This window comes from Vibrio comitans (assembly GCA_024346835.1).
Lineage (GTDB): Bacteria > Pseudomonadota > Gammaproteobacteria > Enterobacterales > Vibrionaceae > Vibrio > Vibrio comitans.
The window spans coordinates 173015-288357 of record AP024866.1 but is presented as its reverse complement, the minus strand read 5'-3'; the positions used below and the strand labels follow the sequence as shown (position 1 = coordinate 288357).

The window sequence follows — 115343 nt, the reverse complement described above, 5'->3', positions numbered from 1 at the left end:
TGAAGGGCTTGGGTCATGCTATTTTGACCGGTCGTGAATTAGTAGGTGATGAACCTTTCGCTGTAGTTCTTGCGGATGACCTATGTGTTAATGAAGAGCAAGGTGTTCTAGCTCAGATGGTTGCACTGTACAAGCAGTTCCGCTGCTCTATCGTTGCCGTTCAAGAAGTACCAGAAGACGAAACTCATAAGTACGGTGTTATCAAAGGCGAGATGATCAAAGACGACATCGTGCGCGTTGACGACATGGTAGAGAAACCTGAGCCAGGTACAGCGCCAAGTAACCTTGCAATCATCGGTCGCTACATTCTAACTCCTGATATCTTCGATCTTATCGAAGCAACAGAGCCAGGCAAAGGCGGCGAAATCCAAATCACTGATGCTTTGCTGAAGCAAGCGCAAGCTGGCTGTGTTCTAGCATACAAATTCAAAGGTACTCGTTTCGACTGTGGTAGCGTTGAAGGTTACATTGAAGCAACCAACTACTGCTTTGAAAATGTCTACTTGAAAGATAAGAAAGCAACAGAGCTTGGCAAGCAATCGACACATAAAGAACCAACAACCTAATCGTTAAGGTTTGCCCAACACACAAAAACAGTGGCCTAGTGTCACTGTTTTTTTATCCAGTATTTATTTGCAGGCGTATAAAGCTATGCAATACTTGGACAACGATTATGTAATTGAGCGGAATTAGATGGACACTATCGACGTTCGTGGCGCCCGAACCCACAACCTAAAAAACATCAACCTCACCATTCCAAGAGACAAGCTGATTGTCATTACCGGCCTCTCTGGTTCAGGTAAGTCTTCTTTAGCTTTCGATACCTTATATGCTGAAGGGCAACGTCGATATGTAGAGTCTCTATCTGCTTATGCTCGCCAATTCCTGTCATTGATGGAAAAGCCCGATGTAGACCACATTGAAGGTCTATCACCCGCTATTTCTATTGAACAGAAATCGACTTCACACAACCCTCGCTCTACCGTGGGGACTATTACCGAGGTCTACGACTACCTTCGCCTATTGTACGCGCGAGTGGGTGAACCTCGTTGCCCAGAGCATAAAGTGCCGTTATCTGCGCAAACCATCAGTCAAATGGTGGATAAGGTCTTGGAGATGCCTGAAGGCTCTAAGATGATGCTAATGGCTCCTATCGTAAAAGAGCGCAAGGGTGAGCACGTTAAAACCTTTGAGAACTTAGCAGCGCAGGGCTTTATTCGAGCTCGCGTAGATGGAGATATCTGCGATCTTTCTGATCCACCGACTCTAGAACTCCATAAGAAACACACTATTGAGGTTATCGTTGACCGATTTAAGGTACGTAGCGATCTTAAGCAACGACTGGCCGAATCTTTTGAAACCACACTTGAGTTATCAGGTGGTATTGCCGTCGTGGCTTCAATGGATAATTCAGACGATGAAGAGATCATTTTCTCTGCTAACTTTGCTTGCCCATATTGTGGCTACAGCATGCAAGAACTTGAGCCTAGGCTCTTTTCTTTCAATAACCCTGCGGGTGCCTGCCACACTTGTGACGGGCTTGGTGTGCAGCAATACTTTGATGAGACGCGCGTCGTTCTCGATCAGAACCTAAGTATTGCCGAAGGTGCAATCAAGGGCTGGGATCAAAAGAACTACTATTACTTTCAGATGCTTAGCGCTTTAGCTGACCATTATGATTTCGATTTATATGCCCCTTTCAAATCTCTATCAAAAAGGATCCGCGAGATCATTTTGAAAGGCTCAGGTCGAACCGAGATCGAGTTTAAGTACATCAATGATCGTGGTGATATTCGCGTTAAGACTCATCCATTTGAAGGGATCCTTAACACGCTAGAGCGTCGCTATCGTGACACTGAATCCAACTCAGTTAGAGAAGATCTCGCTAAGTACATCTCTACACGATCTTGTAAAAGCTGTGATGGAACGCGCCTTCGAGAAGAAGCACGAAACGTATTCGTTCAAGATACTCCTTTACCCAATATCGTTGAGATGAGTATTAGTGAGGCTTTGAGCTTTTTTGAAAGCATGAACCTTGAAGGCCAGAAAGCCCAAATCGCCGAAAAGATCATGAAAGAGATCAATGATCGCCTGAGCTTCTTGGTTAATGTTGGCCTCAACTACCTAAATCTGTCGCGAAGTGCTGAAACACTTTCCGGAGGCGAGGCGCAGCGTATTCGTCTTGCCAGCCAAATAGGTGCAGGACTCGTGGGCGTTATGTATGTACTTGATGAGCCCTCTATTGGATTGCATCAACGAGATAATGAGCGCTTACTTGGAACCCTTACGCATCTTCGAGACTTAGGAAATACGGTGCTCGTTGTTGAGCACGATGAAGATGCTATCCGTACTGCAGATCATATTATTGATATAGGCCCTGGTGCAGGCGTTCACGGTGGCAATGTTGTTGCTGAGGGAACCTACGAAGAGATCATTAATAATCCGGAGTCTTTAACTGGTCAGTACTTAAAAGGCACTAAGGAGATCGCGGTTCCTAAAAAACGTACCCCTGTTGATAAAGATAAACAGCTGATACTCAGTGGCGCTTCGGGCAACAACCTTAAAGCCGTAGATTTGACCATTCCATGTGGTTTGTTTACTTGTGTAACAGGCGTATCTGGTTCGGGTAAATCTACGCTTATCAATGATACCTTCTTTAAGATCGCTCACCGTGAGCTTAACGGAGCGACCACCAGCAACCCTAGCCCTTATAGCTCTATCAATGGCTTAGAGCATTTTGATAAGGTCATCGATATCGATCAAAGTCCAATAGGACGTACGCCAAGATCTAATCCAGCCACTTACACCGGAATTTTCACTCCAATACGAGAGCTATTTGCCGGCACACAAGAGTCACGGTCTCGTGGTTACAAGCCAGGCCGTTTTAGCTTTAACGTAAGAGGCGGTCGCTGTGAAGCCTGTCAGGGAGATGGGGTCATTAAAGTAGAGATGCACTTCCTACCCGATGTGTATGTCCCATGTGATTCCTGTAAAGGTAAGCGATACAATCGTGAAACCCTTGAGGTGAAATATAAAGGCAAGTCTATTGATGAAGTGTTGAATATGACCGTTGAAGACGCTCATGCCTTCTTTGAGCCCGTGCCGGTTATTGCTAGAAAGTTGAAGACCTTGATCGATGTTGGCCTTTCGTACATTCGTCTAGGGCAAGCGGCAACAACCCTGTCTGGTGGTGAAGCACAACGAGTCAAGTTAGCGAGAGAACTGTCTAAACGCGATACCGGTAAAACTCTATATATTCTTGATGAGCCTACCACTGGCCTTCACTTTCATGATATACAACAGTTACTTACCGTATTGCATCGTCTTCGTGATCACGGCAACACTGTTGTGGTGATCGAACATAACCTTGATGTGATTAAAACGGCAGACTGGATCGTCGATCTCGGCCCTGAGGGTGGACAAGGTGGTGGTGAGATTATCGCAACCGGAACACCTGAACAGGTTGCCAAAGTAAAAGGATCGCATACGGCTCACTTTTTGAAGCCGATGCTAAAATAAAACAAAGGATACAATTCATGGCAACCCTGTTGACCACAGGTACACAACTTGAAGTAAAGGCTCCCAAAGTACCGTTTAACAGGCGTTTTCTACTGTTTATCGGGATAACCTTCCTGATAGCAACACACTTTTTCTCCCCCAACCCAGGGGGAGCAGGCCTAGCACTTTCATTTAATCCTCCCGTGTGGGGATTTTTGAGCATCGCACTAGGTATTGCTGTGTATCAGATGGCAACCAATCGCGTCATAAAATATTCAAAGATGACGATTGTGTTGTTTATCAGCTGTCTACTGATGACACTACCCATCGTATTACCCAATGCCAGTATTGCCATTGCGTTACCAAGGCTCACTGGCTTATGGGCAGGTTTCGCCCTCTTCTTATCTTTTCAGCAGTTTCGATTTAGCAATGAAGAAAAGCAGCGATTATTGTGGTTTATTCTATTCTCTATCGCTATTGAAGCCGTATTTGGCTGGGTTCAGTACACCCTGTTATCTGAGGGAAACCCCTTTGGTTACAATACGATAAAAAATCGCCCTTACGGCATTTTCCAGCAGCCTAATGTTATGGCAAGCTTTCTAGCGACCGGTTTAGCCTTGTCTGGCTACCTGCTCGCACGGCAGCCTCACGATAAGTATCTAAGCTGGCGACAAAAAATCGTTTTCCTTTACGCTATTCCCCTACTCACCATTCCATTGTTGGTTGTGCTTGCGTCCCGAACTGGGTGGCTAGGAGCGGTACTTGCAACTGCTATGGTAGCCCCTTACCTGTACCGCTTTGCACTAAAATCACGTGCCATTATCTGGTCCGCTTGTTTAGTGGTAGGCCTAGCGATTGGTATAGGCATGACTTTTGTTGGTGATAATCAATCATTGTTAGGCGATAAAGCCGATTTAGAGAGCCCTAGAGCCTATACTTTCCCGCAAGGGCTAGACATGATGATAGAGCGACCTTTGTCCGGTTATGGCTATGGTAATTTTGAATCAGCCTATATGTTGTATACGGCTAGGCAACATCAACTCAACCCTAACTACCCTGCTGGTCTTCCCTCTATGGACCACCCTCACAATGAGTTACTGATGTGGGGAATTGAAGGCGGTATGATTCCACTGGTGGGGATATTTCTCGCGATGGGATTTGTACTGTATCGCTTGTATATGGCAAGACCTGGTACACGAGTTGGAATTCTATCCCTGTTTATACCGATCGTGTTACATACACAGTTGGAATACCCCTTCTATCACTCGGCGATCCACTGGGTTTCTTTTATTGTACTTTTATATTGGGTTGATCAGCGAACCGCACGCTACAGGCAATTTAACTTTGGCAAGCTAAGCAAAGTGAGCCTGCGACTTGCTAGTTTGCTATTACCAATACTCACTTGTATTTACATGCTCACGGCATTACACACTAATCAAGTATTAACGGAATTTGAGCGCTCTAAGCCCAAGAATCCTGATATCTTAGATAGGGTGAGTAACCCTGTAGCATGGAAGGATCGTTATGAGTGGGACATTCACAGTACCCTACTGAATATTGGTATCGCCACCAATGAAAAGGCACATGTTCAAGCTTACGTGGATTGGTCTTTACCTTTTATACAGGATAAGCCTCGGCCTGCGCTGTATAAAAACTTGATACTCGCGTATCAAGCGCTAGACCAACAGCAGATGGCTAGCGCTATTCAAAGCGAAGCAGAATTTCTGTTTCCTAAGGTGGACTTTAGCTCCGTCTCACTGAAACGAATTCAAGTTAGCCAAGCGAATCAAAGTCACACCGATAGTTAGGTTAGTTTAAAACCTCTTTAAGTGCCTGCAAGCAAAGTGCGACATTTTCCTTGCGGGCACCGTACCCCATCAAGCCAATACGCCACGCTTTTCCAGCAAGATCTCCGAGTCCAGCACCAATTTCTAGGTTGTATTCATTAAGCAAGCGCTGGCGTACTAACGCCTCATCAACCCCTGTTGGTACGTACACAGCATTAAGCTGTGGCAATCGATATTCCTCATCAACCACAAAGTTAATCCCTAAACTGGTCAATCCTTCTTTTAAGCGTTGATGTGTATCAGCGTGACGTTTCCAAGCCTGTTCAAGCCCTTCTTCTTGGAGTAATAACAATGACTCATGCAGGGCATAAAGGCTATTTACTGGTGCAGTATGATGATAAGCACGTTTGCCCTCACCGCTCCAGTAACCTAGCACCAAGCTTTGGTCTAAAAACCAACTTTGCACGGGGTGTTGTCTCGATTCAATTTTCGCAATGGCTTTACTTGAGAACGTCAATGGTGATAATCCTGGGGTACAAGATAGGCACTTTTGGCTACCGGAATACACCGCATCCAATTGCCACTCATCGACCTTCAGTGGCACGCCACCTAGCGAGGTCACGGCATCGACAATTACAAGCATATCTTCGCTTCGAGCTATCTTTGACAGAGCCTCTGCATCACTTAGTGCGCCTGTAGAAGTTTCCGCATGCACAAACGCAACCGCTACTGCATCTGAATGTTCTTCTACTGCATTTTGTAGCTTTTGTGCTGATACAGGGCTTCCCCACTCATCATCAACAACAATCGCGATGCCTCCACAGCGCTCTACATTCTGTCGCATACGCTCACCAAACACGCCATTGCGACACACTATCACCTTCTCTCCATGCTCGATAAGGTTCACAAAGCAAGCCTCCATTCCAGCACTCCCAGGAGCTGACAAGGCAATAGTGAATTCATTTTCAGTTTGGAATGCATACTTTAGAAGTGACTTAAGCTCATCCATCATTTGAATAAACAGTGGATCTAAGTGCCCTATAGTTGGACGAGAAAGCGCCTGTAAAACCTGCGGATAAATATCTGAGGGACCTGGGCCCATCAATGTGCGATGTGGGGGAATGAAGCTGCGCATAGTAAAGCCTTATTCAAGGGAAAGTTCGAATAGCTTATTGCATCACTAAAAGACCCTCAACGAGCAATACCTAGAAGTATGCGGTAGGTAAAAAAGTGACGATTTGTATTCAAGCCATTGACATAATTTCGCCAAACCAGTTCAATGAAGACAAAGAGTGGATGACCAATGCAATGCGATAAGGACAAGCTCTTCTCATTTAATGCGAGGTAACGGCTTCGCATTTTATACTCACCTCTATTAATTGAAGTGAGTATTTGCACATTTAAAGGATTAATGGAGAGACGCTGTGAGCGCAATTAACGTCGCCAAATTTGGCGGCACAAGTGTAGCAAATTTTGAGGCGATGAGCCGATGTGCGGCCATCGTAGAAAACAACCCAAACACCAAACTCGTTGTCATCAGTGCCTGCTCGGGTGTGACTAACGTTTTGGTCGAACTGGCTAATGGCGTCACCGATAAAACTAGACGCGAGCAACTTCTGCAGCAGTTAGTTGATATTCACTTTAGTATCATCAATCAGTTAAAACACCCTGAAGCCATCAATGATGCGATAAACGAGATCCTAACTAAGGTATCTCAGTGTGCCGAGAAAGCCACCAGCGAGACTAGTGAGCAATTGACTGATCAATTGGTCTCTTGTGGAGAGCTAATGTCGACACATATCCTTAGCCAGCTAATGAGCGAACGTGGGCACAAAACTGAGCGTTTCGATATTCGTACAGTGATGAAGACGACATCTGTATTTGGTAATGCTGAACCGCTACTGGACGAGATCAGCATTGCAGCTCAAGCTCATTTAACGCCATTATTTAAAGACTCTATTGTCATTACTCAAGGGTTTATCGGCTCAGATCTCAACAACAAAACCACAACCCTAGGTCGCGGTGGTAGTGACTACAGCGCAGCCTTAATTGCTGAAGCTATCTCGGCATCTGGTCTTGAGATTTGGACGGATGTACCTGGTATCTACACCACAGACCCGCGTATTGCGCCACAAGCACAACCAATCAAAGAAATCAGCTTCAGTGAAGCTTCGGAGATGGCAAACTTTGGCGCTAAGATCCTGCACCCTTCGACTTTAGTCCCAGCATTACGACACAAGATCCCAGTCTTCGTTGGGTCATCAAAGGAGCCGGAACTTGGCGGTACTTGGGTGAAGCAGGAAGTTGAAAGCGCGCCTCTATTTAGAGCGGTCACCCTTAGAGGTAATCAAACACTGATTACTCTGAAAAGCCTTAACATGTTCCAAGCCAGTGGATTTTTGGCAAAAGTATTTACTATTTTGGCTCGTCACAAGGTATCTGTAGACCTGATTACCACCTCAGAAATCAGCGTATCACTGACGTTAGACCGCACTAACACGCAAGGTGGTGCACCGCAACTTCCTGAGGCTGCTCAGCAAGAACTACAAGAGCTGTGCTCAGTAGTGGTTGAACAGAACCTCAGCTTAGTTGCGCTTATTGGTAATAATATGGGACAAGCTAAAGGCACAGCAAAGCAGATATTTGGTACTCTTGAAGATCACAATCTACGAATGATTTGCTACGGTGCAAGTAACCATAACCTGTGCTTCTTGTTACATGAATCCTCAGCAAGACAAGCGGTGCAACAGCTTCATCGACAGCTATTTGAAAGCTAATACCAATCACACTAAGTAAATGATCAGAAATAGCGTAGGAAAAATGCTCGAGGGCAAGGCAGAATTTTTCGATAAGTAGTTATTCTACAATCAAAAATTCTAACGCAGTCATCGAGTATTTTAACAAGCTAGGATGACCAGTTATTTAGTACGATTGGTATAATATTTGTTGGTAAATCTAGATAAAAAAGAAGGGGCTATTTAGCCCCTTCTTAGTTTCTGTTGTTAGCCGTTTAAATTAGGCCCTAGCCACTTTTCAGCCTCAGTCCAATCCCAACCTTTACGCTCGGCGTAGTCTTTTGCTTGGTCTTCTTGGATCTGCGCAATAGCGAAGTAACGACAGTCCGGGTGAGAGAAATACCAACCAGAGACCGACGCACCAGGCCACATTGCGTAGCTCGTGGTAAGCGACATACCGATGGTTTCTTCAACTTGCATTAAATCCCAAATCGCTTGTTTTTCCGTATGCTCAGGACACGCAGGGTAACCTGGAGCAGGGCGTATACCTTGATACTTTTCACGGATAAGATCATCGTTACCCAATTGCTCATCAGGTGCATATCCCCAGATATCTTTTCGAACTTGCTGATGAAGATACTCGGCAAAGGCTTCCGCCAAGCGATCAGCTACCGCCTGAATCATAATCGCGTTGTAATCGTCACCTTGCGCTTTGTAGTTATCAGCAATCTCACGCTCACCAATACCACCCGTCACGGCAAATCCACCAATCCAATCTCTCACACCGCTTTCTTTAGGCGCAATGTAATCGCTCAAACAATAATTGAAGCCTTTCGGCTTTTTAGTTTGTTGACGAAGATTAAACAGTTTCTTGGCCACAACTGTACGCGACTCATCGGTATACACCTCGACATCGTCACCGACGCTGTTCGCTGGGAACATCTGACACATGCCGCTTGCCTTGATAATACCGTCCGCTTCTATCATATCGAGTAAGTCGTTGGCGTCTTTATATAAACGCTTCGCTTCCTCACCTACTTCTTCGTGCTTGAGGATCGCAGGGTATTTACCCATGAGGCTCCATGTCATAAAGAATGGCGTCCAGTCAATATAGTCACGTAGTACCGATACGCTCATATCTTTGATAACCACTGGCTCAAGCTGTTTTGGTTGTGGCGGAGTATAGGACTGCCAATCAATAGCAACTTTATTCTCACGCGCTTTCTCAAGAGTCACCGGTGCTGTCTTTGGTCGTTTCCTAGCATGCTGATCACGAACGCGCTCGTAATCGAGATCCAGCTTCTCAATAAAGCCCGGCTTTTGTTCAGCAGACAACAGTGCAGAACATACACCTACCGCACGAGAGGCGTTATTTACATAAACTACTGGCTCAGAGTAATTTTGTTCGATCTTCACTGCTGTATGCGCTTTAGAGGTGGTTGCACCGCCAATCAATAGAGGAAGGTCAAAGCCTTGGCGCTCCATTTCTTTAGCGACGTGTACCATTTCATCCAAAGACGGGGTAATTAACCCTGACAAGCCAATGATATCGACGTTTTCTTCTTTGGCGACTTTAAGAATTTTCTCACAAGGCACCATTACACCCAGATCGATAATGTCGTAGTTATTACATTGCAAAACTACGCCCACGATATTCTTACCAATATCGTGCACATCACCCTTAACCGTCGCTAACAATATCTTACCGTTGGTTTGACCCGCTTGTTTTTCAGCGTCAATGTAAGGTTCTAGGTGACCTACTGCTTGCTTCATTACTCGAGCAGACTTTACTACCTGAGGTAAGAACATCTTACCTTCACCAAATAAGTCACCTACCACGTTCATACCGTCCATCAACGGCCCTTCAATGACCTCCAGAGGCTTAGATGCATTCACTCGAGCTTCTTCAGTGTCTTCGATAATAAACTCGGTAATCCCTTTCACAAGGGCATGCTCCAAGCGTTTCGCTACTGGCCAACCTCTCCACTCAAGCGCTGCGCCATCATCCTGCGCACCGACGCCGTTCTCACGGTACTCATCAGCGATATCAAGGAGGCGTTCCGTTGCGTCATCTCTGCGGTTAAGCACCACATCTTCAACAGCTTCACGTAATTTGTCTGGTACGTTATCGTAGATTTCCAATTGACCCGCATTCACGATCCCCATATCCATACCGTTTTTAAAACAGTGATACAGGAATACTGCGTGAATCGCTTCACGCACGTAATTGTTGCCACGGAATGAAAAAGAAACGTTAGATACGCCACCAGAGACCATTGCGTGTGGTAGGTCGCGCTTAATATCTGCTACAGCATTAATGAAGTCAACGGCGTAGTTGTTGTGATCATCAATACCCGTCGCCACTGCAAAGATGTTTGGATCAAAAATGATATCTTCAGCAGGGAAGCCCACCTCATCGACTAGGATATTGTAAGCATTAGTACAAATCTCAATCTTGCGCTCACGAGTATCAGCCTGCCCCTCTTCATCAAACGCCATAACAATCACAGCCGCACCATAGCGACGGATTAGCTTAGCTTGTTCAATAAACTTTTGTTTGCCTTCTTTTAATGAAATTGAGTTAACAATTCCCTTACCCTGAATACATTTAAGGCCCGCTTCAATGACTTCCCATTTAGATGAGTCTACCATCACAGGTACTTTTGATATTTCAGGCTCTGAAGCACACAGGTTAAGGAAACGAACCATACACGCCTCAGCGTCTAGCATCCCCTCATCCATATTTATATCGATGATCTGAGCGCCGTTCTCTACCTGTTGACGAGCAACGTCTAGAGCTTCTTCATACAGCTCTTCTTTAATTAAGCGTTTAAAGCGCGCTGAGCCTGTCACATTGGTTCGCTCACCCACGTTGACAAATAACGTGTCTTTTTCGATAGCTAGTGGCTCTAAACCAGATAGGCGACAAGCAGCTTTTATTTCAGGAAGTTGACGTGGTCGAGCATGCTCCACGGCTTCTGCCATTGCCTTGATATGTTCAGGCGTTGTACCACAACAGCCACCGACCAAGTTTAAGAAGCCCGACTCTGCCCACTCTTTAATATGTTCGGCCATGTCTTCTGGCGATAGGTCATACTCACCAAAAGCATTTGGTAACCCCGCATTGGGATGGACAGAGACAAAGGTTTCGCAAATGCGAGATAACTCATCGACATACGGTCGCAGTTCATCTGGTCCTAAAGCACAGTTCAGACCAAAACAGACTGGGTTTACGTGTCGTAGAGAGTTATAGAAGGCCTCTGTAGTTTGACCAGACAGGGTACGACCTGATGCATCGGTAATGGTTCCAGAGATCATTACCGGTAGCGTGTAACCTAATTCATCAAAAACGGTATCGACCGCAAACGCACATGCCTTCGCATTCAAGGTATCAAAAATGGTTTCGATTAGGATAAGGTCTGAACCACCCTTTATAAGAGCCAGCGTGGATTCTTTGTACGCCTCTACTAATTCATCGAAGCTAACATTTCGAAAGCCTGGATCATTTACATCAGGGGAAATAGAACAGGTACGGTTTGTTGGGCCTAGAACACCAGCAACATAACGAGGTCTATCTGGTGTCTTTGCTGTCCACTCATCCGCAGCTTCTCGAGCTAGCTTTGCCGCGGCAAAGTTAATCTCTTCGCTGAGATCCTCCATATCGTAATCCGCCATCGCAATGGTGGTTGAGTTGAAGGTATTGGTTTCTAGGATGTCTGCCCCAGCTTCTAGATAATCGCTGTGAATCTGCTTGATGAGCTGTGGTTGAGTAAGAACAAGAAGGTCATTGTTCCCTTTCAGGTCACAATGCCAATCGGCAAAACGACCGCCTCGATAATCAGCTTCTTCTAGTTTTTGGTTTTGAATCATGGTGCCCATACCACCATCTATCAAAAGAATGTGGTTCTTTAATTGGGCTTCTAATTGTGCTCTCATTCTGCGTCCTGCTCAGGTGTGGCATTTCCAACTTATTATCAACATCCTATCACAGAAAAATTAGATTTCTAGACGTCTAAACTATGCTTATTAGCGCTATCATAGAGTTTAAGGTGTAACTTTATTTGATCTAGTTAACATTTTGTCTCAAAGTGTTGGGGCTATTCAAACTTAGGAGAAAGGAATGGAAGCCTACCATACACTGTGCTTTCTAGCTGCTGGCGCAGCAATCATCGCTTTAATCAACAGCAAAATCGGCAAAATGCAGACCACCATTGCGATTACTGCGGGTGCTATGCTGTTGTCGTTAGCCATTATCATTGCTGGACAAGCAGGCTGGTTTAAGCTGTCTCATGTCGCTAGTGAAACTATTGCTTCAATTAACTTTGAAGATTTCTTACTTAAGGGGATCTTAGGGTTTCTATTATTTGCAGGTGGGCTTGGAATTAAGCTAGATCACCTTAAAGATCAGAAATGGGAGATTACCGCGCTAGCGTTAGGTGCGACCCTATTCTCTACCTTCTTCATCGGTTTTGTTCTATTTGGTATATGTAGCCTAATCGGCTTTAATCTAGACCTGATCTATTGCTTGTTATTTGGCGCACTGATTTCTCCTACCGATCCCATCGCAGTATTAGCTATTGTGAAGAAGCTAGATGCACCTGCTCGCATTTCTACCCAAATTGAAGGGGAGTCCCTGTTCAATGATGGCTTTGGGCTAGTGATCTTCGTAACGCTATTTACCATCGCCTTTGGCGCTGAAGCCCCAACAGTTGGCTCGGTTTCAGTATTGTTCTTCCAGGAAGCTATCGGCGGCATTGCTTACGGTTTTGTTTTAGGGTTAATTTTTCACTGGTTGATACGCACAACTGAAGACCACTCAATGGAGATGTTGCTGACCATTCTGATCCCATCAACAGGCTATGCCATTGCAGAACTTCTAGAGGTATCAGGACCACTCTCAATGGTAGTGTCCGGCATCATTATTGGTAACTGGACACGCAAAACTGGATTTTCAGAAGCAGGATTTAAGAACTTAGATCATTTCTGGGAACTGATTGACGAGTTCCTAAATGCTGTTTTGTTCCTGCTTATTGGTATGTCGATGCTACTTTTTGAATTCCACCACGAAGATTGGATCATGATGGTAATCGCAGTACCACTCGTGCTTCTATCACGTTACCTGAGTATTAGAATTAACTATATTGGATTCAATCGATTCAGGTACTACAACCCTATGTCCGTGAAAATACTCACATGGGGTGGGCTCAGAGGTGGCCTTGCGTTAGCTATGGCGCTATCTATACCCGCAGGTATCATGGTGATCCCAGAAAAGAATATCGATGTGAAAGAAATCATTATGGTAATGACCTACTCCGTAGTGATGTTCTCAATTTTAGTTCAGGGAATGACTATCACCCCTATGATAGAAAAAGCCAAGCAGTTAGAGCCCTCGCCTGAAACAGAACAAGAATAACCTCCGATAAACGGAAAAGGCATGCCAATGGCATGCCTTTTTTTGTATCAACAGAATGAAAAGCTATTCATCGGTAGTGAAGTTAGCTTCAGAAAACTTATCCAAATCGTATGGCGTTTGTTGATAAACACAGTAATTGAGCCAGTTGCTAAACAACAAGTGGCCATGGCTACGCCATGTTGCCCGAGGGGCGTTATCTGGGTTGTTATCAGGATAATAGTTAACAGGAATAGCTGGCTCCATCCCTTCAGCTAAATCGCGAACGTACTCTGTATGCAGAGTCTTTGACTCGTATTCAGGGTGACCAGTAACAAAGACGTTACGCTTATCTTTGGTAGAAGCAAGATAAACGCCTGCAGTATCTGATGTTGCCAAAATATCGAGATCGGTATGTTCTGATAAATACTCAGGTGAAAAGTCCGCATAGCGTGAATGAGGTGCAAGGAAAGTATCATCAAATCCGCGAAGGATAGGATTATGCTGATCGTGAATGAAATGCTCATACACACCAGATAACTTTTCTTTACGAGTACGCTTAGGAAGGTCGTAAAGCAGCTTTAAACCAGCTTGAGCTGCCCAACAAACGTAGAGCGTTGAAGTCACATGCTCCTTTGCCCAATTCATGATGGACTGCAGGTGCTCCCAATAGATCACATCTTCAAACTGAACGAGGCCGAGTGGCGCACCAGTAATAATCAGTCCGTCAAAATTACGATCTTTAACCCCTTCAAACTGACGATAAAAGGTATCTAAGTGCTCAGTTGGTGTATTTTTACTTGGACGATTATCAATGCGCAGCAGTTCAACATCAACTTGCAATGGGCTGTTAGAAAGCAAGCGTAGGAATTGAGTTTCAGTCTCTATTTTCTTTGGCATTAAATTGAGTAGTAGGACTCTTAGAGGACGAATCTCTTGCGATGAGGCACGAGATTCAGACATAACGAAAATCTTCTCTCCTCTTAACACATCAGTCGCAGGTAATTGATCAGGGACTCGAATCGGCACAACTTTTCTCCTTTAAGCATCTAGACGTCCATACGTATATTCTTTCAGACTACTGTATTCACCCCATGATGTCGAGACTGATATTGAAAACTCGTCTTTAATCACGAGACCATTGGTACTCGGATGCCTCGCCTAGTCGTTCGAAGTACTCTGGATGTAGTTGTTTAAATTGATCTTTTTGCAACTCAGCTATATTCCATGGCGTGAAATCTATCGTCGTTACTCTTCCATTGAGCTCGATAGTCACTTGCTCTAGTGTATGTTCCGTCGATAAGTATCTAAGCTCTGTGGAACTTGCGCACTGCAACTTAATCGTTGTTTGTTTATCATCATTGAGTGTCAATCTAGCTTCTACATCGCTATCACACGACGTAAAAACCGTCAGTTGCAACACCATACTGTTGTCCATAGTGGTATAAGCAGAGACTTCCATAGAGCGCAAAGGGTACAGCTTACGAAGTAGAAGCTGATGCGTGTCTTTGGTTCGTGTTATCTGCACGCCACTATCTAGAAATGGAAAACCTAGCCACTGCCAATCATAACCCCGATCTTTGTATATCAGCAGCCCGTACAGGCTTCCAAGAGCACTAAGTAGCGCTATAGAAATCATGCATGCAATTAGTATGAATAGCTTTTGCATTAACTTAGATCGTCGTAGTGGGCCTTAATATAAAAATATCACTGATATGGCATAAAAGCAGGTAAGAGAAATTAGGTTGGAGTTATGTTGGTACAGAAATGACATTTTCTTTAGGCAAGAAAAAAGCCCTAGTCTTTCGACTAGGGCTTCTTATTAGTGGCGGAGTGGACGGGACTCGAACCCGCGACCCCCGGCGTGACAGGCCGGTATTCTAACCAACTGAACTACCACTCCGCACCAATTTGTTATCTATCTAAAGTCTTACTCGCGTTGCTTTAGTTAGATGTAATTTAAAGCCTGGCGATGTCCTACTCTCACATGGGGAAGCCCCACACTACCATCGGCGCTATTGTGTTTCACTTCTGAGTTCGGCATGGAATCAGGTGGGTCCACAATGCTATGGTCGCCAAGCAAATTTTAAAATTCGGAAAACTGTTATTTAAAAGTCATATACACATTCAAAGTTCTTACTTCGAGTCCACAAAACCCCTTGGGTGTTGTATGGTTAAGCCTCACGGGCAATTAGTACAGGTTAGCTCAATGCCTCGCAGCACTTACACACCCTGCCTATCAACGTTCTAGTCTCGAACAACCCTTTAGGACACTTAAAGTGCCAGGGAAGACTCATCTCAGGGCTCGCTTCCCGCTTAGATGCTTTCAGCGGTTATCGATTCCGAACTTAGCTACCGGGCAATGCCATTGGCATGACAACCCGAACACCAGAGGTTCGTCCACTCCGGTCCTCTCGTACTAGGAGCAGCCCCCTTCAATCTTCCAACGCCCACGGCAGATAGGGACCGAACTGTCTCACGACGTTCTAAACCCAGCTCGCGTACCACTTTAAATGGCGAACAGCCATACCCTTGGGACCGACTTCAGCCCCAGGATGTGATGAGCCGACATCGAGGTGCCAAACACCGCCGTCGATATGAACTCTTGGGCGGTATCAGCCTGTTATCCCCGGAGTACCTTTTATCCGTTGAGCGATGGCCCTTCCATTCAGAACCACCGGATCACTATGACCTGCTTTCGCACCTGCTCGAATTGTCATTCTCGCAGTCAAGCGGGCTTATGCCATTGCACTAACCACACGATGTCCAACCGTGTTTAGCCCACCTTCGTGCTCCTCCGTTACTCTTTGGGAGGAGACCGCCCCAGTCAAACTACCCACCAGGCACTGTCCTCACCCCCGATAAGGGGGCTAAGTTAGAACATCAAACATACAAGGGTGGTATTTCAAGGATGGCTCCAACGATACTGGCGTACCGTCTTCAAAGCCTCCCACCTATCCTACACATGTAGGCTCAATGTTCAGTGCCAAGCTGTAGTAAAGGTTCACGGGGTCTTTCCGTCTAGCCGCGGGTACACTGCATCTTCACAGCGATTTCAATTTCACTGAGTCTCGGGTGGAGACAGCGTGGCCATCATTACGCCATTCGTGCAGGTCGGAACTTACCCGACAAGGAATTTCGCTACCTTAGGACCGTTATAGTTACGGCCGCCGTTTACCGGGGCTTCGATCAAGAGCTTCGACCGAAGTCTAACCCCATCAATTAACCTTCCGGCACCGGGCAGGCGTCACACCGTATACGTCATCTTACGATTTTGCACAGTGCTGTGTTTTTAATAAACAGTTGCAGCCACCTGGTATCTGCGACTCCTAGTAGCTCCATCCGCAAGGGACTTCACCGCCAAGAGCGTACCTTCTCCCGAAGTTACGGTACCATTTTGCCTAGTTCCTTCACCCGAGTTCTCTCAAGCGCCTTGGTATTCTCTACCCGACCACCTGTGTCGGTTTGGGGTACGATTTCTTATAATCTGAAGCTTAGAGGCTTTTCCTGGAAGCATGGCATCAATGACTTCACTGCACGTAGCAGCTCGACATCGTATCTCAGCGTTAAGAAAGTCCGGATTTACCTAAACCTTCCGCCTACATACTTGAACCTGGACAACCATCGCCAGGCCCACCTAGCCTTCTCCGTCCCCCCATCGCAATTATAAGAAGTACGGGAATATTAACCCGTTTCCCATCGACTACGCCTTTCGGCCTCGCCTTAGGGGTCGACTTACCCTGCCCCGATTAACGTTGGACAGGAACCCTTGGTCTTCCGGCGAGGGGGTTTTTCACCCCCTTTATCGTTACTCATGTCAGCATTCGCACTTCTGATACGTCCAGCAGCCCTTACAGACCACCTTCAACCGCTTACAGAACGCTCCCCTACCCCGCATACAAAGTATGCAGCCGCAGCTTCGGTGTATAGCTTAGCCCCGTTACATCTTCCGCGCAGGCCGACTCGACCAGTGAGCTATTACGCTTTCTTTAAATGATGGCTGCTTCTAAGCCAACATCCTGGCTGTCTGAGCCTTCCCACATCGTTTCCCACTTAGCTATACTTTGGGACCTTAGCTGGCGGTCTGGGTTGTTTCCCTCTCCACGACGGACGTTAGCACCCGCCGTGTGTCTCCCGGATAGTACTCAATGGTATTCGGAGTTTGCAAAGGGTTGGTAAGTCGGGATGACCCCCTAGCCTTAACAGTGCTCTACCCCCATTGGTATTCGTCCGAGGCGCTACCTAAATAGCTTTCGGGGAGAACCAGCTATCTCCAGGTTTGATTGGCCTTTCACCCCTAGCCACAAGTCATCCGCTAATTTTTCAACATTAGTCGGTTCGGTCCTCCAGTTGATGTTACTCAACCTTCAACCTGCCCATGGCTAGATCACCTGGTTTCGGGTCTATATCCAGAGACTGAACGCCCAGTTAAGACTCGGTTTCCCTACGGCTCCCCTAAACGGTTAACCTTGCCACTGAATATAAGTCGCTGACCCATTATACAAAAGGTACGCAGTCACGCTTCGAGGCGCTCCTACTGCTTGTACGTACACGGTTTCAGGTTCTATTTCACTCCCCTCACAGGGGTTCTTTTCGCCTTTCCCTCACGGTACTGGTTCACTATCGGTCAGTCAGTAGTATTTAGCCTTGGAGGATGGTCCCCCCATGTTCAAACAGGATATCACGTGTCCCGCCTTACTCGTTTTCACTCAAAATGCGTTGTCGGTTACGGGGCTATCACCCTATACTGCGAGACTTTCCAGACTCTTCACCTGACGCATTAAAAGCTTAAGGGCTAATCCAATTTCGCTCGCCGCTACTTTCGGAATCTCGGTTGATTTCTCTTCCTCCGGGTACTTAGATGTTTCAGTTCCCCGGGTTTGCCTCGTTATGCTATGTATTCACATAACGATACGTACTTATGCACGTGGGTTTCCCCATTCAGAAATCCCAGACTCAAATGGTTATTACTACCTAATCTGGGCTTATCGCAAGTTATTACGTCTTTCATCGCCTCTGACTGCCAAGGCATCCACCGTGTACGCTTAGTCACTTAACCATACAACCCCAAAGGGTCTTGCTTAACGCAATGCAGTTGCTACGCTGCAGTATGACGTTTCCAAGGTGCGCTATCTCTTTATTATGAGCGAGATAACATTCGATTTTGCCGGACTCAAATTTGAATGCATCCTGGCAAGGATACATTCCCAAGAACACTTGAATGTGTGTTGGTACCTAATCACTCTTTACTTAAAAAGAATCATTAGGATTTGAGAACTTTTAAATTTGATAAATAATGAAATCACATTATTTATCGTCAGCTTTCCAAATTGTTAAAGAGCGAGATTCAAACAAATGAACCATTTTTAAACACACTCGAGAGAGCGCTTAAAGATGGTGGGCGATACCGGGCTCGAACCAGTGACCCCCTCCTTGTAAGGGAGGTGCTCTCCCAACTGAGCTAATCGCCCACATTGTTTGTTGTTTGTGTTCACTTTAAAAAGTGAATTCAAACAACTTCCTTTGTGGAAAGGAAATGGTGGGTCGTGCAGGATTCGAACCTGCGACCAATTGATTAAAAGTCAACTGCTCTACCAGCTGAGCTAACGACCCAATGGTATCCCGTAGGGGAGTCGAACCCCTGTTACCGCCGTGAAAGGGCGGTGTCCTAGGCCTCTAGACGAACGGGACACTAAGTTGAAATGTCTTGGGGGACATTTCTAAATCTCTTTACTTTCTAAACCATATCAATCTGTGTGGACACTCATCGTGAGTAATCATCGTATAAGGAGGTGATCCAGCCCCAGGTTCCCCTAGGGCTACCTTGTTACGACTTCACCCCAGTCATGAACCACAAAGTGGTGAGCGTCCTCCCGAAGGTTAAACTACCCACTTCTTTTGCAGCCCACTCCCATGGTGTGACGGGCGGTGTGTACAAGGCCCGGGAACGTATTCACCGTGACATTCTGATTCACGATTACTAGCGATTCCGACTTCATGGAGTCGAGTTGCAGACTCCAATCCGGACTACGACGCACTTTTTGGGATTCGCTCACCATCGCTGGTTGGCTGCCCTCTGTATGCGCCATTGTAGCACGTGTGTAGCCCTACTCGTAAGGGCCATGATGACTTGACGTCGTCCCCACCTTCCTCCGGTTTATCACCGGCAGTCTCCCTGGAGTTCCCACCATTACGTGCTGGCAAACAAGGATAAGGGTTGCGCTCGTTGCGGGACTTAACCCAACATTTCACAACACGAGCTGACGACAGCCATGCAGCACCTGTCTCAGAGTTCCCGAAGGCACCAAGCTATCTCTAGCGAGTTCTCTGGATGTCAAGAGTAGGTAAGGTTCTTCGCGTTGCATCGAATTAAACCACATGCTCCACCGCTTGTGCGGGCCCCCGTCAATTCATTTGAGTTTTAATCTTGCGACCGTACTCCCCAGGCGGTCTACTTAACGCGTTAGCTCCGAAAGCCACGGCTCAAGGCCACAACCTCCAAGTAGACATCGTTTACGGCGTGGACTACCAGGGTATCTAATCCTGTTTGCTCCCCACGCTTTCGCATCTGAGTGTCAGTATCTGTCCAGGGGGCCGCCTTCGCCACTGGTATTCCTTCAGATCTCTACGCATTTCACCGCTACACCTGAAATTCTACCCCCCTCTACAGTACTCTAGCCTGCCAGTTTCAAATGCGGTTCCGAGGTTGAGCCCCGGGCTTTCACATCTGACTTAACAAACCACCTGCATGCGCTTTACGCCCAGTAATTCCGATTAACGCTCGCACCCTCCGTATTACCGCGGCTGCTGGCACGGAGTTAGCCGGTGCTTCTTCTGTCGCTAACGTCAAACGATGAAGCTATTAACTTCAACGCCTTCCTCACGACTGAAAGTACTTTACAACCCGAAGGCCTTCTTCATACACGCGGCATGGCTGCATCAGGCTTGCGCCCATTGTGCAATATTCCCCACTGCTGCCTCCCGTAGGAGTCTGGACCGTGTCTCAGTTCCAGTGTGGCTGATCATCCTCTCAGACCAGCTAGGGATCGTCGCCTTGGTGAGCCATTACCTCACCAACTAGCTAATCCCACCTGGGCATATCCTGAAGCGAGAGGCCCGAAGGTCCCCCTCTTTGGTCCGTAGACGTTATGCGGTATTAGCCATCGTTTCCAATGGTTATCCCCCACATCAGGGCAATTTCCCAGGCATTACTCACCCGTCCGCCGCTCGACGCCCAACAAATCACCCGAAGGGTCAATGTTGTCGTTTCCGCTCGACTTGCATGTGTTAGGCCTGCCGCCAGCGTTCAATCTGAGCCATGATCAAACTCTTCAATTAAAGTTTTTTTGGTCTTGCGACCGGCTCAATGAATACTGACTTCAAAACTGTTCCTTACTCGAAAGTAAGAAGTAATTTTAAAGCTATTATCGTTCCAACAGAACGATAATGAATTGACTGTGCCAATGATTAAAAATCATTGTATTGGTCACTCAGTTCATTGATAAATCTTTTCGATTATCATCAACGAGTGCCCACACAGATTGATAGGTTTAAATTGTTAAAGAGCTTTGCTTTCAGTGCCTTAGCACTTAAGCGAGGTGCGTATAATACGCTCTCTACTTTGAAAGTCAACATAAAACTCTAAGAAATTTCTTAAAATCTTATGGTGACTGAACTCAATTTGAGTTCAATCAAAATTAAAGCCTGGCGATGTCCTACTCTCACATGGGGAAGCCCCACACTACCATCGGCGCTATTATGTTTCACTTCTGAGTTCGGCATGGAATCAGGTGGGTCCACAATGCTATGGTCGCCAAGCAAATTTTAAAATTCGGAAAACTGTTATTTAAAAGTCATATACACATTCAAAGTTCTTACTTCGAGTCCACAAAACCCCTTGGGTGTTGTATGGTTAAGCCTCACGGGCAATTAGTACAGGTTAGCTCAATGCCTCGCAGCACTTACACACCCTGCCTATCAACGTTCTAGTCTCGAACAACCCTTTAGGACACTTAAAGTGCCAGGGAAGACTCATCTCAGGGCTCGCTTCCCGCTTAGATGCTTTCAGCGGTTATCGATTCCGAACTTAGCTACCGGGCAATGCCATTGGCATGACAACCCGAACACCAGAGGTTCGTCCACTCCGGTCCTCTCGTACTAGGAGCAGCCCCCTTCAATCTTCCAACGCCCACGGCAGATAGGGACCGAACTGTCTCACGACGTTCTAAACCCAGCTCGCGTACCACTTTAAATGGCGAACAGCCATACCCTTGGGACCGACTTCAGCCCCAGGATGTGATGAGCCGACATCGAGGTGCCAAACACCGCCGTCGATATGAACTCTTGGGCGGTATCAGCCTGTTATCCCCGGAGTACCTTTTATCCGTTGAGCGATGGCCCTTCCATTCAGAACCACCGGATCACTATGACCTGCTTTCGCACCTGCTCGAATTGTCATTCTCGCAGTCAAGCGGGCTTATGCCATTGCACTAACCACACGATGTCCAACCGTGTTTAGCCCACCTTCGTGCTCCTCCGTTACTCTTTGGGAGGAGACCGCCCCAGTCAAACTACCCACCAGGCACTGTCCTCACCCCCGATAAGGGGGCTAAGTTAGAACATCAAACATACAAGGGTGGTATTTCAAGGATGGCTCCAACGATACTGGCGTACCGTCTTCAAAGCCTCCCACCTATCCTACACATGTAGGCTCAATGTTCAGTGCCAAGCTGTAGTAAAGGTTCACGGGGTCTTTCCGTCTAGCCGCGGGTACACTGCATCTTCACAGCGATTTCAATTTCACTGAGTCTCGGGTGGAGACAGCGTGGCCATCATTACGCCATTCGTGCAGGTCGGAACTTACCCGACAAGGAATTTCGCTACCTTAGGACCGTTATAGTTACGGCCGCCGTTTACCGGGGCTTCGATCAAGAGCTTCGACCGAAGTCTAACCCCATCAATTAACCTTCCGGCACCGGGCAGGCGTCACACCGTATACGTCATCTTACGATTTTGCACAGTGCTGTGTTTTTAATAAACAGTTGCAGCCACCTGGTATCTGCGACTCCTAGTAGCTCCATCCGCAAGGGACTTCACCGCCAAGAGCGTACCTTCTCCCGAAGTTACGGTACCATTTTGCCTAGTTCCTTCACCCGAGTTCTCTCAAGCGCCTTGGTATTCTCTACCCGACCACCTGTGTCGGTTTGGGGTACGATTTCTTATAATCTGAAGCTTAGAGGCTTTTCCTGGAAGCATGGCATCAATGACTTCACTGCACGTAGCAGCTCGACATCGTATCTCAGCGTTAAGAAAGTCCGGATTTACCTAAACCTTCCGCCTACATACTTGAACCTGGACAACCATCGCCAGGCCCACCTAGCCTTCTCCGTCCCCCCATCGCAATTATAAGAAGTACGGGAATATTAACCCGTTTCCCATCGACTACGCCTTTCGGCCTCGCCTTAGGGGTCGACTTACCCTGCCCCGATTAACGTTGGACAGGAACCCTTGGTCTTCCGGCGAGGGGGTTTTTCACCCCCTTTATCGTTACTCATGTCAGCATTCGCACTTCTGATACGTCCAGCAGCCCTTACAGACCACCTTCAACCGCTTACAGAACGCTCCCCTACCCCGCATACAAAGTATGCAGCCGCAGCTTCGGTGTATAGCTTAGCCCCGTTACATCTTCCGCGCAGGCCGACTCGACCAGTGAGCTATTACGCTTTCTTTAAATGATGGCTGCTTCTAAGCCAACATCCTGGCTGTCTGAGCCTTCCCACATCGTTTCCCACTTAGCTATACTTTGGGACCTTAGCTGGCGGTCTGGGTTGTTTCCCTCTCCACGACGGACGTTAGCACCCGCCGTGTGTCTCCCGGATAGTACTCAATGGTATTCGGAGTTTGCAAAGGGTTGGTAAGTCGGGATGACCCCCTAGCCTTAACAGTGCTCTACCCCCATTGGTATTCGTCCGAGGCGCTACCTAAATAGCTTTCGGGGAGAACCAGCTATCTCCAGGTTTGATTGGCCTTTCACCCCTAGCCACAAGTCATCCGCTAATTTTTCAACATTAGTCGGTTCGGTCCTCCAGTTGATGTTACTCAACCTTCAACCTGCCCATGGCTAGATCACCTGGTTTCGGGTCTATATCCAGAGACTGAACGCCCAGTTAAGACTCGGTTTCCCTACGGCTCCCCTAAACGGTTAACCTTGCCACTGAATATAAGTCGCTGACCCATTATACAAAAGGTACGCAGTCACGCTTCGAGGCGCTCCTACTGCTTGTACGTACACGGTTTCAGGTTCTATTTCACTCCCCTCACAGGGGTTCTTTTCGCCTTTCCCTCACGGTACTGGTTCACTATCGGTCAGTCAGTAGTATTTAGCCTTGGAGGATGGTCCCCCCATGTTCAAACAGGATATCACGTGTCCCGCCTTACTCGTTTTCACTCAAAATGCGTTGTCGGTTACGGGGCTATCACCCTATACTGCGAGACTTTCCAGACTCTTCACCTGACGCATTAAAAGCTTAAGGGCTAATCCAATTTCGCTCGCCGCTACTTTCGGAATCTCGGTTGATTTCTCTTCCTCCGGGTACTTAGATGTTTCAGTTCCCCGGGTTTGCCTCGTTATGCTATATATTCACATAACGATACGTACTTATGCACGTGGGTTTCCCCATTCAGAAATCCCAGACTCAAATGGTTATTACTACCTAATCTGGGCTTATCGCAAGTTATTACGTCTTTCATCGCCTCTGACTGCCAAGGCATCCACCGTGTACGCTTAGTCACTTAACCATACAACCCCAAAGGGTCTTGCTTAACGCAATGCAGTTGCTACGCTGCAGTATGACGTTTCCAAGGTGCGCTATCTCTTTATTATGAGCGAGATAGCATTCGATTTTGCCGGACTCAAATTTGAATGCACTCTGGCAAGAGTACATTCCCAAGAACACTTGAATGTGTGTTGGTACCTAATGATAAATCATTAGGATTTGAGAACTTTTAAATTTGATAAATAATGAAATCACATTATTTATCGTCAGCTTTCCAAATTGTTAAAGAGCATGATTCTTTGCTAATAAATAGCTTTCGAAACCATTTTTAAGAGTACTTAAGCAAATACGCTTAAAGATGGTGGAGCTATGCGGGATCGAACCGCAGACCTCCTGCGTGCAAGGCAGGCGCTCTCCCAGCTGAGCTATAGCCCCATCTTGGTGATAATCTAAATGAGTTATCTTTTTGAGAGCAAGGAAACGAGTAGGCCGCATACATCAGTATGCAACGCGCTTGTTGACGCCGCTATCAGAAAGATTGGTGGGTCTGAGTGGACTTGAACCACCGACCTCCCGCTTATCAGGCGAGCGCTCTAACCAGCTGAGCTACAGACCCATTTCTGCTTTGCACTTTCTCTTATTTCCACGTCAGGACTGCGACTCTTCACTCAGTCACATACTAATGTATGCTCCTTCCTTCATCGCTGGCCTTCCTTGAACTAAGAAAAACTGCTTTGCATAAATAATCTCATTAAGAGTTATCTTTCTCTTTACTTTCTAAACCATATCAATCTGTGTGGACACTCATCGTGAGTAATCATCGTATAAGGAGGTGATCCAGCCCCAGGTTCCCCTAGGGCTACCTTGTTACGACTTCACCCCAGTCATGAACCACAAAGTGGTGAGCGTCCTCCCGAAGGTTAAACTACCCACTTCTTTTGCAGCCCACTCCCATGGTGTGACGGGCGGTGTGTACAAGGCCCGGGAACGTATTCACCGTGACATTCTGATTCACGATTACTAGCGATTCCGACTTCATGGAGTCGAGTTGCAGACTCCAATCCGGACTACGACGCACTTTTTGGGATTCGCTCACCATCGCTGGTTGGCTGCCCTCTGTATGCGCCATTGTAGCACGTGTGTAGCCCTACTCGTAAGGGCCATGATGACTTGACGTCGTCCCCACCTTCCTCCGGTTTATCACCGGCAGTCTCCCTGGAGTTCCCACCATTACGTGCTGGCAAACAAGGATAAGGGTTGCGCTCGTTGCGGGACTTAACCCAACATTTCACAACACGAGCTGACGACAGCCATGCAGCACCTGTCTCAGAGTTCCCGAAGGCACCAAGCTATCTCTAGCGAGTTCTCTGGATGTCAAGAGTAGGTAAGGTTCTTCGCGTTGCATCGAATTAAACCACATGCTCCACCGCTTGTGCGGGCCCCCGTCAATTCATTTGAGTTTTAATCTTGCGACCGTACTCCCCAGGCGGTCTACTTAACGCGTTAGCTCCGAAAGCCACGGCTCAAGGCCACAACCTCCAAGTAGACATCGTTTACGGCGTGGACTACCAGGGTATCTAATCCTGTTTGCTCCCCACGCTTTCGCATCTGAGTGTCAGTATCTGTCCAGGGGGCCGCCTTCGCCACTGGTATTCCTTCAGATCTCTACGCATTTCACCGCTACACCTGAAATTCTACCCCCCTCTACAGTACTCTAGCCTGCCAGTTTCAAATGCGGTTCCGAGGTTGAGCCCCGGGCTTTCACATCTGACTTAACAAACCACCTGCATGCGCTTTACGCCCAGTAATTCCGATTAACGCTCGCACCCTCCGTATTACCGCGGCTGCTGGCACGGAGTTAGCCGGTGCTTCTTCTGTCGCTAACGTCAAACGATGAAGCTATTAACTTCAACGCCTTCCTCACGACTGAAAGTACTTTACAACCCGAAGGCCTTCTTCATACACGCGGCATGGCTGCATCAGGCTTGCGCCCATTGTGCAATATTCCCCACTGCTGCCTCCCGTAGGAGTCTGGACCGTGTCTCAGTTCCAGTGTGGCTGATCATCCTCTCAGACCAGCTAGGGATCGTCGCCTTGGTGAGCCATTACCTCACCAACTAGCTAATCCCACCTGGGCATATCCTGAAGCGAGAGGCCCGAAGGTCCCCCCCTTTGGTCCGTAGACATTATGCGGTATTAGCCATCGTTTCCAATGGTTATCCCCCACATCAGGGCAATTTCCCAGGCATTACTCACCCGTCCGCCGCTCGACGCCCAACAAATCATCCGAAGAGTCAATGTTGTCGTTTCCGCTCGACTTGCATGTGTTAGGCCTGCCGCCAGCGTTCAATCTGAGCCATGATCAAACTCTTCAATTAAAGTTTTTTGGTCTTGCGACCGGCTCAATGAATACTGACTTCAAAACTGTTCCTTACTCGAAAGTAAGAAGTAATTTTAAAGCTATTATCGTTCCAACAGAACGATAATGAATTGACTGTGCCAATGATTAAAAATCATTGTATTGGTCACTCAGTTCATTGATAAATCTTTTCGATTATCATCAACGAGTGCCCACACAGATTGATAGGTTTAAATTGTTAAAGAGCTTTGCTTTCAGTGCCTTAGCACTTAAGCGAGGTGCGTATAATACGCTCTCTACTTTGAAAGTCAACATAAAACTCTAAGAAATTTCTTAAAATCTTATGGTGACTGAACTCAATTTGAGTTCAATCAAAATTAAAGCCTGGCGATGTCCTACTCTCACATGGGGAAGCCCCACACTACCATCGGCGCTATTATGTTTCACTTCTGAGTTCGGCATGGAATCAGGTGGGTCCACAATGCTATGGTCGCCAAGCAAATTTTAAAATTCGGAAAACTGTTATTTAAAAGTCATATACACATTCAAAGTTCTTACTTCGAGTCCACAAAACCCCTTGGGTGTTGTATGGTTAAGCCTCACGGGCAATTAGTACAGGTTAGCTCAATGCCTCGCAGCACTTACACACCCTGCCTATCAACGTTCTAGTCTCGAACAACCCTTTAGGACACTTAAAGTGCCAGGGAAGACTCATCTCAGGGCTCGCTTCCCGCTTAGATGCTTTCAGCGGTTATCGATTCCGAACTTAGCTACCGGGCAATGCCATTGGCATGACAACCCGAACACCAGAGGTTCGTCCACTCCGGTCCTCTCGTACTAGGAGCAGCCCCCTTCAATCTTCCAACGCCCACGGCAGATAGGGACCGAACTGTCTCACGACGTTCTAAACCCAGCTCGCGTACCACTTTAAATGGCGAACAGCCATACCCTTGGGACCGACTTCAGCCCCAGGATGTGATGAGCCGACATCGAGGTGCCAAACACCGCCGTCGATATGAACTCTTGGGCGGTATCAGCCTGTTATCCCCGGAGTACCTTTTATCCGTTGAGCGATGGCCCTTCCATTCAGAACCACCGGATCACTATGACCTGCTTTCGCACCTGCTCGAATTGTCATTCTCGCAGTCAAGCGGGCTTATGCCATTGCACTAACCACACGATGTCCAACCGTGTTTAGCCCACCTTCGTGCTCCTCCGTTACTCTTTGGGAGGAGACCGCCCCAGTCAAACTACCCACCAGGCACTGTCCTCACCCCCGATAAGGGGGCTAAGTTAGAACATCAAACATACAAGGGTGGTATTTCAAGGATGGCTCCAACGATACTGGCGTACCGTCTTCAAAGCCTCCCACCTATCCTACACATGTAGGCTCAATGTTCAGTGCCAAGCTGTAGTAAAGGTTCACGGGGTCTTTCCGTCTAGCCGCGGGTACACTGCATCTTCACAGCGATTTCAATTTCACTGAGTCTCGGGTGGAGACAGCGTGGCCATCATTACGCCATTCGTGCAGGTCGGAACTTACCCGACAAGGAATTTCGCTACCTTAGGACCGTTATAGTTACGGCCGCCGTTTACCGGGGCTTCGATCAAGAGCTTCGACCGAAGTCTAACCCCATCAATTAACCTTCCGGCACCGGGCAGGCGTCACACCGTATACGTCATCTTACGATTTTGCACAGTGCTGTGTTTTTAATAAACAGTTGCAGCCACCTGGTATCTGCGACTCCTAGTAGCTCCATCCGCAAGGGACTTCACCGCCAAGAGCGTACCTTCTCCCGAAGTTACGGTACCATTTTGCCTAGTTCCTTCACCCGAGTTCTCTCAAGCGCCTTGGTATTCTCTACCCGACCACCTGTGTCGGTTTGGGGTACGATTTCTTATAATCTGAAGCTTAGAGGCTTTTCCTGGAAGCATGGCATCAATGACTTCACTGCACGTAGCAGCTCGACATCGTATCTCAGCGTTAAGAAAGTCCGGATTTACCTAAACCTTCCGCCTACATACTTGAACCTGGACAACCATCGCCAGGCCCACCTAGCCTTCTCCGTCCCCCCATCGCAATTATAAGAAGTACGGGAATATTAACCCGTTTCCCATCGACTACGCCTTTCGGCCTCGCCTTAGGGGTCGACTTACCCTGCCCCGATTAACGTTGGACAGGAACCCTTGGTCTTCCGGCGAGGGGGTTTTTCACCCCCTTTATCGTTACTCATGTCAGCATTCGCACTTCTGATACGTCCAGCAGCCCTTACAGACCACCTTCAACCGCTTACAGAACGCTCCCCTACCCCGCATACAAAGTATGCAGCCGCAGCTTCGGTGTATAGCTTAGCCCCGTTACATCTTCCGCGCAGGCCGACTCGACCAGTGAGCTATTACGCTTTCTTTAAATGATGGCTGCTTCTAAGCCAACATCCTGGCTGTCTGAGCCTTCCCACATCGTTTCCCACTTAGCTATACTTTGGGACCTTAGCTGGCGGTCTGGGTTGTTTCCCTCTCCACGACGGACGTTAGCACCCGCCGTGTGTCTCCCGGATAGTACTCAATGGTATTCGGAGTTTGCAAAGGGTTGGTAAGTCGGGATGACCCCCTAGCCTTAACAGTGCTCTACCCCCATTGGTATTCGTCCGAGGCGCTACCTAAATAGCTTTCGGGGAGAACCAGCTATCTCCAGGTTTGATTGGCCTTTCACCCCTAGCCACAAGTCATCCGCTAATTTTTCAACATTAGTCGGTTCGGTCCTCCAGTTGATGTTACTCAACCTTCAACCTGCCCATGGCTAGATCACCTGGTTTCGGGTCTATATCCAGAGACTGAACGCCCAGTTAAGACTCGGTTTCCCTACGGCTCCCCTAAACGGTTAACCTTGCCACTGAATATAAGTCGCTGACCCATTATACAAAAGGTACGCAGTCACGCTTCGAGGCGCTCCTACTGCTTGTACGTACACGGTTTCAGGTTCTATTTCACTCCCCTCACAGGGGTTCTTTTCGCCTTTCCCTCACGGTACTGGTTCACTATCGGTCAGTCAGTAGTATTTAGCCTTGGAGGATGGTCCCCCCATGTTCAAACAGGATATCACGTGTCCCGCCTTACTCGTTTTCACTTAAAATGCGTTGTCGGTTACGGGGCTATCACCCTATACTGCGAGACTTTCCAGACTCTTCACCTGACGCATTAAAAGCTTAAGGGCTAATCCAATTTCGCTCGCCGCTACTTTCGGAATCTCGGTTGATTTCTCTTCCTCCGGGTACTTAGATGTTTCAGTTCCCCGGGTTTGCCTCGTTATGCTATGTATTCACATAACGATACGTGCTTATGCACGTGGGTTTCCCCATTCAGAAATCCCAGACTCAAATGGTTATTACTACCTAATCTGGGCTTATCGCAAGTTATTACGTCTTTCATCGCCTCTGACTGCCAAGGCATCCACCGTGTACGCTTAGTCACTTAACCATACAACCCCAAAGGGTCTTGCTTACGCAATGCAGTTGCTACGCTGCAGTATGACGTTTCCAAGGTGCGTTATCTCTTTATTATGAGCGAGATAACATTCGATTTTGCCGGACTCAAATTTGAATGCATCCTGGCAAGGATACATTCCCAAGAACACTTGAATGTGTGTTGGTACCTAATGATAAATCATTAGGATTTGAGAACTTTTAAATTTGATAAATAATGAAATCACATTATTTATCGTCAGCTTTCCAAATTGTTAAAGAGCATAAAGCAAAAAGCTTTAATCAATAACCGAAGTCATTAATTAAAGCTCTGTTACTTTAACTAAATTAAACCATCAATCTGTGTGGACACTCATCGTGAGTAATCATCGTATAAGGAGGTGATCCAGCCCCAGGTTCCCCTAGGGCTACCTTGTTACGACTTCACCCCAGTCATGAACCACAAAGTGGTGAGCGTCCTCCCGAAGGTTAAACTACCCACTTCTTTTGCAGCCCACTCCCATGGTGTGACGGGCGGTGTGTACAAGGCCCGGGAACGTATTCACCGTGACATTCTGATTCACGATTACTAGCGATTCCGACTTCATGGAGTCGAGTTGCAGACTCCAATCCGGACTACGACGCACTTTTTGGGATTCGCTCACCATCGCTGGTTGGCTGCCCTCTGTATGCGCCATTGTAGCACGTGTGTAGCCCTACTCGTAAGGGCCATGATGACTTGACGTCGTCCCCACCTTCCTCCGGTTTATCACCGGCAGTCTCCCTGGAGTTCCCACCATTACGTGCTGGCAAACAAGGATAAGGGTTGCGCTCGTTGCGGGACTTAACCCAACATTTCACAACACGAGCTGACGACAGCCATGCAGCACCTGTCTCAGAGTTCCCGAAGGCACCAAGCTATCTCTAGCGAGTTCTCTGGATGTCAAGAGTAGGTAAGGTTCTTCGCGTTGCATCGAATTAAACCACATGCTCCACCGCTTGTGCGGGCCCCCGTCAATTCATTTGAGTTTTAATCTTGCGACCGTACTCCCCAGGCGGTCTACTTAACGCGTTAGCTCCGAAAGCCACGGCTCAAGGCCACAACCTCCAAGTAGACATCGTTTACGGCGTGGACTACCAGGGTATCTAATCCTGTTTGCTCCCCACGCTTTCGCATCTGAGTGTCAGTATCTGTCCAGGGGGCCGCCTTCGCCACTGGTATTCCTTCAGATCTCTACGCATTTCACCGCTACACCTGAAATTCTACCCCCCTCTACAGTACTCTAGCCTGCCAGTTTCAAATGCGGTTCCGAGGTTGAGCCCCGGGCTTTCACATCTGACTTAACAAACCACCTGCATGCGCTTTACGCCCAGTAATTCCGATTAACGCTCGCACCCTCCGTATTACCGCGGCTGCTGGCACGGAGTTAGCCGGTGCTTCTTCTGTCGCTAACGTCAAACGATGAAGCTATTAACTTCAACGCCTTCCTCACGACTGAAAGTACTTTACAACCCGAAGGCCTTCTTCATACACGCGGCATGGCTGCATCAGGCTTGCGCCCATTGTGCAATATTCCCCACTGCTGCCTCCCGTAGGAGTCTGGACCGTGTCTCAGTTCCAGTGTGGCTGATCATCCTCTCAGACCAGCTAGGGATCGTCGCCTTGGTGAGCCATTACCTCACCAACTAGCTAATCCCACCTGGGCATATCCTGAAGCGAGAGGCCCGAAGGTCCCCCTCTTTGGTCCGTAGACATTATGCGGTATTAGCCATCGTTTCCAATGGTTATCCCCCACATCAGGGCAATTTCCCAGGCATTACTCACCCGTCCGCCGCTCGACGCCCAACAAATCATCCGAAGAGTCAATGTTGTCGTTTCCGCTCGACTTGCATGTGTTAGGCCTGCCGCCAGCGTTCAATCTGAGCCATGATCAAACTCTTCAATTAAAGTTTTTTTGGTCTTGCGACCGGCTCAATGAATACTGACTTCAAAACTGTTCCTTACTCGAAAGTAAGAAGTAATTTTAAAGCTATTATCGTTCCAACAGAACGATAATGAATTGACTGTGCCAATGATTAAAAATCATTGTATTGGTCACTCAGTTCATTGATAAATCTTTTCGATTATCATCAACGAGTGCCCACACAGATTGATAGGTTTAAATTGTTAAAGAGCTTACTTTCGAGGCTTACCTCTCAAGTGGACGGCCATTCTAGCGATTTGAATCTCAGTGTCAAACACTTTTTTGAATTTATTTTCGAATCGAACTTAAACTCAAATGATTCGGCTAGTTAGCCTACTGAACTACTGCGAAGCGTTGTGCGCTCTGCCGTGTCAGTGAGGCGCATTATAGAGATGCTCGTCACATTGGCAAGGCTTTTTTTCAATAAATTTAAGAAAAAAGGCTTTTCGCTCGTTTTTTGAGTGAAAGGCTTATTTATCTAATTTTACCCCCTAGTTAGGTACAGGTTATCCACAGACTTATTCTAAATTGGAAGATTTTGCATTCAGCAGATAATAAAAAAAGAAACCGCTCACGCGGTTTCTTTTTCTTTATAGATAGTAATAGAGGAAGGAATTACTAAAAAATCAAATTCCTGAGCCGTCTTGCTCTACATTATCTTCGTGTAAGCCACATTCTCTTTTAAGACCAAAGAATCGTGTGTCTTGCTCTTTCATACCTGGTTCGAATTTAGTGGTGGTATGAATATCACCAATTGAAAGATAGCCCTGCTCTTTAAGTGGATGCTGAGGCAAGGCATGCTCTTCTATATAGCTATCTATTTGCTCCGAGCTCCAATCTACTATTGGAAGGAACTTGAATACACCATGCTGAATAGATAGAACCGGTAGCCCCTGCCTAGAATCAGACTGACTTCTTCTTAGTCCTGAAAACCATGTCCCTGCATTAAGCTCAGACAATGCTCTGCGCATCGGTTCCACTTTATTCAGCTGATTATATTGAGTAATACCCTCTACACCCTTCTCCCATAACTGACCGAAGCGCGACTCTTGCCACGCAGGACTCAAAGAACTTCGGTATATCTTTAGGTTGAGCCCTAATAGTAGTGTCAGCTCATCTATAAACTGGTAGGTTTCACTGAATAGGTAGCCAGTATCGGTCAGTATTACCGGAATGTTAGGTGCCTGTCTCGTGACTAGGTGTAGCATCACCGCGGCTTGAGCACCGAAACTGGACGAGAGCACCAGGTTTTGCTGCAGATTTTCCAATGCCCAAGCAATTCTTTGCTCGGTTGTCATGTCCTCTAACTCAGCATTGAGTTTAGCTAACTCTAGACTCTGCTCTACCTTATTGAGTTTGACTATCTCTTTCAGGTTTGGTTTTTGAGTAAGTTCAAGCATGAAAATCCCTCTTAGATACTAAGACTTCTTTTACGATGCCATCTCTAATGACAAAGTCCCCGAATGCTTCTTCTGGTAAACGCTCATTCGACCAACGAGCCACCAGCGAATCAATCTCTTGTAATATTTGAGCCGAACTGATGTTCTCTTTATACATCTTAGGAACACGAGTACCTGCTTTATTGCCACCAAGGTGTAAGTTGTATCTATCCGGAGCTTTGCCTACTAAACCAATTTCGGCCAACATCGCTCGTCCACAACCATTAGGGCACCCGGTTACTCGCAAGATAATGCTTTCATATTTACTTAGTCCGTGTTTTTCCAGTATCCCTTCAACATCAGTAACGAACTGAGGAAGGAATCGCTCTGCTTCTGCCATTGCTAATGGGCAAGTAGGAAATGCAACACAGGCCATGGAATCTTTTCGTTGCTGGGACGTAGCAGGATCTAATAGCCCACTTTCAAAGGCTATCTTTTCAATCTGCTCTTTGTCTTTTGCATCTACGCCGGCCACTATCAGGTTTTGATTTGCCGTCATACGCAAATCCCCTTTGTGAATTTTGGCAATGCTAGCCACTCCACTTTTTAAGGGCTTACCTGGGTAATCAAGCAACCTGCCATTTTCAATAAACAGAGTAAGATGATGCTTTCCGTCAATACCTTCTAGCCAACCGAACTTATCACCGCGATGAGTTAACTGGTACGGCTGTACAGGCTCAAAACTAACCGCAGCACGTTTTTCGACTTCTTGTTTGAATACCTCTATTCCGACACGGTCTAGAGTGTATTTAGTCTTAGCATTTTTTCTGTTAGAGCGATTACCCCAATCACGCTGAGTAGATACTACGGCAGCAGCAACATCTAACGTCTTATCAAGAGGGATATAACCAAATTCATCTGCCTTTCTTGGGTAGGTAGACGTATCGCCATGTGTCATGGCTAATCCACCACCAACTAGGACATTAAAGCCCACTAATTTTCCGTCTTTTGCAATCGCCACAAAGTTAAGGTCGTTAGCATGCAGATCAACATCATTATCCGGCGGTACTACTACCGTCGTTTTAAACTTACGAGGTAAATAGTTGCTACCTAAAATTGGCTCTTCATCTGTAGATTCAAGCTTCTCTCCATCTAACCATATCTCTGCATAGGCTCTAGTTTTTGGTAATAGGTGCTCACTGATCTTTGTTGCCCATTCATAGGCTTGTTGATGCAGTTCAGTTTCAACTGGATTACTAGTACACAAGACGTTACGGTTCACGTCCCCTGCTGTAGCGATTGAGTCAATCCCAATAGCGTTTAGCGTTTGGTGCATCAGCTTAATATTCGGCTTTAGCACTCCATGAAATTGAAACGTTTGACGAGTAGTAAGACGAATACTGCCGTACATAGTGCTTTCGGTCGCAAACTCATCGATGGCTAACCATTGCTTCGGGGTAATTACTCCCCCAGGCATACGCGCTCGTAGCATTACATTATGTAGAGGCTCCAATTTTTGCTTAGCTCGCTCGTTTCTATAGTCTCTATCATCTTGTTGATACATCCCATGAAAGCGAATCAGCTGAAAGTTATCTGCATCAAATCCACCCGTAATCTCATTATCGAGGTCGTTGGTAATGGTACCGCGCAAAAAGTTACTTTCTCTTTTAAGTCTTTCATTGTCAGAAAGTGGGCCTAGCTCTTCACCCAATACAACTTGCTTTTCCATTAGTACACGTCCCTTTGATATCTTTTCTGTTTACGGAGGTCTTTTAACCACTCTTCTGCGCTTTCTGGGTTTAGCCCACCTTCTTGCTGTGCAATTTCCAATAATGTCGACTGTACATCTTTGGCCATTCGATCAGCATCTCCACAAATATAGAGATAGGCTCCGTCTTGTAGCCACTGCCAAACTTGCTTAGCATTCTGCTTAAGTTTGTCTTGGACGTAGACTTTATTTGCTCCATCTCGACTGAAAGCCACATCTAAGCGACTCAATAAGCCATCTTTGAGATAGCGCTGGAATTCAAGTTGATACAGAAAGTCTTGAGTAAAGGTGCGGTCACCAAACAACAACCAGTTTTTGCCTTCGGCTTCTCTAGCATCACGCTCTTGTAAGAAGCTTCTAAACGGAGCAATACCTGTTCCTGGACCAATCATGATCACTGGAGTGTTGTCATCGGTAGGTAGTTTGAAATTGTTGTTATGTTCGATGAACACTTTAACGTCTTCACCTTCTTCAAGTGCGTGAGATAAGAAACCTGAAGCACCACCTACTCTTTGGCCCTTATTTGTTTCGTACTCGACAACACCTACAGTTAGATGAACCTCTTCATCCACTTCAGCTTGCGAAGATGAGATGGAATATAGACGAGGAGTTAGGCGGCGAAGCATTGCTATTAGCTCTATCGCACTTAGCTTTGTTTTCTTCTCAGCTAACACATCCACCACTTGCGTCCGAGCGGCGTATTCTCTTAGCTTGTTTTTATCTTCGATGAGCTTGAGGAGTTTCTTACTCCCCGACTTCTCTGCATATTGAGAAACAAATTGAGGATTAGATGCTGTGACTTCAAAGTATTCTGCAAGAGCTTGCTTGATAGAGAGTGTTTCGCCATCAATTTCCACTTGCTCATCTTTATCTATAGATACGATGGCTAAGATGGAGTCCACCAGCTGCTGGTCATTCTTGTACCAAACACCAAGCGCATCACCAGGTTGGTATGTAATGCCTGATTCTTCCAAATCAATTTCGATATGTCTGACATCTTTTGTTGAGTCACGACCCGTAATTTTTTGATTGGTTAACAAAGTAGCGGTAAATGGATTTTGCTTAGTGTATTGAGATTGGCTTGCAGACACCGGCAATTGAACCACTGCATTTTCTGCTCCTGCAGAGTTCTCTTTGAATAGCTCGGCAACCTTACTTAGTGCTTGTGATTGCCATGCAGCAACGGGAGACTCGTAATCCACATCACAATCGATTCTATCTAGAAAGGCGGTCGCTCCAAGTTTACTTAGCGCAGCATCAAAATCTTTTCCCGTCTGGCAGAAGAATTCGTAGCTAGAATCCCCCAGCCCCACAACTGCGTATTGTAATTTGTCTAGCTTTGGCGCTTTCTTAGAAGTTAGGTAATCATAAAACTCAATCGCATTGTCTGGCACTTCCCCCTCTCCGTTGGTAGAAGCGACAATGACTACGTGCGTTTCATTTTTTAGATTCTTTAGTTTGTAATCTGCTGCATCGTAAAGTTTGGCTTGATACCCCTCCTCTACAACTTTGGCATGCAATTGCTTAGCGACACCTTTGGCGTTACCTGTTTGCGAAGCAAAGATGATCGAAAGCTGAGAGGCTGCCGCTACAGCAGGAGCTGTATCTGGAACAGAAGCTAAAGAATGATTTTGGCTGATGCCATAGAAATAGCCACTAACCCAAGCCAACTGCTGTGGCGATAATTCGGCGGCGGCCTGTTTTAGTTGATTGGCTTGTTTATCACTCAACGGAGTAGCAAAGCCAGAAAGTTCCTTAAGCAACATGGTCACGTTATCCCTGTATATTACGTGACCATAAGATTACCTACTATTTGTAATAGCAATAAAGAATAAAGGGGTATGTTTAATAATCAAAAGGAATGAAAAAGAGTTTTACCTACAAGACTTCAACTCTCACTTGGCTGAATCCAACCGCCATCGCGCTCTTAGAAGCAGAGTCTAAGTCATTGTAATAACGCTGTTCTCCTTGCGGATCAGTAAGAGCAAGTATCCCTCCATGACTGTCTCTAAACTCAACTACCCACAAGCCGTCTTGATCGGCTTGTTCTACGATTGCTTCTACCAAACGCTCAGAGCGATATAACACACGAAGTTCATTGATTGTCATATAAAGGCTTGCTCCTATTTAACTCTATTAAGGATGGACTAAACCCGTGAAATTGCGAATTGAGAACAGCTATCAATTACTAGGGCCTGTTGACCTTTTGCGATTGAATTTCGCTCGACCAGAAGCTATAGGCAATAAAAAACCCATCCGAAGATGGGCTTAATCATTTTGATTACCGCTCTAGAAAGCGACTTGCCCACCGACAAACCAACCGTCTACAAAACCATAGGCTTTACTGTCAAACTCTTTGAAGGTGTAATCCAATACTCGATAGCCACCACGCACAACTAAATCTACTGAATCTAGGTCGAAGGTGTATTGTAAGCCTCCTGTTAGATCTGCTGACTTAATGTCGGATGTCTCGCCAAAATCAAACTCACCGATGACCGCTAGGTTTGTATTAGGGACAGCAATTAATGCGTTGGCGTACCAACTAAAGATAATGCCATCAAAGTCACCACTTTCGCCTGTATCTGTATCTTCATAGAAACTATTGCGATAGTCCGTCAGAGTGAAGCCAAGATCTAACTCAAGATTTTCAGTTCTCAAAGGTCGATAGTAGAAGGTGTAATCGAACTTATCATGAGCAATGTATTGGGTATCTAACGCTGTGTAGCGAATTCTAAAGTTAGGTAGGTAAGGTACATCGTGCTCTATTTGCGCAGCTAGCACCGGAATTTCGTCATCTTCTTGACGAGTTTCTCTGATCTTCGTGCTACCCCAGAACATATCTGCAGTAACCTTACCATGAACACCTGGCTCAGCGACTTTTGCCTGCACTGACCAAGAACTTGCTAATGCACTGGCTCCAACGACCACAATTAACGTGCATTTGTTCATTTTCCACTCCCAAGAAAACTAAAATCGTTACTTTATGAGCAGATACTAGCATACATACACCTTAGTTAAATCAATAACTAACATCATGAACATGCACTTGTACGCTTAAGCACCCAGTAGATCACAACTGCAAGTAGGATATAGGGTAAGAACTTAAGAGCCGCCCCTAGCAAACCTAACACTAGACTGAATGCAAATACGACGAAAAACGCCATTAATAGGCCAAAGAAAGTCAGGCCCGTAAAGAAAAATACGCCAAAGAACATCAACAACATAAGTAGCTCAAACATAGACACTCTCCAACTACAGATTAATGGTGTGGGGTAGCATCGCGCGTCATCCCCTCTATTACACTTAGAAAGCAAGTACCTTGCCAACCTTATGCCACATGTTAACCCATTGATTAAATACAATAAAAAAGGCTCTCACCAAATGCGAGAGCCTTTTCGAGAATAGAGTTTAGTAAAAATAACCAGTTAGTGGTGAGTTTTACACACCTAACTCTTTAGGAATTTTAGCTAATGCAGCCTCAACCACCTCAATACCTGAGCCTGGCTTGTGTGCATTTTCACTAATATAGCGTCGCCATTGACGTGCACCGGGCATGCTTTGGAACAAACCTAGCATGTGACGGGTGATATGCCCTAGGTAAGCACCTTCGGAAAGTTGTTGCTCAATGTATGGGTACATTAACTCAACCACTTCACTACGTTTAATGATTGGCTTGTCTTGACCAAAGATACGTTGGTCCACTTCCGCTAACAGGTATGGGTTTTGATAAGCCTCTCGACCGATCATTACGCCATCAAGATGCTCTAGATGCTCTAACGTTTCTTCTAAGGTTTTCACGCCGCCGTTAACAGCAATATCTAAGTGCGGAAAATCTTTCTTGATCTGATAAGCGCGAGGGTAATCCAACGGTGGGATCTCTCGGTTTTCTTTCGGGCTAAGTCCACTCAGCCACGCTTTACGCGCATGAATAGTAAAGTGATCACAACCACCCTTCTCATGGACAATAGAAACAAAGTCAGTCAAAAATTCATACGAATCTTGGTCATCAATACCAATACGGGTTTTTACTGTTACAGGAATATCGACGACCGATTTCATTTCGGCAATGCAGTCTGCAACCAACTGTGGTTCAGCCATAAGACAGGCGCCAAACCTACCGTTTTGCACTCTGTCAGATGGGCAGCCCACATTAAGGTTCACCTCATCATAGCCACGCTCTTCTGCCAGTTTTGCACAGTGCGCGAGATCTTTAGCATTTGAGCCACCAAGCTGCAGAGCAATGGGATGCTCCTGTTCGCTAAAACGTAGAAAGTCACCCTTACCATGAATAATCGCACCCGTTGTTACCATCTCGGTATACAACAAAGTGTTTTGCGACAGCAACCTGTGAAAATATCGACAATGACGATCCGTCCAATCGAGCATTGGAGCGACAGAGAGTCTAGAAGATGGGTACATAAGGTTCAATCCACGAATAAAAATGAGGGCGTATTCTACATCCTGTCTATAAAATAGACCAGTTTATTACAGACATAAAAAAGACCAGCACTATGGCTGGCCTTAAATAACGTTAGATAAATTACGCTTTATACTGTTTAAATGCGTTAATCAAACCGTTAGTAGAGCTATCGTGTGAGTCTACTGCAGAATCGTCAGCCAACTCAGGAAGGATTTGATTTGCTAGTTGTTTACCTAGCTCTACGCCCCACTGATCAAAGGTAAAGATGTTCCAAATTACACCTTGAACAAAGATCTTGTGCTCGTACATTGCGATTAGGTTACCCAGCGTGCGCGGAGTAATTTGCTTCACAAGGATAGAGTTTGTTGGACGATTGCCTTCAAATACCTTGAATGGTGCTAGCTCAGCCACTTCCTGTGCTGATTTACCTGCAGCTACAAGCTCAGCTTCAACCACTTCACGAGACTTACCAAACGCCAATGCTTCTGTTTGAGCAAAGAAGTTCGACATTAGTTTCTGGTGATGATCACCCGTTGGGTTGTGACTGATTGCTGGTGCAATGAAATCACACGGAATCAGTTTAGTGCCTTGGTGAATCAACTGGTAGAACGCGTGTTGACCGTTAGTACCTGGCTCACCCCAGATGATTGGGCCAGTTTGGTAATCAACAGCATCGCCATTACGGTCAGTGTACTTACCATTTGATTCCATGTTGCCTTGCTGGAAGTAAGCAGCAAAGCGGTGCATGTATTGATCGTATGGAAGAATAGTCTCAGACTCAGCACCGTGGAAGTTGTTGTACCAAATACCAATAAGCGCAAGTATTGTTGGGATGTTGTTCTCAAGATCTGTTGACTTGAAATGGTTATCCATCTCGTGAGCACCCGCAAGCAACTCAACAAAGTTGTCGTAGCCTACACCTAGTGCAATAGAAAGACCGATTGCAGACCATAGAGAGTAACGGCCACCGACCCAATCCCAGAACTCAAACATGTTGTCTGTATCAATACCGAACTCAGACACTGCTTCGCCATTTGTAGAAAGAGCAGCGAAGTGCTTAGCTACGTGAGCTTCATCTTGTGCTTCAGCAAGGAACCAGTCACGCGCACTGTGTGCGTTAGTCATTGTTTCTTGAGTAGTGAACGTCTTAGAAGCCACCAAGAACAATGTTGTTTCTGGATTCACTTTCTTAAGGGTTTCAGCGATATGTGTACCATCAACGTTAGAAACGAAGTGTAGGTTTAGGTGATTCTTGTATGGTGCTAATGCTTCAGTCACCATGAATGGACCTAGATCTGAACCACCGATACCGATGTTCACTACGTCAGTGATTGCTTTGCCAGTATAACCTTTCCACTCACCACCAATAACGCGGTCAGTAAACGTTTTGATCTTTTCAAGCACAGCGTTCACTGCTGGCATTACATCTTCGCCATTAACCACTACTGGAGTGTTGCTGCGGTTACGAAGTGCTGTGTGAAGAACTGAACGTCCTTCCGTTTTATTGATGGTCTCGCCAGAGAACATTGCGTCGATCGCAGACTTCAGCTCTGTTTGTTTCGCAAGATCAAACAGGTGCTTCATAGTTTCGTCGTTAACTAGGTTCTTTGAGTAGTCAACTAAGATGTCGTCGCCGAATTTTTTAGAGAAGTTATCAAAACGCTCTGAATCTTGGGCAAAGAGATCTTTCATCTCCATATCTTGAGCAGATTCAAAGTGAGCAGTTAAGGCTTTCCATGCATCGGTGTGCGTCGGATTGATGTTTTTCAACATTGTGAGTTCCCATTATTTTTAAATTTAAGTTTTGCTTAACAACGAATAGCCAAAGCGACTCGATTGCTAAGCTCCCCTGATACAGGTAATAGCGACCGTGCCTAGCACCATCACTTAAATAATTTCATCTAATGTACCGTGTTCCACGGTTGATGTGGGATTATCACTGAAGCGTTTCACGCAATTGTTGAGTTAGTTCACAGTTTAGTTGGCTAAATACTGTCTTTAGTGTAAACAGGTATCACACGAGAGGTGAGTTTGGTCACCAACTCATAACCAATCGTCCCTACGTACCTTGCGACTTCTTCTACGGGCAAAGCTTCTCCCCAAAGTACGGAAGGGTCACCTACTTTGTCGCTAGCATCAGGCCCGAGATCAACAGTCAGCATATCCATCGATACTCGTCCTACTAATGGAACCTTGCGATTGTTGACTAACACAGGAGTGCCATTTGGTGCCATGCGAGGATAGCCATCACCATATCCCACAGCAATCACACCGATCTTGGTATCTCGATCTGAAGTCCAGTTTGCGCCGTAACCCACGCTTTCACCGGCCTTAAGTTCGTTAACCGCAATAAGGTGCGAGCGCAACGTCATCACTGGACGGTAACCTAACTGCTGAGCATTCTTATCACTAAACGGAGACACCCCATACATGATGATGCCAGGTCGTACCCACTCAAAATGGCTATCACTACGAGACAAAATGCCAGAAGAAGCTGCAATTGAGCGTTCGCCAGTACAATTAGCAGTCGTACTCTTAAATAGCTCAATTTGTTGCGAAGTGATTGGATTCTCTAGTTCGTCTGCGCAGCCAAAATGGCTCATATAACGCAGCGGATGTGCCACGTTTTTGCAGTTATGCAGTCGCTGAATATACTCGTCATAATGTTCAGGGCGCACACCTAGACGGTGCATTCCTGTATCCATTTTCAACCATACCACTACAGGATTTTCTAGCTCTGCTTGATCCAGAGCCTCTAACTGCTCTTCGCAATGCACCACGGTTTGTATGTTGTTGGTGACTAGGATAGGTAGATCACTCGCCGAGTAGAAGCCTTCTAGTAACAGTACGGGTTTAACAATCCCCCCCGCACGAAGCTGCAGCGCTTCCTCAACACGAGCCACGCCAAAGGCATCGGCACCTTCGGCATGTTTGGCCACTTCTAATAAACCGTGCCCATAACCATTAGCTTTAACTACTGCGAGTAAACGACTGTTAGGCGCTTGCTTATGCAGTAATTCGATATTATGGCAAAGAGCATCGGTATTGATTGATGCAACAGCGGCCTTTAATCTACTCATGCCACTTCCTACTCGTCATCATAATCGAATGCAGGACCTGCGTAGTTATCAAAGCGAGAGTACTGTCCTTGGAAGGTCAAACGAACTGAACCGATAGGGCCGTTACGCTGTTTACCGAGAATAATTTCTGCGGTGCCTTTCATAGAGCTATCTGGGTTGTAAACCTCATCGCGGTAGATAAACATGATCAAATCGGCATCCTGCTCGATCGCACCTGATTCACGAAGATCCGAGTTGATCGGACGTTTGTCTGCACGTTGCTCCAAGGAACGGTTAAGCTGCGAAAGCGCAACAACCGGCACTTGTAGCTCTTTCGCCAATGCTTTCAAGGAACGCGATATTTCGGAGATCTCCAAAGTACGATTGTCTTGCATACCTGGAACGCGCATCAATTGCAGGTAGTCAACCATGATGAGACTTAAGCCACCGTTATCACGGGCGATTCGTCTTGCGCGAGAGCGTAATTCTGTTGGTGTTAACCCTGAGCTATCATCAATGAACATATTCTTCTTTTGCATCAGAATACCCATACTTGATGAGATACGAGCCCAATCTTCATCGTCTAGTTGGCCAGTACGAATCTTGGTTTGGTCAACGCGAGATAACGAGGCAAGCATCCTCATCATAATTTGTTCTGAAGGCATCTCTAGAGAGAAGATAAGAACGGGCTTATCAGAGCTCATCGCTGCGTTTTCACACAGGTTCATCGCAAATGTGGTTTTACCCATAGATGGACGAGCCGCAACAATAATCAGATCAGACGGTTGAAGGCCTGCCGTTTTCTTGTTCAGATCGTTAAAGCCAGAATCTACACCTGTCACGCCATCTTGCGGAGTTTTGTATAGCTCCTCGATACGCTCTAGGGTTTTCTCAAGAATGTTATCTACATTCTGAGGACCATCTTTCTCATTACTGCGCTCTTCTGCAATCGCAAAAACTTTACTCTCTGCAAAATCCACAAGATCACTGGATGAACGACCTTGTGGGTCATAACCCGCATCGGCAATCTCGTTAGCAACACCAATCAGATTTCGAACGACTGCTCGCTCTGCCACTATCTCGGCATAGGCATTGATGTTTGCCGCACTCGGAGTGTTCTTTACAAGGTCAGCTAGGTAAGCAAACCCACCCACATCTTCAAGTTGCTCACGACGCTCTAAGAACTCGGATAGCGTAATTAAATCAAGTGGCTGGCTGTCTTCAAGAAGGGTTTTTACCGCTTCGAAGATCAATCTATGCGGGCGACTATAAAAGTCTGATGCCATCACTTTTTCGGCAACGGTATCCCAACGCTCATTATCCAGCAATAATCCACCAATTACCGACTGCTCAGCCTCTAATGAATGTGGAGGCGCTTTGATTGCATCGACTTGGGAATCTTGTTTTGTGTTTGTTCGTTGATCTACCATGAATGTGCTCAGTGACTTGCTGTTCTTTGCATTATACCAATGCTAATGATGATGTGTTTAGAAAATTAACTTTAATAGACATCGTCATAAAAACTAACCGCTTATGACGTTGTCTCAAGAGTGACAGGTTTGAAGTTGAGTTAACACCCATTGTATAATTTTTTACCTAGGCTTGACGCTTAGCCAAAGAGTTAGGGTACAATGCGCCAGCGCTATTTTATGCTAGAGGTATTTCGTGTCGAAAAAATTGCTATTTTGTCTGGGGTCTCTGATGTGCTCAGTGCTCCATGCGGAAGAGCTTACTGATACGGATATCGAGAGCCCTTCCCCCTTTAAGAGTGAAGTCGAGTTTGGTTATCAGGCTCACTCTGGAAACTCAGACTCAGAATCCATGAACGCACGACTGAGTGGTGAGTACATCAAAAACCGCTATCGTCTTACTGGTGAGTGGAAATACTACCTACTGTATAAAGACGGCGAAGAAGATAAACGCCAATCTACCTATGATCTTCAGGGAGACTATAAGCTCGGGCCTAAGAGCTACGCATATTCGAGTTTTAATGGGTATGACTCAAAGTACAGTTCCTACTATACCGACTACACAGTGTCTATGGGTTTGGGTTATCAATTAACCAATACCAAGCATCTATTGGTAGAAGGGGAACTGGGCCCTGGTTATCGTTACCAAGAACCGAACTTGGATGAGATTGGCGATGACGATATCGTTTTTCCTGAAACCGTCCAAGAGGCCATCATACGTGGTAACCTGGCTATGGTTTGGAAACCAATTGAGTCATTATCGATAGGTGGCAAGATTACTGTCGTTGCGGGTGAAAGCAATACGCGAACCGATACTGAGATTTCTGTCATTAATGCCATCACCGAAGATATTGCACTAAAGTTAGTACACAACCGACAGCACCATAACAAGGTGCCTAGCGGATTAAGTAATACCGACTCGGTCTTCTCTGTGAACTTACTGTTTCTTTTCTAATTACAAATTTCAGACATAAAAAAACACCGGCCGAGGCCGGTGTTTTCAAATCGTCATTAGAGTAAAGAATTACTCTGCAGGTACAACTTGTAGGTTCACAGTTGCGAAAACTTCAGAGTGAAGTTGAACGCTTACTTCGAACTCACCAGTGTTACGTAGTGCGCCTTCAGGAAGACGAACTTCGCTCTTAGCAACTTCAACGCCAGCAGCTGTAACAGCGTCAGCGATGTCACGAGTACCGATAGAACCGAATAGTTTGCCTTCGTCACCAGCTTTAGAAGCGATAACAACAGCTTCTAGAGCGTTAACTTTCTCAGCACGAGCTTCAGCAGCAGCTAGTTGCTCAGCAACTTTAGCTTCTAGTTCAGCACGACGAGCTTCAAACATTTCAACGTTAGCTTTAGTAGCCATTACTGCCTTATTTTGAGGAATAAGGTAGTTACGAGCGTAACCAGATTTAACGTTAACAGTATCGCCAAGTGCACCTAGGTTACCGATTTTATCAAGTAGAATAACTTGCATTATTTAATCCTCTATTTAATAAACGGTGCCGATTACTGATGCTTATCAGTGTACGGCAGTAGTGCTAGGTAGCGAGAACGCTTGATTGCACGAGCTAGTTGACGCTGATATTTAGCGCTTGTACCAGTGATACGGCTAGGTACGATTTTACCAGCTTCAGTGATGTAGTTTTTAAGAGTTGCTACGTCTTTGTAATCAATCTCTTGTACGCCTTCTGCAGTAAAACGGCAGAATTTACGACGACGGAAGAAACGAGCCATGGGCTATCTCCTGATCTTAAATTTGAGTGATATCTTCGGCATGTAAAACCAGTTTTCCTGAGCCATTTCGACTCATTTGATAAGCAACAAAGCCGCTTACCCTGATTGTACTGCCTTTAACTAGTTCTTGAGTTAATGTGTGTGACCCTTTGCCACTCACCACTACAGGCATTCGACAGTAAACCTGTCTTGGAAGCTCAGCTTCCATCACATTTGAGCGATGCTCGAGCCAAAATTGGCAATGTGATATCCCCGAGGGGCTTTGCGTTCGAATAGGGTCTTTAGCAACAATGCCGCTTAAGTCCATTCGATTGGTCATACAATCAATTACTCAGCAGATGCTTCTGGCTTAGCTTCAGTACGCTCTTCGCGACGAGGAGCACGCTCTGCACGCTCTTCTTTTTGCTTAAGCATGATTGATTGCTCAGTCACAGCGCCTTTAGTGCGCATGATCATGTTGCGTAGAACTGCATCGTTAAAACGGAAAGCAGTTTCTAGCTCGTCGATCACAGCTTGATCAGCTTCAACGTTCATAAGAACGTAGTGAGCTTTGTGAAGCTTGTTGATTGGGTAAGCCAGTTGACGACGACCCCAGTCTTCTAGACGGTGGATAGTACCGCCAGCTTCGTTGATAGAACCAGTGTAACGCTCGATCATGCCAGCAACTTGCTCGCTTTGATCAGGGTGCACCATGAATACGATTTCGTAATGACGCATGTGTTGCTCCTTACGGATTATTAGCTTCCACGAATGGCTCGGTCGTCCAGAGGAAGCAAGGAACTAAAGATAAATGACCGAGTTTTAAGGACGGCAAATAGTACAGAAAGCAGTCAGTAAGATCAAGTAAAAAAGGGGTATCTGGAGAATATAGTTTTTCTGCCGCCCGTCGTCTCTCACCAGTTAGGGACACTTATCCATAAGCTATTGTTTATTAAGGACACTTCAAACGGACTGGGAAAGGTCAATATGGAACTCTTTCGTGTATTTTAGTTAGGTGAAAACCTGTGCCAAATTCTCTACGCCAGACTCTTCAATCATCCGCTTACGCTCAGGAAACGCCAAAACGTTACCACCCCGCCGTTTCTCATTGTCGATATAAATCGGCGAAGGGCTAGTCGGTATGAGCTAATCCTTGATACAAAAATAGGAGCCGAAGCTCCTATTTTATCATGGGTTAATAGCGCTTAACCTTGACGTTGTCTCACAGCTTCAAATAAGCAGATGCCTGAAGCTACAGAAACGTTGAGGCTTGATACTGAACCTGCCATAGGGATCTTAATCAAGTCGTCACAGGTTTCACGAGTAAGACGACGCATGCCATCTCCCTCTGCACCCATCACAATCGCTAAAGGACCCGTTAGCTTGCTTTGATACACATCATGAGTCGCCTCTCCTGCCGTACCTACAATCCACACGTTCTGTTCTTGTAGGTGACGCATAGTACGCGCTAGGTTAGTCACACGAACCAATGGTACGGTTTCCGCGGCGCCACACGCCACCTTGCTAACCGTCGCTGTTAGAGGCGCTGATTTATCTTTAGGAACAATCACTGCCGCTACACCCGCTGCATCAGCATTACGCAGACAAGCACCTAGGTTGTGTGGATCCGTGACGCCATCCAAGATAAGAAGTAATGGGTTAGCTTCAGAAGCTAGAATCGTATCTAAGTCGTTCTCATTCAGAGCTTTTGCTGGCTTAACACGGCCAATAATACCCTGGTGGTTTGCGCCCTTGGCTTTATCATCCAGCGCCTTACGGCCTGTTTGCTGAATGGACACACCAAATGCCTGAAGCTGATTGATTAAAGGTAACAAACGGTCATCCTGACGCCCCTTTAAAACAAACGCTTCGATAAAGCGTACAGGATCTTTCTCTAGTACCGCTTTAACTGCGTGGATACCGTAAATATATTCGTTACTCATTATTTGCTTCTCTTATTTCTTCGAACCACGAGCTTTATTCTTGCTGCTACGTGCTTTACTCTTGCGGGCTTTTTGCGACTTTCGCTTCTTAGATGCAGGTTTCTCATCAGAGCTGCCATCAGGGCGAACCGTAGGTTCTACCATAGTCTTCGCACGTTTGGAGCGACCTTTTCCTGCTGCGCCCTCTTTCTTTTGGTCAAAGCGCTTTGCTTCTTCGACTAAGCGCTTCTTCGCCGTTTTTCCTTTGCCTTTAGGCGTACGTACAGTACCGGCTAATTCAAAATCAATTTGTTTGTCGTTAAGGTTAACCGCTAGCACTTTCACCTTAACCTGATCGCCTAAACGATATATCTGGCCCGAGCTTTCACCCACCAATCTTTGGCTTACTGCATCATAGCGGTAGTAGTCATTGGCTAGTGCGGATATATGCACTAAGCCATCAATGTGCAGTTCAGTCAGCCTAACAAAGAAGCCAAAACCAGTCACATTAGCAATAACACCATCGAGTTCTTCACCCACATGGTCTTGCATGTACTCACACTTTAGCCAATCGGCTACATCACGAGTCGCATCATCGGCACGGCGCTCTGTCGTTGAACATTGCTCACCAAACACATCCATATCATCAAAGGAGTAATGAAAACCGCCTGTTGGAGTCCATCGGTCTTGGTTGTGACCTTCCTGCTTGGCAATTAAGTACTTGATTGCACGGTGTAACAACAAGTCAGGGTAGCGACGAATCGGAGAAGTGAAGTGTGCGTATCGCTTCAGAGCTAGGCCAAAGTGCCCGGCGTTGTCGGGATTATACACAGCTTGCTTCATTGAGCGTAGCAACATTGTCTGAATCAGTTCTTTGTCCGGACGTTGGGTGACAACGTGCATCAAATCAGCATAATCAGTAGGAGACGGTTCAAGCCCACCATTCAAAGTCAGGCCAAGCTCACTCAAGAAGTCTTTGAAGCCAACCAGTCGTTGCTCTCCCGGAGATTCATGGATTCGATACAGAGCAGGTTCTTTTAGTTTCTCTACAAGTGAAGCCGAGGCAATGTTCGCCAAAATCATGCACTCTTCAATGAGCTTATGTGCATCATTGCGAATTACCGGTTCAATGCGGTCAATCTTTCTATCCGCATTAAAGATGAATTTAGTTTCTACCGTTTCAAACTCTATCGCGCCTCTACCGTCTCGAGCAGTTTTAAGAACTCGATACATGTTGTGCAGCTCTTGAAGGTGCGGCACCAACGGCTCGTAACGCTGATTAAGCTCTTCATCACCATTGAGAATATCGTTCACCTTGGTATAAGTAAGGCGAGCGTGAGAGTTCATCACAGCTTCATAATGCTTATAACCAGACAGTTTACCGCTTTCGGAAACCGTCATCTCACAGACCATACACAAGCGGTCAACTTCCGGGTTCAATGAACACAATCCGTTCGAAAGTACCTCAGGTAGCATAGGCACAACTTGAGAAGGGAAATATACAGAGTTGCCGCGATTAATGGCTTCTTTGTCTAACGCAGAGTCGGGACGAACGTAATAACTGACATCTGCAATAGCTACCCATAGTCGCCAGCCACCGCTTTTTTTCTTTTCACAGAAAACAGCATCATCGAAGTCTCGAGCATCTTCACCATCGATAGTTACTAGTGGCAACTCTCTAAGGTCAACACGCCCTTTTTTAGCCTGCTCTGGTACTTCTTCTTCAAGAGAAGCAATCTGTTTGGTGACTTCTTCTGGCCATTCATTGGGAATTTGATGAGTGCGAATAGCGATTTGAGTTTCCATGCCCGGTGCTAGGTTTTCCCCTAGTACCTCAACCACTTGACCTGTCATGCCTCGAGAACGACTCCCCCTGTCGGTGATCTCGATAACCACGACATTCCCCATGCGAGCACCCATTCTATGTTCTTTGGGAATAAGGATATCTTGGTGGATTCTTGAATCGTCGGCAACAACATAGGCTTGTCCAAACTCTAAGAAGAAGCGACCCACGATCTGCATAGAGCGCTCTTCAAGTACTCGAACAATACGAGCCTCTTTTCGACCTCGTTTATCAGTGCCTGATTCTTGAGCGAGAACATAGTCACCGTGAATGATGCCACGCATCTGATGGAATGGCAGAACAAGGTCATGTTCCTTGCCAATCACGCCCTCAGGGCGTACCCATCCATAGCCATCTTTATGACCAATTACATGCCCTTTTATCATCTCGAGTTTTTCTGGCAAGGCGAAGCATTGACGACGAGTAAAGACCAACTGACCATCGCGCAACATAGCATTTAGCCTGCGACGTAAGCCTTCATATTGTTCTTCACCATCAAGCTCAAGGGCAGTAAATAAATCATTGCGATTCATTGGTGCGCCAGCACTTTCTAGAAAGCTTAAAATGAACTCTCTACTCGGTACTGGGTTTTCATAATTTTTCGCCTCTCGATCTGCATGGGGGTCAAGAGAATTAGAATCGGACATGGGGGTGCTCATTAATTAGAATAATTGTGTAAAGTATATTCTAGTAATGCCCTACAAGGAAAAAATGCTTTAAAAATTAATGAAATATTCGCTTTTTACGTCTAGCCCTTAGACAACAGAATCATCAGTTCTGAATTATCATCCACCAAATCATCAAGATTGCATTTATCTAGCTCTGCTAAAAACGCTTCCTTTGCGTTATGTAGGTAGCCTTTAAGTCGGCATGCAGGGGTAATATGGCAAAATTCTGGAGAACAGTTGATTACTTTAAGTGGCTCTAACTCTCTGATCACATGCCCTATATTTATTTCACTCGCTGGCTTATTCAACCTAATGCCACCATTCTTACCTCGAATAGTTTCAATAAAGCCAGTTTGACCTAGTTTGTTAACGATCTTAACCATGTGGTTGCGAGAGATATCGAACACTTCACTGACTTGTGTAATGTTGGTCAGTTCATCATCTTTAAGTGCAGCCAAGTAGATGAGTGTGCGAATGGCATAGTCAGTAAAGCTGGTAATTTGCATAGTGGTACTCCGTATCGTTCCACAAGTGTAATTCTTTTGTTGACTTTAATATACATTTTCTACAACATTAAACATGACTTTAAAATACACCTTTAAATGGATAACTAAGATGTTAGAACAGAAAACCATTGATATCGTTAAAGCTACCGCCCCACTCTTGGCAGAAACGGGCCCTAAATTAACGACGCATTTCTATGATCGCATGTTTGCTCATAATCCAGAGCTGCAAGATATTTTTAACATGAGTAATCAGCGCAATGGCGACCAAAGAGAAGCATTATTTAATGCTATCTGCGGTTACGCTTCTAACATCGATAACCTAGGTGCTCTATTACCTGTTGTAGAAAAAATCGCACAAAAGCACACCAGCTTCATGATCACCGCAGAGCAATACAACATCGTTGGTAGCCATTTATTAGGCACCATTGACGAGCTATTTTCTCCAGGCCAAGAAGTACTTGATGCATGGGGCGAGGCTTACGGTGTTCTGGCTAATATATTCATCCAACGTGAAGAGCAGATTTACGTAGCCAATGAGCAGAGTCGAGGCGGTTGGCGTGGGCTTCGCGAATTCGAAGTAATAGAGAAAAAGGATGAGAGCGCGGTAATAACCAGCTTTGTATTCAAGCCAGTTGACGGTGGATCAGTTGCTGACTTTAAGCCAGGACAATATCTGGGTATCTACCTCAACACACCGAAATTTGAAAACCAAGAAATCCGCCAATACAGCCTATCGGCAGCCGCCAATGGCAGCACCTACCGCATTTCAGTGAAGCGCGAGGGTGAAGGTAAAGTGTCTAACTTCCTGCACGATCACCTGCAACAAGGCGATATTGTCAAACTTGCACCACCTGCAGGCGATTTCTTTTTAGATTCAGAATCGAAAGAACCTGTCGTGCTTATCTCTGCAGGTGTAGGCCTTACACCTATGTTATCCATGCTAGAGACGCTTGAACAAAGCGACCAAGCGGTAACTTGGTTACACGCTGCTGAAAATGGCGAGCAGCATGCCTTTAAAGAACACGTATCTCAGCTTTGCAACAGCACGGATAACTTTGAGCACTTCACTTGGTATCGTAGTCCGCTAGCATCGGACCTTCAATCTGAAGACTATCAAGCAGAAGGGTTGATTAACCTGTCTAAATTGAGCCAAAAACAGCTACCAAAGAATGCCAAGGTGTACTTCTGCGGCCCTGTTGCTTTCATGCAATCTGTCGCTCAGCAACTGATCGAGCTAGGCTATGCCAAAGAGCAATTAAACTATGAGTGCTTTGGACCACATAAGGTTCTTTAATTCAAAGCAGAATAGCAGATACAAAAAAACCGGCGATTGCCGGTTTTTTTATTCAAGGTGCCAATTCAATTAAGAATTAAATGGGTGAACCTTGATCATAGTCTCGTTACGGTCAGGACCGGTAGAGATGATATCGATAGGCACGCCTGTTAGCTCTTCGATGCGCTTGATGTAATCTAGAGCCGCTTGTGGCAATTGCTCAAGAGAAGTTGCACCGAATGTTTTTTCAGACCAACCTGGTACTGTTTCATAGATAGGCGTTGCTTCTTCAAATGCTTCTGCAGCCATTGGAGAAACTTCTAGTACAGAACCGTCTTTCATCTTGTAACCAGTACAGATTTTCAGTTCTTCTAGACCATCTAGTACGTCTAGTTTAGTTAGACAGAAACCAGTGATTGAGTTGATTTGAACCGCGCGGCGCATAGCTACTGCATCGAACCAACCAGTACGACGTAGACGACCAGTCGTTGCGCCAAACTCATGACCAACATCACCCAAGTGTTTACCTACTGGGTCTTGCTTGTCCAAGCCATCATATAGCTCAGTTGGGAACGGACCAGAACCTACACGAGTACAGTACGCTTTTGCGATACCTAGAATGTAACCGATATGACGAGGACCGAAACCAGAACCTGCTGCTACGCCACCTGCTGTGGTGTTAGAAGACGTTACGTACGGGTAAGTACCGTGGTCGATATCTAGAAGCGTACCTTGAGCACCTTCAAACATGATTTTGTCGCCACGCTTACGTGCTGCGTCAAGTTCATCAGTTACATCAATAACCATTGAAGTAAGAAGATCTGCATAGCTCATCGCTTGCTCTAGAACTTCTTCGTAGCTTACTGTGTCTGCTTTGTAGAAATGCTCTAACTGGAAGTTATGGAATTCCATTACTTCTTTTAGTTTTTCAGCGAATGCAACTTTGTCAAACAAGTCACCAACGCGTAGGCCGCGACGAGCAACTTTATCTTCGTACGCTGGACCGATACCACGACCCGTAGTACCAATCGCTTTTTTACCACGTGCAATTTCACGAGCTTGGTCGATAGCCACATGGTAAGGAAGAATTAGAGGACACGCTTCTGAAACGAATAGACGCTCGCGTACTGGGATTCCGCGCTCTTCAAGAGGCTTCATTTCTTTCAGAAGTGCTTCTGGAGAAAGTACAACACCGTTACCGATAATGCATTTCACATTATCACGCAGGATGCCTGATGGAATTAAGTGTAGAACGGTTTTTTCACCGTCAATAACTAGAGTGTGGCCTGCATTGTGACCGCCTTGATAGCGCACCACATACTTCGCATCTTCAGTTAAAAGGTCAACGATTTTACCTTTACCTTCGTCACCCCATTGGGTGCCTAAAACAACTACGTTATTTCCCATCTTTCCAAATCTGATTGCTAGTTAAAAAAGGATTCTAGCACCGAAAAATCAAATTTGCAGTCATTTTTTAAACACTAACCATAAAATAATGGCGGTTATTCAAATTGATTTAAGCTAGAAGCAAAAACTTTATTAATACTCACAGTAACATAAAGGTAATTACTGCTCCGGCAACAACAAGGCACCCACCCAGTCTTCTAAGCTGATTGTCAGGCTGTTGGCTGAGTTGCGCCATCATATTGCGCCATGCATTTGGAGCAAGTAATGGACCTATCCCTTCCAATATTAAAACCAAGCCTAAAGCAATCCATATCCCTTGAGACATATCTACTTCCTATTTTGTATGAATAAAAAAGGCTCCTATTAAAGGAGCCTTTGCGATATCTAGTTGATATTACTTGCGAGGTGCGCCACTAGAATCGTTCATGAAGCGGAAGAAGTCGCTCTTCGGATCAAGAACCATGATGTCCCCTTTCTCAGAGAACGATTTCTCATACGCTCTTAGTGAACGAACGAAGCTGTAGAACTCAGGATCTTTGTTGTACGCTTCAGAGTAAATCTTAGCTGCAGTTGCGTCTGCGTCACCACGAGTTACTCGAGCTGTTCTATCGGCTTCAGCAAGTACAGTCGCTACCTCTAGCTCAGCTTGAGCTCGGATAACTTCTGCCTTCTCACGACCTTGAGAACGGTGCTTACGCGCTACAGATTCACGCTCTGCACGCATACGACGGTAGATAGACTCAGAGATTTCATCCGGTAGGTTGATCTTCTTCATTCGGAAGTCAACAACGCGAACACCCAAGTCATCCATAGCACTTTGACGAGTATCGTTAAGTACTACTTCCATGATCTTATCACGCTCACCATCGATCTCTACTGCTTCACGAGCTGCTTCAGAAACCGTTTCATCTAGCTCATCCTCATCTGGTAAAACAGCCTCATTTCGAGGACCCGATACAATCTGCTTGATTTCGCGAGAACCGATTTCAGCACGAAGCACATCGGTCACTTTACGTTCCAATAGCGCTTGCGCTGTCAGTGAATTACCACCACCTGTTGCTAGGTAGTACTGACCGAAGTCTTCGATACGCCATTTCACATACGAATCGATGATCACGTCTTTTTTCTCTGACGTTACAAAACGGTCAGAACGGCCATCCATAGTCTGAATACGTGCATCTAGACGCTTAACGTTGTCAAACAGTGGCATCTTGAAGTGCAAGCCCGGTGGGTAAATACGGGACATATCTGTGTTGTCTTTCAAGATACGACCAAATCGAACCACGATACCGCGCTCACCTTCAGGTACAACGAATACCGACATTAGCATTAGTGCTAGTGCAACCACCAATACTGGGATCATTAACTTACGCATTCCTAGTATCTCCCTTGACGAGTAGTAGTTGAACGAGTGTCAGTTGAAGACGGCTGCGGTGTTGTCTCCGCATCTAGCTCTATTTGATCGTACGCTGAAGACGACTTACTAGAGCGTTTAGTTGCTGAACCTTCTTGACCCGCTAACTTATCGATTGGCAAGTACAGTAGGTTGCCGCTTGATTCTGAATCAATAAGCACTTTAGATGTATTTGAGTACACTTCTTCCATTGTATCTAGGTACAGACGGTTACGAGTAACCTCTGGAGCTGCTTGATATTCTGGTAGTAGTTTCTCGAACTGAGCCACTTGACCAAACGCTTCGTTAACGATGCGCTCGCTGTAACCCAATGCCTCTTTCTTCAGACGCTCTGCACGACCTGTTGCTTTCGGCAAGATTTCATTCTTGTAAGCTTCTGCTTCACGAATGAAACGCTCCTCATCCTCACGCGCTGCGATAGCGTCATCGAATGAGTCTTTAACTTGCTCTGGTGGACGTGCTGACTGGAAGTTGACGTCAACAACAAGGATACCCATGTCATAACCATCAATAATTTCATTCAGAGTCTCTTGAGTGCTTTGACGAATTTGCTGACGACCACTTGTTAGGATGCTGTCCATCAAAGAGTCACCGATTACCGCACGTAGTGCAGAATCTGTCGCTTGACGCAAACTGTCATCAGCGTTCGTTACGCGATACAAGTACTTGTACGGATCTGATACGCGGTATTGAACACCCATACCAACAGTTACAACGTTTTCATCCTTCGTAAGCATTAAGCCTGAAGCTTGCAGTGCACGAATTGCTTGAACGTTAACTGTCGTTACTTCGTCGACAAAACGTGGACGCCAGTTCAGACCAGGGTCTACGATACGATCGTATTTACCTAAACGAAGCACTACGCCACGCTCTGCTTCACCTACGGTGTAGAAACCAGAGGCAACCCAGATAACGATAGCGACTACAGCAATCAGTCCAAAACCAACAGCGCCACCGCCGCCTGACGATGAACCACCACCACGCTTACCAAATTTACCACCCAGCTTTTGACTCAGCTTGCTAAATACTTCGTCTAAATCTGGCGGTCCTTGATTGCGACCACCGGATTGCTGATTGCCACGATCTTTATTACCCCAAGGGTCATTATCGCGGCCATTGTTTCCGTTGTTATTTCCAGGCTCGTTCCACGCCATTAGAAAACTCCATCACTAGATATGACGTTATAAAGTAACAGTCTTTTAACCGACTATAAAGTCGTCCAACTGCGCCTCTTCCCTCTTTTGCAGTCTAGCCCAATCGGCTTGCTGCATTCGAATATCAATCAACAAGTTACCTTCTGAATCATATGCTTCTTGTCGAATAGATTTCATGTTGAAAAATACACTGCGTAAACGCCCCTGATACAGGGGAGGTATACTCAGGGTATATTCGACCATTTGACTCGCTAAGCGTTCAGTCAACGCTTGAAACAGTAGGTCTAAACCCAAGCCTTCCATCGCAGAAACCCACACAGTAGTGGGCACACCCTCTTCGTTATACTCAATACGAGGAGACTGCTGTTCCATGTTGTCTATCTTGTTCATGACAAGTAAGACTGGGATCTCGTGCGCATCAATCTCTTCTAAAACGATATCGACGGCTTGGACATTCTCTCTGAAACGTTCGTCACTAGCATCTATAACATGTAACAAGATGTCTGCTTCTTGGGTTTCCTGCAAGGTTGCCTTAAAGGCTGCAACCAAATCATGCGGAAGGTGACGTATAAAACCTACCGTATCCGCTAGGATAGCTAGGCCTACATCGTCTAACTCTATCTTACGTAGAGTTGGGTCCAAGGTAGCAAATAACTGATCAGCAGCATAAACGCTAGCTTCAGTAATTCTATTAAACAGAGTGGACTTGCCGGCGTTGGTATATCCAACCAAAGAGACTGTCGGGATTTCAGCTCGCTTTCTTGCTCTGCGACCTTGTTCGCGTTGCTTAGCCACCTTTTCTAGGCGACGTAAAATCGCTTTGATTCGATCTCTAAGCAAACGACGGTCGGTTTCAAGCTGGGTTTCACCCGGCCCTCTTAAACCGATACCACCTTTTTGTCTCTCCAAGTGAGTCCAACCACGAATCAATCGAGTGGAAATATGACGCAATTGCGCCAACTCTACTTGCAGCTTACCCTCATGGGTTCTCGCCCTTTGAGCAAATATATCCAAGATAAGACCCGTACGGTCTAGCACTCGGCATTTGCACAACTGTTCTAAGTTTCGTTCCTGAGCAGGAGAAAGGGAATGGTTAAAGATAACTATCTCAGCCTCAAGTTGCTGAACAAAATCAGCAATTTCTTGTGCTTTACCCTCACCCACAAAGTACTTCGCATGGGGGGATTGACGGCTACCCGTTATGGTTTGCAGGTTGTTAACACCCGCAGAAGACACTAACATCTCAAATTCAGCTAGGTCTTCCCACTCCCCTTCTTGTGTAAAATTAATATGAACAAGTACCGCCTGTTCACCTGATTCATACCGGTCAAACAAGCGATAAGCTCCTTACACAAGATACTTGATGATTAAATAACTTTTTCAATTAGTCTTCAGATTTCTCTTGAGTGCGATCTGCACGTTCATTACTGCTGTGATGAGTTACTGCTCGCGCAGGAACTACTGTCGAAATAGCATGCTTGTATACCATCTGATTAACGGTATTTTTCAGTAGGATAACAAATTGGTCGAAAGACTCGATTTGACCCTGAAGCTTGATGCCATTGACAAGATAAATAGAAACCGGCACGCGCTCACGACGCAGTGCGTTTAAGAATGGGTCTTGTAAAGATTGCCCCTTTGCCATTGTTATTTTCCTTATTAGTATGTTGTTGTAATTATTTAGCAAGTGACAGTAGAAAAATTGTACTGTTTACGCATCCTAGCTAAACCAAATAATACCTCAATAAATTCTACGTTCCGTGTAGAGGTATTATTCATGTAAAACGATCATATTATACACAGCAAATTCAATTAGATGCTATGACATTTGCGATAGTTTCTACCCCATGATCGATATTTTGACTATCGAGCCAAGTTAGGTCTTTCCAACTACGAAGCCAAGTAATCTGGCGCTTCGCTAATTGCCTTGTTGCACAGACCCCTTTGAAGATTGCCTCATCAAAGCTGTACTCCCCTTCTAGGTAGCCCCACATCTGACGATAGCCTACACAACGAATTGAAGGAAGATCTGGATGCAAATCAGTGCGTTGATGCAAGGCTCTTACTTCATCTTCAAACCCAGCCTCCACCATTTTTTCATAGCGAAGCTCGATACGTCGATGCAGTTGAGAGCGTTCTTGAGGCGCAATAGCAAACTGTTTCACATCATAAGGGATAGGCTCTCCCTTCTGTTGCGTCAGCTCTGTTAGCGACTTTCCAGAAATGCGAAAAACTTCTAAAGCGCGAGATAAACGCTGCGGATCATTGGGGTGAATACGCTCCGCTGAGACTGGATCTATCTGTTTTAGTTCATCATGCAGGGCTTGCCAGCCCTTTTGCGTGGCTTCTTGTTCGATTTGTGCACGAATTTCTTGATCAGCGGCAGGCAATGGCGAAAGCCCCTCTAATAGAGCTTTGTAGTACAACATAGTGCCCCCTACTAGCATAGGGATCTTACCTTGCGCGGTAATCTCATCCATTAGCTGTAGTGCATCACGACGAAAGTCTGCTGCTGAGTAGGATTCTACTGGGTCGATAATATCAATCAGGCGATGAGGGGCAGCGGCTTGCTCTTCCGCTGTCGGCTTGGCCGTACCTATATCCATCCCTTTGTATATTAGCGCTGAGTCCACACTGATTAGCTCAATGGGAAAGCGTTGTCGAAGGCGAATCGCCAGTTCGGTTTTACCGGAGGCCGTTGGGCCCATTAAAAATATGGCCAAAGGCAATTTATCATTCATGTGATAGCGCTTTAATTTGGGTGGAAAAATCCACTAATTGAATAAGTTTCTTATCTTTTAAGTTTAGACCCTGTGCGGACGCACCCTCCAAGTCAGAGAGTAGCTGAACCGCCTCTGACAAAGTGTAGGTCTTATTTTGTTCTGCTACCTGAGAAGCTAACCACAAGCTTAACTGCTCAAACGACAATTGCTGTCCGTCGCTCAACATATCGATGAGCTTTGAAAACAGCTGCTGAAGATTGTGATGCCTCAGAGGTTGGGGGACTGCCATTATCATCACTTTGGCTCCCGCTTTAAACATCAACTGAATCGCAAAACGCTCAAGCATAGGCTGCATTTGTTTGAGTAGATCGATATCTTCACTTCTTACTCGCAATGCAAGAGGAATCAACAGCGGCTGCTTAACCAACTGTCTTTGATCTACTGACAATTGCCCTCGAAGTTTTAATATTTCCGCATATGACAAAGCGAGCAGCCCGCATCCAGCATCGGTGTTGATCAACAAGAAACGCTCATTAACCACGGTTAGCGCTTTCCCTAACTGATTTATAGGCTGAGCCGCAACTGAGGGTGGTGTCTCTGTAACAGAGCTAGACTCAACGGTCATGAGTTGCTGATAGACTTTCGCTTCTTGCTCAGACACCTGAGGCTTTGGTGCTCTTGGCGTATTATTCTGTCCCCAACTTGAGCGAGCCTGCCCTTCACTTCGCTGTGCAGTACGAGACGATTCTGCCGATTCCACCCTATTTGGGTATGCAGGAATCTGCTGCATCGCCTGCGCTTCTCTTTGTGAAGGCGACGGTGATGATGGCTTCGACTCTGGGCTAGGTGTGACTGTGGATTGCTCTGTTTCACTTACAGTCGATTGCTGTGGATGAGGTGTAGCGAACGCACTCTGTCGTCTCTCCTCTGAGACAATCTGTTGCGACTGACCTAGCGCATCGACAAGAGCTTGATAGATAAAGTCATGCACTAATCGCGCTTGATGAAAACGCACCTCATGCTTCGCTGGGTGGACATTCACATCCACTTGATGAGCATCTATCTCGATGAACAGCACGTAAGCTGCAAACTGTTCTGGGCGTAATGCGAGTTCATAGCTTTGGCGAATAGCATGATTGATGAGTTTATCGCGCATCATTCTGCCGTTCACATAACAGTACTGTAGATCACCTTGAGAACGTGCTGCAGCAGGCGTGGTTATCCAACCACACAACTTGAGATCTTGATGTTGCAACTCGACCTTAAGCATGTTGTCTGCAAAGTTTTTTCCACAGACAGATTGAATGCGTTGCTCTATTTGGCGATCAGTTTTTGCTGCACGATACTGTTTAACCAGCTTGCCATTGTGTCTAAGGTTAAGAGTGACATCAAAGCGGCTTAAGGCAATACGCTTTAACAGCTCTTCAATATGAGTAAACTCTGTCTTTTCAGTCCGTAGAAATTTTCGTCTTGCTGGGGTATTGAAGAAAAGATCCAATACCTCAACCGAAGTCCCTACAGGGTGGGCAGTCGGCTGCAGTTTAACCTGCATATCTCGGCCTTCAGAATAAGCGGCCCACGCTTGCTCTTGTGTCGCTGTTCTTGAGGTTAAGGTTAAGCGAGAGACTGAACTGATACTTGCCAGTGCTTCTCCACGAAAACCAAGGCTCATGATAGCTTCAAGATCATCTAAGGTCGTAATTTTAGAGGTCGCATGTCGGCTCAGGGCAAGTTGAAGTTCATCCTTAATGATGCCCTTTCCGTTATCCCTGATGCGAATCAGTTTACTGCCACCTTTTTCAATATCAATATCGATACGAGTAGCACCAGCATCGATGCTATTTTCAACGAGCTCTTTCACCACAGAGGCCGGCCTTTCAACCACCTCTCCAGCTGCTATTTGGTTTGCCAGTCTTGCTGGTAGTATCTTAATTTCGCTCATCGATTTGGAATAATCAGCGTCTGTCCAATGGCAAGTTCATCAGAACGAAGGTTATTGGCGCTGCGAATGCTACTTACAGTCACCCCATACTTAGAGGCTATTTTACCCAAAAACTCTCCTCGCTGAACCTTATGACGCCTGATTGGTGCGTCCTTTACAGCAACAGTAATCTTAAGATTTTGCCCGACACGTACCGTATTTGATTTAAGATTATTCTCTCGCTTTATCGAAGCGACCGACACCTTGTATCGACTGGCTATCTTGCCTAAGTACTCTCCAGATTTCACCACATGGGTGACTGTCTTGGTTTCTACGGTATTGAGTGTTTTCGTCGGAACTGATGCACCAGGGATAGTCAGCTTCTGGCCAACTTTGACTGTATCGCTTTTCAGGTTGTTAGCCGATTTAATCGCACTCACGGATACTCCGTGTTTTTGAGCAATCTTCGATAAGAAGTCACCTCGCTGAACAACATAGGTTCCACCGTGATTAGGGCTGTTATCAAATCCGGTCCCTTCAGGCGGGTTCTGTTTTAAGTAGGTCACGACTGCACGTGATAAAGCACTCGCCAACTTATCTTGATATGAACGTTGAAAGAGAAGTTTCTCTTCAGTCGGATTTGAAATGAACCCTGTCTCAACCAACACAGATGGTATTTGAGGTGAGCGCAACACCGCTAGGCTGGCTTCACTTGGCTTACTTTTATGTAGACGAGCGACCTTTTTCAACTCACCGAGTATCTCTGTTGCTAGCTTCTCACCCTCGCGCTTTGAATGGGTGAACTGCAGATCCAGCAATGTTTGGTTTACGTTTTTATCCGCTCGGGTCACTGTGGAAGTGCCACCTAACTTCTGAGATTGACGTTCTTGGTTTTCTACCCAGCGAGAGATTTCTGTGTTACGACGGCGATCATTCAAGAAGAAAACCGAAGCACCTCTTGGTTGAGGTGAGGTAAAGGCATCTGCGTGCACAGAGATAAATAGGTGTGCTTTCTCACGGTCGGCAATCGCGACGCGCTGATCTAAATTCACATAGTAGTCACCCGTTCGAGTCAACTTAGCTCGAATACCTGGGGTAGCATTCAATTGCGCAGCAAGCTTTCTTGAAACACTCAGTGTGGTGTGCTTTTCATATTTACGGCTCGGCCCAATAGAACCTGGGTCTTTACCACCGTGGCCAGGGTCAATAACAATAACCACATCTTGTCGACTAGGTACGGTAGTCTTTGTTGCAACAACTGGCTTAGCCGCTGGTTCAGATTGGCTTGTAGCTGAAAGAGGGAAATCGATAACTAAACGATGACCAGCACCATTTCCAGGATTAAGCTTGAATAATTTAGGTGAGGACTTTCCCTTCAACTCAAACACCAATCGAAAGGTGCTTTTATTAGGAGGAGAACTCTCTCTTACTTTCGTTAAGATAGGGCTCTTGGTTACCGACTTAGGTAATTTAGAACGATTAGATGTGTTCTTAAGATCCACAACCAAACGGTCAGGACTACCTAAAGTGAAGTAGCTGAATTCGGCTGACTGGCTAAGATCAATAACAGTCCTTGTTTCTTTATTGGTGGTCGAAATGCGGATGTCCTTTATCTCATTCGCTTGCACAGCGGCAAATAACGAAGAAACAAACAACAAGGCAAACGCCCATATTGAATTCTTAATCAATTTAGCTCCAGCTTTTCAATCAGTGTTAATCCATTGTCACTGTTTGCGGTAATGGTAGCGACACGACCCTCGCCTTGATAGCGAATGTCGATATCTAAATCTGCTTTAGGAAGCAACCCTTCCCCTTTCTCTGGCCATTCTACAAGGCAGATTGCGTCAGGGGTAAAATAGTCTCGAATTCCCATAAACTCGAGTTCTTCAGGATCAGCAAGGCGGTAAAGGTCAAAATGATATACCTGCCAATCTTGCAAATCATAGGGTTCAACCAAGGTATAAGTTGGGCTCTTAACGTTACCTTTATGCCCCATAGACTGGATAAAGCCACGACTAAAGGTGGTTTTTCCTGCACCAAGATCACCATGTAAATAAATGGTTGTTTGCTCTGAGCATAGAGCTGATAAATTCGCTCCCATTTTTACTGTGTCATGCTCATCTTTGAGGGAGAAGTGCTTCTGGGTCATAAAAGAATAGTCTTTACTTGGTTTCATTAATAATGACCTAATTATCTCCACTCAGCGCGTTTTGTCGAGCAAACCCGCCTCTTTGGTAGACTATGACCAAGAAATTTCGTTCAAAAGTACTTCGAATGAGTTGCAGTGTTACATGTCGACAAGTTTATTCGCTAAAATAGACTCAACTCTCTTCGAATGACAGCATCAATGAATCTTCAATATTTGGCAGATCAAATCAAACTTTGGGGCAATGAACTCGGGTTCCAAAAAGTAGGAATAACCGATGTCGACCTCTCTTCGCATGAAGAAGGCCTAAAGAAATGGATTGCTCATGGCTACCACGGCAGTATGGAATGGATGGAGCGAAATGAAGATAAGCGCCTGCATCCGGAAAAGCTGCATCCTGGCACGTTAAGAGTGATAAGTGTGCGTTTAGATTACCTTCCTCCGGAAGCTCATTTCGCCAGTAACCTTTCAGATCCTGCCCAAGCCTATATTAGTCGCTATGCGTTAGGTCGTGATTACCATAAGTTAATGAGAAACAAACTCAAACACTTAGCCAAGAAAATCGAAGATGAACTTGGGGAGTTGAACTACCGCCCCTTTGTTGATTCGGCTCCGGTGTTGGAGCGTCCATTAGCCGAAAAAGCAGGCCTAGGCTGGACGGGCAAACACTCCTTGCTACTCGATGAAGATGCAGGCTCATGGTTCTTTCTTGGCGAGCTATTAATTGGTTTGCCCCTTCCTGTCGATGCTCCGGTAGAAAACCAATGTGGAAAATGCCGCTCTTGCATCACAAGTTGCCCTACAGGGGCAATAATCGAAGATGGTGTCATTGATGCTCGCAAATGCATTTCGTATCTAACCATAGAATATGATGGAATCATTGAGAGTGAACTTAGTGATGCTATGGGAAATCGCATCTATGGTTGTGATGACTGCCAACTGGTATGCCCGTTTAACCGACATGCGCAACTTACGCAGCAAACAGACTTTCATCGACGAGAGAGCATTAAAGACAGCAACCTAATTACGCTTTTCTTATGGAGCGAACAAGAGTTCCTTAAAAACTTCGAGGGCTCGGCAATACGCCGCATCGGTCACTTGCAGTGGTTGCGAAACCTCGCTATTGCTTTAGGAAATAGCGCTTACAGTGACGAAGCCATAACAGCTCTAGATAGCAGACTTGGGCTTTGTGACGTTTTGGACCACCATATCACCTATGCTATCGAACGGCTTAACTCTCAGACTCCATTAACCTCCACCAAACAACAACGATTAATTCGAATTGTTCAGAAAGGACTGCCTAGAGATGCCTAGCTAGAGAGGCTATGTCATCCCCCCTAGAATATTCAGAACAAATATCCATTAGTAAAACCAAATAAGTGCCATCAAACGCATGTTGAACCTTTAATTCAGCATAAAATGGTAAGTACATTGGTAATGTGGAAAAAGAATATAAAGCAAGTCTCATTTCGACATGCCCTAAAGTTAAACACAGACACGGAATATGATGAAGATCAAATAAAGTGACATTTAAGATCAATTTATTACATTCTCACGATCAAAAATAAATGCCCACAAGCCTTATATTACAAGGTATTAGGCTATGAGTAATAACTGTCGACTTTCTTATGATGAAATTAGATCTTGACAAAAGATCCACTGAATTCATTTGCTAAAATTTTTATCAACCAAGTTATCCACAGATATGGTTTTGTGGATAAGTCTGTGAGTTAATTCTTAATGGAGTGTAATAATGGGCGTTTCACAGAGATTGTGAAAAGTTATAGATAAAGGATAAAGAGCTGGGTAATACTAATGTAGAGAGAGGGGTATTTTGGTCAAACATTCCAAAAATTGGAACGACTCGACCAGATGCCCTATTCCGGGTGAGACACGAGGTTTCTCGTGTTTCGATCAATCATTCCAAAAATTTGGAGCGACACACGAGGTTCGAACTCGTGACCTCAACCTTGGCAAGGTTGCGCTCTACCAACTGAGCTAGTGTCGCGTTCCATTGACTGCATGAAGGACAAGCCATTCACACTGTCTAGAAAGTGGTTGCGGGGGCCGGATTTGAACCGACGACCTTCGGGTTATGAGCCCGACGAGCTACCAAGCTGCTCCACCCCGCGTCCGAATTGTGTCACCGTTAAGTACGATGAAAACTTTTTATTTGGAGCGACACACGAGGTTCGAACTCGTGACCTCAACCTTGGCAAGGTTGCGCTCTACCAACTGAGCTAGTGTCGCATTCCTTTGACTGCATGAAGAACAAGCCATTCACACTGTCTAGAAAGTGGTTGCGGGGGCCGGATTTGAACCGACGACCTTCGGGTTATGAGCCCGACGAGCTACCAAGCTGCTCCACCCCGCGTCCGAATTGTGTCACCGTTAAGTACGATGAAAACTTTTTATTTGGAGCGACACACGAGGTTCGAACTCGTGACCTCAACCTTGGCAAGGTTGCGCTCTACCAACTGAGCTAGTGTCGCATTCCGTTGACTGCATGAAGGACAAGCCATCCACACTGTCTAGAAAGTGGTTGCGGGGGCCGGATTTGAACCGACGACCTTCGGGTTATGAGCCCGACGAGCTACCAAGCTGCTCCACCCCGCGTCCGAATTGTGTCACCGTTAAGTACGATGAAAACTTTTTATTTGGAGCGACACACGAGGTTCGAACTCGTGACCTCAACCTTGGCAAGGTTGCGCTCTACCAACTGAGCTAGTGTCGCATTCCGTTGACTGCATGAAGGACAAGCCATCCACACTGTCTAGAAAGTGGTTGCGGGGGCCGGATTTGAACCGACGACCTTCGGGTTATGAGCCCGACGAGCTACCAAGCTGCTCCACCCCGCGTCCGAATTGTGTCACCGTTAAGTACGATGAAAACTTTTTATTTGGAGCGACACACGAGGTTCGAACTCGTGACCTCAACCTTGGCAAGGTTGCGCTCTACCAACTGAGCTAGTGTCGCATCATAAACGTCTTTGTGCCGTTTAGGGATGCGAATTATAAGAGGTTATTTTTGTGATGCAAGCCTTAATTCTGATTTTTTTTATCTCAGTGCTTTAACTGAATAAAAAAACATCAGATCTTCATGATTGTATCTCTGTAATAACGAAGTTCAGCGATTGACTCTCGAATATCATCTAGCGCTAAATGTACACCTTTCTTAGTAAATCCATCCAATACTTCAGGTTTCCATCGACGAGTGAGTTCTTTGAGCGTACTCACGTCAACATAACGATAGTGAAAGTATTGTTCTAACTCTGGCATATGTTTATACAAAAAGCGTCTGTCTTGACCAATGCTATTACCACAAATAGGTGAAGCTCCCTTCGGCACCCACTTTTCAAGGAACTCTATCGTCAGAGCAACGGCTTTATCTTCATCGATATCACTGTTCTGAACTCTCTCTACCAAGCCACTATTGGTATGGGTGTTAGTGCACCAATCGTCCATCTTAGCCAACTCAGACTCTGGCTGGTGAATTGCAATAACAGGCCCTTCAGCAAGAATGTTTAATTCACTATCAGTAACGATAGATGCTATTTCGATAACTTTATGTGTCTCTGGATCCAAGCCTGTCATTTCAAGATCGACCCAAATTAAATTTTTATCGTTCAACGCCATGAATGAAATTGCCTATTATTGTTGTGAAAGAATGAAATCTCAGTGGACTGACTAAATGGCTACATAAAAGCAAGCAGTGATCGCTTAGTCTCGCATCTTGAGGTCAATTGGGTATATCATACTCCTCAATTATAGAAAGCCAACTGGACACTAGATAATACATGGCTAAAAAGAAGAAGCTAACCAAAGGACAAGTACGTCGAGTACGCGGAAATCAAAAGAAGCGACTGGAACAAGACAAAACTGTTCAATGGGATGAGCAAATGCTTGGTGAAACCAAGAAGGGCTTAGTAATCACTCGATTTGGGCAGCATGCTGATATTGAGGATATTGAGACTGGAGAGATTCATCGCTGCAACTTACGCCGTGGTATTGAAAGCTTAGTCTCCGGTGACCGGGTGTTATGGCGAATTGGCCTTGAATCTATGGCGGGTATCTCTGGTGTTGTAGAAGCAGTAGAGCCAAGAACTTCAATGCTCACTAGACCCGACTACTATGATGGCCTTAAACCAGTTGCTGCCAACGTAGAGCAAATGGTCATTGTCTCTTCCGTGCTGCCTGAACTTTCTTTGTCTATTATCGACCGATACCTGATTGCGTCAGAAACCCTAAACATAGCACCATTATTAGTACTTAATAAGATTGATTTAACTACTCCAGAACAACTTGCTGAGCTCAAGAAACAGTTAACGATCTACAGCAATATCGGCTACAAGGTTTTATTGGTGAGTAAAGAGTCTGGCGAAGGCATTCCAGAGTTAGAAGCTGAGCTTGCGGGTAAGATCAATATCTTTGTCGGTCAATCTGGTGTAGGGAAATCGAGCTTAGTTAATGCATTAATGCCAGAACTAGAAGTAGAAGAAGGCGTTATCTCAGAGAACTCAGGGTTAGGTCAGCACACCACAACGGCAGCACGACTATACCACTTCCCAGCAGGTGGCGATCTTATCGATTCACCAGGAGTGCGTGAGTTTGGTCTGTGGCACTTAGAAGCAGATGAAGTCACCACAGCTTTCGTTGAATTCAGAGAGTTCCTTGGTCTATGTAAATTTAGGGATTGTAAGCATGCCGATGACCCTGGTTGCGCCATTCAGCAAGCAATTATCGACGGTAAAATTCACCCTAACCGATTTGAGAACTACCAGAAGATCATTGAAAGCATGGTCGAAATGAAAGCCAACCGTCAGTACTCGAAAAACAAGAAACTAGATCAGTAGTATATTTAGACAAACGATGCCAGTTTGAGTAACATTCTGGCCCAATTTAGGAATAACGGACCTTATTGTGATTGATAAAATCAAAGTCGGTGCCCAATACTGGATGCCACAACACGGCCTAACGCGCCTGGTTGGAAAGCTTGCATCTGCGAAACTTGGCGGGGTTACCACGTCGATCATTCGCGGCTTCATCAAGCAATACAAGATTAACATGGACGAAGCGCTGCACTCAGATCCTGCGCACTTCGAAACCTTTAACGATTTTTTCGTGCGCGAACTGAAGCCAGGAATTCGCCCTGTTGTTGAAGACGACTCGGTTATCACACATCCAGCAGATGCTTGTGTGAGTCAATTTGGTCCAATCGAAGATGGTAAGCTCATTCAAGCAAAGAAACACAGCTACTCAGCTCGTGAATTGCTTGGTGGCGATCTCAACCTTGCTGAAAGCTTTGCTGACGGTAATTTTGCTACGCTTTACCTATCGCCTAGCGACTACCACCGCGTGCATATGCCTTGCGATGGCACATTAAGACAAATGATCTATGTTCCTGGTGACCTGTTTTCGGTAAACCCGCTAACTGCTGAGAATGTAGAGAATCTATTTGCCCGTAACGAGCGTGTAGTATGTATCTTTGATACTGAATTTGGCCCAATGGCACAGGTTCTTGTCGGCGCTACCATAGTCGGTAGTATTGAGCTAATTTGGGCTGGCACCGTTACACCTCCTCGTGGAAACACTGTCTATCGTTGGGATTATCCTGCGGATGGAGAGAAAGCTATCCACATTAAGAAAGGTGAAGAGATGGGTCGCTTTAAGCTAGGTTCAACAGTGATCAACCTGTTCCCTAAAGATGCCATTGAGTTTGACGACAGCATGCAACTTGAAGCTGTTACTCGACTGGGCACAGCTTACGCTCACAAGCGCTAATAGCGAGCACTTGCAACACAGTAAAAAGGAGCCTTAGGCTCCTTTTTTTATTCCTCAGTGGCACAGCTCATTTGCAAGCCTTCCTCAAGCAAGAGTAGCTGTTCTCTACCTAGTTGAGTGGCCATAGGTTTTACCATGGCCAAGATCTGCAACATACCCTGCATAATCATAGCCTCTGTGACTTTTTGGTTAGCATTCATTGCCGATTGATAACCGAGCCAGCCCGTAGCAATAAAATGCAAATTAGTAACTAATCTTGGCATATCCTGAGGATCGACCTCGATGAGATCGAGAGTAAGAAATGACTGTACGATAGCGACTAGATTCACCCTTAGTTTTTCTTGAACTTCCAAATAGGCATGATGTAATTGAGTATCGCGACTCACAATATCGGCTAAATTGGCATAGAAAAACCGGTACTTCCACATTAGAGAAAAGGTCGAATTTACATAGTGTTTTAACAACACTAAGCTCTCACCTTGACTTTCATAGGGACGAAACCTATCCAACAGCTCGGAGGTATAGTCCTCAAAAATAGCTCGGATTATCTCTTGTTTGTTGGAGTAATGGTAATAGAGGTTTCCGGGGCTGATGCCAAGATGTGCAGCAATATGATTGGTGGTAACGTTGCGCTCACCTTGTTGATTGAACAACTCCAGCGCGCCTTGCACAATTCTCTGCTTTGTTTTCATTAAGCGACTCAATACCCTAGGTCATTGTTAATTAGATCGAAATAGAAAAGAGTTTTGCTATACTCAAGCACTCTTACTGTAACGTAAAAAGCTATTATTACTTTGTCTGTATCTCATTGGCTATCTGCCGCTAGACCCAAAACATTGCCCTTGGCTTTAACTTCTATCGTAACTGGAAGTTGCCTAGCCTATACCCACCAGCAGTTTTCGTGGGGTGTCAGCATTCTGGCTCTACTCACCGCAACCCTTCTACAAATATTATCAAACCTTGCCAATGATTATGGTGATGCTCAACAAGGAACCGATAATCAAGATCGACTTGGCCCTACGAGAGCGATTCAGTCGGGCGAGATAACGGCGAAACAGATGAAAAATGCAATGGTGCTGTGCTCACTGATGAGTCTAGCAGCGGGTCTGGCGCTAATTCTAACATCTTTAACCACTATGGTGGATATCGGTATCTTCCTCGGTTTAGGTGTCCTCGCAATATTTTGTGCTATCGCCTACACGGTAGGGAAAAAACCTTATGGTTATATTGGTTTAGGGGACCTATCTGTCTATGTATTCTTTGGATTGTTAGGTGTAGGTGGGACTTTTTACCTGCATGCCAACACTATCTCTGCCGATCTCTTTTTGCCTGCTACCGCTACCGGTTTACTTGCTGTAGCGGTGCTCAATGTCAATAACATGCGAGATATTGATAACGACCGTGCATTTGGTAAAACTACAATGGCTGTGCGCATGGGATTAGCTATGGCCAAGCACTATCACGCATTTATTGTCTTAACTGCATGGCTGGCTTATTTTATCTTCGTACTCAATAATCATTTTAGCCCTATCAGCTTGCTTTTGACCGGTTTGATTTTGCTTCCAAGCTTATTGCATTTGCGTTCACTTAACCGCGCAACTGACAGTTTAGCCATCGCTCCACTGATGGCTGGAGTAGTAAAACTTGCACTAATTGCTAACTTATTATTTTCTTTAGCTATTATTGTTTAATTAAAAAGTTAACTTGCATCAACTTTCAATTACGGTTGCAGGATATACTCGAGCGTAAGAATACTAACTTAAAAGGTGACTCTGATTATGGAATACAACACTTCAGCCCTGTGTGACGTCTACTTAGATCAGGTTGATGTCGTAGAGCCAATGTTTAGCAATTTTGGTGGTAGTGCGTCATTCGCAGGTCAGGTAACCACCATCAAATGCTTTGAGGACAATGGACTGATTCGCTCTGTTCTCGAACAAGATGGGCAAGGTCGAGTATTGCTTATTGATGGCGGAGGTTCACTTCGACGAGCCTTGATTGATGCTGAGATAGCTTCTCTCGCTGAGGAAAATGAATGGGAAGGTCTTGTTGTTTATGGCTCAGTACGTGAAGTTGATGAGCTCGAGGATATGAACATTGGTATCCAAGCCCTAGCATCTATACCTGTCGGGGCAAGCCAAACGGATGTCGGTGAACTTGATGTTCCGGTTAATTTCGGTGGTGTGAGTTTCTTGCCCGAGGACTACTTGTATGCAGACAATACCGGCATTATTTTGTCACAGGAGCCTCTAGACACCAATTTTGAGATTGACGACGAAGAAGAAGCCTAACCTTCTTCCTGCCAAATTGAGTTACATTTAGAAGCAGAACGTGAAATTCGTTCTGCTTTTTTTTGATTAAAAGCAAAATAATCTCGAATAAATTTTATCATTTCAAAAAAAATTGCATGACATCCAAACACTTGCAATAACTTTTCGATAATCTGCATGTTCCATGTAGAGAGGAAGTGATGGAATGGACAAAGAAAATTCGAGCCAGGTAATTAAGTTAGCATTCTGCATCCTTATACCTATTCTAATATTGATGATGCCAAGCAGTTGGATCCCAATTAACGATCTTACTGTGGTTCAACATCGACTGTTGGCTATCTTCATCATGTCCGCCCTACTCTGGGTATTAGAGCCCGTTCCCGTTTTTGCTACTTCCATACTGATCATTACCCTAGAGCTTATTTTCTTATCCGATAAGGGATTGAACGTTCTCATCGTTGATCACGCCAATGAAGCCTTTGGCACTCTAATTCCCTATACGGACATACTGGGATCTTTCTCTTCACCCATCATCATATTGTTTATGGGCGGGTTTGCTTTAGCTATTGCCGCTTCTAAGTACCAACTAGATAACAACCTAGCTCGAGTTCTATTGAAGCCATTTGGCACTCAACCTCGATACATCATGCTTGGCTTAATGCTGATTACCGCCGTGTTCTCCATGTTTATGTCGAATACCGCAACCACGGTAATGATGCTGGCACTACTCGGCCCTATCGTGGCATCGGCTAAGCCAGGCGATTTGGGTATCAAGGCTTTAGTTCTGTGTATTCCTATCGCTGCTAATACCGGGGGTATCGCCACGCCAATTGGTACTCCGCCTAACGCCATTGCCTTGCAGTACCTTACTGGTGAGAACAGTATCGACTTTCTAAGTTGGATGATGTTTGGCCTGCCGTTTGTGATCGTACAATTAGCGATTGCTTGGCTGTTACTACAAAAATTATTCCCATCATCAGAAGATAAAATGGTGCTGTCGCTCGAGGGGGAGTTCTTAAAGTCTTGGAAGGCAATCGTTGTTTACATCACCTTTGCACTCACCATTGTGCTGTGGATGACCACCAAGCTTCACGGAATGAACACTTACGTCGTTTCAGTGATCCCTCTGGCGATATTTACACTTACTGGCATCATGGGCAAAGCCGAAATCAAACAGATTAACTGGGACGTTCTATGGTTGGTTGCCGGTGGTATCGCAATTGGACTAGCTCTAGATAAGACAGGCCTAGCCAAAGGGTTAGCTCATTCTATTGATTATCAGAGCCTATCCCCTGTTGCTGTAGTACTCACGCTGTCCATCATCTGCTGGTTAATGGCAAACTTTATGTCCAATACCGCAACCGCCAACTTATTAATGCCGATTGCTGCGGCAATTGGTGCGTCCATGCCTAGCCTAGCCGCGACTGGAGGATTACAAGGTCTACTGATAGTCGTCGCATTCTCAGCATCACTAGGCATGATCCTACCTGTTTCAACGCCACCGAATTCATTGGCTTACTCCACTGGACTTATTGAGAGTAAGGACATGGCGAAAACAGGCATTATCCTTGGCATCGTCGGCCTAGCACTCGTCTACGTTGCTATGTTTATCCTAACCTAAAAGGAGTGCCAAGCTTTAATACCAACCACACTAAGTAAGTGAACAGTTATTTAGGACGATTGGTATAACTTAACTAGGGAGATGTTATGTTTGTTGTTGCCCATAGAGGAACAAGAGAAACCCACCCAGAGAATACGTTGCTCGCCTTTGAGAACGCATTAGAGGGTGGAACAAAAGCTATCGAATTAGACATCCATCAACATCAAGGAGAGTTCTGGGTTATTCACGATAGCTGGGTCAATCGCACTACTGATGGCGCGGGGCCACTCAATTGGTTTTCAGCTAAGGGCTTAAAAGAACTCGATGCTGGTGAAGGTGAGCAGATTCCAACTCTCAGAGAAACACTGCATCACCTATCTGGTCGTTGTGCTTTAAACATTGAGCTAAAGGGGCTAGATGACATAGCGACGCTACTCACTCATCTCGACTATGCCGTCAATGAGTGTGGCTTCAATCACAGTCAGATATTGGTGTCATCCTTCAATCATCACTGGTTGGCAGAGCTAAACCGCCAGCGCTCCGAGCTGAAGCTTGCGGCATTAACTGCCAGTAAACCAATCGGGCTGTGTCAATTTGCCCAAGAGCTCAATGCGTACAGTGTCAATATCGACCTGCATGTTATCGATGGTGAAATGGTTGATGATGCAAAGAAACGCGGACTCAAAGTTTACGTGTATACGGTAAACCGCCAAGAAGACTGGCAACGCTTAAAAACCATGGGAGTGGACGGTATTTTCTGCGATGTTCCCAACGAGGCAGTGAAGTACTTCGCCTCAACCACGACTCAAAGCCGAGTCTGGCCTGAGTAACACCTTTCAATCGAGGGTTTCTAATCCTCACAATATGGTGCATATTGAGGGTATCTATCAAAAACCTCAATGTGCACCATGGGATACGAATGGTTGGCCCTTGCCGCGGCCTTCTTATGGGCGATATCTAGCCTAATTTCAGTCAAACCTGCTCGCCATCTTGGCCCCTTTGCTTACAGTCGTTGGCGGATGGGGTGTACCGCAATTATGTTATCCAGTATGGCAGCTATTACTGGAGGTTGGGCAACCGTTGGTGCAGAGCATATGACGCTAATGATGCTCTCAGGCCTGATTGGTATTTTCATTGGTGATACTGCCCTTTTTGCCTGCATGAATAGAATGGGGCCGCGACAAGCGGGTCTTCTATTTTCTTGTCACGCCGTGTTTTCAGCGGTACTCGGATATTGGCTTTTTAGTGAGACCTGGAGTGGTATCGAACTTCTAGGGGCGCTGTTGGTATTTGCTGGCGTTGTTATCGCGATCTTCTTTGGCCGAAAACAATCAGGGAAGCATGATTGGGAGTCGTTACAAGGGAAAATGGCGGTGGGGATCAGCATAGGTCTGCTGTCTGGACTTTGCCAAGCTCTAGGCGGCATCATTGCTAAGCCAGTAATGCAAACCAGTATCGACCCTGTGGCAGCGTCGGCCATTAGAATGATTACGGCGTTTGTGGCGCATTCACTGTTTTTATTTAGTGGTGCCAAACTGGCCAAAGCGAAACAAGCCATCAACTTGAAGATACTTGCGATCACAGCCTTAAATGGATTCTTAGCCATGGCTGTAGGTATGACTCTGATACTATACGCACTGCAAGAAGGCAACGTGGGTATGGTGGCGCTGCTCTCTTCCACTACACCGATTATGGTGCTTCCTCTGCTTTGGTTTATCACCAAACAACGACCAAGTCGCTACGCGTGGTATGGCGCAATCTTGGCCGTTGTCGGCACGGGATTAATCGTTAGCTGACGGTTTATCGTTGTCAGTTTTAGGCTCTGGGAAATGGAAACGCAGTAATTTCATCAATATGGGATTGTTTGCAGGCCAGCATAATTAATCTGTCGATACCTAAAGCAACCCCTGAGCATTGCGGCAATCCATGGCGCAGTGCCTCAATCAGATGATAATCAATCGGTTGAGAAGGTAGCCCCGTTTGCATGCGCTTCTCATTATCTTGTTCAAAGCGGCGCAACTGCTCTTCTGCATCATCCAACTCGTGAAAGCCGTTTGCCAACTCAATGCCCTTAAAGTAAACCTCAAAGCGATCGGCTACCCGGCTGTCATTTGGGTTTATCTTCGCTAATGCGGCTTGCGAGGCAGGGAAGTCATAGACAAATGCTGGAGCCTGTTGTCCTATTTTAGGTTCGACACCAATACTAAATAGCAGTTGTAATAACGTATCTCGGTCTGTCTCTGATTCTGCAATGTCTGATAGCCCTAGAGTTCCGGCGACGGCTTTCAATTCATTCATATTGCCCTGTAATGGGCACACGCCTAATACATCAATAAAAGCCTGCTGATAGGTCATACGCTCAGCCGACTCACATGACAGTACAAGCTGCAATAATTGGTCCATCTCATCCATCAAGTCATGGTGATCAAATCCTACTCTATACCACTCCAAGAGCGTAAATTCTGGATTATGGTAACGACCCGCTTCTTCGTTCCTAAATGCTTTTGCTATCTGATAAATACAACCGCTACCAGAAGCCAATAAACGCTTCATGTGAAACTCAGGGCTGGTCATGAAAAAGAGCTTTCTTCCATCTGCATACCCAGGACCAATAAATTCCGTTTGAAAGGTGTGCAAATGAATATCGGTCACAGTGGCATGGCTCATTGCCGGAGTGTCCACTTCCAATACATTGCGCTCAACAAAAAACTGCCTGATATGAGCGATGAGCTCTGCTCTTCTTTTTAAAGAAGATAAGTCTGCAGATGGCTGCCAGTTGAAAGTACTCATAGTATTTCCTGTGAAATGAATTGAATAAGTTTCGTAGATTCAGATGCTTATTTTGACATGATAATGATCACAGTCCCCGTTCTTTTTAGCTTTTTTCACCTGAATCGGCATCAAAAAACTAGGTAAATCAATTTTTTCGCAACACGCATCCCATACAATGGAGCGTAGCATTTCTTAAGAAACTTAAAATCACGAGCAGGATAACCTGCCTAACACTCTGGAGGATAACTGTGAAAATACTACACACAGATATCGCGGTCATCGGCGCAGGGGGTGCCGGTCTTCGAACTGCTATCGCAGCAGCTGAAGCGAACCCTGATTTGGAAGTTGCTTTAATTTCCAAGGTTTATCCAATGCGCTCACACACTGTAGCGGCAGAAGGTGGCTCTGCTGCCGTCGTTAAAGAAGAGGATAGCTTAGACAATCACTTCAACGATACCGTTGGTGGTGGTGACTGGCTTTGCGAACAAGATGTTGTTGAGTTCTTTGTAGAGAATTCGACGCGCGAAATGATCCAGATGGAACAATGGGGCTGCCCGTGGAGCCGCAAAGAAAACGGTGAAGTAAACGTACGCCGCTTTGGTGGTATGAAGGTTGAGCGAACTTGGTTTGCTGCAGATAAAACCGGATTCCACATGCTACATACTCTATTCCAAACCTCAATAAAGTACCCGCAAATCAAACGCTTCGATGAGTACTTTGTTGTTGACCTACTTGTAGTCGAAGGTGAAGTTCAAGGCCTAGTTGCTATTCACATGGCAGAAGGCGAGCTAGTGACTATCAAGGCTAAATCTGTTGTTCTCGCAACCGGTGGTGCTGGTCGTGTCTATCATACGAATACCAATGGTGGCATCGTAACGGGCGACGGCATGGCCATGGCATACCGCCACGGCGTACCACTGCGTGATATGGAGTTCGTTCAATATCACCCAACAGGTCTTCCTGGTACTGGCATCCTGATGACCGAAGGTTGTCGTGGTGAAGGCGGTATCATAGTCAACAAAGATGGCTACCGTTACCTGCAAGACTACGGTATGGGCCCTGAAACACCAGTAGGCCAACCTAAAAACAAATATATGGAGCTTGGCCCTCGCGATAAAGTATCGCAAGCATTCTGGCACGAGCAGCAAAAAGGCAACACCATCAAACATCCACTGGGGGATGTTGTGCATCTTGATCTTCGCCACTTGGGCGAGGAGTACCTGCAAGAGCGTCTGCCATTTATCTGTGAGCTTTCTAAAGCCTACGTCAACGTAGACCCTGCTAAAGAACCAATCCCTATTCGACCAACAGTTCACTACACCATGGGTGGTATTGAAACAAACCCGAAATGCGAAACTCGTATCAAGGGTCTATTTGCCGTTGGTGAGTGTGCGTCTGTGGGCTTGCACGGTGCAAACCGTCTTGGCTCAAATTCACTGGCTGAGTTTGTGGTATTTGGTCGTGTGGCTGGTGAAGAAGCCGTTAAGCGTGCTAGCGAATTCCAAGGCTGGGACGATGATGCTATTCAGGCTCAAGTTGAACTTGTTGAAGCTCGCATTCAAGCTCTGATGACTCAAGATGGCGATGAAAACTGGGCTACTATTCGCACAGAAATGGGACATGCAATGGAATCTGGCTGTGGTATCTACCGTAGTGAAGATCTCATGCAAGAAACCATCGACAAGCTTTCTGAGCTAAAAGAGCGTTACAAGAAAATCAGCATCAAGGACAAGGGCAAGGTATTCAATACTGACCTTCTGTACGCCATTGAGGTGGGCTACGGCCTGGAAGTAGCCGAAGCTATGGCTCACTCTGCTTTGTTACGTAAAGAGTCTCGTGGTGCCCACCAGCGTCTAGATGAAGGTTGTACTGAGCGAGATGATGAGAACTTCTTAAAACACTCACTTGCCTACTACACGCCTCAGAGTGCACCGAGTATTGACTACAGCTCTGTGACCATTACCAAATCGCAACCAAAAGCTCGCCTGTACGGCGCGGCGGCTGAAGAAGCTGCAGCGGCAGAGAAAGCGGCGAATAACGCGGAGGAGCAACAGTAATGCCAGCTCGTATTCAAAAAGTAGACATTCTCCGTTACGACCCTGAGAAAGACTCAGAACCGTATTTTCAAACCTTCGAGGTGCCATTTGATGAAACCATGTCAGTGCTTGATGCTCTGGGCTACATCAAAGATCATCTAGATAAAGATCTCTCGTATCGCTGGTCTTGCCGAATGGCAATCTGTGGCTCATGTGGAATCATGGTTAATCAGGTGCCGAAACTTGCTTGTAAGACCTTCCTACGTGATTACCCAGATGGCTTAAAGATTGAAGCTTTGGCTAACTTCCCAATCGAAAAAGACTTAATTGTCGACATGACGCCATTCATTGAGCGCCTTGAAGCAATCAAGCCTTACATCATTGGCAATGACCGTACGCCAGAAGACGGTACTAACATTCAAACCCCAGAGCAAATGGCTCGCTACAAGCAATTTGCCGCGTGCATCAACTGCGGTCTTTGTTACGCAGCTTGTCCTCAGTTTGGATTAAACCCTGACTTCTTAGGTCCTGCAGCTCTTACTCTCGCTCATCGCTACAACTTAGATAGCCGTGACAATGGTAAACAAGAGCGTATGGAGCTAATTAATGGTGACAACGGCGCTTGGGGCTGTACTTTCGTCGGTTACTGCTCTGAAGTTTGTCCGAAGAGCGTTGATCCAGCGGGCGCAGTAAACCAAGGCAAGATTGAATCTTCAAAAGATTTTGTCATCGCAATGTTGAAGCCGGAGGATGTGTAATGAGTAATCGTAAACCTTATGTTCGCGAGATGAAGCGCACATGGTGGAAAGATCACTCTTTCTACCGCTTCTACATGCTGCGAGAAGCGACAGTTCTACCTTTGATTCTGTTCACCCTATTCATTACCTTTGGATTGGGAGCTTTGGTTAAAGGGCCGGATTCTTGGGCAACATGGCTGGAGTTCATGAGCCACCCTATCGTTATTTTAATCAATATCTTAGCATTAGCCGGCAGTCTGTTTCATGCTCATACCTTCTTTAATATGATGCCTCAGGTTATGCCAATGCGCTTCAAGGGTAAGGCGATAGACAAGAAAACCATCGTACTTGCTCAGTGGGCTGCTGTAGCGTTTATTTCTCTCGTTGTTCTCATCATTGTATAAGGAGTCGAATGTGATTAATCGAAACCCTAAGCGTTCAGACGAACCCGTATGGTGGGGACTATTTGGTGCCGGTGGTTCATGGTTTGCCATGATCACCCCAGTAACCGTATTTGTTTTAGGTATCTTAGTGCCACTAGGCATCATTGATGCTGAAGCTATGAGCTATGAGCGAGTCTCTAGCTTCGTTACCACTATTATTGGCGGTCTATTCGTAATTGGTACCATTGCGTTCCCTATGTGGCATGCAATGCACCGTCTACACCATGGAATGCACGACCTTAAGCTACACACAGGTGTTGCTGGTAAAGTTGCAGTTTACTTCACTGCTGCCTTCCTAAGTGGATTGGCTGTTGTGTTCGTATTCATGATTTAAGGCTAGACATAAATAAACAAAAGGCCGCTGTTCTATGAACCGCGGCCTTTCTTTTTTTATGCTTTGTAATCAGTGATTACTTTACACGACCAACGTATTCGCCAGAACGTGTATCACACTTAACTACTTCACCAATTTGGATGAATAGAGGTACGCGAACTACTGCACCTGTAGACAGTGTAGCTGGTTTACCGCCAGTACCTTGAGTATCACCCTTTAGACCTGGGTCAGTTTCAACAACCTCTAGCTCTACAAAGTTTGGTGGAGTTACAGCGATTGGGTTACCGTTCCACAATGTGATCATACAAGTGTTGTTTTCTACCAACCACTTAGCATTTTCACCTACTGCTTTTTCATCAGCAGCGATTTGTTCAAATGTCTCGTTGTTCATAAAGTGGTAGAATTCACCGTCTGAATATAGATAATCTAGGTCGATATCCAGTACGTCAGCTAACTCTACAGATTCACCAGACTTAAATGTCTTTTCTAAAACTTTACCAGAGATTAGTTTACGTACTTTAACGCGGTTGAACGCTTGGCCTTTACCTGGCTTAACATATTCGTTTTCTAGGATAGTGCACGGCTCGCTATCGAGCATGAACTTTAAACCGCCCTTGAATTCATTGGTACTTACAGTAGCCATTTTTTCCTCTTTAGATTCTTAGAGTAAGTTTTAATGCCGCATATAATAACCCAAAAAGCCGTATCTGTTGAACAAAACTGGTTACAACAACTGGCGAATGGGATCTCAGATCCAGCTGAACTGCTCTCAATGCTAGCAATTGACCCTCAACATTATGCTGATGGTTTCGCAGCGCGCAAACTTTTTGCTCAGCGAGTGCCTCTAAGCTTTGTCGAGAGAATGGAAAAAGGCAATCCCAATGACCCGCTTTTACTGCAAGTTTTGCCTATAGCTGAAGAGTTTGCACAGGTAGATGGGTTTACCACCGATCCCCTCGAAGAGCAGGACAATCAGCAGCCGAGCTTACTGCACAAATACAAGAACCGAGTGCTACTTATTCTCAAGGGAAGTTGCGCCATTAACTGCCGCTACTGCTTTCGCCGCCACTTTCCCTATTCAGAAAACAAGGGCTCTAAGTCCGTCTGGCAACAAAACCTCGACTATATAGCTCAACATCCAGAGATCAATGAAGTGATCTTATCGGGTGGCGACCCGTTAATGGCTAAAGACCATGAGTTGCAATGGCTTGTGCAAGAGATAGAGAAGATTGAGCATATACGCACATTGCGAATACACTCTCGATTACCCGTTGTAATTCCTAGCAGAATCACCGACGCACTGTGCACAATGCTAAAGGAAACCCGACTGAACACAGTATTAGTGACTCACCTTAATCATCCCAACGAGATCAACGCAGAATTCGCTACTGCTATGTCTAGGTTGAAGCTAAGTGGTGTCACCCTACTCAATCAAGGGGTTATGCTGAAAGGGGTGAATGACGATGTATTGATACTGAAAAGACTAAGCGAGCAACTCTTTAGCGTCGGTATTCTGCCCTACTATATGCATGTTTTGGACAAGGTGCAGGGCGCTGCACACTTTTACATAAGTGATGAAAAAGCAAAGGCATTGATGGCAGGGTTAATGAAAGAGGTCTCTGGTTATCTGGTGCCATCCTTGACCCGAGAGATTGGCGGTAGGGACAGCAAAACCCCTCTTGATCTGCACCTTGAATGATCAAAAATGCCCTGATGGATGCTTCCATCAGGGCATTGATTCTAATCCTAGTTACTTAGCAAAGTTAACGATTGGGAAACACTTCAAAAAGCCATTGCTTGCACAGTTGATAATACCGATCTGCACACCGTCAATCTTCTCAGTCATGTTGAAGAAACCTAGCTGGAAGTTTGAGCTTTCTGAAATACTTGCAAATGCGACATCAGCAACTGTGTGCCCTGTTGCGTAGTTTACTGCCGCTAGGTTCAAACCTTTCACATCGTTAGTGATGTTCACAGTACCGGCATTGACGCCCGTCGTATTGCCCATATTCCAGTTAAAAACCCCCAAAGATACCCCCGTCATTTGTTGGTTTACTTTTGACGCCCCCAAGAACAAACCAAAGTTAACGCCTGTTGTTGAATCTGTCTCTGATAAGCCAAGCAATGGGAAATCCACCCCTTTTACCTGCTGCACTTTACCGTGTAATACAGCTAGACGAACGCCGCCCACTGCATTTGAATCTGGCGCATTAAAGCCATTGAGCGAAGAAAACATTACTGGAGAACTTTCAGCTAGTGCCACCGGAGATGCCACTGCTGCTGCCACTGCTAATACTGATAATAGTTTTTTCATTATAAAATCCATCTCTTATTTTTTCCGACATACACCCTAGCTTTGAGTCGCCGAAAGGTGCTACTTCGATAAGCATAAGACATAGAGGGTAAACAACAAGCAAACCATAGATTTTTTGTATGTTTATCATTAATTTAAAAAAAAGCCCCTGCATTTCTGCAGGGGCTCATTAAATAAGAAAACCAGTTCGTTTTAGTCGCGAGCTTTCAAGAACTCAGCATAGGTGCCACGGAAGTCGTTGATCTTACCGTCTTTAATCTCGAGGATACGCGTTGCCAAAGAGTCTACAAATACACGGTCATGAGAAACGAAGAACAAGGTGCCTTTGTAGTTCTCAAGCGCCAAGTTCAATGACTCAATGGATTCCATATCCATGTGGTTAGTTGGTTCATCCATAAGTAGGATGTTTGGTTTATGCATCATGATCTTACCAAGAAGCATACGACCTTGCTCACCACCAGAGAGTACTTTAACAGACTTCTTAATGTCGTCTTGACCAAATAGCATACGACCAAGGAAGCTGCGCACTACCTGCTCGTCGTCGCCTTCTTGACGCCACTGTGCCATCCAGTCAAATACTTTAAGGTCTTGTTCGAAGTCATGGGCATGGTCTTGGGCATAGTAGCCAATGTTCGAATTTTCAGACCATTTGTACTCACCAGAACGTGGAGCGATTGAACCCGCTAGAGTATTCAATAGTGTGGTTTTACCCACGCCGTTCTCACCAATAATGGCAACACGCTCACCCACTTCAAAGATAGCGTTGAAGTTGTTATATAGATCTTCTTCAAAGCCTTGAGTTAGGTTTTCAACAACCAATGCATTACGGAATAACTCTTTTGATTGCTCAAAACGAATGAATGGGCTTTGACGGCTAGAAGCTTTCACTTCATCCAATTCAATCTTATCGATTTGTTTCGCACGAGAGGTCGCTTGCTTCGCTTTAGATGCGTTAGCAGAGAAACGAGAAACAAAGGTTTGAAGCTCAGCAATTTGTGCTTTCTTCTTTGCATTATCAGACAACAGACGCTCACGTGCTTGTGTTGCCGCCGTCATGTATTCATCGTAGTTGCCAGGGTATAGGCGCATTTCGCCGTAATCCAAGTCAGCCATATGGGTACATACAGAGTTTAAGAAGTGGCGGTCGTGCGAGATGATGATCATGGTGCAGTTGCGCTGATTTAGCGTCTCTTCCAACCAACGGATAGTATCCATATCCAAGTTGTTGGTAGGCTCATCAAGAAGCATGATATGCGGGTCAGCGAAAAGGACTTGAGCAAGAAGCACACGCAGTTTCCAACCCGGAGCAACTTCGCTCATCAAGCCGAAGTGTTGCTCTTCTGGGATACCTACAGCAAGCAACAACTCGCCCGCTTTAGCTTCCGCCATGTAACCGTCCATTTCTGCGAACTCAACCTCTAGGTCGGCCACTTTCATGCCATCTTCTTCACTCATTTCAGCCATTGAGTAGATGCGGTCACGCTCTTGTTTTACTGCCCACAGTTCTTTGTAGCCCATGATCACTGTATCGATTACAGTAAATTCTTCATAAGCAAACTGGTCCTGATTTAGCTTTGCTACACGCTCGTTCGGATCGTAACTCACGTTACCACCAGAAGGCTCAAGCTCACCGCTTAAGATCTTCATGAACGTGGACTTACCACAACCATTTGCTCCGATCAGACCGTAGCGATTACCTTCGCCAAATTTAACCGAGATGTTTTCAAATAGTGGCTTAGCACCAAATTGTTGAGTGATATTAGCTGTGGAAATCAAAGCAGGCCCTTATGCATTAAATATTTAACCGCGCAAAGGTACTCGTTTGCGGGAAAAATAGCCAGTAAAGTTTGACCTAGTGCACACATTTATCGGCTTTAATGACTAGCTAATGACCAAACGATGACCTTCTGACTGAGGTTCAAAATCAATAAAGTGCTCAATGGCATCTAATGCATCTTCAGCATAATGGGTCACATACAATAACTGGCTCAGATTCGTTTTAGCGATTCGATTCAATACGAACAAAACCAACTTTCGGTTAATGTAGTCTAGGCCTTGATAGGGTTCATCAAGCACTAGTAATGCAGGCTGTTTTATCAAAGATCGGCCGATCAGCAACAAGCGCTGCTGCCCATAATCGAGACTCTTAAAACCTATTTTTTCGAACTCACTCATCTCAAGTACTTTAAGCCACTGCTGGGCCACTTGTATCTGCTTTTTGCTAGGCTGCTCATACAAACCAATGCTATCAAAGAAGCCTGAAAGCAAAACATCAAGAGAGCTGCAATTCACTCGATACTGCAAATGCAGTGCTGACGAGACAATACCAATCTGCTTCTTTATGTCCCAAATACTCTCGCCCGAACCTCGCTTCATCCCCAATACGGTAATATCATTGCTATAGCATTGAGGGTGGTCTCCCATGATCAATCCCAGTAAGGTGCTCTTTCCGCATCCGTTGGGACCACGTATTTGCCAGTGCTGCCCCACCTTAGCCTGCCAAGTGAAGTCTTTGAAGATCAAGCCATCAAGGTACTCTACCTTAACGTCTTTCATGTCCACTAAGGGGTCAGGTAAAGACTGCTGTTGATGATGGGACTCCATGAGTTCATACACCCCACCGCTCTTTTGCAACGAGAGTTTCTTGATGTGCTGTTTTATCGGATGGTTATGCCACTCGTCTAGGGTCATGGTTTGCGTTAGGGATTGATGATCGAATAAAGCAACATGAGTAATACAGGCAGGCAACTCATCTTCTCGAGAAGTAATTACGATTAATTGCATCTGCTTAGCACATTCATTAAGTAATTGACTCAATGCGAGCCGATGCTCGATATCTAAACCGGAATAGGGCTCATCCAATATTAGAAGTTGTGGTTTTGTCACTAGAGCCCTTGCAAGCATCACTCGTCTGGTTTCGCCGGTAGACAGTTGACGAAACTGACGCTGACGCAGTGAGCCTAGATCTGTCTGCTGTATAACTTCTTCCAGTTCGGCCTCCGAGCAACCCATTTCAAGAACAAGCTGCTCTACCGCCGTTCCGTAATCGATGCTGTCTTGAAAGTCGGTTTCGTCTTTAGCGATCTCTTGTTCAAGCAAGTGCTGCTGCTGCAACAAAGATACGCACGCAATGCGCTGTGGGACATTAGCAATACTTCCTGAGGTAGGCTGCAATTCTCCACTGAGAAGCTGCACAATCAAGGCCGAACACTGACTTTGTGAGGAGAATATTCCCCAGTGTTGACCCTGCTCAATCTGCCAGTCTGATACAGATAACTCAGCCATTCCTTGCTTGTATTTCAGTTTGTCTATACGCATCGCTCTTCCCTAACTACCTGAATAAAAACAGTGTGCAAGAAAAGCCAGTGGATGCCTAGATATAAAAAAAGCGCCACTCAAAAAAAGTGACGCTTTGCAACAAAAGTCATTACTTGGGGTTATAGCTGACTAATCAGTACCTTCTTCTGTAAGAAGTCAAACGCGACTTGATAGGAAGCTGTTGCCTCTGGAGCGAACGCGATATTCCCGCCCATATCAAAGATTGGCAGAGAGTCTACATCAGCAGATACATCGGCAAACCCATGCTCGCACTGACCCCAGTCTCCACAAGTAAGCTTAAATTGGTAAGCTTCACCCGCTGCTAATTCTCCTGTGACGAACAGCACTAGACCGTCTTGCTCACCAAAGGTCATCTTGCGTTCTTCAGAATGATCCCAGTCGCCAGAGATTGAGCCAGGGATATACCACTCTTTATTCGCATAAGACTTGACCAGTCTGGCATCAAGAACCATAGGGTTCGAGGTGTCATTCGCATCTAACGCAAATTCATACATGCCAATCTCAGTGAAATTAGATGGACAGTCTTGACCTTCACAGCCCATCGCACTGTTCCAATCTCCCAGAGTGAACTTGTATCCAGTATCCGCACTTAGACCCAATTTTACACTGTATACACCGCCTGTCGTATAAGGTGCTTCAATACCAGCAGGATCCCAAACCGCCTCACCAAAGGCACCTGCAATGTATACTGTTGATGCGCCAAATGGAGGTAGGTCTTGGTCTTTCTCTGATACCGGTAAGCCTGTACCTTGCGCGCCATACTGAGGTTGTACAAATACAGCGGTTGTCAGTGCTGGTACAGAGAAGGTACCCGCAGAGAAAGAGGCATCTCTCACTATGTAGTCAGCAGAATTAGCCTGAACCTCATGCAATTGGAAGCCCGCAGCACCCTCAACGTCAAAGCTTTGGTCTTCTGCTGTCGCATTGATCATGACAACGACTGCATCAAGATTTGGATCAAGGTCTTTACCTGCATAGAACCCATCATCAATAGACATAACGATGAGGCCTTGTGTTTGCCCTTCACCTACATTGCGGAAGTCGACACGCTTCATGACTTCTTGTTTTGAGTTAAGACGGAACAAGTCACTTGAACTACGAATCTTCAACAACTCAAGGAACTGTTGTTTTGCCAATTCAATATCTTGGGTATTCGGTTCGTTGGTCGTGTCTGCAATAATCTCAGAAATTAATGCCCAATTAGCACCATCTTTGTCCTCACGAGGCAGGCCTACGTTCCAGTTGTTATCGGAGCCATCAAACTTCACTCGGTTAAACCAATCACCAGAATCATAAGAGTCTCGCTGCATTGACTTAGAGCGCAACAGTTCAGAGCCCATGTGGATGAATGGAATACCTTGCCCCATCATCACAGTAGAAATACCGACTGTTTGCATCCGAGCACGCTCATCAGAGTTGATTCCGGTCGCGGTTTTATAAGCATTATTGTCCCAGAAGGTTTGGTTATCATGCTTAGAAACGTACGAGATATTCTCGGAAGGATACTCTGTGTAGCCTGCAGGTGCGCCGTTGTAGTCAATACCTTTACCGTTCTTGGTAGCACCGGTGTAATCAACCATGACATAGTCAGCTAAGTTACCTGCCATTCCTAAGCGCACAAGATCTTGATTGTGAAGTAAATTATTGGTTTCTTCTTCACTCATGTCGCGACGTTCATTGGGATACGCTGCATTAGCGAAGCCTTGGTTTTTACGCAGACCCGTACCATCACCATCAAATGGACTACCACCACGTACCGCATCACGCAGACGATCTGAGAAAGTACCGATTTGCGTACCGGCCATGTTCAGTTGCGTTGCTTGGGTAAAGCGAGCGTTGTTCGATACCTCACCAAAGTCCCAACCTTCGCCGTAGAACAAGATATCAGGGCGAACCTTACGCACTTCTTCTAGCGCCTCAACCATAAGATCCTTTGGCTGATGCCCCATCAAGTCAAAGCGGAAGCCATCGACATTATAGTCTTCAGCCCAGGTGACTAATGAATCAATCATCAGCTTACCCATCATGCGGTTTTCAGTCGCCGTATTGTCACAACAGGTAGAGGTTTCTACGCCACCGGTGTTTACATTCAAGCGGTGGTAATATCCAGGGACTATCTTATCTAGTACCGATTTATCATTCGTTCCAGAGGCGTTGGTGTGGTTGTAGACCACATCCATGATCAGCTTAAGATCCATCTCGTGAGTCGCTTTCACCATCTCGCGGAATTCAACGATTCGAGCTGTACCCTCAGCATTTGTTGCGTAGCTGCCTTCTGGCACCGTGTAGTGGAACGGGTCATAGCCCCAGTTGAAACTGTCTAAGTCACGCAGATCATTCATTAATAGCTGTGCTTGTCCCGTTGTCGGGTCATAGCTTTGCAGAACACTCTCTAGGGTTTGAGAAGAGTCCTCTGTTCCACATACCACTGCGCTTGGTCTTACCGTACAAAGCTCACCCACAGTATCGTTAATGTCTATGGTTTCGGCTTCATTGACCGTAGCAATATCAAAGGCAGGTAAGATATGTAGCGTGGTTAAGCCTGCAGCTTGCAGCTCTTTAAGATGACTTACTGACTCACGCTCTTCTTCTGTAAGCGCTAGGTATTTGCCATTGAGTTTGTGATTGCCTTGCGTATCGCTAAAGCTAAAGTCTCTTAAATGTGATTCATATAGGACATGGTATTCATCCAAGTACTGGCCACCTTCGCCAACAGGTGTTTCTGGTCTTTCGTAGTTATCCCAGCCTTTAGGCTTCAGTTTTTTATCATTCTTTAGGTCGACGACCTGCGAGTATGCTGAATTAGTAGAAACACTTAACGAGTATGGGTCAGTCACCATTACTGTTTCTATTTGTTTGGTTGTTGGATGGTAAACTGTCACCTCGTAGCGGTAGTACTTACCGACAACACCATTGACTCTTTCAGACTCCCAAACACCCGTTTCTGGATTCTCAACTAACTGAATACGTTTGGTCTGCTTTTTCACTGTATTGTAGATATGCAGAGTGACATTTTGCGCTGTCGGAGCCCAAAGCTTAAATTCAGTTCTTGAACCATTAACGATTGCGCCCAGTTCTTCGGAAATGGCATTACCCGCATCTTCATTAACAAACACATCATCCAAGACGCCCGCTTTTTGCACTTCAGTTGCAGCCATCACCTTGTCTTGATCATCATAAGCGACCAGTACAACTTGGCTCTTAAGAGTGCGAGCTAAATCTTCATCCGTAACATCAATCTCAGTTGCCGTCATACCACTTAGATGGGGGAAGCGCTGTTGTAACTCCGCACTTAAACCACCGGTAATAGCTAACTCAACAGCCTGTCCTCCAGTGATCTCGTTATTCTCTTCATCTAGCTTGATATCATTGGTAGGAGAAAATCTCAGCTCGACGCGAGCAGCGCTTGCGGCGTCCTCCCAAGCAATCGTCTCTTTATCTAACCAATGTGCTTTTTGACCGTCAATCGCAATTGGGCGTTCAGCAGTAGGCTCATAGTAAAGTTGGCTAGAACCGTGGAAGCCAAAAATACTGCGGCTATCATCAAGCTGTTTCAGTTGAGCCTTGTGATTTGCGCTACCAAAGGCTTTTTCATCGCCCTTGTGCAAAATGAAGTTCATACACTCGTGAGGGTCACTCGCATTCATGTCGACTTTAAAAATGTAGTAAGCACCATAAGTTTGGTTAAAGCCGTCTGCTAGATAAGGAGCATCCCAACTGGTACCTGTTGAGTTGATGCCCATTGCCTCTAAATCAGTGCTAGTACAGCCTTCACCATTCCATAGGTGCATGCCCCAGTCTTGGTACTCACTCTCATCACTAGTTCCTCGGTTGTAATAAACAACAACCTCGTCTTCTGATGGCACGTACAAGTCAGAGGCAAAAGCAGCGTTGGTTTGCGCATGCCCCATCAAAAGAATTGACGTCACTAGCATCGGCATCGTTGCCTTAGCGAGTGTATTTATTTTGAACTCCATAATCCCTTCCACTAGTTATTAAAAATAGTAAACCGAAGACGACTCCTTACTACTGTTCGTCAATTGGTCGAGCAACATAGTAGAAACAATCGATAGCTACAGAGTGTGATCGATTGTATAAAAGTTCTTTATAAACAAATGGATAGAAATAAATGCAGTAAGTATCACGGATTGCATATCTACAAAACCGCGTCAGGATCATGATTTGTACGCTGAGTTTCTACTCCTCAAATTAAACAGTACTACGCCACTAAACTACGCCTTTTCATAGATATTTTGTATGGTTCAGTGAGGCGTTATAATTACTGCAAATTAGAGCAAAAAAAAACGAGAGCCGAAGCTCTCGTTTTCTATTTTTAGGTATTTGATGTGATTACATCATGCCAGGCATACCGCCCATGCCACCCATACCGCCCATATCAGGCATTGCTGGAGCATCAGCTTGTGGCTTATCAGTTACCATAGCTTCAGTGGTGATCATTAGACCTGCTACAGAAGCTGCGAACTGAAGTGCGCTACGAGTTACTTTCGTTGGATCAAGAATACCCATCGCTAGCATGTCGCCGTACTCACCAGTAGCTGCGTTGTAGCCGTAGCTACCTTCGCCCGCTTTAACGTTATTCGCAACTACAGACTCTTCGTCACCTGCGTTCTTAGTGATTTGGCGGATTGGAGATTCCATAGCACGTAGAGCAACGCGGATACCTACGTTCTGCTCTTCGTTGTCACCCGTTAGATCAGTCAACTTAGATGCAACGCGAATTAGTGCAACACCACCACCTGCAACTACACCTTCTTCAACTGCTGCGCGAGTCGCTTGCAGTGCATCTTCTACGCGATCTTTCTTCTCTTTCATCTCAATTTCAGTTGCTGCGCCGACTTTGATTACTGCAACACCGCCTGCTAGCTTAGCAACGCGCTCTTGAAGTTTTTCTTTATCGTAGTCAGAAGTTGCATCTTCTACTTGTTGACGAATTTGAGTAACGCGCGCATTGATTGCCACTTCATCACCCGCACCATCGATGATGGTTGAGTTTTCTTTAGTAATAGTTACGCGCTTAGCTTGACCTAGGTCTTCTAGAGTTACTTTCTCTAGGTCTAAGCCGATTTCTTCAGAAATCACAGTACCGCCAGTTAGGATAGCGATGTCTTGAAGCATAGCTTTACGACGGTCACCAAAACCAGGGGCTTTAACTGCCGCTACTTTAACGATGCCACGCATGTTGTTCACAACAAGCGTTGCTAGTGCTTCGCCTTCAACGTCTTCAGCAATGATAAGTAGAGGGCGAGATGCCTTAGCAACGGCTTCTAGAGTAGGAAGTAGCTCACGGATGTTTGATACTTTCTTATCGATAAGAAGAATGAAAGGGCTGTCTAAATCAACGCTACCTGCTTCTTGGTTGTTGATGAAGTAAGGAGATAGGTAGCCACGATCGAACTGCATACCTTCAACAACGTCTAGCTCGTCTTGTAGAGCCTGACCTTCTTCAACAGTGATAACACCGTCACGGCCTACTTTTTCCATTGCTTCTGCAATGATGTTACCTACAGTCGCATCAGAGTTTGCAGAGATAGTACCTACCTGAGCGATAGCTTTAGTATCAGCGCATGGTTGAGATAGACCTTTTAGCTCTTCAACAGCTGCGATAACCGCTTTGTCGATACCGCGCTTAAGATCCATTGGGTTCATACCAGCCGCTACAGCCTTAAGGCCTTCAGTGATGATAGATTGAGCCAATACTGTTGCAGTCGTTGTACCGTCACCCGCAGCATCGTTTGCTTGAGAAGCAACTTCTTTCACCATTTGCGCGCCCATGTTTTGGAACTTGTCTTCAAGTTCAATTTCACGAGCTACAGATACACCATCTTTAGTAATAGTTGGTGCGCCAAAAGATTTGTCTAGAACTACGTTACGGCCTTTAGGACCTAGCGTTACTTTTACTGCATCAGCTAGAACGTTTACACCTTCTAGCATTTTGATTCGTGCGTCGTTACCAAATTTAACGTCTTTAGCAGCCATTTTTATATTCCTTTCTAAATTCTATTTTATAGTTGTTGATTCAGATAATGGTTACTTATTCAACAATCGCCATGATGTCGTTTTCAGACATGATAAGCACTTCTTTGCCATCAATCTTTTCAGTCTTAGTGCCGTAACCTTCAGCAAAGATCACTGTGTCACCAACTTGAACGTCTAGAGGTTGAACGCTGCCATTCTCTAGGATGCGACCCTTACCGACAGCTAGGATTTTACCGCGAGTAGACTTCTCAGCAGCAGAACCAGTTAGTACGATGCCGCCAGCAGATTTTGATTCAACTTCTTGACGCTCAACGATAACTCGATCATGTAATGGACGAATATTCATCGATTGATTCTCCTAATGTGTTTTTCCAACGAATGATAAAATGCCGTTTCTTGGCTAGTGAAGAATATGTTGGGGACAAACCCCATGATCCCAAGGGTGAGAGGTGAGTTTTTTACAAAAACTTCATATAAGTGTGCACTAGGGCCTTTTGACCTTTTGAGTTGATTTTTGTAGTGATATGTTGGGTATTTATACAAGGCAGTCACTTTTAGGTGTGGTGGTTCCACATGAAAAGGGACTAACGCCGTAGAAATGCCCAACAAACCGCTACCCGCAGGGCTCGGCCAGAAGCCATTTACTCATCGTTGAGCGTCTTTTGCTTAGATGACTAGGCGGCAAGACACTTGCCTTGATTAAATGGCTTCTGGTCGAGCAAAATTTAATCGCAAAAGGTCAACAGGCCCTAAGATTACTTAGGTCGAACCTTGCTTCTCTGGTTGAATGTCTTGTAACAATGTATTCTTAACGCCCAACCAGAAAGACAGAGTCTCCATGCAAGATAAACACGGCCTTTTAACCGCTCCTATCGACAAGGTTTTGCGCGAAATGACGCTACCTATGGTGCTGGGTATTGTTGCTATCTTGATGTTCAACCTCGTTGATACCTTCTTTATATCTCTGTTAGGAACCGAGGCGCTTGCCGCTATCAGTTTCACCTTCCCTGTGACCTTTGCCATGAACTGTATCACCATGGGTATTGGTATGGGGTTATCGACTCATGTTGGCCGCTTCTTAGGCCAAAACCAACCTGAGCAAGCAGCTCGGTTTTCGAGTCATGGCATATTGCTCGCCATCGTTCTTGTCAGTATCGCGTCATTCATCGGACTGCAGACTATAGACCCACTATTTACTCTGCTGGGCGCTGAATCCAAGCTGTTGCCATTGATAGATCAATACATGTTCGTGTGGTACCTAACCGTACCACTTCTGGTTATCCCAATGAGTGGCAATGCCGCCATCAGAGCATGTGGTGATACTAAGACTCCCGCCAAGATCATGATTGGCGCAGGTGTGGTCAATGGCGTATTAGACCCCTTACTGATATTTGGCATTGGCCCGTTCCCAGAACTGGGTATCCAAGGAGCTGCCATAGCCAGTGGTATCAGTTGGTTTTCGGCATTAATCGGTGCGTTTTATTTTCTGGTTGTTCGAGTGAAATTGCTTGCTAGGCCTAAGCTGACCAAGTTACTTAGCGATTGGAAATCCATCCTTCAAATCGGCACTCCTGCGGCTCTGTCTAACGCATTAAATCCCTTAAGTTCCGCTATCTTAATGATGATACTCGCAAGCCATGGCACCGCAGCTGTGGCGGCGTACGGGGCGGCGCAGCGTATAGAGTCACTGCTGTTGATCGTATTAATGGCGCTTACCTCCGTACTCACTCCGTTTATGGCACAGAATCTGGGGGCGAGTAACCATGAGCGCAGTTTTAAAGCGCTGTTTATGTGCATGCGCTTTTCAATCTTATTTCAATTACTTATCTTTATTATGATGGTGCCACTGAGCGTCCCCTTCGCAAGCCTATTTAGTCAGGAGGAGAGCGTGCGTCACTTGTTATGGCTGTACTTGGTCTGCGTGCCAATTAGCTACGGATTTCAAGGGATCATCATGTTGCTAGTGAGCAGTTTAAATGCGATGCACAAGCCTATGCTGGCATTTGTCTGGAGTTGCTTACGTTTGTTCGTTTTCACCTTGCCATGCGCTTGGCTGGGTAGCCAATGGTTTGGAATTACCGGGCTATTTGTGGGAGTGGCTGTGGGCAATGTATTAGGGGGAATTATGGGCTACTTGTATGCCGTTATGCTTCGTCGTAACACTCTAAACGAAATAAGCTCAACCGTAGGCTGAACTTATTTGTAATTTGTCGATGGAAAGCAAAAAGCTAGATACCATCACCACCAATGAAGCTCTGAGAACGACCGTTAAAGTTTTGGTCCATATCTTCTGAAGGCTTGTCTGATTTAGGCTTACCGGTCACTTTGGCTGGCACGCCCGCCACTGTTGTATGTGGGGCTACAGGTTGTAGCACTACAGAACATGAACCAATCTTGGCACCCTCGCCTACTTCAATATTGCCCAATACTTTGGCACCAGCACCAATCATTACCCCTTCGCGAATTTTCGGGTGACGATCGCCGCTTTCTTTACCTGTCCCCCCTAAGGTGACATCCTGCAAAATAGAGACATCATCCTCTACAACAGCGGTCTCGCCGATAACGATACCCGTCGCATGGTCGAGCATGATAGCTTTACCGATTTTAGCCGCAGGGTGAATATCCACCTGACAAGCAACAGAGATCTGATTCTGTAGGTACGTTGCTAGCGCCTTTCTGCCTTGCTTCCACAGCCAGTTAGCAATGCGATAGCCTTGCAGTGCGTGATAGCCTTTTAAATAAAGCAAAGGCGCTGAATACATAGCGACAGCAGGGTCACGGTTTACGGTAGCGCAGATGTCGGAGGCGGCTGAATCTGTAATGCTAGGATCGGCGGCAAGCGCCTCTTCAATAACATCACGAACACCCATAGCCGGCATGGATGCTGTCTTAAGTTTATTGGCAAGGATGTAGCTAAGGGCTGCTGCAAAACTGTCGTGATTAATGATGGTAGCGTGATAAAAACTGGCCAGCATCGGCTCTTGTTCAGCTTGCTCTCTAGCCTCTTTAACGATGCATTCCCACACCGAATTAGATTCACACTTATCCATCAAAAAATCCTTTGTAATTAACGTTATCGTTCTGCTTTCTTGTCACGAGCCAGTAGATCTTGAGCGGCTTCTCTCGCATCTTTACCTTGATAAAGAACTTGATAGATTTGGTCAACAATTGGCATTTCAACCCCTTCGCGACCCGCAAGCATCCACACTTCTTTAGTGTTTCGATAGCCCTCTACAACCTGACCAATTTCTTGTTGGGCTGTATCTACGTCTTGGCCTTTACCTAACGCTAGTCCAAAACGACGATTTCGCGACTGATTATCGGTACAAGTCAGAACTAAATCACCCAGTCCAGCCATTCCCATAAAGGTCTCAGGCTTAGCACCAAGAGCTGCACCTAGGCGCGTCATTTCAGCAAGACCACGCGTGATCAATGCTGTGCGAGCATTAGCACCAAAACCAATACCATCAGACATACCTGCGCCGATAGCAATAACGTTCTTCACAGCTCCGCCTAGTTGCATACCAATGAAGTCATCATTTGCGTATACACGGAATGATTTACTACAGTGGATCTTCTCTTGCAGCTCAGTGGCGAAACTTGGATCAGATGACGCCACCGCAATAGCAGTTGGCATGCCCATAGCAAGCTCTTTAGCAAAAGTAGGGCCAGATAGCACAGCTAATGGATAGTCATTGCCTAGCTTGTCTTGGGCAACATCTTTTAATAGACGGCCTGTTTCTGGCTCTAGGCCTTTGGTTGCCCAGCAGATACGGCTATCCGTTTTCAAATAAGGTTTTAGACTATCAAGCACAATACCAAACACATGGCTTGGCACAACCACTAACAAATCGCGGCTCGCCGCAACGGCTTTTTCAAGGTCGCACTCAACAATCAACGAATCAGGAAAAGGAATGTCAGGCAGGAACTCTTTGTTCATTCGGTCCGCTTGAAGTTGCTGCATGTGCTCTTTTTCATGACCCCAGATGGCGACCTTCGCACCATTACGTGCTAGAGAGATCGCAAGTGAGGTGCCATAAGAACCTGCACCAATTACCGTCATTGATACATCTTTTAGGTCACTATTTGATGCTGCCATATTTCAATCCATTCATGCGTTATAGAAGGTCTAGTAGTTTTGTCTTAGAAAGACTACTGATCTTGAAAGATAGTATAAATAAAAAATGCACAGCGCATCAGTTAATTAGATGCAGTGTGCACTTTTATTTGCCGATAAATTCAATCAAACAAGATTGAGTTTGTCGTTTAATTAAGCGTCAGCTTGAGGTTGTTGCTCTTGCTGCTGTTGGTTCTGTAGGTAGTTCATGAACAATGCGTCAAAGTTAACTGGCGCTAGGTTCAGTTGAGGGAACGTACCTTTAACAACTAGGCTTGAGATAGTTTCACGAGCGTATGGGAATAGGATGTTAGGGCAGAATGCGCCTAGGCAATGTGCTAGTTGACCTTGCTCCATTTTCTCTGCAGAGAAAATACCCGCTTGTTGAATTTCACATAGGAAAGCTGTTTCGTCAGCATTCTTAACTGTCACAGTAAGACGAAGAACTACTTCGTATACGCCTTCACCTAGTTGAGCACTTTTAGTGTCTAGGTCAAGGTTTACATCTGGCTGCCACTCTTTTTGAAACATAGTAGGAGAGTTTGGCGCTTCGAAAGAAAGGTCTTTCAAGAAGATGCGTTGGATAGTGAAGTTCTGTTGTGGAGCCTGAGTTGCTGCTGCATCAGTCATTATTTTTATTCCTTAAAATTTGTCTATTTCTGTGATGGATGCGCATTATCGCATCCAATCATTACATTATTCAGTCAGCGCTTTCTGCTTTTTCTTACGTGGCTCTTTTTTAGCGCGCACTAGAGGCAGATTTGCATCGCTCCAAGAAGTTAAGCCGTGTTTCAGCACGAAAACTTTTTCAAAGCCAGCTTTAGCTAGCAGGTTTGCATTGTCGACTGCAGTTTGACCTGTCTTACATACAACAATGATTGGGTCGCTTTTCTTGTTTTCAAGCGTTCCAAAAGAACCGTCTTTGATCTCTGAAGGCAAAATGTGAACTGAGTCAGTAATATGCCCTTTTTTGAACTCATCCTTGGTACGAACGTCCACAACCACACCGTTCTCACGGTTGATCAGTAGCGTCATAGCCTGAGTATCAACTTCTTTATACCCTGCAGTAGAAGACTTGATGATATTCATCACTAAGGCCACGATAAGACCAGCCCAAACTACAGACAGAATCATGTTCTGCTGAACGAAATCGAAAATTTCTTGCATCGTCGGATACTCTTTTTTAAATCATAAAGCGAAAATTTTAACGCGCAGTATACCATCACAGGCGCAGGATGCGAGACAGAGCCTGATGTGATCGCTTTTTAAAAAGGAAACCTAGATCACGAATACGGCACTATTCACTCAAAGGTTCTAATATTTAAACCTGAATGCAACCTAAATGATCGTAAATCCAAACCTTTTTTGAAATTTAGTTACTCATATTGTATAAATTTCAATCTTACTGCCCAATTCAAAGCCGAGATCGATAAATTAATTTGATCTTAAACGGCTTCAATTAGGGTATTCTGTAGTAAAATTACGCTAATTAAAGCTACTGAAAATTAAAACGAGGCCAAACTATGTCAGCTAAGAAGCCTATGGCTCTAGTGATCCTTGACGGTTACGGATACCGCGAAGATAAACAAGACAACGCAATCGCAAACGCAAAGACTCCAATCCTTGACGGTCTAATTGCAAACCAACCAAACACTCTAATCTCTGCTTCAGGCATGGATGTTGGTCTACCAGATGGCCAAATGGGTAACTCTGAAGTAGGTCACACCAACATCGGTGCTGGTCGCGTTGTATATCAAGACCTTACTCGTATCACTAAGTCTATCGCTGACAAAGAGTTCCAACAGAACGAAACTCTTGCAAACGCAATGGACAAGGCTATCAAGTCTGGTAACGCTGTTCACATTATGGGTCTTATGTCTCCAGGTGGTGTTCACAGCCACGAAGACCATATCTACGCAGCTGTAGAAATGGCAGCTGAGCGCGGCGCTGAAAAAATCTACCTACATTGCTTCCTAGACGGACGTGATACTCCACCTCGCTCTGCGGAAGGTTCTCTACAACGCTTCCAAGAGCTATTCGCTAAATTGGGCAAGGGCCGCGTAGCTTCTCTAGTAGGTCGCTACTACGCTATGGACCGTGATAACAACTGGGATCGCGTTCAAGAAGCTTACGAATTGCTAACTGAAGCTAAGTCAGAGTTCACATTCGACAATGCTGTAGCGGGTCTAGAAGCGGCTTACGCTCGTGACGAAAACGATGAGTTCGTTAAACCAACTGAAATCAAAACTGACTCAGAAGAATCAGCAGCGATCGTTGATGGCGATGCAGTTATCTTCATGAACTACCGTGCTGACCGTGCTCGCGAAATCACTCGTAGCTTCGTGCCTGATTTTGATGGCTTTGCTCGTAACGTATTCCCATCTGTAGACTTTGTAATGCTGACTCAATACGCAGCAGACATTCCTCTACTTTGCGCGTTCCCACCAGCGTCTCTAGAGAACACATACGGTGAGTGGCTATCTAAAGAAGGTAAAACTCAGCTACGTATCTCTGAAACAGAGAAATACGCACACGTTACTTTCTTCTTCAATGGCGGTAAAGAAAGCGAGTTTGACGGTGAAGAGCGTCAACTAGTGGCTTCTCCTAAAGTAGCAACTTACGACCTACAACCAGAAATGAGCGCACCAGAGCTGACTGACAAACTAGTTGCAGCTATCAAGTCTGGCAAATACGACGCTATCGTTTGTAACTACCCTAACTGTGACATGGTTGGCCACACTGGCGTTTACGATGCAGCAGTTAAAGCAAGTGAAGCACTAGACGAATGTCTAGGTCGCGTTGTTGACGCAATCAACGAAGTTGATGGCCAAATGCTAATCACAGCTGACCACGGTAACGCAGAAATGATGGTTAACCCTGAAACAGGTGGCATCCACACTGCACACACTAACTTACCAGTTCCTCTTATCTACGTTGGCGGTAAAGACCTAGAGTTCAAAGAAAACGGTAAGCTATCTGATCTAGCTCCAACTATGCTTGAGCTATCAGATATGGAAATCCCAGCGGAGATGTCTGGTCAGGTTCTTGTAAATCTGAAATAATCTTTGCTATCAATTCTTTGCCACGGTGTATGCTGTGGCAAAGAAAGCCAAGATTAAAGATTTAGGATGAATCTAATTCCTCAAAAGCCAAAGCTATTGAATAGAAAAAACGTCAGTGTCCTGTGCGCTGGCGTTTTGTTATGTCTATCATCTTCGATATTTGTCTCAACTCCTGCCTCAGCTAGCACTGAAGAACTAAAGGGAGTAAAGGGAGAAATAACTCGTCAGCAAAAAAGCCTTTCTCAGCAACAGAAAGAACTCGATAAGCTACAAAAACAACTGAAAAGCGATGAGCTTTCTATTGCCAATGCGAGCAAGAATCTAGCGCAAACACGCTCTTCATTGAAACGTTCTGAAGCCAACCTCAAAGCTTACGATCAGCAACATCAAGAACTGTTAGAAAAAACCCAAGCTCAAGCTGCGGCCTTGCAGAAGCTGGTTAAGTCATATTACATGATGCACACCAACGCCAAGATTGAGAGTTTTCTAAGTCATGAAAGCACTCAAGAAAAAGATCGTATTAGCCAGTATTATCAGCACTTGGCAAAACAACGTGCCGAAGTCATCACTGAGCTGCAACAAACTAACGCTAAGCTAGAGCAAAAAAACCTGCAGCTGATTGCTGAACAGCAACAGATAGAGACGCTTCTTGCTCAGCAATCAGAGCAATTAAATAAACAGCGTTCTTCACAAACCAGTCGTAAATCAACGGTCGCTAAAATCAAGCGTGGTATTGCTGGGGACAGCGCTTATCTCAATGAACTAAAGCGCAATGAAGCGAGATTGAAAGCTGAGATAGCAAAAGCCGCAAAGCGTAATTCAGTTCCAATGGATGGATTAGCCAAACAGAAAGGGCGCCTACCTTGGCCAGTTAAAGGTTCGGTGTTACACAACTATGGCACCAAGCAAAGTGGTCAAGTCAATTGGAAGGGCATGGTGATCAGTGCTCAGTACGAGCAACCTGTTAAAGCCGTTTATCCCGGCACCGTGGTATTTGCAGATTACTTACGTGGTTATGGCTTAGTGCTACTGCTAGATCATGGTAAAGGCGATATGACCCTATACGGGTACAACCAAGTACTGACCAAGAAAGAAGGCGATAAAGTCACCTCGGGTGAAACCATCGCGCTTGCCGGAGATACTGGAGGACAATCTCGCTCTTCCGTCTATTTCGAGCTGAGGCGTAACAGCCAAACCCAGAACCCTCGTTCTTGGTTGACTCGCTAGAAACAAAAAAACGCCGGCTAATTAGCCGGCGTTTTTTATAAGCAATGGCTTGGTAGGGTTTATTCTACTTCTTCCATTTTGCCTAGCATGCTGCGAATGCGCTCTTGCCACGCATCGTGCTCTGCTTGAACTTGGTGAGCGCGTTGTTCAGTTTCAACTTTTTCGTTGCGTAACTGCTCGGCTTCATTGGCAAGCTGCTGCTTTTGTTCTTTAAGTTCTTCAACTTCCATTTGTAGCAGAGTGATTGTGTCTACTGCTGTTTGCACTTTGGCTTCTAATTTTTCTAATACTTCTAAAGACATCTTGGCCTACCTAATTCGTTATCCATATGTAAAGACTGGCTTCCCAACCATTCTACCCACACACATGTATATAAACACACCTAATAATTTAATTCTGGTTCAAGTGAGCAAAAAAAGAGCGATCCTAATCAAATTTTGACACTCTCAAAGCAATCTTTGTCTCTTGCAGCGAGTAAATGCGGGACGAAATCAATAAACCTCTGGGTTCTGGCTTAAAGTTGAGCAAATTAAGCAAACGTTACCGTGAAGGTATGATAGAATCTCGGCGATTTTTTGAACCCTCTTGATTGGAGTCGATATGAAGCGCGATTTGGCGATGGCATTTTCTCGTGTAACAGAAGGCGCAGCCCTAGCTGGTTACAAATGGCTTGGACGCGGAGACAAAAACGCAGCAGATAATGCAGCCGTTGAAGTTATGCGTAGCCTACTGAACAAAACAGAAATTAGCGGTGAGATCGTTATTGGTGAAGGTGAGATCGATGACGCACCTATGCTATACATCGGTGAAAACGTGGGTGTTGGTGGTGACGCTGTAGATATCGCTGTTGACCCTATCGAGGGAACGCGCATGACAGCAATGGGCCAATCGAATGCATTGGCTGTATTAGCGGCAGGCGAAAAAGGTAGCTTCCTAAAAGCACCTGATATGTACATGGAAAAATTGGTTGTTGGCCCTGGTGCGAAAGGTCAAATCGACTTAGCAGTATCGCTGGAAGACAACCTAAACAACGTAGCTAAAGCTCTAGGTAAATCGCTACAAGAATTGACTGTAGTGACTCTAGCTAAACCTCGTCACGATCAAGTTATCGCTGACATGCAAGCGATGGGCGTACGCGTATTCGCTGTGCCAGATGGTGACGTTGCTGCATCTATCCTAACCTGTATGCCTGACAGCGAAGTAGACATGATGTACTGCATTGGTGGCGCTCCAGAAGGTGTGGTTTCTGCTGCTGTAATTCGAGCTCTAGATGGTGACATGCATGGTCGCCTACTTCCTCGTCACGAAGTTAAAGGCGATAGCGAAGAAAACCGCATTCACGGTGAAGAAGAACTTAAGCGCTGTGCTGAAATGGGCGTAGAAGCTAATGTAATTCTTAAGATGTCTGATATGGCGCGCAGCGACAACGTTGTGTTCTCAGCAACCGGTATCACTAAAGGCGACCTTCTAGAAGGTATTACTCGCCAAGGTGATATTGCGACAACAGAAACTCTGCTTATCAGAGGTCGTTGCCGTACTATCCGTCGCATCAAGTCGATTCATTATCTTGAGCGTAAAGATGAAGAGATCAAAGGACACATCCTTTAAGTCTTCATTTGATAAAAAAACGCAGCTTAAAGCTGCGTTTTTTTATGCCTCACCATTTTCAAATGGTGCTCCATAATCATTCTCTTTTTCACTGCCTTTCAGCAAGCCACACTCTACAAATATCCAAAGTCCACATACCAAAGCAATCAATGATAGAACTCGTGAGATGCCTTCCCCTGTTTCCATTTGCGCCGACATTGGAATTAATGAGCGACCAATAATCAGTGGCACATTCAACAATAAAAACTTGTTTGACTTGTTTCGGTCATGCCAACGCTTCGCCGTCACTGCTAAATCGGGATACAGCAAGATTATCGCCATTACTGGGACGGCGTATAACGCGGTGCCAGGTGAGACTTGAGCGATTGCGGTGGCCACCATAGATAAGAACAAGTAATAGCAAATGTTCCAAATCCAAAATTGTTTGCGCCCGATACGACCTTCAAAAGAGAATAATAAAAACTTAAAGTCCATGAGTAATCCTAGGGTCTAAATAGTAGTGTGCTTGGCAAAGCAATCTCTATCCATATCTCTGATATTTACCGTGACGCTTCCAACCCAATTTGCTTGCTCTGTCAGTATTGAGAATACGCTTTGCGATAAAGCCTGTTTCTGCTGCACTGTTCTTCCCGAAAGTAACTCAACTGTCACATGGATAAAGTCGTGTTGATCCTCACTATCACCGATGAGCCATGAATGGCAACGCAGGGTTCTTGACTTTACTGAGTTTAGTTCAAATAAACCGCTATCAATCAATGCTTGATGCATATCCTGAAGCAAGCCTTGGGTGTTTAGTCTGTCTTCTAAGGAATCGGTATATTCCATTACTAAATTGGGCATGACACATCCTCCGTGAACACTAAACCATACACTAGACACAAGCTTTTTAAGTAGTTGATCTGCTTTTTTGCCCGCCAGATCACTAGTCCAATAATTATGCAGTCATCCTAGGTCAAGAAATGATTCGTATCATGATATAACCGTTTTTATCTGTTATATTCTTTCACCTACAACGTATATTTTTTACTAATTTAGAAGGGAGTATTTTTATGCGTCATCCTGTAGTTATGGGTAACTGGAAACTCAACGGCACCAAAGAGATGGTTGTTGACTTGCTAACTGGTCTGAATGCAGAACTAGAAGGCGTAACGGGTGTTGACGTGGCAGTAGCGCCACCAGCACTATTCATCGACCTAGCTGAGCGCACTCTTACTGATGCTGGTAGCGCTATCATCCTAGGTGCTCAAAACACTGACGTGAACAACCAAGGTGCTTTCACTGGCGACATGTCTCCAGCTATGCTTAAAGAGTTTGGGGCAACTCACATCATCATTGGTCACTCTGAGCGTCGTGAATACCACAATGAATCAGACGAGTTTGTTGCTAAGAAATTTGCATTCCTAAAAGAAAACGGCCTAACTCCTGTTCTTTGTATCGGTGAGTCTGAAGCTCAAAACGAAGCTGGCGAAACTGAAGCAGTTTGTGCTCGTCAAATCGACGCAGTAATCAACCTACTAGGTGCAGAAGCTCTAAACGGTGCAATCATCGCTTACGAACCAATCTGGGCTATCGGTACTGGTAAAGCAGCTACAGCTGACGATGCACAGCGCATCCACGCTTCAATCCGCGCTCACATCGCACAGAAGAACGAAGACGTCGCTAAGAACGTTGTTATTCAGTACGGTGGTTCTGTTAAGCCAGAAAACGCGGCTGCATACTTTGCACAACCAGACATCGATGGTGCTCTAGTTGGCGGCGCGGCTCTTGACGCGAAAAGCTTTGCAGCTATCGCTAAAGCAGCAGCAGAAGCGAAAGCTTAATTTGTCTTGTTAGACATATTGAATGAAAGGTCAGCCTAGGCTGGCCTTTTTTGTGCCTGTTCATTTTTAACTGACATAAAAAAACCGCTACCAAAGCAACGGTTTTATCGATTACTACTATTTACCGAATGAGCCTAGAACAACTCGTCAGCAACAGTGTATAGGTCATCACGAACTGGACGACGCATGTTTTCAATTGCATCGATAATGTCGTGGTGAACCAACTCTTCTTTTTGAATACCCACACAGCGACCACCGTGACCTTCAAGTAGAAGGTGAACGGCATAGTTACCCATGCGAGAAGCCAGTACGCGGTCAAATGCCGTTGGGCGACCACCACGTTGAATATGACCAAGAACAGTAGCGCGAGTCTCGCGACCTGTCGCTGCTTCAATGTCTTTTGCTAGATCATTTGCATCAAACATCAGTTCAGTCAAAGCAATGATTGCGTGCTTCTTACCTTTAGCGATGCCTTCTTCGATGCTAGTAATTAGCTCTTCTTTGCTCCATTGGCGCTCAGGAGTGATGATGTATTCACAACCACCCGCAATAGCAGACATTAGAGTCAAATCACCACAATGGCGACCCATGATCTCAACAATAGAGATACGTTGGTGAGAAGATGAAGTATCACGTAAGCGGTCAATCGCATCGATAACCGTGTTAAGTGCCGTTAGGTAACCGATGGTGTAATCAGTACCTGCAATATCGTTATCGATTGTGCCAGGAAGACCGATACATGGGTAACCCATCTCAGTTAGCTTTTTCGCACCCATATAAGAGCCGTCACCACCAACTACTACAAGAGCTTCAATACCATGTTCCTTTAGGTTCTCAATAGCTTTAGCACGCACTGTTTCGTCTTTGAACTCAGGGAAACGCGCTGAACCTAGGAAGGTACCGCCTTTGTTAATCACATCAGAAACGCTTGAACGATTCAGTTTTTCAATGCGATTCTCGTAGAGACCTTGGTAGCCGTCATAAATGCCGTATACCTCAACACCTTTTGACAATGCTGTGCGTACTACCCCGCGTACTGCAGCATTCATACCAGGTGCGTCTCCACCACTTGTTAGTACACCAATTTTTTTAATCATGTTGACCCTCAATATTTGGGATTGATCTTATTTTTAATTTAAATTGCCTTGTCATCGGCAAGAATTCTAGTCACCTCGTTCGAGTCACCCTTCTTGACTCTGGTGAACGAAGCTAACAAAATTTCAACTTGGTAAGAGTATTACAGTTTCCTGTAGAGTTAAGATTGATTCAAATCAGAATCATAAAGTTTAACCACTCACCTAACCAAGATAGTTAATTCTACCTAAATTTCCTAAAAAATTCAGTGTTTACACCTTACCACCCTTGTTGCTTCTCGTGTTGCTCTACATTGTTAATAACTGAAACAGGATCCTGATGAATTAAAACATCACACCCTTCAAAGTGGCTCATTAAGCGTGCTTCAACTTCATCAGCTATCTGATGAGCTTCAATCAAAGGTAGGTGATCATCCAGCTCTAAGTGCAACTGAATAAACCGAGTTGGACCCGACAAGCGCGTTCTCAATTGATGAATGCCGTGCACCCTCTCTACTGAAGTCGCTATTGTCTCAATTTCTACAAGCTCAGATTCTGGAAGCTGCCTATCTAGCAGGGATTGCACCGCCTCTGCGATCATCTTAAACGCGCTATACAGAATGAAGATACCGATACCAATTGCAAATACCGCATCCGCTTGTCCTAAACCATACATACTCAATACCAATGCCAGCAGTATGGCAGCATTCATATAGAGATCAGATTGATAATGAAGCGAGTCCGCTGCAATAGCCTGACTGCCGGTTTGTCTTACTACGTACTTTTGGAACGTAACTAAGCCAAAGGTCACCACCATGGCAAACAAGCTGACATAGATACCAAGCTCAGGTTGGTTGATCTCATGAGGACGGAAGAAACGGTCAATACCATTAAGAACTAAGAACAGAGCCGAACCGGAAATAAACATAGATTGAGCCAGTGCGGCGAGAGATTCTGCCTTACCATGCCCAAAGGTATGTTCTTTATCTGCTGGTTGCAGGGCGTATTTAAGCACCACAAGGTTTATAGAGGAGGCGGCAATATCCAGCAATGAATCCACTACTGACGCTAACAAGCTAACGGATCCGGTGACCCACCACACTGCAATTTTCACGATAAGTAAAACAGTAGCCACTATTGTGGCTGACCACGCAGCGATGGTGACTAATTTCTTATACTCTTGCTTCATAATCTTCAATGAGAAAGGTTTGTGCGAATTATACACTGAAATATCGTCGATGGGTGCTTTGGCAACAAAAGAGGAATCTAGACTAGCAAATGAAAAAATGGTTACGAAAAATGCTAAAACGGTACGATGATTGGTGTTTAAGTCTAGGACTAACACCTGAAAACAAGCGAAGCTGCGTACCCTATCGCTCAGAACCGACTCACTCTGAGGAGTCTAAAGATAACAAAAAGCGCGACCAGTAATGGCCGCGCTTTCTGTGCTCAAGTGATTTGCTGCTGTACAGTCAAGTCTTGCTTACGAGTTACTCACTGTCTTTTTTAGACATTTTTTCCTGCATTCTTTGCTCGCATTTTGCTGCGCGCTCTGCTCTTTTTTCTACTAGTTGCTGCTTCTGATCGTCAGTCAACACGCTCATCATACGATGCATAGTGCGCATTTTCTCAACTTGCATAGCTGTGCGCTCTTCAACCATAGATGCAGCTAGTTGTTGTGCTTCAGCTTCATTGAAATCAGCAGCTAGAACCATTTCTTGCTCCTGCGCTTTCATTGCTTTCATCGTCTCACGCTTAGACTCGCCTTTTGCTTTCATTGAAGAGCGAACATCTTCACGGATTGTTTTCAGTTCTGCTTTTTGCTCATCGGTTAGATCTAAACCGCGGAATGCGCTTTTACCGTCCATAGGCATCATACAAGATTGGCCACCTTTCTGACCTTTCTCACCACCCTTCTGACTCTTTGCTAGCACCGATGCGCTACCTAGTGTCAGTGGAACCATCATTGCTACTGCTAACCATTTTTTATTCATTGCCATGAGATATACCTCGATAATTTAGACATCGGCTGCTGTTTTTCAGCAGATGCATTTAGAATAATAGTAGGCGTGTAAAGTGCGGTATACGAAACGTAAAGATAAGTAAATCAAATCCAAGCCCTATACAATCCGCCTTACAATCTAAGTATTAAACATAGCCGTAGAGTGAGAACCTGATGCCACATATTTTATTAGTAGATGACGATACCGAGCTAACGGCTTTACTAGAAGACATTCTCACCTACGAAGGCTTTACTGTTTCTCAAGCTCATAACGGTGTTGAGGGGCTTGAAGCCGTCAATGAAGATATCGATCTAATTCTGCTTGATATCATGATGCCCAAAATGAGCGGTATGGAAATGCTAAAGCAACTTCGAGAGAAGTGGCAAACCCCGGTTTTATTCCTTACCGCTAAAGGAGAAGAGGTAGATAGAGTTATTGGCCTCGAGCTTGGTGCTGATGACTTTCTGCCAAAGCCATTTAGCGATAGAGAGTTGTTGGCTCGAATCCGCGCTATATTACGTCGCACACAAAATACGCCAGCAACCTCGCCGTCAAACAACACCTTTGATGACATTTCTTTAAACCCTGGGGCACAAGAGGCGTATTGTGAAGAGGTTCTTCTTGATCTTACTAGCACAGAGTACGCCCTACTGGAGCTTTTTCTGCGTAATCCTGGGCAAGTACTGACCAAAGAAAACATCAGTCTTGAAGTTCTAGGTAAGCGCTTAGCGGCATTCGATAGAGCCGTAGACATGCATGTATCCAATCTGAGGAAAAAGCTTCCTGAGCGCAAAGATGGAAAACCTCGCATAAAAACCCTGCGAGGCAAGGGTTACCTCTTTGTTGAGACTGCACTATGAGACTACCCAAGTTTAATAGTCTCTATGGACGTATCTTCGCGATCTTTTGGCTCACCATTTTACTGGTGCTACTTGCCGTTATTGGCTTGCAGATGCTCGACCCGAGAAAGTCACACTCCATCAATAAAGACTCTCTAGACAAAATAAATCGTCTAGTTTCCGTAGTAGAGAGTGACCTCAGTGAAAGTACCAATCCAGTACGTACGCTAAGAAAATTGGAAGAGCGCCGATTTGGCAGTAAAGACTTTCGCCTCTACTTAGTGGACAACGAAGGAACACTGGTCAGTAGAGAGCATGGCCCGAGACGCCACGCACTTCAGACAATGGCGGCGCAATACATCAATGCTGCAGAGCCAAGTCAGCAGTTGTTTGGCCGTTTTATGGTAGCGGGTCCTTTTCCAATTAGCATAAGCGGTAATGACTTCGTTATTTATGCGGGATTTACTACTAACACTCCGCCACCACTTCTTTACCAATTCTTAGATGCCCCTTTAAAACTACTGCTGTTTATTATGGTCGTGAGCACCCCATTGCTATTGTTGTGCGCTTGGAATTTGAGCCTACCCGCTCGAAGATTAGAGCTCGCCGCTAAACGAGTCACACACGGGCAATTTGAGGTAGACCCTAGCCTTGAGCAAGGCACCAGCGAATTCAAACAGACCGGCGCCAGCTTTAACCAAATGGTACTGTCCATTAATCAAATGGTTTCGGGTCAGCAAAAGCTGCTATCTGATATCTCTCACGAGCTTCGCTCGCCACTGACTCGCTTAAGAATGGCCAATGCCCTTGCAACACGAAAGCAAGGTTCCTCCAAGGAACTAGAACGTATAGAAACAGAAGCAGAAAGATTGGAGCAGATGATAAAAGATCTGCTTGGGCTGTCACGCATGCAAATAGACAGCCATCACAATCGAACGCAATTGCAGGCTCAGTCGTTGTGGGAAGAAATGCTATTAGATGCTCAATTTGAAGCAGAGCAGAGCGAGATAAGCTTAAACTTCGAATCGATTCCCGAAGTAACTTTAGTAGGTAACGAAAAACTGCTTTCCAGTGCGTTTGAAAACATCGTGCGCAATGCCATTCGCTATGGTCAATCGAAAATAGAAGTACAGTTCTCAGTCACCGACCAACAATTAACATTCACTGTTGAAGATGATGGCCCTGGGGTACCAGAAGAGGAGCTCGAAAGCATATTCCGTCCTTTCTATCGCGTCTCAACCGCTCGAGATAGGGAAAGCGGTGGTACAGGCCTCGGACTTGCCATTACTGAAAGCGCCATCTTGCAACACAATGGTACGATCAAAGCGGAGCGAGGCACCTCACTGGGTGGACTGAAGATGACCGTTAATCTGCCTATTCAAGCCTAGTTAAATTGTGGGCAGTGCACCTAAAACGTGTTTAGGTATATACTGCCTGCATTATTTATCAATACATGACGACTTATGTTTGACATCGCTTTATACGAACCAGAAATCGCACCGAACACCGGCAACATCATCCGACTTTGCGCAAACTGCGGTGCCAACTTGCACCTTATTGAACCACTGGGTTTTGACTTAGAAGAAAAGAAAGTAAGACGTGCCGGCCTTGATTATCACGACCTCGCACGCGTTAAGCGTCATAAAAACTATCAAGCGTTTATTGATTTCTTAAATGAGCGCGATGGCGACTATCGAATATTTGCCTGCACAACTAAAACTACAGGTCACCATGTCGATGCTAGCTATCAGCAAGGGGATGTACTGTTGTTTGGTCCAGAAACTCGTGGTCTACCAGCAGAACTCATCGAATCAATGCCTATGGAGCAAAGAATTCGCATTCCAATGATGGCAGACAGTCGCTCTTTGAATTTGTCGAATGCAGTCGCCATTATTGCGTTTGAAGCATGGCGTCAGATGGAATTTGATGGCGCTGTATAATACAGCGCCGGATTAGCAAACTTAGTTAAGACGGTCTTTATCTTGATCGTCTTTTTTCTCAAACTCGCCTTCGAATACATTACCATCATCCTTCTGATGGCTATCAAACGGTCCGCGTTGCTCAAAGTGCGTATGGCTTTGAAAGCCTGAATGCATGCTATTCACTTGCACTCTTTTCATTAATTGCTGAGCGATAATAGCTCTTGGTTTTGGCAACAGCACCAACATACCCAAAGCATCGGTCATAAAGCCAGGAGTCAACAGAAGCACACCCGCCACAGCTAGCATCACGCCCTCAATAATTTGTTGAGCCGGCATTTCGCCTTGTTGCAGACGAGACTGCACAGAAAGTAACGTCGCAATACCTTGACTGCGTACCAGTGATGCACCAATCAGCGCCGTCAAGATGACAAGGAATATCGTAGTCCAAACACCGAGAAAACCACCTACTTGAATAAATAGACCAATCTCGACTATTGGCACCAAGATGAATAACAACAATAAAATAGGAAACACGTATCCTCCTCGAATTCAGATGCTCAGTTTACGCGCAAAAAGGGGGTAAGCTCAATTGATATATAGTTTTAGGTGCATAATAGCAATCGTAGTAAATAACTGTTCACCCTAGTTTGTTAAAACACTCGATAATGGCGTTTTTCCTGCGCTATTTCCGACCGCTGACTTACTGTGATTGGTAGAAGCCTGCGTATAGTTTCATGGTGAAATAAATTTAATGATGCAGGTAATAAAAAACTTCTCTATTTTTACGCTACAAAAGTGATCAAATTATGATTTTTTTTTGTGGATTACAGTATTATTGGACCAGATAAAATCTAGTCTGATTTTAGAACCATAATAATCTGCTGAATGGACTCATTAAACAGAATTGGTCATTGAACTAATTGGCTCTCAACGCACGCCTTTTAGATAAAAAACCAAGATGAATAAAGGTCCATGCTATGACAACAACTACTACACTGTCAGCAACTCGTATAGAAGAAGATCTCCTTGGCCAACGCCATGTTCCTGCCGACGCTTATTACGGCATTCATACCCTACGCGCAATCGAAAACTTTAATATCTCAAATATGACCATCTCTGATGTACCCGAATTCGTTCGCGGTATGGTCATGACCAAAAAAGCCGCTGCGATTGCCAACAAAGAACTCAGTGTTATTCAACCCGATGTTGCCCAACACATTATCGATGCCTGTGATGTCATTCTAGAGACAGGCCGCTGTATGGACCAGTTCCCTTCTGATGTATTCCAAGGTGGCGCAGGTACTTCAGTCAACATGAATACTAATGAAGTGATTGCCAACCTAGCCCTTGAATTGATGGGCAAGGAGAAGGGCCAGTACGACTTCATCAACCCAAATGATGATGTGAATAAGAGCCAATCCACTAACTGTGCCTACCCTACTGGCTTCCGTATCGCGGTATACAACAGCGTAAGCAAACTGATCGACTCTATTGAGTATCTTAAAGGTGCCTTTGACCTCAAGAGCGAAGAGTTCAACACGATATTAAAAATGGGCCGTACACAGCTACAAGATGCCGTACCTATGACGGTTGGCCAAGAATTCCGTGCATGGTCAGTGACGCTTGCTGAAGAAATCCGCAACCTACAATACACAGCCAAGCTACTGCTAGAGGTGAACCTAGGTGCAACCGCAATCGGTACAGGCCTTAATGCGGCAGAAGGCTACCAAGAGCTAGCAGTAAAAGCACTTGCTGATGTAACAGGCTTAGAGTGCGTTCCTGCAGAAGATCTTATCGAAGCAACGTCAGACTGTGGCGCTTACGTAATGATGCATGGTGCACTAAAACGTCTTGCAGTTAAGCTTTCTAAGATCTGTAACGACTTGCGCTTATTGTCGTCTGGTCCTCGTGCGGGTCTAAATGAAATCAACCTACCAGAGCTTCAAGCAGGTTCTTCAATCATGCCAGCTAAGGTAAACCCTGTCGTTCCTGAGGTTGTGAACCAAGTGTGCTTTAAAGTACTAGGTAACGACAACACGATCTCTTTTGCGGCTGAGGGCGGTCAATTACAGCTTAACGTAATGGAGCCGGTTATTGCTCAAAGCATGTTTGAGTCTCTAGATATCTTAACCAACGCTTGCGTTAACCTTCGCGATAAATGCATCGATGGCATCACAGTGAACAAAGAAGTGTGTGAAAGCCACGTATTCAACTCCATTGGTATTGTGACGTATCTAAACCCTTATATCGGCCACCATGAAGGTGACATCGTTGGTAAGATCTGCGCAGAAACAGGCAAGAATGTGCGTGAGGTAGTGCTTGAAAGAGGACTGCTCACCGAGGCGGAACTAGAAGATATATTCTCTGTTGAGAATCTAATGAAGCCACAATATAGAGCGAAGCGCTTCGGCTAGATTTTGCTCTACTAGGAAGGGGAAACTCAGCGAGGTCTGGTCTACCCTTCCTAAACACTCGATCTCAAGGCCCCCACTTTGAGGTTGTTTACAATTACCCCCAACAAAATCCAATTAAAGGAAAACAACAAATGATAATGGTAGAACTGTTAGTTGTTCTAGTGTTCATATATTTAGGCGCCAGAATTGGCGGTATTGGCATAGGTTTAGCCGGTGGCTTGGGTGTCATCGCATTGTCTCTTGGTCTTGGTATTCCAACGAGCCAAGACTTTATCCCTATCGACGTAATTCTAATTATTATGTCGGTGATTACCGCAATCGCAGCAATGCAGGTAGCCGGTGGTATGGATTGGTTGGTGCAGATTGCGGAAGATTTCTTGCGTAAGCACCCTGAACGAATCACCTTTTATGCGCCTATCGTTACCTTTGTAATGACGCTAATGGCAGGTACAGGGCACACGGCATTCTCTACGCTTCCGGTTATTGCAGAAGTAGCCAAAGGCCAAGGCATTCGTCCTTCTCGACCACTTTCTATTGCCGTAGTTGCCTCTCAGATTGCTATCACAGCCTCTCCAATTTCTGCAGCTGTTGTTGCCTTTGCAGCTATGTTAGAGCCTCAAGGTGTGGATTACTTGACCCTACTTGCTATCTGTATTCCGACGACGTTCATCGCTTGTATGGTCGGTGCGTTCGTTGCTAACTTTATTGGCTGCCCATTGAAAGATGACCCTGTTTATCAGGAACGTCTAGAGCAAGGCCTGATCAAGCTGAACACTGGTGAAAAGCGTGAGATCCTGCCGACAGCAAAACGCGCAACTTACATCTTCTTAGGTGCGATCGTATTTGTAGTCTTGTACGCAGCGGCTATTTCAGGCTCTGTGGGTCTAATTGAAAACCCAACGCTAGGTCGTAACGAAGCGATCATGACCGTTATGCTAGGTGCGGCGGCGGTGATTGTACTCACCACTAAGATTGATGCGGCCATGATCCCTGCAGCTGCAACTTTCCGCTCTGGTATGACTGCATGTGTGTGTGTACTTGGTGTGGCTTGGTTAGGCTCTACTTTTGTTAACGCGCACGTTAACGACATTAAAGAGTTTGCAGGTTCACTTCTTGCTGACTACCCATGGATGCTAGCGCTAGTGTTATTCTTTGCTTCTATGTTGCTTTACTCGCAAGGCGCAACGACCGTTGCTCTTATGCCTGCCGCTTTAGCTATTGGTGTTGCACCGTTAACCGCAGTGGCATCTTTTGCCGCGGTTAGTGCTCTGTTTGTACTACCAACCTACCCGACACTGTTGGCGGCGGTTGAGATGGATGACACGGGCTCAACTCGCATTGGTAAGTATGTGTTTAACCACCCATTCTTCTTGCCAGGCGTTGCCACCATTACCACTGCAGTAACCCTAGGCTTTGTATTTGGTAGCTTCTTTATCTAAATACAACCTCTCACTTATCTTGGGGCGCTATTTGCGCCCCTTTTTTATGAGCACTAATAACCCCTCAGATCCACCAACACCGTGTAGGCGAACGAAACTTATTCCGCTACTATCAGGTCTACTAGTTATCTGTTCATAAAATGCCGGACACTATGCGCACTGTCTTACTCTCATTTTTGTTGCTTTGTTTTTCTCAGGCTTCTGTTGCCTCATTCAACAGTGAATCAAGCTCACCTGTTCAAAATGGCTTTGAGCAACCCAGTTTTGGTCAGCCTAGCTTTTTACGTGTTGAGCAAGCATTCCCGTTTGATTTCGTTCAACAAGGAAAACAAGTACGCCTCACGTGGCAAGTCACGGAAGGCTACTACCTCTATCAATCTCGATTTGATGTCAGCGCAGACAATGCCACCTTAGGTGAGTTCTCTCTCAAAGAGGGAACACCTTACAACGATGAATTTTTTGGCAAGGTCAATATCTATACCGAACCTGTCACTATTACCGTGCCAATCATAGAGCAAGGCAGTAATGCCCAGCTCATCGTTCAATATCAAGGGTGTGCCAAAGCAGGGTTCTGTTACCCACCAGAAACTAAGGTGATTGACCTAGAGCCTATTCCAGGCACTGAGAACGTACAATTAGTCGATGCCAACAGCACCTCCAATTTACCGTCAGAATCATCGCTACCCAAAAGCGAAAGTGATATGGCAGCGTTGCTAGGCGATTCGATATGGACACCTTTGATTTTTTTACTGCTCGGTATAGGGCTAGCTTTCACCCCATGTGTGTTACCCATGTACCCTATTTTGACCAGCATCGTTTTGGGTAATGGCAAGCTGTCTGCTGCTCGCGCACTGGCACTCTCCTTCGTTTACGTTCAGGGAATGGCGCTCACCTACACCCTACTTGGCTTAGTAGTTGCGTCTGCTGGTTTGCAGTTTCAGGCTGCCCTGCAACATCCAGCCGTGCTAATCACCATTAGTGTGCTGTTCGTGCTGCTGTCTCTCTCTATGTTTGGTTTATATAACCTGCAACTGCCAAGTAGCGTTCAAACCAAACTCAATGAAATGAGTAACCAGCAAAAAGGTGGGCATTGGTTTGGTGCTTTTGCTATGGGTGCAATATCTGGATTGGTATGCTCGCCTTGTACCACAGCCCCGTTATCGGGTGCACTGTTGTACGTAGCGCAAACGGGAGACTTATTCACCGGAGCGATAACCTTGTATGCATTAGCTCTCGGGATGGGAATCCCCTTAATCCTGCTTGCAGTATTTGGCAATCGTTTCTTGCCAAAAGCTGGATTGTGGATGGACAAGGTTAAGACCTTATTTGGCTTTGTCTTACTAGCCGCGCCGCTATTTTTCCTTGAGCGAATCCTAAGTGCTGAGTGGATTTCTGCATTGTGGTCGATTCTTGGCGTTTCTTTCTTTGCTTGGCTTTATCACGCCAAGAATCAAGTGCCGTTTGGCAGTTGGAAGCAGAGTCTGATTGGTATCATTGCGATTTTAGGGTTAATCGGCTCCGCTCAACCAGTATGGAACAAATTACTGGGATTAGAGAGCAGCATCGAAGCGCCACAATCTGAGATTGAATTTATCCAAGTGGCTACGGTTCAAGATCTTCAGCAAGAATTGGAGAAAGCTAAACAGGCGGGTAAACCGGTAATGCTAGATTTTTATGCCGACTGGTGCGTAGCCTGTAAAGAGTTTGAGAAATACACCTTTCATGAAGCTAACGTAGAGCAAAAGCTCAAAGGCTTTGTATTGCTACAAGCAGATGTTACCAAGAATCAGCCTAGAGATATTCAAATGTTGGAGCACATGCGAGTGCTCGGATTACCCACCATAGAGTTTTGGAACGCGGAAGGGGAACACCTTCCATCGGCAAGGCTGACTGGTTTTGTGAAGGCTGATCCCTTCTTAAATCACCTACAACGCTTTAATCTATAAACTAAAATAGACGCCCATCAAACCAATTGATGGGCGTTTTATCCATCTAAGCGCATAAATATCGATACAACTCAGAGTTTTAGTGACCAAATCTTGTTCATTAAATTAAAACCATCAATAATCACTTAAACCACTAATGAATACTGGGTAAAAGTGATATGGACGCCACTTACACTATTGTTATCGCGGATGACCATCCTCTGTTTCGAAACGCTCTGTTTCAGTCCGTACATATGGCGATTAGTGGAGCCAACCTTTTAGAGGCCGAATCACTCGATACCCTGCTTGAATTACTTCGCAAACAAGAAGACGTAGACTTAGTTCTCTTAGACTTAAAAATGCCTGGAGCAAACGGCATGTCTGGACTGATGCAGCTACGTAGTGAATTTCCTGATATCGCGGTGGTCGTGATTTCTGCAAGCGAAGAACCCTCTGTTGTCAGCCAAGTAAAGAGTCACGGCGCATTTGGTTTCATACCTAAATCCAGTGATATGCGAAGCCTTATCAATGCGCTCAATCAAGTGCTCAGTGGTGATCAGTTCTTTCCTGCAGACCTCGCTAAGCAAGCAGAGCAATATAGTGATATCTCAGACAAACTCGCCTCCCTTACGCCACAACAGTACAAAGTATTGGCCATGCTAGCGGATGGTCTTCTAAACAAGCAGATTGCCTATGAGCTTGATGTCTCTGTAGCCACCATTAAGGCACACATGACTGCAATCTTTCGCAAGCTTGGCGTCACCAATCGCACTCAAGCGGTTATCTTGCTTCAACAATCTGAAGTTGAATCATGATGCTAAGACAACCTCTTGATTGGTAAATAAAAGCAACATCTCCCCTCATTCGTATTAGACCTTTGGCTAATACCACGCAAAATCAACTTCACACTTTTCCCTGCAATATTTTTAAACATCTGATTTTAAAGTACTTAATTAAAATTATCGTCAAGACCAAAGTTCAAATGAGTTATTACAACCCCACTGCTATCGTATGCTTGAAACATTTTATTAACAAACGAACGTAAGGAGACGGCAATGGCGTTTGAAAATGAAGAACGAGCCAAAGCCTATTGGAGCAAGAATGTTCGACTCATGATCAGTCTGTTGATTGTTTGGTTTGTCGTGTCATTCGGCTGCGGTATTTTATTTGTGGATCAACTCAACCAAATCCAAATCGGTGGCTATAAGTTAGGCTTCTGGTTTGCACAGCAGGGTGCCATCTACTGTTTCTTAGGCATTATTTTCTACTATGCGTGGAAGATGCGTCAGATTGACCGCGAATTTAACGTAGAAGAATAGGGAGCGACAAAGATGGATCTTAAGACAATTACATACCTTGTTGTAGGGGCGACCTTCGCACTCTATATCGGTATAGCGATATGGGCTCGAGCTGGCACCACCAAAGAGTTCTACGTTGCCGGTGGCGGGGTAAACCCAATTGCAAACGGTATGGCAACAGCAGCTGACTGGATGTCTGCAGCATCATTTATCTCAAT

The 115343-nt window shown here is 45.5% G+C and carries 87 protein-coding genes, 15 tRNA genes and 9 rRNA genes (2 of these 111 running past the window's edge); 35 read left to right on the top strand and 76 right to left on the bottom strand.

The annotated features are described in order from the left end of the window. The 3 genes from galU to OCU46_RS01375 all read left to right on the top strand — a co-directional run. Positions 1–566, top strand: the 3' portion of a protein-coding gene (gene galU / locus OCU46_RS01385) for a UTP--glucose-1-phosphate uridylyltransferase GalU (protein ID WP_141272991.1). It extends 313 nt beyond the left edge of the window; only the last 566 of its 879 coding nucleotides appear in the window; its start codon lies beyond the left edge, outside the window; the stop codon is at positions 564–566. Between the two features lie 127 nt (positions 567–693). Further along, a complete protein-coding gene (gene uvrA / locus OCU46_RS01380; protein ID WP_141272989.1) occupies positions 694–3519 on the top strand; it encodes an excinuclease ABC subunit UvrA in 2826 nt (941 codons plus the stop codon). 17 nt (positions 3520–3536) lie between these two features. Beyond that, positions 3537–5306 carry a PglL family O-oligosaccharyltransferase gene (locus OCU46_RS01375; protein WP_141272987.1) on the top strand — a complete coding sequence of 590 codons (1770 nt, stop codon included), beginning with the start codon at positions 3537–3539 and terminating at the stop codon, positions 5304–5306. Position 5307: 1 nt separating this feature from the next. Here OCU46_RS01375 and OCU46_RS01370 read toward each other — a convergent pair whose 3' ends face one another. Next, on the bottom strand, positions 5308–6420 hold the full coding sequence (locus OCU46_RS01370) for a pyridoxal-phosphate-dependent aminotransferase family protein (protein WP_141272985.1): 1113 nt from the start codon (positions 6418–6420) through the stop codon (positions 5308–5310). A gap of 289 nt (positions 6421–6709) precedes the next feature. Here OCU46_RS01370 and lysC point away from each other — a divergent pair, with 289 nt between their 5' ends. After that, complete coding sequence (lysC, locus tag OCU46_RS01365) at positions 6710–8062, top strand: lysine-sensitive aspartokinase 3 (RefSeq protein ID WP_141272983.1); 1353 nt, start codon at positions 6710–6712, stop codon at positions 8060–8062. A gap of 225 nt (positions 8063–8287) precedes the next feature. On the opposite strand, the gene metH is transcribed toward lysC, so the two are convergent. After that, the gene (metH, locus tag OCU46_RS01360; protein WP_141272981.1) at positions 8288–11956 is read right to left on the bottom strand and encodes a methionine synthase; all 3669 of its coding nucleotides are present in this window, start codon (positions 11954–11956) and stop codon (positions 8288–8290) included. A gap of 184 nt (positions 11957–12140) precedes the next feature. On the opposite strand from metH, the gene OCU46_RS01355 reads away from it, so the two are divergent. Next, positions 12141–13433 carry a cation:proton antiporter gene (locus tag OCU46_RS01355; protein WP_141272979.1) on the top strand — a complete coding sequence of 431 codons (1293 nt, stop codon included), beginning with the start codon at positions 12141–12143 and terminating at the stop codon, positions 13431–13433. A gap of 63 nt (positions 13434–13496) precedes the next feature. On the opposite strand, the gene metA is transcribed toward OCU46_RS01355, so the two are convergent. The 27 genes from metA to OCU46_RS01220 all read right to left on the bottom strand — a co-directional run bounded on the left by metA (position 13497) and on the right by OCU46_RS01220 (position 44024). Next, a complete protein-coding gene (gene metA, locus OCU46_RS01350) occupies positions 13497–14438 on the bottom strand; it encodes a homoserine O-acetyltransferase MetA (RefSeq protein WP_141272977.1) in 942 nt (313 codons plus the stop codon). Between the two features lie 97 nt (positions 14439–14535). Beyond that, entirely contained in the window at positions 14536–15078 is a 543-nt protein-coding gene (locus tag OCU46_RS01345; protein WP_244311456.1) for a hypothetical protein, read from the bottom strand. A gap of 157 nt (positions 15079–15235) precedes the next feature. Beyond that, a tRNA-Asp gene (locus OCU46_RS01340) sits at positions 15236–15312 on the bottom strand. Positions 15313–15373: 61 nt separating this feature from the next. Further along, positions 15374–15489: ribosomal RNA gene (gene rrf, locus OCU46_RS01335) — 5S ribosomal RNA — on the bottom strand. A 90-nt stretch (positions 15490–15579) separates the two neighbouring features. After that, positions 15580–18468 (bottom strand): 23S ribosomal RNA (locus OCU46_RS01330). Positions 18469–18804: 336 nt separating this feature from the next. Then, positions 18805–18880: transfer RNA gene (locus OCU46_RS01325), tRNA-Val, on the bottom strand. 66 nt (positions 18881–18946) lie between these two features. After that, a tRNA-Lys gene (locus OCU46_RS01320) sits at positions 18947–19022 on the bottom strand. Positions 19023–19024: 2 nt separating this feature from the next. Next, positions 19025–19100 (bottom strand) — tRNA-Glu (locus OCU46_RS01315). Between the two features lie 94 nt (positions 19101–19194). Further along, positions 19195–20747, bottom strand: a 16S ribosomal RNA gene (locus tag OCU46_RS01310). Between the two features lie 364 nt (positions 20748–21111). Beyond that, positions 21112–21227 (bottom strand): 5S ribosomal RNA (gene rrf, locus OCU46_RS01305). A 90-nt stretch (positions 21228–21317) separates the two neighbouring features. After that, positions 21318–24206, bottom strand: a 23S ribosomal RNA gene (locus OCU46_RS01300). Between the two features lie 337 nt (positions 24207–24543). Further along, positions 24544–24619: transfer RNA gene (locus OCU46_RS01295), tRNA-Ala, on the bottom strand. Between the two features lie 104 nt (positions 24620–24723). Then, a tRNA-Ile gene (locus OCU46_RS01290) sits at positions 24724–24800 on the bottom strand. Positions 24801–25009: 209 nt separating this feature from the next. Beyond that, positions 25010–26562 (bottom strand): 16S ribosomal RNA (locus OCU46_RS01285). A 363-nt stretch (positions 26563–26925) separates the two neighbouring features. Then, positions 26926–27041: ribosomal RNA gene (rrf, locus tag OCU46_RS01280) — 5S ribosomal RNA — on the bottom strand. Between the two features lie 90 nt (positions 27042–27131). Then, a 23S ribosomal RNA gene (locus OCU46_RS01275) occupies positions 27132–30020 on the bottom strand. Positions 30021–30398: 378 nt separating this feature from the next. Further along, a 16S ribosomal RNA gene (locus tag OCU46_RS01270) occupies positions 30399–31951 on the bottom strand. The 16S, 23S and 5S rRNA genes sit together here with 6 tRNA genes alongside, the layout of an rRNA operon. 643 nt (positions 31952–32594) lie before the next feature. After that, positions 32595–33368: a phosphoadenylyl-sulfate reductase gene (locus OCU46_RS01265; protein WP_141273582.1), complete on the bottom strand. Its 774-nt coding sequence runs from the start codon at positions 33366–33368 to the stop codon at positions 32595–32597. Next, entirely contained in the window at positions 33361–35076 is a 1716-nt protein-coding gene (gene cysI, locus OCU46_RS01260; protein WP_141273580.1) for an assimilatory sulfite reductase (NADPH) hemoprotein subunit, read from the bottom strand. Before cysI ends, OCU46_RS01265 begins: the two co-directional genes overlap by 8 nt. After that, the gene (locus OCU46_RS01255; protein WP_141273578.1) at positions 35076–36881 is read right to left on the bottom strand and encodes an assimilatory sulfite reductase (NADPH) flavoprotein subunit; all 1806 of its coding nucleotides are present in this window, start codon (positions 36879–36881) and stop codon (positions 35076–35078) included. The genes cysI and OCU46_RS01255 overlap by 1 nt, the downstream gene beginning before the upstream one ends. A gap of 112 nt (positions 36882–36993) precedes the next feature. Further along, positions 36994–37224, bottom strand: coding sequence for a thymidylate kinase (locus tag OCU46_RS01250; RefSeq protein WP_119009253.1), 231 nt, complete (start codon positions 37222–37224; stop codon positions 36994–36996). Positions 37225–37404: 180 nt separating this feature from the next. Next, the gene (locus OCU46_RS01245; protein ID WP_141273576.1) at positions 37405–38064 is read right to left on the bottom strand and encodes a TIGR04219 family outer membrane beta-barrel protein; all 660 of its coding nucleotides are present in this window, start codon (positions 38062–38064) and stop codon (positions 37405–37407) included. 83 nt (positions 38065–38147) lie between these two features. Next, a complete protein-coding gene (locus OCU46_RS01240; RefSeq protein ID WP_017027495.1) occupies positions 38148–38354 on the bottom strand; it encodes an envelope stress response protein PspG in 207 nt (68 codons plus the stop codon). Between the two features lie 199 nt (positions 38355–38553). After that, entirely contained in the window at positions 38554–39534 is a 981-nt protein-coding gene (gene dusA, locus OCU46_RS01235) for a tRNA dihydrouridine(20/20a) synthase DusA (protein WP_141273574.1), read from the bottom strand. Between the two features lie 121 nt (positions 39535–39655). Further along, entirely contained in the window at positions 39656–41308 is a 1653-nt protein-coding gene (gene pgi, locus OCU46_RS01230) for a glucose-6-phosphate isomerase (RefSeq protein WP_141273572.1), read from the bottom strand. Positions 41309–41520: 212 nt separating this feature from the next. Continuing rightward, positions 41521–42615, bottom strand: a complete 1095-nt coding sequence (gene alr, locus OCU46_RS01225) for an alanine racemase (protein WP_141273570.1) — start codon at positions 42613–42615, stop codon at positions 41521–41523. Between the two features lie 8 nt (positions 42616–42623). Beyond that, the gene (locus tag OCU46_RS01220) at positions 42624–44024 is read right to left on the bottom strand and encodes a replicative DNA helicase (protein WP_141273568.1); all 1401 of its coding nucleotides are present in this window, start codon (positions 44022–44024) and stop codon (positions 42624–42626) included. Between the two features lie 271 nt (positions 44025–44295). Here OCU46_RS01220 and OCU46_RS01215 point away from each other — a divergent pair, with 271 nt between their 5' ends. Further along, positions 44296–45018 (top strand): DUF481 domain-containing protein, encoded by a 723-nt coding sequence (locus OCU46_RS01215; RefSeq protein WP_141273566.1) that lies wholly within the window; start codon positions 44296–44298, stop codon positions 45016–45018. A 69-nt stretch (positions 45019–45087) separates the two neighbouring features. Here OCU46_RS01215 and rplI read toward each other — a convergent pair whose 3' ends face one another. The 7 genes from rplI to nsrR form a co-directional block, all read right to left on the bottom strand. Then, positions 45088–45540, bottom strand: coding sequence for a 50S ribosomal protein L9 (gene rplI, locus OCU46_RS01210; RefSeq protein ID WP_141273564.1), 453 nt, complete (start codon positions 45538–45540; stop codon positions 45088–45090). 32 nt (positions 45541–45572) lie between these two features. Then, complete coding sequence (gene rpsR, locus OCU46_RS01205; RefSeq protein WP_000090472.1) at positions 45573–45800, bottom strand: 30S ribosomal protein S18; 228 nt, start codon at positions 45798–45800, stop codon at positions 45573–45575. Between the two features lie 16 nt (positions 45801–45816). After that, positions 45817–46119: a primosomal replication protein N gene (gene priB, locus OCU46_RS01200; protein WP_208733580.1), complete on the bottom strand. Its 303-nt coding sequence runs from the start codon at positions 46117–46119 to the stop codon at positions 45817–45819. A gap of 8 nt (positions 46120–46127) precedes the next feature. After that, positions 46128–46517 carry a 30S ribosomal protein S6 gene (gene rpsF / locus OCU46_RS01195; RefSeq protein WP_017027503.1) on the bottom strand — a complete coding sequence of 130 codons (390 nt, stop codon included), beginning with the start codon at positions 46515–46517 and terminating at the stop codon, positions 46128–46130. Between the two features lie 467 nt (positions 46518–46984). Continuing rightward, entirely contained in the window at positions 46985–47722 is a 738-nt protein-coding gene (gene rlmB, locus OCU46_RS01190) for a 23S rRNA (guanosine(2251)-2'-O)-methyltransferase RlmB (RefSeq protein WP_141273562.1), read from the bottom strand. A 12-nt stretch (positions 47723–47734) separates the two neighbouring features. Then, positions 47735–50191, bottom strand: a complete 2457-nt coding sequence (gene rnr, locus OCU46_RS01185; protein ID WP_141273560.1) for a ribonuclease R — start codon at positions 50189–50191, stop codon at positions 47735–47737. Positions 50192–50292: 101 nt separating this feature from the next. Continuing rightward, positions 50293–50718, bottom strand: coding sequence for a nitric oxide-sensing transcriptional repressor NsrR (gene nsrR / locus OCU46_RS01180; protein WP_141273558.1), 426 nt, complete (start codon positions 50716–50718; stop codon positions 50293–50295). Positions 50719–50827: 109 nt separating this feature from the next. Here nsrR and hmpA point away from each other — a divergent pair, with 109 nt between their 5' ends. After that, complete coding sequence (gene hmpA, locus OCU46_RS01175) at positions 50828–52012, top strand: NO-inducible flavohemoprotein (RefSeq protein ID WP_141273555.1); 1185 nt, start codon at positions 50828–50830, stop codon at positions 52010–52012. Positions 52013–52081: 69 nt separating this feature from the next. On the opposite strand, the gene OCU46_RS01170 is transcribed toward hmpA, so the two are convergent. The 10 genes from OCU46_RS01170 to tsaE all read right to left on the bottom strand — a co-directional run bounded on the left by OCU46_RS01170 (position 52082) and on the right by tsaE (position 62759). Next, entirely contained in the window at positions 52082–53398 is a 1317-nt protein-coding gene (locus tag OCU46_RS01170; protein WP_141273554.1) for an adenylosuccinate synthase, read from the bottom strand. A gap of 139 nt (positions 53399–53537) precedes the next feature. Next, positions 53538–53723, bottom strand: coding sequence for a DUF2065 domain-containing protein (locus tag OCU46_RS01165; protein ID WP_017027510.1), 186 nt, complete (start codon positions 53721–53723; stop codon positions 53538–53540). A 69-nt stretch (positions 53724–53792) separates the two neighbouring features. Next, positions 53793–54773 carry a protease modulator HflC gene (gene hflC / locus OCU46_RS01160; RefSeq protein ID WP_141273552.1) on the bottom strand — a complete coding sequence of 327 codons (981 nt, stop codon included), beginning with the start codon at positions 54771–54773 and terminating at the stop codon, positions 53793–53795. A gap of 2 nt (positions 54774–54775) precedes the next feature. After that, positions 54776–55966, bottom strand: coding sequence for an FtsH protease activity modulator HflK (gene hflK / locus OCU46_RS01155; protein WP_141273550.1), 1191 nt, complete (start codon positions 55964–55966; stop codon positions 54776–54778). Positions 55967–56011: 45 nt separating this feature from the next. Further along, entirely contained in the window at positions 56012–57301 is a 1290-nt protein-coding gene (gene hflX, locus OCU46_RS01150) for a ribosome rescue GTPase HflX (RefSeq protein ID WP_141273548.1), read from the bottom strand. Between the two features lie 49 nt (positions 57302–57350). Continuing rightward, positions 57351–57611, bottom strand: coding sequence for an RNA chaperone Hfq (gene hfq, locus OCU46_RS01145; RefSeq protein ID WP_017027514.1), 261 nt, complete (start codon positions 57609–57611; stop codon positions 57351–57353). A gap of 163 nt (positions 57612–57774) precedes the next feature. Continuing rightward, positions 57775–58707, bottom strand: coding sequence for a tRNA (adenosine(37)-N6)-dimethylallyltransferase MiaA (miaA, locus tag OCU46_RS01140; RefSeq protein ID WP_141273546.1), 933 nt, complete (start codon positions 58705–58707; stop codon positions 57775–57777). Beyond that, positions 58700–60631 carry a DNA mismatch repair endonuclease MutL gene (gene mutL / locus OCU46_RS01135; RefSeq protein ID WP_141273544.1) on the bottom strand — a complete coding sequence of 644 codons (1932 nt, stop codon included), beginning with the start codon at positions 60629–60631 and terminating at the stop codon, positions 58700–58702. Before mutL ends, miaA begins: the two co-directional genes overlap by 8 nt. Further along, positions 60628–62298, bottom strand: a complete 1671-nt coding sequence (locus OCU46_RS01130; protein ID WP_141273542.1) for an N-acetylmuramoyl-L-alanine amidase — start codon at positions 62296–62298, stop codon at positions 60628–60630. The genes mutL and OCU46_RS01130 overlap by 4 nt, the downstream gene beginning before the upstream one ends. Then, a complete protein-coding gene (tsaE, locus tag OCU46_RS01125) occupies positions 62295–62759 on the bottom strand; it encodes a tRNA (adenosine(37)-N6)-threonylcarbamoyltransferase complex ATPase subunit type 1 TsaE (protein WP_017027518.1) in 465 nt (154 codons plus the stop codon). The genes OCU46_RS01130 and tsaE overlap by 4 nt, the downstream gene beginning before the upstream one ends. Positions 62760–62957: 198 nt before the next feature. On the opposite strand from tsaE, the gene queG reads away from it, so the two are divergent. Continuing rightward, on the top strand, positions 62958–64070 hold the full coding sequence (gene queG / locus OCU46_RS01120) for a tRNA epoxyqueuosine(34) reductase QueG (protein WP_141273540.1): 1113 nt from the start codon (positions 62958–62960) through the stop codon (positions 64068–64070). A 618-nt stretch (positions 64071–64688) separates the two neighbouring features. Here queG and OCU46_RS01115 read toward each other — a convergent pair. The 10 genes from OCU46_RS01115 to orn form a co-directional block, all read right to left on the bottom strand. After that, positions 64689–64764, bottom strand: a tRNA-Gly gene (locus OCU46_RS01115). A 47-nt stretch (positions 64765–64811) separates the two neighbouring features. Continuing rightward, positions 64812–64888, bottom strand: a tRNA-Met gene (locus tag OCU46_RS01110). 42 nt (positions 64889–64930) lie between these two features. Continuing rightward, a tRNA-Gly gene (locus OCU46_RS01105) sits at positions 64931–65006 on the bottom strand. 47 nt (positions 65007–65053) lie between these two features. Beyond that, positions 65054–65130, bottom strand: a tRNA-Met gene (locus tag OCU46_RS01100). Between the two features lie 42 nt (positions 65131–65172). After that, a tRNA-Gly gene (locus OCU46_RS01095) sits at positions 65173–65248 on the bottom strand. A gap of 47 nt (positions 65249–65295) precedes the next feature. Further along, positions 65296–65372 (bottom strand) — tRNA-Met (locus OCU46_RS01090). A gap of 42 nt (positions 65373–65414) precedes the next feature. Next, positions 65415–65490, bottom strand: a tRNA-Gly gene (locus tag OCU46_RS01085). Positions 65491–65537: 47 nt separating this feature from the next. Further along, positions 65538–65614: transfer RNA gene (locus OCU46_RS01080), tRNA-Met, on the bottom strand. Positions 65615–65656: 42 nt separating this feature from the next. Further along, positions 65657–65732: transfer RNA gene (locus OCU46_RS01075), tRNA-Gly, on the bottom strand. Positions 65733–65845: 113 nt separating this feature from the next. Continuing rightward, positions 65846–66391 carry an oligoribonuclease gene (gene orn / locus OCU46_RS01070; RefSeq protein WP_017033086.1) on the bottom strand — a complete coding sequence of 182 codons (546 nt, stop codon included), beginning with the start codon at positions 66389–66391 and terminating at the stop codon, positions 65846–65848. Between the two features lie 161 nt (positions 66392–66552). Here orn and rsgA point away from each other — a divergent pair, with 161 nt between their 5' ends. Further along, on the top strand, positions 66553–67608 hold the full coding sequence (rsgA, locus tag OCU46_RS01065) for a small ribosomal subunit biogenesis GTPase RsgA (RefSeq protein ID WP_141272807.1): 1056 nt from the start codon (positions 66553–66555) through the stop codon (positions 67606–67608). Positions 67609–67678: 70 nt separating this feature from the next. Beyond that, positions 67679–68536 (top strand): archaetidylserine decarboxylase, encoded by an 858-nt coding sequence (asd, locus tag OCU46_RS01060; RefSeq protein WP_141272814.1) that lies wholly within the window; start codon positions 67679–67681, stop codon positions 68534–68536. Positions 68537–68583: 47 nt separating this feature from the next. Here the strand turns inward: asd and OCU46_RS01055 are convergent, their stop codons facing one another. Continuing rightward, on the bottom strand, positions 68584–69228 hold the full coding sequence (locus OCU46_RS01055) for a TetR/AcrR family transcriptional regulator (protein WP_141272805.1): 645 nt from the start codon (positions 69226–69228) through the stop codon (positions 68584–68586). 96 nt (positions 69229–69324) lie between these two features. Between OCU46_RS01055 and OCU46_RS01050 the strand changes: the two genes are divergently transcribed. The 5 genes from OCU46_RS01050 (at position 69325) to OCU46_RS01030 (ending at position 74202) form a co-directional block, all read left to right on the top strand. Further along, a complete protein-coding gene (locus tag OCU46_RS01050) occupies positions 69325–70227 on the top strand; it encodes a 1,4-dihydroxy-2-naphthoate polyprenyltransferase (RefSeq protein WP_141272803.1) in 903 nt (300 codons plus the stop codon). Between the two features lie 87 nt (positions 70228–70314). After that, entirely contained in the window at positions 70315–70827 is a 513-nt protein-coding gene (gene rraA, locus OCU46_RS01045; protein WP_141272801.1) for a ribonuclease E activity regulator RraA, read from the top strand. Positions 70828–71011: 184 nt separating this feature from the next. Beyond that, entirely contained in the window at positions 71012–72427 is a 1416-nt protein-coding gene (locus OCU46_RS01040) for an SLC13 family permease (protein WP_141272799.1), read from the top strand. A gap of 86 nt (positions 72428–72513) precedes the next feature. After that, on the top strand, positions 72514–73236 hold the full coding sequence (locus tag OCU46_RS01035; protein WP_141272797.1) for a glycerophosphodiester phosphodiesterase: 723 nt from the start codon (positions 72514–72516) through the stop codon (positions 73234–73236). A 78-nt stretch (positions 73237–73314) separates the two neighbouring features. Next, a complete protein-coding gene (locus OCU46_RS01030) occupies positions 73315–74202 on the top strand; it encodes a DMT family transporter (protein WP_141272795.1) in 888 nt (295 codons plus the stop codon). Positions 74203–74221: 19 nt separating this feature from the next. Here the strand turns inward: OCU46_RS01030 and epmA are convergent, their stop codons facing one another. After that, positions 74222–75196 carry an elongation factor P--(R)-beta-lysine ligase gene (gene epmA, locus OCU46_RS01025; RefSeq protein ID WP_141272793.1) on the bottom strand — a complete coding sequence of 325 codons (975 nt, stop codon included), beginning with the start codon at positions 75194–75196 and terminating at the stop codon, positions 74222–74224. 230 nt (positions 75197–75426) lie between these two features. Here epmA and frdA point away from each other — a divergent pair, with 230 nt between their 5' ends. From frdA to frdD, 4 genes are read left to right on the top strand one after another with little or no spacing between them, the layout of a single operon-like run. Then, positions 75427–77235 (top strand): fumarate reductase (quinol) flavoprotein subunit, encoded by a 1809-nt coding sequence (gene frdA / locus OCU46_RS01020; RefSeq protein ID WP_141272792.1) that lies wholly within the window; start codon positions 75427–75429, stop codon positions 77233–77235. Next, a complete protein-coding gene (locus tag OCU46_RS01015) occupies positions 77235–77972 on the top strand; it encodes a succinate dehydrogenase/fumarate reductase iron-sulfur subunit (RefSeq protein ID WP_141272790.1) in 738 nt (245 codons plus the stop codon). Before frdA ends, OCU46_RS01015 begins: the two co-directional genes overlap by 1 nt. Next, on the top strand, positions 77972–78355 hold the full coding sequence (gene frdC / locus OCU46_RS01010; RefSeq protein ID WP_141272788.1) for a fumarate reductase subunit FrdC: 384 nt from the start codon (positions 77972–77974) through the stop codon (positions 78353–78355). Before OCU46_RS01015 ends, frdC begins: the two co-directional genes overlap by 1 nt. A 10-nt stretch (positions 78356–78365) precedes the next feature. Continuing rightward, entirely contained in the window at positions 78366–78728 is a 363-nt protein-coding gene (gene frdD / locus OCU46_RS01005) for a fumarate reductase subunit FrdD (RefSeq protein ID WP_141272786.1), read from the top strand. Between the two features lie 76 nt (positions 78729–78804). Here the strand turns inward: frdD and efp are convergent, their stop codons facing one another. Then, a complete protein-coding gene (gene efp / locus OCU46_RS01000; protein WP_141272784.1) occupies positions 78805–79371 on the bottom strand; it encodes an elongation factor P in 567 nt (188 codons plus the stop codon). Positions 79372–79404: 33 nt separating this feature from the next. Between efp and epmB the strand changes: the two genes are divergently transcribed. Then, on the top strand, positions 79405–80427 hold the full coding sequence (gene epmB / locus OCU46_RS00995) for an EF-P beta-lysylation protein EpmB (protein ID WP_141272782.1): 1023 nt from the start codon (positions 79405–79407) through the stop codon (positions 80425–80427). 51 nt (positions 80428–80478) lie between these two features. Here epmB and OCU46_RS00990 read toward each other — a convergent pair whose 3' ends face one another. The 6 genes from OCU46_RS00990 to OCU46_RS00965 form a co-directional block, all read right to left on the bottom strand. Then, positions 80479–81042: a VC2662 family protein gene (locus OCU46_RS00990; protein ID WP_141272780.1), complete on the bottom strand. Its 564-nt coding sequence runs from the start codon at positions 81040–81042 to the stop codon at positions 80479–80481. 192 nt (positions 81043–81234) lie between these two features. Then, the gene (locus tag OCU46_RS00985) at positions 81235–82818 is read right to left on the bottom strand and encodes an ABC-F family ATPase (RefSeq protein ID WP_141272778.1); all 1584 of its coding nucleotides are present in this window, start codon (positions 82816–82818) and stop codon (positions 81235–81237) included. A 105-nt stretch (positions 82819–82923) separates the two neighbouring features. Then, positions 82924–84360, bottom strand: a complete 1437-nt coding sequence (locus OCU46_RS00980; protein ID WP_141272776.1) for an ATP-binding cassette domain-containing protein — start codon at positions 84358–84360, stop codon at positions 82924–82926. 119 nt (positions 84361–84479) lie between these two features. Continuing rightward, entirely contained in the window at positions 84480–88358 is a 3879-nt protein-coding gene (pulA, locus tag OCU46_RS00975) for a pullulanase-type alpha-1,6-glucosidase (RefSeq protein ID WP_141272774.1), read from the bottom strand. 373 nt (positions 88359–88731) lie between these two features. Further along, positions 88732–90378, bottom strand: coding sequence for a chaperonin GroEL (groL, locus tag OCU46_RS00970; RefSeq protein ID WP_141272772.1), 1647 nt, complete (start codon positions 90376–90378; stop codon positions 88732–88734). Between the two features lie 55 nt (positions 90379–90433). After that, a complete protein-coding gene (locus tag OCU46_RS00965) occupies positions 90434–90724 on the bottom strand; it encodes a co-chaperone GroES (RefSeq protein WP_017027336.1) in 291 nt (96 codons plus the stop codon). A 492-nt stretch (positions 90725–91216) separates the two neighbouring features. Between OCU46_RS00965 and OCU46_RS00960 the strand changes: the two genes are divergently transcribed. Next, positions 91217–92572 carry an MATE family efflux transporter gene (locus tag OCU46_RS00960; protein WP_141272770.1) on the top strand — a complete coding sequence of 452 codons (1356 nt, stop codon included), beginning with the start codon at positions 91217–91219 and terminating at the stop codon, positions 92570–92572. Positions 92573–92606: 34 nt separating this feature from the next. Here OCU46_RS00960 and cysE read toward each other — a convergent pair whose 3' ends face one another. The 4 genes from cysE to OCU46_RS00940 form a co-directional block, all read right to left on the bottom strand. Further along, positions 92607–93428, bottom strand: a complete 822-nt coding sequence (gene cysE / locus OCU46_RS00955) for a serine O-acetyltransferase (RefSeq protein ID WP_141272768.1) — start codon at positions 93426–93428, stop codon at positions 92607–92609. A 23-nt stretch (positions 93429–93451) separates the two neighbouring features. Next, complete coding sequence (gene gpsA, locus OCU46_RS00950; protein ID WP_141272766.1) at positions 93452–94477, bottom strand: NAD(P)H-dependent glycerol-3-phosphate dehydrogenase; 1026 nt, start codon at positions 94475–94477, stop codon at positions 93452–93454. A 171-nt stretch (positions 94478–94648) separates the two neighbouring features. After that, on the bottom strand, positions 94649–95125 hold the full coding sequence (secB, locus tag OCU46_RS00945) for a protein-export chaperone SecB (protein WP_141272764.1): 477 nt from the start codon (positions 95123–95125) through the stop codon (positions 94649–94651). Positions 95126–95191: 66 nt separating this feature from the next. After that, positions 95192–95662, bottom strand: coding sequence for a rhodanese-like domain-containing protein (locus tag OCU46_RS00940; protein ID WP_141272762.1), 471 nt, complete (start codon positions 95660–95662; stop codon positions 95192–95194). A gap of 356 nt (positions 95663–96018) precedes the next feature. Between OCU46_RS00940 and gpmM the strand changes: the two genes are divergently transcribed. Both gpmM and OCU46_RS00930 read left to right on the top strand, forming a co-directional pair. Further along, a complete protein-coding gene (gpmM, locus tag OCU46_RS00935; protein ID WP_141272760.1) occupies positions 96019–97557 on the top strand; it encodes a 2,3-bisphosphoglycerate-independent phosphoglycerate mutase in 1539 nt (512 codons plus the stop codon). Between the two features lie 66 nt (positions 97558–97623). Further along, on the top strand, positions 97624–98784 hold the full coding sequence (locus OCU46_RS00930) for a murein hydrolase activator EnvC family protein (protein ID WP_141272758.1): 1161 nt from the start codon (positions 97624–97626) through the stop codon (positions 98782–98784). A gap of 59 nt (positions 98785–98843) precedes the next feature. On the opposite strand, the gene zapB is transcribed toward OCU46_RS00930, so the two are convergent. Beyond that, positions 98844–99086 carry a cell division protein ZapB gene (gene zapB / locus OCU46_RS00925; protein ID WP_017027328.1) on the bottom strand — a complete coding sequence of 81 codons (243 nt, stop codon included), beginning with the start codon at positions 99084–99086 and terminating at the stop codon, positions 98844–98846. Positions 99087–99384: 298 nt separating this feature from the next. On the opposite strand from zapB, the gene glpX reads away from it, so the two are divergent. Beyond that, positions 99385–100392 (top strand): class II fructose-bisphosphatase, encoded by a 1008-nt coding sequence (glpX, locus tag OCU46_RS00920; RefSeq protein WP_141272757.1) that lies wholly within the window; start codon positions 99385–99387, stop codon positions 100390–100392. Between the two features lie 42 nt (positions 100393–100434). Here the strand turns inward: glpX and OCU46_RS00915 are convergent, their stop codons facing one another. Together OCU46_RS00915 and OCU46_RS00910 are read right to left on the bottom strand one after the other, a co-directional pair. Beyond that, positions 100435–100866: a DUF805 domain-containing protein gene (locus tag OCU46_RS00915; protein ID WP_141272755.1), complete on the bottom strand. Its 432-nt coding sequence runs from the start codon at positions 100864–100866 to the stop codon at positions 100435–100437. A 15-nt stretch (positions 100867–100881) separates the two neighbouring features. After that, the gene (locus OCU46_RS00910; protein WP_167495432.1) at positions 100882–101232 is read right to left on the bottom strand and encodes a 5-carboxymethyl-2-hydroxymuconate Delta-isomerase; all 351 of its coding nucleotides are present in this window, start codon (positions 101230–101232) and stop codon (positions 100882–100884) included. A gap of 209 nt (positions 101233–101441) precedes the next feature. On the opposite strand from OCU46_RS00910, the gene tpiA reads away from it, so the two are divergent. Next, positions 101442–102212: a triose-phosphate isomerase gene (tpiA, locus tag OCU46_RS00905; protein WP_141272753.1), complete on the top strand. Its 771-nt coding sequence runs from the start codon at positions 101442–101444 to the stop codon at positions 102210–102212. Between the two features lie 134 nt (positions 102213–102346). Here the strand turns inward: tpiA and pfkA are convergent, their stop codons facing one another. Together pfkA and fieF are read right to left on the bottom strand one after the other, a co-directional pair. Then, entirely contained in the window at positions 102347–103309 is a 963-nt protein-coding gene (gene pfkA / locus OCU46_RS00900) for a 6-phosphofructokinase (RefSeq protein WP_141272751.1), read from the bottom strand. A gap of 256 nt (positions 103310–103565) precedes the next feature. Beyond that, positions 103566–104474 carry a CDF family cation-efflux transporter FieF gene (fieF, locus tag OCU46_RS00895; protein ID WP_141272749.1) on the bottom strand — a complete coding sequence of 303 codons (909 nt, stop codon included), beginning with the start codon at positions 104472–104474 and terminating at the stop codon, positions 103566–103568. Positions 104475–104563: 89 nt separating this feature from the next. Here fieF and OCU46_RS00890 point away from each other — a divergent pair, with 89 nt between their 5' ends. Beyond that, a complete protein-coding gene (locus OCU46_RS00890) occupies positions 104564–104716 on the top strand; it encodes a DUF5363 family protein (protein WP_167495431.1) in 153 nt (50 codons plus the stop codon). A gap of 59 nt (positions 104717–104775) precedes the next feature. Here OCU46_RS00890 and OCU46_RS00885 read toward each other — a convergent pair whose 3' ends face one another. Beyond that, a complete protein-coding gene (locus OCU46_RS00885; protein ID WP_141272747.1) occupies positions 104776–105285 on the bottom strand; it encodes a Spy/CpxP family protein refolding chaperone in 510 nt (169 codons plus the stop codon). Between the two features lie 176 nt (positions 105286–105461). Here OCU46_RS00885 and OCU46_RS00880 point away from each other — a divergent pair, with 176 nt between their 5' ends. The 3 genes from OCU46_RS00880 (at position 105462) to trmL (ending at position 108067) form a co-directional block, all read left to right on the top strand. Continuing rightward, complete coding sequence (locus OCU46_RS00880; protein WP_141272745.1) at positions 105462–106148, top strand: response regulator; 687 nt, start codon at positions 105462–105464, stop codon at positions 106146–106148. Then, entirely contained in the window at positions 106145–107515 is a 1371-nt protein-coding gene (gene cpxA, locus OCU46_RS00875; protein WP_141272743.1) for an envelope stress sensor histidine kinase CpxA, read from the top strand. The genes OCU46_RS00880 and cpxA overlap by 4 nt, the downstream gene beginning before the upstream one ends. Before the next feature lie 75 nt (positions 107516–107590). Beyond that, the gene (gene trmL, locus OCU46_RS00870) at positions 107591–108067 is read left to right on the top strand and encodes a tRNA (uridine(34)/cytosine(34)/5-carboxymethylaminomethyluridine(34)-2'-O)-methyltransferase TrmL (RefSeq protein ID WP_141272741.1); all 477 of its coding nucleotides are present in this window, start codon (positions 107591–107593) and stop codon (positions 108065–108067) included. Positions 108068–108088: 21 nt separating this feature from the next. Here the strand turns inward: trmL and OCU46_RS00865 are convergent, their stop codons facing one another. After that, positions 108089–108583, bottom strand: a complete 495-nt coding sequence (locus tag OCU46_RS00865; protein ID WP_017027317.1) for an FxsA family protein — start codon at positions 108581–108583, stop codon at positions 108089–108091. A gap of 443 nt (positions 108584–109026) precedes the next feature. Here OCU46_RS00865 and aspA point away from each other — a divergent pair, with 443 nt between their 5' ends. The 6 genes from aspA to OCU46_RS00835 form a co-directional block, all read left to right on the top strand. Further along, positions 109027–110463: an aspartate ammonia-lyase gene (aspA, locus tag OCU46_RS00860; RefSeq protein WP_141272739.1), complete on the top strand. Its 1437-nt coding sequence runs from the start codon at positions 109027–109029 to the stop codon at positions 110461–110463. A 131-nt stretch (positions 110464–110594) separates the two neighbouring features. Then, the gene (locus tag OCU46_RS00855; RefSeq protein ID WP_141272737.1) at positions 110595–111902 is read left to right on the top strand and encodes an anaerobic C4-dicarboxylate transporter; all 1308 of its coding nucleotides are present in this window, start codon (positions 110595–110597) and stop codon (positions 111900–111902) included. Between the two features lie 152 nt (positions 111903–112054). Continuing rightward, positions 112055–113848, top strand: coding sequence for a protein-disulfide reductase DsbD (locus OCU46_RS00850; RefSeq protein ID WP_141272735.1), 1794 nt, complete (start codon positions 112055–112057; stop codon positions 113846–113848). A 158-nt stretch (positions 113849–114006) separates the two neighbouring features. Next, the gene (locus tag OCU46_RS00845; RefSeq protein WP_017027313.1) at positions 114007–114642 is read left to right on the top strand and encodes a response regulator transcription factor; all 636 of its coding nucleotides are present in this window, start codon (positions 114007–114009) and stop codon (positions 114640–114642) included. 240 nt (positions 114643–114882) lie between these two features. Beyond that, entirely contained in the window at positions 114883–115146 is a 264-nt protein-coding gene (locus tag OCU46_RS00840) for a DUF4212 domain-containing protein (RefSeq protein ID WP_141272733.1), read from the top strand. 12 nt (positions 115147–115158) lie between these two features. Then, positions 115159–115343: the 5' portion of a sodium:solute symporter family protein gene (locus OCU46_RS00835; RefSeq protein ID WP_141272731.1), read on the top strand. It continues 1543 nt past the right edge of the window; the window shows 185 of its 1728 coding nt (coding positions 1–185); the start codon lies at positions 115159–115161; the stop codon falls past the right edge of the window.

Bases quoted from the DNA above. Each gene is read 5' to 3' on its own strand.
- uvrA (WP_141272989.1), top strand. From the start codon at position 694: ATGGACACTATCGACGTTCGTGGCGCCCGAACCCACAACCTAAAAAAC.
- OCU46_RS01375 (WP_141272987.1), top strand. From the start codon at position 3,537: ATGGCAACCCTGTTGACCACAGGTACACAACTTGAAGTAAAGGCTCCC.
- OCU46_RS01370 (WP_141272985.1), bottom strand. From the start codon at position 6,420: ATGCGCAGCTTCATTCCCCCACATCGCACATTGATGGGCCCAGGTCCC.
- metH (WP_141272981.1), bottom strand. From the start codon at position 11,956: ATGAGAGCACAATTAGAAGCCCAATTAAAGAACCACATTCTTTTGATA.
- OCU46_RS01355 (WP_141272979.1), top strand. From the start codon at position 12,141: ATGGAAGCCTACCATACACTGTGCTTTCTAGCTGCTGGCGCAGCAATC.
- OCU46_RS01345 (WP_244311456.1), bottom strand. From the start codon at position 15,078: ATGCAAAAGCTATTCATACTAATTGCATGCATGATTTCTATAGCGCTA.
- OCU46_RS01265 (WP_141273582.1), bottom strand. From the start codon at position 33,368: ATGCTTGAACTTACTCAAAAACCAAACCTGAAAGAGATAGTCAAACTC.
- cysI (WP_141273580.1), bottom strand. From the start codon at position 35,076: ATGGAAAAGCAAGTTGTATTGGGTGAAGAGCTAGGCCCACTTTCTGAC.
- OCU46_RS01255 (WP_141273578.1), bottom strand. From the start codon at position 36,881: ATGTTGCTTAAGGAACTTTCTGGCTTTGCTACTCCGTTGAGTGATAAA.
- OCU46_RS01250 (WP_119009253.1), bottom strand. From the start codon at position 37,224: ATGACAATCAATGAACTTCGTGTGTTATATCGCTCTGAGCGTTTGGTA.
- OCU46_RS01245 (WP_141273576.1), bottom strand. From the start codon at position 38,064: ATGAACAAATGCACGTTAATTGTGGTCGTTGGAGCCAGTGCATTAGCA.
- OCU46_RS01240 (WP_017027495.1), bottom strand. From the start codon at position 38,354: ATGTTTGAGCTACTTATGTTGTTGATGTTCTTTGGCGTATTTTTCTTT.
- dusA (WP_141273574.1), bottom strand. From the start codon at position 39,534: ATGTACCCATCTTCTAGACTCTCTGTCGCTCCAATGCTCGATTGGACG.
- pgi (WP_141273572.1), bottom strand. From the start codon at position 41,308: ATGTTGAAAAACATCAATCCGACGCACACCGATGCATGGAAAGCCTTA.
- alr (WP_141273570.1), bottom strand. From the start codon at position 42,615: ATGAGTAGATTAAAGGCCGCTGTTGCATCAATCAATACCGATGCTCTT.
- OCU46_RS01220 (WP_141273568.1), bottom strand. From the start codon at position 44,024: ATGGTAGATCAACGAACAAACACAAAACAAGATTCCCAAGTCGATGCA.
- OCU46_RS01215 (WP_141273566.1), top strand. From the start codon at position 44,296: ATGTGCTCAGTGCTCCATGCGGAAGAGCTTACTGATACGGATATCGAG.
- rplI (WP_141273564.1), bottom strand. From the start codon at position 45,540: ATGCAAGTTATTCTACTTGATAAAATCGGTAACCTAGGTGCACTTGGC.
- rpsR (WP_000090472.1), bottom strand. From the start codon at position 45,800: ATGGCTCGTTTCTTCCGTCGTCGTAAATTCTGCCGTTTTACTGCAGAA.
- priB (WP_208733580.1), bottom strand. From the start codon at position 46,119: ATGACCAATCGAATGGACTTAAGCGGCATTGTTGCTAAAGACCCTATT.
- rpsF (WP_017027503.1), bottom strand. From the start codon at position 46,517: ATGCGTCATTACGAAATCGTATTCATGGTGCACCCTGATCAAAGCGAG.
- rlmB (WP_141273562.1), bottom strand. From the start codon at position 47,722: ATGAGTAACGAATATATTTACGGTATCCACGCAGTTAAAGCGGTACTA.
- rnr (WP_141273560.1), bottom strand. From the start codon at position 50,191: ATGTCCGATTCTAATTCTCTTGACCCCCATGCAGATCGAGAGGCGAAA.
- nsrR (WP_141273558.1), bottom strand. From the start codon at position 50,718: ATGCAAATTACCAGCTTTACTGACTATGCCATTCGCACACTCATCTAC.
- hmpA (WP_141273555.1), top strand. From the start codon at position 50,828: ATGTTAGAACAGAAAACCATTGATATCGTTAAAGCTACCGCCCCACTC.
- OCU46_RS01170 (WP_141273554.1), bottom strand. From the start codon at position 53,398: ATGGGAAATAACGTAGTTGTTTTAGGCACCCAATGGGGTGACGAAGGT.
- OCU46_RS01165 (WP_017027510.1), bottom strand. From the start codon at position 53,723: ATGTCTCAAGGGATATGGATTGCTTTAGGCTTGGTTTTAATATTGGAA.
- hflC (WP_141273552.1), bottom strand. From the start codon at position 54,773: ATGCGTAAGTTAATGATCCCAGTATTGGTGGTTGCACTAGCACTAATG.
- hflK (WP_141273550.1), bottom strand. From the start codon at position 55,966: ATGGCGTGGAACGAGCCTGGAAATAACAACGGAAACAATGGCCGCGAT.
- hfq (WP_017027514.1), bottom strand. From the start codon at position 57,611: ATGGCAAAGGGGCAATCTTTACAAGACCCATTCTTAAACGCACTGCGT.
- miaA (WP_141273546.1), bottom strand. From the start codon at position 58,707: ATGAATGATAAATTGCCTTTGGCCATATTTTTAATGGGCCCAACGGCC.
- mutL (WP_141273544.1), bottom strand. From the start codon at position 60,631: ATGAGCGAAATTAAGATACTACCAGCAAGACTGGCAAACCAAATAGCA.
- tsaE (WP_017027518.1), bottom strand. From the start codon at position 62,759: ATGACCCAGAAGCACTTCTCCCTCAAAGATGAGCATGACACAGTAAAA.
- queG (WP_141273540.1), top strand. From the start codon at position 62,958: ATGAATCTTCAATATTTGGCAGATCAAATCAAACTTTGGGGCAATGAA.
- orn (WP_017033086.1), bottom strand. From the start codon at position 66,391: ATGGCGTTGAACGATAAAAATTTAATTTGGGTCGATCTTGAAATGACA.
- rsgA (WP_141272807.1), top strand. From the start codon at position 66,553: ATGGCTAAAAAGAAGAAGCTAACCAAAGGACAAGTACGTCGAGTACGC.
- OCU46_RS01055 (WP_141272805.1), bottom strand. From the start codon at position 69,228: ATGAAAACAAAGCAGAGAATTGTGCAAGGCGCGCTGGAGTTGTTCAAT.
- rraA (WP_141272801.1), top strand. From the start codon at position 70,315: ATGGAATACAACACTTCAGCCCTGTGTGACGTCTACTTAGATCAGGTT.
- OCU46_RS01040 (WP_141272799.1), top strand. From the start codon at position 71,012: ATGGACAAAGAAAATTCGAGCCAGGTAATTAAGTTAGCATTCTGCATC.
- OCU46_RS01035 (WP_141272797.1), top strand. From the start codon at position 72,514: ATGTTTGTTGTTGCCCATAGAGGAACAAGAGAAACCCACCCAGAGAAT.
- OCU46_RS01030 (WP_141272795.1), top strand. From the start codon at position 73,315: ATGGGATACGAATGGTTGGCCCTTGCCGCGGCCTTCTTATGGGCGATA.
- epmA (WP_141272793.1), bottom strand. From the start codon at position 75,196: ATGAGTACTTTCAACTGGCAGCCATCTGCAGACTTATCTTCTTTAAAA.
- OCU46_RS01015 (WP_141272790.1), top strand. From the start codon at position 77,235: ATGCCAGCTCGTATTCAAAAAGTAGACATTCTCCGTTACGACCCTGAG.
- frdC (WP_141272788.1), top strand. From the start codon at position 77,972: ATGAGTAATCGTAAACCTTATGTTCGCGAGATGAAGCGCACATGGTGG.
- efp (WP_141272784.1), bottom strand. From the start codon at position 79,371: ATGGCTACTGTAAGTACCAATGAATTCAAGGGCGGTTTAAAGTTCATG.
- epmB (WP_141272782.1), top strand. From the start codon at position 79,405: ATGCCGCATATAATAACCCAAAAAGCCGTATCTGTTGAACAAAACTGG.
- OCU46_RS00990 (WP_141272780.1), bottom strand. From the start codon at position 81,042: ATGAAAAAACTATTATCAGTATTAGCAGTGGCAGCAGCAGTGGCATCT.
- OCU46_RS00980 (WP_141272776.1), bottom strand. From the start codon at position 84,360: ATGCGTATAGACAAACTGAAATACAAGCAAGGAATGGCTGAGTTATCT.
- pulA (WP_141272774.1), bottom strand. From the start codon at position 88,358: ATGGAGTTCAAAATAAATACACTCGCTAAGGCAACGATGCCGATGCTA.
- groL (WP_141272772.1), bottom strand. From the start codon at position 90,378: ATGGCTGCTAAAGACGTTAAATTTGGTAACGACGCACGAATCAAAATG.
- OCU46_RS00965 (WP_017027336.1), bottom strand. From the start codon at position 90,724: ATGAATATTCGTCCATTACATGATCGAGTTATCGTTGAGCGTCAAGAA.
- OCU46_RS00960 (WP_141272770.1), top strand. From the start codon at position 91,217: ATGCAAGATAAACACGGCCTTTTAACCGCTCCTATCGACAAGGTTTTG.
- cysE (WP_141272768.1), bottom strand. From the start codon at position 93,428: ATGGATAAGTGTGAATCTAATTCGGTGTGGGAATGCATCGTTAAAGAG.
- gpsA (WP_141272766.1), bottom strand. From the start codon at position 94,477: ATGGCAGCATCAAATAGTGACCTAAAAGATGTATCAATGACGGTAATT.
- secB (WP_141272764.1), bottom strand. From the start codon at position 95,125: ATGACTGATGCAGCAGCAACTCAGGCTCCACAACAGAACTTCACTATC.
- OCU46_RS00940 (WP_141272762.1), bottom strand. From the start codon at position 95,662: ATGCAAGAAATTTTCGATTTCGTTCAGCAGAACATGATTCTGTCTGTA.
- gpmM (WP_141272760.1), top strand. From the start codon at position 96,019: ATGTCAGCTAAGAAGCCTATGGCTCTAGTGATCCTTGACGGTTACGGA.
- OCU46_RS00930 (WP_141272758.1), top strand. From the start codon at position 97,624: ATGAATCTAATTCCTCAAAAGCCAAAGCTATTGAATAGAAAAAACGTC.
- zapB (WP_017027328.1), bottom strand. From the start codon at position 99,086: ATGTCTTTAGAAGTATTAGAAAAATTAGAAGCCAAAGTGCAAACAGCA.
- glpX (WP_141272757.1), top strand. From the start codon at position 99,385: ATGAAGCGCGATTTGGCGATGGCATTTTCTCGTGTAACAGAAGGCGCA.
- OCU46_RS00915 (WP_141272755.1), bottom strand. From the start codon at position 100,866: ATGGACTTTAAGTTTTTATTATTCTCTTTTGAAGGTCGTATCGGGCGC.
- OCU46_RS00910 (WP_167495432.1), bottom strand. From the start codon at position 101,232: ATGCCCAATTTAGTAATGGAATATACCGATTCCTTAGAAGACAGACTA.
- tpiA (WP_141272753.1), top strand. From the start codon at position 101,442: ATGCGTCATCCTGTAGTTATGGGTAACTGGAAACTCAACGGCACCAAA.
- pfkA (WP_141272751.1), bottom strand. From the start codon at position 103,309: ATGATTAAAAAAATTGGTGTACTAACAAGTGGTGGAGACGCACCTGGT.
- fieF (WP_141272749.1), bottom strand. From the start codon at position 104,474: ATGAAGCAAGAGTATAAGAAATTAGTCACCATCGCTGCGTGGTCAGCC.
- OCU46_RS00890 (WP_167495431.1), top strand. From the start codon at position 104,564: ATGAAAAAATGGTTACGAAAAATGCTAAAACGGTACGATGATTGGTGT.
- OCU46_RS00885 (WP_141272747.1), bottom strand. From the start codon at position 105,285: ATGGCAATGAATAAAAAATGGTTAGCAGTAGCAATGATGGTTCCACTG.
- OCU46_RS00880 (WP_141272745.1), top strand. From the start codon at position 105,462: ATGCCACATATTTTATTAGTAGATGACGATACCGAGCTAACGGCTTTA.
- cpxA (WP_141272743.1), top strand. From the start codon at position 106,145: ATGAGACTACCCAAGTTTAATAGTCTCTATGGACGTATCTTCGCGATC.
- trmL (WP_141272741.1), top strand. From the start codon at position 107,591: ATGTTTGACATCGCTTTATACGAACCAGAAATCGCACCGAACACCGGC.
- aspA (WP_141272739.1), top strand. From the start codon at position 109,027: ATGACAACAACTACTACACTGTCAGCAACTCGTATAGAAGAAGATCTC.
- OCU46_RS00855 (WP_141272737.1), top strand. From the start codon at position 110,595: ATGATAATGGTAGAACTGTTAGTTGTTCTAGTGTTCATATATTTAGGC.
- OCU46_RS00850 (WP_141272735.1), top strand. From the start codon at position 112,055: ATGCGCACTGTCTTACTCTCATTTTTGTTGCTTTGTTTTTCTCAGGCT.
- OCU46_RS00845 (WP_017027313.1), top strand. From the start codon at position 114,007: ATGGACGCCACTTACACTATTGTTATCGCGGATGACCATCCTCTGTTT.
- OCU46_RS00840 (WP_141272733.1), top strand. From the start codon at position 114,883: ATGGCGTTTGAAAATGAAGAACGAGCCAAAGCCTATTGGAGCAAGAAT.